This window comes from Sulfuriflexus mobilis, from assembly GCF_003967195.1.
GTDB classification, from domain to species: domain Bacteria; phylum Pseudomonadota; class Gammaproteobacteria; order AKS1; family AKS1; genus Sulfuriflexus; species Sulfuriflexus mobilis.
In genome coordinates, this window is the sequence record NZ_AP018725.1 from 1,655,349 (window position 1) to 1,770,691 (window position 115,343).

The window sequence follows — 115,343 nt, forward strand, 5'->3', positions numbered from 1 at the left end:
CAGTAAATAAATCACCCTTTGACAAGAATTCTCTTGAGCGTGCCGTCGGCATGGCGAAAGAAGGCAGTTCAGTTCTGTTGCTCGAAGATGGTGTTTATGGTGCCGTTAGTGGTGCCAAATCTTCAGCCATGGTTGAAGAAGCTATGAAGACTGTCAAAGTTTATGCTTTGGGCGCAGACCTTGACGCCCGTGGCATTAAGGGTCGCGTGATTGATGGTATCGAGCTTGTGGACTATGCCGGGTTTGTCAAACTGGCGGCCGAACACAGTCAGGTTCAATCGTGGCTCTAATTGAGTTCACAAATTATTATTTATCCTATTTAGGGAGAAGAGAAAATGGCTAGTATTGAAGTTGGTGGCAAGAGCATTGAGGTTGATGAAGAAGGTTACCTGGTTGACCGCAGTGAGTGGACATCAGAAATCGGCGCACACATGGCCGAACTCGACAACTGTGAGCTGACAGATGCCCACATGGAAGTCATTAACTTCCTGCGTGAGTACTACGAAGAATACCAGATCGCCCCTGCTGTTCGCGTTCTGACCAAGGCTATTGGTAAGAAGTTGGGCAAGGATAAGGGCAATAGCAAGTACCTGTACGAACTGTTCCCATACGGTCCTGCCAAGCAGGCTTGTAAGTACGCTGGTCTTCCAAAGCCAACAGGCTGCGTATAAGACTTCGCATACCGGTTTGGCCGGGACTTGTCCCGGCCTCACTTACTTACGCCATGAGGTATTAATCGATGTCTGTGACATTGGCCTATAGTATTTTATTCTATGTCGCCACAGTAACTCTGGTTGCTGGTTTGGCCTATCGCATCTATACGTATGCGAAGACCCCTGCCCCGCTGAAGATCGCGACGACACCTGCACCGACCACCCGGGCCGGCGTAGCGTATCGCCTGGCACGTGAGGTCGTATTATTTGAAAGCCTGTTTAAGGCCACGAAATGGACCTGGCTGTTTGGTTGGGCCTTCCATTTCGGTATGTTGTTGGTGCTGCTGCGCCACTTACGTTATTTTACAGATACCCCCTGGTTCTGGGTCAACCTGATCCAACCATTTGGTATCTATGCCGGCTTCGTTATGCTGCTCGGCCTGTTTGGTCTATGGGCGCGTCGTTTCCTGGTTGATCGCGTACGTTACATTTCGTCACCGTCTGATCACCTGATGCTGCTGCTGCTGATTGGAATTGCGGCAAGCGGTCTATTGATGAAGTTTGTCTCGCACACAGACATCGTCGGTGTTAAGAATTTTGCTATTGGCCTGATGGAATTTAATTTCCAGCCCATGCCAGAAAGTCCTATTTTGATGGTTCACCTTGGGCTCGTTGCTGTGCTGATGATTATTTTCCCGTTCAGCAAACTGCTACATGCAGCGGGCGTGTTCTTCAGCCCAACACGTAATCAGGTCGATAATCCTCGCGAAGTTCGACACGTTGCCGATTGGGCCAAAGACGCTGAATAAGCGTTAAGTAAAAGATTTAGGAGAGCAACAACGTGGCAGCAGCAAAATTTGATACGCCAGAACTAAAGGACATCCCTGTCATTCCTGCTATCCAGGAAGGCGTGATGGCTCACAGTTCGCCATTTATTGCGAAGCCGGAGCACCAGGAACCACTTGGTTTCCCCGGTGAACTGGTTGACAACTGGCAGCAGGTCGCCCTCGACAAAATGGAGGACCTGACACACAAGTATCGTTCTTTTAAGGTTTACCTTGACTCATGCGTGAAGTGTGGTGCTTGTACTGATAAGTGTCATTACTTCCTTGGCACCGCCGATCCAAAGAACATGCCCGTGGCACGTCAGGACCTGCTGCGTAAGGTTTACCGTCGTTACTTCACCCTGGCCGGCAAGTTCTTCCCGAAACTGGTCGGTGCGGTTGACCTGACCAAAGAAGTGCTTGATGACTGGTACAGCTATTTCCACCAGTGTTCACAGTGCCGTCGTTGTTCCGTATTTTGCCCTTACGGTATCGATACCGCTGAAATCTCCATGGCTGCCCGCGAGATTCTCGATACCGTTGGCGTCGGCCAGAAATACTGTAATGAAATTATTGCCAAGCTTTATAAGATTGGTAACAACCTCGGCCTGCCTGAACCGGCCCTGGTCGATACGCTTGAAGGTCTTGAAGAAGACGTCGAAGAGGAAACCGGCGTTGCGGTTAAATACCCGGTTGATATAGAAGGCGCAGACGTACTGGTTGTCACCCCTTCTGCCGACTTCTTCGCAGAACCACATATTGATGGTCTTATCGGTTACGGTAAGGTTTTCCACCAGGCAGGTATCAACTGGACCCTGAGCTCCTATGCCTCTGAAGCCGCTAACTTTGGTATGTTTATCGGCAGTTACGACAACATGAAGCAAGTCGCCCTGCGAATTCGCAAGGCCGCACTGGACCTGGGTGTGAAGCGTATTGTTGTAGGAGAATGTGGCCATGCCTGGCGTGTTGCCTACTCCTTCTGGAATACGCTGGCGGGTCCATTTGACTTCCTCGATCCAAATTATCCTGTGCCGCAGCACATTATTGAGGTCACCCATGACCTCATCAAGCGCGGCGCACTAAACCTCGACCCGTCAGCCAATGACGAACACCGCGTCACCTTCCACGATTCCTGTAACGTGGCACGTGCAACACGCATGGGTAACATGCCAGGTGGTCAGTTCATTCTGCCGCGCGAGGTTATCAAGGCGTCTGTCAATCATTTCTATGACATGGCGCCTGAAACGATTCACGAAAACACGTTCTGTTGTGGCGGCGGCGGCGGTTTGCTGACCGATGACCTCATGGAACTTCGTGTTAAAGGTGCAATGCCTCGTATGCAGGCATTGGACGAACTTGTAAGAGAGCATGACGTTAACTACCTTGCTGCGATCTGTGCGATCTGTAAGAGTCAGTTCACGAAGACCTTGCCCTATTACAACTTCCCGATGGATATGATTGGTAGTGTTCATGGTCTGGTTAGCAATGCTATCCAGCTGGGCACAAAAGAATAATTTAACTGGATTCCTTTCAGGAGAACAGAGATGGCAACATCCAAGAAAGATATAGCAAAGAACCTCGAAGGCTTTACACATCGCCGTTACCCGGACAACCAGAGTGAAAAAGACTGGGCGTCATGGGGCGACCAGATTTTTGTCGGTGATGAAAGTCACAAGTGCCCCACTTACATAGCCAAGACCCCACCTTGCCAGGGCAGCTGCCCTTCAGGTGAGGACATCCGTGGCTGGCTGAACATCGTTCGTGGTATCGAGCAGCCTACCGGCGACATGGACTGGAAGGAATACGCATTCCGTCGTTCAACCGATGCCAACCCGTTCCCATCTACCATGGGTCGTGTTTGCCCTGCACCTTGCCAGGACGGCTGTAACCGTAACGAGGTTGATGACTATGTTGGCATCAACGCAGTGGAACAATTTATTGGTGATAATGCCCTGCAGTCCGGCTACAGCTTCAAGGCCAGCGATAAAGAATCTGGTAAGAAGGTTGCTATCATCGGTGGTGGTCCTGCCGGTCTGTCCGCGGCCTACCAGCTGCGCCGCATGGGTCACGCTGCCACTATCTTTGATAACCACGCTGAACTCGGTGGCATGATGCGTTACGGCATCCCTGGCTATCGTATGCCACGTGACGTTCTGGATGGTGAAATCAATCGCATTATCAACATGGGCGTAGAGGTCAAGACCAATACCAGGATTGGTACTGACGTCACCATGGAACAGCTTGAAAAAGACTTTGATGCCGTTCTGTTTGCACTCGGTGCACAGTCTGGTCGTGGTCTGCCTATCGAAGGTTTCGAAGAGTCAGAAAACTGCATTAGTGGTGTGGCCTTCCTTGAAGCCTTTAACGATGGTCGCATGAAGGCCGTATCAGGTCGCATTGTGGTGGTTGGTGGTGGTGATACCTCTATCGACGTTGCCTCTGTGGCCCGTCGTCTTGGCCACATCAAAAACGCCAATGAGAAGGACCGTCCTGAATACGTTGTGCTTGGTCATACTGCGCACGATGTCGTCGACATTGCGAACAAGGAAGGCGCAGAGGTTGCGCTGATTTCACGTCAACCAGTTGAAAACATGAATGCTGCCAAACATGAAATCGATGACGCGAAGCGTGAAGGTATTGATATCCAGGGTTCTCTGACACCTGTCAGCGTGGTACGCGATGCAAACGGTCGTGCAACCGCGCTAAGAGTAGCCAAGCTGGACTACTCAAGCGGCAAGCCGGAAGTCATTGAAGGCTCCGAGTTTGATATGGAAGCCGACCTTATTGTTTCTGCCATTGGTCAGAGCGGTAGCTTCGACGGTATGGATGGCTTTGCTAACGAACGCGGTCTCATCGACGCCGATAAGCACTTCCAGATCCCGAACAAGCCTGGTTTCTTCGCCTGTGGTGATATCGTTCGTCCGCACCTGCTGACTACGGTTATCGGTCAGGGTTCTATCACTGCCGAAACCATCGACCACTTCTTCAAGAAGGAAGATTTGAAGAACCGCCCGAAGGTCGACGTTCACACCTTTGACCTGCTGGAGAAACTGGAAGAAGTCGGTAAGACACCAGCAGTGTACAAGGCAACTCCTGGCGAACGTGCAATTGATGCCGGCCTGCGTGGTACCGATGGTGAAGGCAAGTCTGTTGGTGGTTTTGCTATTCACAACTTCGAAGACCGTTCTCATAATGAGATCATTGCTCACGAAGAATTGTTCCTTGGTCACTTTGCCAAAGAAGCTCGCCAGAAGCGTGCAGAAAATGTCCCGGATGCTAAACAAGTACTGGGGCACTTCCATGAGCGCATGGAAGGCCTTTCTGAAGAAAGCACTGTTACTGAAGCCAAGCGCTGCATGAGCTGTGGTATGTGTTTCGAGTGTGACAACTGTGTCATTTACTGCCCACAAGATGCCGTCCTGCGTACACCAAAGGACGAATCAACCATGGGTCGTTATGTCTACACAGACTACAGTCGCTGTATTGGTTGCCACATCTGTGCTGATGTTTGCCCTACCGGCTACATCAAGATGGGCCTTGGCGAACACTAATTGACCTAATTAGGGGTTATCGTGAAGCTGATTCACAATCTACTTATTGTACTGGCGGCCTCACTCTTTATGAGTGGGCCGCTCAGTGCAGCTGACATCGGTCCTGAACTGAAGATCAACCGCAGCAAGGGCGACAAGTGTGTCGAACCTGCTGAGGTCATGCGTCAGGATCACATGAAGTTTCTCTTGCACCAGCGAGATGAAACGATGCACAACGGCATCCGTACCAAAAAGTATAGCCTCAAAGAGTGTATTAACTGTCATGCCAACAAGGATGAGCAAGGCGAGTATATTCCGGTAACAAAACCGGGAGAGTTCTGCCAGTCTTGCCATGCTTATACCAGCGTTAAACTAGATTGTTTCGAGTGCCATGCTACCAAGCCTCGTGAAACGGCTTTTCATCCGATTGTTACCGATCGCATGAATGCCTTTCGCGAACAGCATGGGGCGCCTCGTAGCAAGACTCTGCTCGACTCGATCGCTCGTCAAGGTGATGCACAATGAACAAGCAGCCTGAAGTAGATACATTTCGTCGTGAATTTATTGGCAAGTCTGCAGTCGCCACGGGTGGTGCCGTTGCACTGGCATCCGGTGTAACACTTCTTTCTGTTGGCCAGGCATCAGCCCGCCCGGCCGATGAAGCCGTAACCGATAAATCACGCTGGGGTCTATTGGTAGACAGCAATAAGTGTGCCGATGGTTGTAACGATTGTGTCACTGCCTGCCAGACCGAAAACGGTTGGGGCAGCGGCAGTAGTGATGAGAAAAAATCTGATGCCTCACAAAAGGCTCAATGGATTCGCACCGTTACGCTTAAGAATAAGCTCACCGGTAGCGAACACCAGCTGCCAATGATGTGTCAGCACTGTGAGAACCCGCCTTGTGTAGACGTTTGTCCAACGGGCGCCTCTTTCAAGCGCGCCGATGGTATCGTCCTCGTCGACAAGCACATCTGCATCGGTTGTCGTTACTGCATGATGGCCTGTCCATACAAGGCGCGTTCCTTCATTCATGAAGAGCTTACCGATCAGAATCCTGATGTACCACGCGGTAAGGGCACTGTTGAGTCCTGTACCCTGTGTGTTCACAAGATTGACCGCGGCGATGGCAATACGGCCTGCGCCGAAGCCTGTTCCAAGGCTGGTCATGATGCCATTATCTTTGGTGACTTGAATGACGCTAACAGCAAGATTTCAAAAGAACTGAAGAAGCAAGCCTCTACCCAGATCCGCGCCGACTTGAACCTGAACACCGGCGTTCGTTATCGCGGTATTTAATATCTACTGATTCAGCGGAATTATAAAAAATGAAGCCAGCTATTCATTACAGTACAGTCGAAGGTCGCAGTCTTGCCTATTGGGGCTTGCTCGGTTTTTTGGGTTTCGTCCTGCTGCTCGGACTGGGCGCAACATGGGTGATGGAACATAACGGCCACCACGTGACCGGCATGAATAACCACGTCATCTGGGGCATGCCTCACGTTTTCGCCGTATTCATGATCATTGCCGCCTCTGGCATCCTCAACGTAGCCTCTATCGGCTCCGTGTTTGGCAAAAAAATGTACAAGCCGCTGGGGCGCTTATCCGCCCTGCTCGCCTTTGCCTTTCTCGCCGGTGGTTTGATGGTGCTGATGCTCGATCTGGGTCGCCCTGACCGTTTGATTATTGCCGCGACCTACCTGAATCCTAAGTCGGTATTCGCCTGGAACATCCTGCTCTACCCAGGTTTCTTCCTCGCCGTACTGGTTTATGTATGGTTCATGATGGAACGCCGCATGAATCAATACTCACACCAGGCTGGCCTGTTTGCCTTTGTCTGGCGTCTGCTGCTGACCACGGGTACCGGTTCCATCTTTGGCTTCGTCGTTGCCCGCCAGGGCTATGATGCCGCCGTGATCGCACCGATGTTCATCATCATGTCCTTCGGTTTTGGACTGGCGATTTATATCCTGACCCTGATGGCCGCCTGTCGCTGGACAGGTCGTGAACTGGGTGACGGCGTACTACGTACTCTAAAAAATCTGCTCGGTGTCTTCATCGCCGCTATCTTTTACTTCGTATTTGTCTTCCACCTGACGAACCTCTATGGCACCGAGAACCACGGTATTGAGCGCTTCATCCTCATGGATGGCGGCATTTACACCCAGCTGTTCTGGATCGGTTGGGTAGTCATCGGCATGCTGCTGCCCATGGCGATTGTCTATCACCCCAGCATGGGTAAGTCGCGCAACTGGATTGGTATTGCCAGTGGCATGGTAATCGTTGGTGGCCTGGCATCCATGTATGTCATCATCATCGGTGGCCAGGCCTACCCGATGCCTATCTTCCCCGGCTTCGAGACCAGTTCCAGCTTCGGCGATGGCCAGGTAGCGCAATACGCGCCGAGCATCTGGGAAATCGGTCTCGGCCTGGGTGGGGTGGCACTGGCCTTTGCCATGACCGTTTTTGCCATCAAGGTACTGCCCTTCCTGCCCAACAGTCTCGAAGATGCCCTGGTTGACCCGCACTTCAAGCCGGAACCAGTACCTGCAGCAGTGGAAGCCGAGGCTGACGCTGGCTAGGCAAACAACATCAAACGTTACAACTGAGAACGTGGGGTATGCATAATGCCCCACGTTCTCGTTTCTGCTGCCCATAAATCCTCCGGCAAGACCACCATCAGCATCGGCCTGTGTGCCGCCCTGGCAGCACGTGGCCTGCAGGTACAGCCATTCAAAAAAGGCCCTGACTACATCGACCCGATGTGGCTGGCCAGTGCCAGCGGCCGCGACTGCCATAACCTTGATTTCTACACCATGCACCGTGAAGAGATACAGGATACCTTCGCGCGCTTTGCCTACACAGCCGACTTCAGCCTCATAGAGGGCAACAAGGGCCTGTACGACGGCCTCGACCTCGATGGCAGTAACAGTAATGCCGCCCTGGCAAAGTTGCTTGGAGCGCCCGTGGTGCTGGTTCTGGACGCACGTGGCATGACTCGTGGTGTTGCGCCGTTAATCCTCGGCTACCAGGCCTTCGATAAAGATATCCATATCGGTGGCGTTATCCTCAATCGCCTGGGTGGTTCACGACACGAGGCCAAACTACGCCGCGTCATCGAACACTATACCGATGTACCCGTGATCGGTGCGGTGCACCAGCACACAGACATGGCCATAGTCGAACGTCACCTCGGGCTCATGCCCAGCAACGAGGCGCAGGCCGCCCGCCAACACATCGACAATATCGCCCGCCATGTTAGTGAGTCGGTTGATCTCGACAAGTTATTGGAGATTGGCAAACAGGCAAGTGTCATTACCAAGCCATCTTCTTTAACAGTAACCCAAGTTGCAAGTGATGTACGCATCGCCGTGGCGCGTGATGAGGCCTTCGGTTTTTATTACGCCAGTGACCTTCAGGCAATGCGTGATGCCGGTGCCGAGGTTGTTGAATTCAGCACCATCGATGACATGACCTTACCGGAAAACATTGACGGTCTGTTTATCGGTGGAGGCTTCCCGGAGAGTAGCATGGACAAGCTCGCTGCCAACCAGAGTATGCGTGAAAGTATTCACAAGGCAATTGAAAATGGCCTGCCCAGTTATGCCGAGTGTGGTGGCCTCATGTACCTGTCACGATCGATAAGCTGGAATGCAGATCAGCATGAAATGGTCGGCATTATTCCTGGTGATATCCAGATGCACGAAAAACCACAAGGTCGTGGTTATGTACGGATTCGTGAAGTCGAAAACTTTATCTGGCCCAATCCAGATAAAAAAACAGAACACCAGGCACATGAATTTCACTATTCCAGCCTGGATAATTTTTCCCCCAATAGTGAATATCGCTTTGCCTACGAAGTCCTGCGTGGACATGGGATTGACGCCAAGCATGACGGCATCATATATAAAAATATGCTAGCCTGTTATACACACCAACGTCATGTTGAAAGCAATCCGTGGGCAAAACGCTTCACTGATTTTGTGCGCACTAAGCGCAGTTCGTAACCACACGTTAAGGTATTAAAACATGATAACGATTACAGACGCCGCACTTGAGCAAATTAAAAAATCTGCCAGCGAAGGAGATATGGCCGGCATGTCACTACGTATTGCTGCAACAAAAGACAAGGATGGCAATATTGAGTACGGTATGGGCTTTGACAATAACAAGACCGATAGCGATGCCGTGGTCAGCATTGGCCCACTAGATGTTCTGATTGGCGAATCATCGCGTGATTTACTCACCGGAGCCACCCTCGACTTCGTGGCCATCGAGGGAGATGAAATGCATTTTATCTTTATCAACCCTAACGACCCGAACCAGACGCCACCAGCAGCCTGATAGCCCATGGCTGTTGCCGATGCCTGTCCTTTTGATCGTGCCATACAAAGCACGGCATTTGACTGTAGCCAGTCTCGCAAGACTTTTATTGGCGAGAAGGAAAGTGTCATCTGCTCTAATCTCAACGCACGTCAGGACTGTGTGTTACTGGTCAGGCAACTGAAAAAGAATGCCCGCTTCGCCCTGCAAATCAACACCGCTAATGGCCTCTTGACCCACGGTCAGGAGATGAAACTCAAGAGCGGTGGCCTGCGAGGCCTGCAAGCTTTGCCATGCAGTAACCAATCCAGTGATATTCACGATTTACTCAATCGTGTTATCACCGAATTCGGCAACATCGAACAGTTCCCCTACGCCGATCTGGTCAAGGCGATCAGTCGCTACAAGCTCCGCAGAGGCTCGTAAGCCTATGTAATTATGTGATATTCAGTCCCTCATCACCAATCTCTGGCCATTATCTGTTAGAATAGTCTCACCTTGCAGCCCTCGTCCATGTCATGAACTCAGAAACAACACTCCATCAGAGTAAAATTAGCGAAAGCACCCCTTTCGTCCCTGACGACACGCTGGGTGCCCGATCGGCAAATATCGTCGTCAGTACACTCTCCCGCAATCGCCTGCTCGTCCCTATTCTCGGCCTGCTGGTGACGCTGCTGCTGTTTGCTGCCACCACCTTCATCGGCCTGTTCATGCCAGATCAGGCCCAGGTCGTTTTTGTCAGCCAACTTCTGTTACTCATCTGTGGGCTGTTTCTGCTCGCCTACACCGTTTACCGTATCAGGCAACAAATGCTCAAACCGATTGCTGGCCTGCGTAATTGGTCACAACGGATCCGGGCTGGTGACCTGACGACTCACATCGATCTACCGCCTCCTGGCGAGTTCGCCAGTGTGATACAGGACATTAATCGCCTGACCGAGGAACTGCATATTCTCACTGAAGAGATGGATCAACGCGTCAGGGAACAAACCGCTCATATCGCCAACAAATCCCGATCGCTGGAAATCCTCTACGATATCACCACCAGTCTCAGTTCCACAGGCAGCCTGGATGAGTTACTCGAGCAATTTCTCGATACCCTGATGACACTGGTTGATGCCAATGCGGCCAGTGTCCGCCTTGTCGATGGCCTGCAAACCCGGCTGGTCGCGAGTCGTGGCATGACAAAGCAAATCCGTGAAGAGGATCAACTGGTTGATATGAACCGTTGCCTGTGCGGCCGCATAAGTCAACATGGAGGCCTGGGCATTCAAAAAGGTATTGAGGCCTGCAACCAGTTCCTCTCCTGCCCTGTGGTTAAGGGTACATGTAGTGAAATGGTCGTGGTTCCCTTGCAATATCAAGACCGTATCCTCGGTGTCTATAACCTGTTTCTTGAACGCCCTAGCAGCGAGCTGGGCAAGGATGCACGTGACCTGCTGAATTCCATTGGCAAACACCTCGGCCTTGCCATTGCCAAATCACGGCTTGACATTAATGCCCGCCGCCTTGCCATCATGGAAGAGCGTAATATGATAGGTAACGAGTTACATGATTCCCTTGCACAGGCCCTGGTTGGCATGCGCCTGCAAACCAAAATGCTCGGCGAGACCTTATTCAAAAAGGATGTACGTGCTGCACAGAGTGAGGTACGCCGCCTGAATACTGCTATTGACGAGGCCCATACCAGCCTTCGTGAATTGTTATCCAATTTTCGTTCTCGTATGGATGAACGAGGCCTTATCTACGCGGTACAGGATCTGGTTTATAATTTTAAGCAGGAAACCGGCATAAATACCTACCTGCATACAGGCGATATCAAGGACCATGCCGGCCTAACACCCGCGCAGGAATTTCAGGCCTACCGCATTACCCAGGAAGCACTGGCAAATATCAAAAAACACAGTAATGCCTGCAACGTCCGCATCCTGTTTAACCGACAAGGTGACGACGGCTGTACAATACTTATCGAGGATGATGGTCTCGGGTTTAGTGATGAACAGGGAAGTTCAGGTCCTGGTGAACATATCGGTCTGTCTGTGATGAAGGAACGCGCAGATGCACTGGGTGGGGAACTTGAAATTGAGAGCGAAGCTGGCGAAGGGACACGGATTATCCTGCATATCCCACAGGCCAGCCAAATACTCTCCGGAACATAGTTGGGGTAACAAAAATTGCGCGTATTACTTATTGATGATCATGCCCTCGTCCGCAGAGGACTTGAAGAACTTCTGACAAGCCGTGGCATTGAAATAGTCGGTTCTGCAGGAAATGGCGAGGATGGCATCGATTTGGCTGTTTCACTACAACCTGACATTATCCTGCTCGACATAAAAATGCCTGGCATGAACGGTCTTGATACCTTATCCCGCTTGCGTGAGCTGGAAATCAATATCCCGGTTCTGATGCTGAGCATGAGTCGCGATGAGGATGACCTCGCCCGTGCCTTACGTGAAGGTGCGCGCGGATACTTATTAAAGGATATGAACCCGGATGAGCTCATCCCCGCCCTGAATGATGCCTTGACCGGGCAAAACGTTGTCGCCAAAGAGCTCGTTGGCTCGCTAACCAATATAATCCAGGGCAAACCGGCTGAGCAGGAGAAAATCGAACCTGCCACCCCTCTCTCCGAACTCACCCCACGTGAACAGGAGATCCTTGAGCATATCGCGGAAGGTGAAAGTAACAAGGTCATTGCCCGAAATCTGGGTATCTCCGATGGCACAGTCAAACTCCATGTTAAGGCAATTCTGCGAAAACTCGGTGTACATTCGCGTGTCGAGGCCGCCGTTATCGCAGTTGAACATGGCTACCGTCAAGCCGGTAAATAATATTCAGTCAAGGCAACACTATGAAAACATTTAATACCCTGGTCAGCGAATATTCTCAACAAATTACTGAAATTATGCCCTGGGACCTTGAAGAAAAGCTCGCGTCAGACAAGCCGCCTCTCCTGCTGGATATACGTGAACCCTACGAATTTGATTCCATGCGCATCAAGGACTCGATCAACGTGCCACGTGGCATTCTTGAAACCGCCTGTGAATACGATTTTGAAGAAACCGTACCGGAGCTTGTCGAGGCCCGTGACAAAGAGATCGTGGTCATCTGTCGTTCCGGTAACCGTAGTGTGTTTGCCGCGCATGTCATGCAACTCATGGGTTATACACAGGTCAGTTCCCTGAAAACCGGCTTGCGTGGCTGGAATGACTACGAACAGCCACTTATTAATGCCGCCGGAAAGGTCGACATTGACGATGCCGAAGAGTATTTCACGCCGAAATTGCGCCCAGAGCAGCTGCAACCGACTAAATAATTTCCACACTCCAAGTAATTTTATCACTTGTGCAGCATATAAACGTTACAAAGGTTTACTTCATTTCTGTTTGCAGATGCCGATAAAATAGCTAATATCTCTTTATATGTTTCAAGGATAGGCTATTGTCATGAGCGATCTTGAGCAGACTACTTCACCGGCCCACCCAAATAAAAATAAATTCAATATTCTCAAATGGATAACCACCGACAATACACATCAAACCGTTGATAAAGCAAATAAAGCTTCTCCTGGAATGCGATACATACTTGCCGTATTCCTGTATGGAACGGGCAACAAAAATTCCCTTGCCGGGACACCCAGGAACAAATCCAGTAATAGCAATAAGGTTTTATTAGCCCCTTTCCCATGCCGATGTTTAAGACAGGCACAGACTTACCCCGGCCCCCAAGAGCCGTCCGTACAGCAAGTGAGTCTGGTCAGCAAAAGCCATTTTACGGCTAACAATATACTGACCGTTGTCTAACAAGCAGACTATCGCATAAATCCTGATATGCCATCATCCATATTAAAAAAGATTCTCGTCATAGATGATGACTCAATCACACGCAAGGCACTGGTCAAGATCCTGAATAATGCCGGCTATGAGATCTTTGAAGCCGACAACGGCAACCTCGCCATTAATATGTTTAAGATCCATACGCCTGACCTCATCCTATTGGATGTGGTAATGCCAGGCATGAATGGTTATGAAGTCTGCGCAAAACTCCGCTTACTCATTGATTATCATAACCTACCTATTTTGATGCTGACTGGGCTAACTGATGCCGAGTCAGTAAACAAGGCCTTCAATGCCGGTGCCACTGATTATATAACCAAACCCATCAATTGGACATTACTCGAGCAACGTGTGCGCTATGCGATACGTGCTACAGATATGCACCGAAGCCTACAGACAAACAAGGCAAAACTTGAACAGGCCCAGCATATTGCCAAAATAGGTTACTGGGAGATACAGCTTGATAGCAATGAGGTGGTTTGCTCCTCAGAGCTTATGCAACTCCTAAACTTGAACAAGAGCCTAAACAATAGACCCATAGAAAAATTCCTGAAGATGGTACACCCTGATGATTTCGACAGGCTGCAAAAAACATTTATTAACTCAATAAATAATGCTAAGCCATTTCAAATTGAGCATCGCATTATCCGCAATGACGGTAAAGAGATGCATGTCCAGCAACAGACAGAGATTATTTTCGATATCAATAATAATCCCATCAGCATAATTGGCACGCTACAGGATATTTCTGAGATTAAGAGCGCCAAGGACTTAATCAGTTATCAGCAATATTATGACAGCCTGACAGACCTGCCTAATCGAAAATCCTTTATGGTACATTCAAAAAATGTCATAGATGGACCTGACCACCGTAATGAGATTATTGTTACTTGTCTGATTGGTGTTGATAAGTTAAAGATAATTAATGAGACCCTTGGCCATGATGCCGCAGACGAGGTTATTCTCGCCTATACACAGCGCCTTAAAACACTGAATTCTGGCAACAATATCTACATTTCACGCTATAAGGACGACAGCTTTGCCTTACTGGCAACGGCTATTATGGATTATTTACAAGTGAACGATCTTATTACACAAATTACTGCATTGAGCAAAAAACCCATCTGGCTAGGTGAACATGAAATACACATCAGCACCAGCATAGGTTTGAGCCTGTTCCCGCTCGATAACGATGACTTTGATATTATTCTCAAAGGCGCTGAAAATGCGCTCAATCGTGCCCGCGACAACGGCGGCGCACAAGCAGTTTACTATAGTGAAAAAATGAACCGTAAAGCCCGCGCGCGCATGGACATCGAACGTGATATACGTAAAGGTCTGGAGCGCGATGAGTTTGTTATCTATTACCAACCGCAAATCGATATACATAGCGGCCTCGTCTCAGGAATGGAGGCCCTGGTGCGCTGGATGCACCCGGTAAAAGGTATCATCTTGCCACCCGCCTTCATCTCTGTTGCTGAAGAGAGCGGCCTGATTAAACAACTCGGTAATGTCGTTCTAAGAAAGTCCTGCCAACAGACAGCAGTATGGAATAGAAGGGGTCTTGGTGGTCTGCGTGTTGGAGTTAACCTCTCGCCTAAACAATTGCTCAACAAAGATTTTCAGAATGAGGTCGTCAGTGCCATTAAAGACAGTGGCCTGCCACCTTCCCTGCTTGATCTGGAGATCACCGAGAGTATGGCTGTGAAGAATATCAAGAACGTAATCGCATCTCTGAAACAATTTCAGGATATTGGTGTTACCATCTCCATGGATGATTTCGGTACGGGCTATTCAGCGCTCAGTTATATTCGTCAGTTACCGATCAATATTATCAAGATCGACCGCTCCTTCGTCAAAGATATCGGTGCCGGAGATGATGGCTCCATCGCCAAGGCAGTTATTGCTATGGCTCACAGCCTGGGAAAAACCGTTATTGCGGAAGGGGTTGAAACCGAGGTCCAGCTGGACTTTATGTTCGAAAATGGCTGTGAAGAAATACAGGGCTTTTATTTCAGTCAGCCACTACCCGCCGATGAATTCGAAAAGTTTGTCATTCAGCACAATACTTTACAGACCCGGCAACACTCCAACTAGGCACTCTCGACGCCCCAATAAGCAGACTCATCATACCAGTTCAGTTTTTCATGCAGCTTGATGACATTGCCGACAATGATCAGCGTAGGCGCCTTGATATTCTCACGCTCGACCACAGCCGGCATGCTGGCGAGATCTCCGGTAAATAGCCGCTGTTCCGGCGTTGTCGCCTTCTGCACCAGCGCGATCGGCGTATCAGCCGGCATACCGTGTTCGATCAGCTTGGCACAAATGGTACCGATGCCTACCAGCCCCATATAAAACACTACGGTCTGGTTTGGTTGCGCCAATGCCGGCCAGTTCAGGTTGATCGTGCCGTCTTTCAGATGGCCGGTGGCAAACACCACAGACTGCGAGTAGTCGCGGTGGGTCAGCGGGATACCGGTATAAGACGAGGCACCGGCGGCGGCGGTAATACCCGGCACCACCTGGAAAGGGATACCCTCTTCGGCCAGGGTATCGATTTCCTCACCGCCACGGCCGAAGATAAACGGATCACCACCCTTCAGGCGACAAACACGCTTACCCTCTTTGGCCAGGCGCACCAACAACTGATTAATATCTTCCTGCGGCACAGCGTGATAGGCACGCTCCTTACCGACGTAGATACGCTCGGCATCACGGCGCGACAAGTCCAGCACCTCTTTCGACACCAGGCGGTCATGCACGATGACATCGGCCTGTTGCATCAGCCGCAGGGCACGGAAAGTCAGCAGGTCCGGATCACCCGGGCCACCACCTACCAGATAGACCTCGCCGACCTCCTGCTGCATGGCATCCGGGGCATCGAGTGTCTGTTGAATGATCTTCTCGGCCTCGGCATCACGACCGGCAAATACCATCTCGGCCACTGAGCCCTGCAGGATACGCTCCCAGAACAGGCGACGGTCACTGGGCTTGTCAAAACGGGCCTTCACCTTCTCACGAAAGTCGGCTGTCATCTTGGCCAGACGGCCATAGGCACTCGGGATCATGGTCTCCAGACGCGAACGGATCATACGTGCCAGTACCGGTGAAGAACCGCCGGTAGAGACGGCCGCGATCACGGGCGAGCGGTCAACAATCGATGGCATGATAAAGGTACACAGGTCCGGGTCATCGACGACATTGACCGGGGTCTGCTGAGCGGTGGCAGCGGCATGGACAGCGGTGTTGACAGTGGCATCATCGGTGGCGGCGATCACCAGGGTCATGCCCTTTACATCTGTGGCCTCAAACTGGCCAGTACGGTGCTGGATGCGGCTCGCGGCCAGGCTGTCCTGCAGGCTAGCGGATAAAACCGGGGCACGCACGTGGACCGTGGCACCCGCATCGATCAACAAGGCGGCCTTGCGCGAGGCGACTTCACCGCCGCCGACGACGAGACAATCGCGTCCGTTTAACTGCATGAATACCGGTAAAAAATCCATGATCAGAACTACCCTGCTGGCTGCTTACAATAAATGGCCGGGCATTATATAACCCGGCCGTCTCAGGGGCAAAACACGCCCATTTGTTTCCGTGAATTTGTGGGGTTATACGCTGATGCACTCCAGACCACCCATATAGCCGCGCAAGGCCTCGGGCACGACAATGCTGCCATCGGCCTGCTGGTAATTCTCCATCACCGCGACCAGGGTCCGGCCCACGGCCAGTCCTGAGCCATTAACCGTGTGGACGAGGGCCGGTTTCTTCTGCTCCGGCACGCGACAGCGGGCCTGCAGGCGGCGGGCCTGGAAGTCGAGGAAGTTGCTACAAGACGATATCTCGCGGTACTTGCCCTGCCCCGGCAGCCAGACCTCGAGGTCATAGGTCATGGCTGCGGAAAACCCGACATCGCCGGCACACAGGGCCATGACACGGTATGGCAGGCCGAGTTTCTGCAGGATGACCTCGGCATGACCGGTCAGCTCCTCGAGCGCCTGCCAGGACTTGTCCGGCTGCACGATTTGCACCATCTCGACCTTCTCGAACTGGTGCTGGCGGATCATGCCGCGCGTGTCTTTGCCGTAGGAGCCGGCCTCGCTGCGAAAGCACGGCGTGTGGGCGACGAATTTCATTGGCAGTTGTGCCGGTTCGAGGATCTCGTCACGGACGATGTTGGTCACCGGTACCTCGGCGGTCGGGATCAGGTAATACTCCTGCTCACCCTTCAGAGCGAACAGGTCATCACCAAACTTCGGCAACTGGCCGGTACCGTGCAGGCTGTCACTATTGACCAGGTACGGCACGTAAACCTCGGCATAGCCGTGCTCACGGCTGTGCGTGTCAAGCATAAACTGGGTCAAGGCGCGGTGCATGCTAGCCAGCGGGCCGTTCATGTAGCTAAAACGTGAACCGGTCAGCTTGGTCGCGACCTCGAAGTCCATCATGCCAAGGCCGGCACCGAGGTCAACGTGGTCCTTCGGCTCAAAATCCAACGTGGTCGGTTCACCGACACGGCGCAGTTCGACATTGTCGTCTTCGTCCTTGCCATCCGGCACCTCGTCACTGAGAATGTTAGGGATACCAAGCAGGATGGCATTTAACTGGGTCTGGATCTCAGATAATTCCGTCTCGGCGGCCTTGAGCTTGTCACCGAGTTCCGCCACCTCATCGAGCAGGGGCTGGATATCCTCACCGGCGGCCTTGGCCAAGCCGATTGACTTGGAACGGGTGTTGCGCTCGTTTTGCAATTCCTGGGTCGCAACCTGCACGGCCTTGCGTTCGGCCTCCAGTGCCTGCAAGGCCTCAACATCCAGCGTAAAACCACGCCGTGCCAGTTTCGCGGCGGTGGCCGGTAAATCGTTTCTGAGTAATTGTGGGTCCAGCATGTGTCTGTTCTCTATCTCACTATCATTGCTCAGGCGTTGACTTGCGCGGACCAGTGCACGATATGCCCCGCGCCAACCTCCGCCGAGAGGTGTTGAATAATTTTCTCTACTTTTGCCGGTGCATCAAAGAACTCGACCACTACGGGTAAATTCAGTGACAAATCCAGTAATGAAGACGAATGCATTTTGCCGGAGGCACCAAAGCCAGCAATACCACGGAATGCCGTGACGCCCTTAACCTGTTCCTCGTCATGCAACCGCGCCAGCAAGGGTGTTAATTGCGCATCGGCTTCAGTCAGGTAAATTCGTACCATTGTAACGTTTATTGCGCCCATTCTCTCCCCCTAAAGCTGTCGAATCGCCACTACGCCCACCCAGGTCGCAATGACACACAGGCTGACACTGAAAAACATATTTGCCAGGGCGCGCAGATGCTCGCCATTCTCGAATAAGGACAGGGTCTCGATCGAGAAGGTCGAAAAGGTCGTAAATGCACCCAACACACCAATTAACAAAAATCCGCGCCACTCGGCCGCGTCTACGAGACGCTCCACCAACAACACGTAGAACGCCCCCATGAGCAGGCTGCCGAGCACATTCACCGTCAGGGTACCATAGGGAAAATCACGACCGGTCACGGCATAGACCGCGTTAGAGACCGCAAAACGCAACACCGCACCCAGGGCACCGCCGGCGGCAATAAAGAGTAACTGTGACATAGACCTTAGCCCCCCGGCTTGTTGTCTTTTTTGTATTGCGCATCAAGCTCGCGCAAGTGTTGCATCTTAGCGGCGATCTTTTCTTCCAGCCCGCGTGGCACCGGCGTGTAGTAGACACGTGGCCCAAGCTCATCGGGGAAATAATTTTCGCCCGCAGCATAACCATCCGGCTCATCGTGCGCGTAACGGTAGGCCTGGCCGTAGTCGAGCTCTTTCATCAACTTGGTCGGTGCGTTACGCAGTTGCAAGGGCACCTCATAGGTACCGCTTTCCCTCACATCGGCCATAGCCATGTTGAAGGCCTTGTATACCGCATTACTCTTTGGCGCCACGGCAAGATACAACACGGCCTGTGCCAGTGCCAGGTCCCCTTCCGGACTGCCGAGGCGCTCGACCGTATCCCAGGCATTCAGGCATATTTGTAACGCACGCGGGTCGGCATTGCCGATATCTTCCGAGGCCATACGCACGACACGGCGGGCAAGATATAAAGGCTCGCAGCCACCATCGAGCATACGCGCCAGCCAGTATAGCGCGCCATCGGCCGAGGAACCGCGTACCGATTTATGCAAGGCCGATATCTGATCGTAAAAGACCTCACCGCCCTTGTCGAAACGGCGCACGCCTCCGGCCACGACCTCCTTGATAATCTCATCACTGACTACCGCCTCGTCACTCAGGTCGGTGATGATCTCAAGCAGGTTCAGGGCCCGACGCGCATCGCCATCCGCGGCCTGCACCAACAACAAGAGTTGATCATCACGCATCGCGGATGGCGAATAACCCAGACCCTGCTCAGGGTCTTCGAGCGCGTGACGCAGGATGCGTAACAACTCCCCTTCTTCATGTCGGCGCAGGACATAAACACGCGAACGTGATAACAGAGCATTATTCAGTTCAAAGGAGGGGTTCTCGGTGGTCGCGCCGATAAATATCAAGGTACCGTCTTCAACGTAAGGCAGGAAGGCATCCTGTTGCGCCTTGTTAAAGCGATGTACCTCATCAACAAACAATACGGTCTGCTTGCCACTGGCCTGGCGTTGCTTGGCCTGGTCGACCGCGGCACGAATATCCTTGACCCCGGATAACACCGCCGACAGGCTCAAAAACTCGGCACCGCAATAATTCGCCAGCATGCGTGCCAAGGTAGTCTTGCCAGTGCCGGGTGGTCCCCAGAATACCATCGAGTGCAAGGCGCCGGATTCAATCGCAATGCGTAGCGGCTTGCCCTCAGCGAGCAAGTGGCTCTGGCCAAAAAAGTAATCAAGATGGTGTGGGCGCATGCGGTCGGCCAGTGGCTGACCGATATCCGGGGTTTGCGCTGAAAAGAGATCGGGCTTCATATAAGCCTATGCCGGAAAACGCACAACTTACTCACCAATGACATCCACACCCTGTGGCGGCACAAAATCAAATTGCGCAGGGTTGAGTTCGGGGTTACGCTCAATATTGGTGAAACTGATTCGGGTCAACTGGCCAAAGCTGTCCTGCAGCTCCATGCGTTTAAGATTATGTTCGTCAAAACCCAGTACCAGCTTTTCAAAACCGGTCTCTTTATTCTTCGGCGTCAACTCGACCCAGGCAAGTTCATGTTCCATGCCCAGTTCACGGATGCTGAAGTTGTCTTCAATCTTCGTCTTACTGCTGAGTAACAAGGCCGGTGTATTATCGAGTGCCGCGTCCATCTTTCGCACCGTGACCTGTTCAAGGTCAACATCATACAGCCAGACCTTCTCACCATTGGCAACGATCAACTGCTGGTAAGGCTTCTGGTAGTCCCAGCGGAAGCGTCCGGGGCGAGATAGCAGCATGATACCACTGGTCTGTTGCAGAGCTTTGTTCTGCGAGTCCAGCACCTGCTGGGTAAAATCGGCACGCACCGACGTCACATCATTAAAAAATGCCTGCAGGCGCTCACCGGCAACACCGGCCAGCGATGGCAGGGGCAGTAATAACAGCAATACACAAAACAATCTTTTCATCATTAGCCTTTCGGTGGCCGTGGCGCGATCACCTCGCGCTGGCCGTTACTTTGAACTTCACTGACAACCCCGGCGAGTTCCATCTCTTCGATCATACGCGCCGCGCGGTTATAACCGACCTTCAGACGACGTTGCAGACCCGAGATCGAGGCACGACGTGACTCGGTGATAATCGCCACAGCCTGGTCGTAGAGGGGGTCCATTTCATCACCACTGCCACCTTCAGAGGGCGTCAGTCCCGGCACACCATCACCACTGCTTTCACTGGTAATCGCATCGAGGTAATCCGGCTCACCCTTACTCTTCAGGTTATCAACGACCTTGTGCACTTCCTCATCAGAAACAAAGGCTCCATGGATACGCGTCGGCACGCCGGTACCGGGCGCCATGTAAAGCATGTCACCATGACCGAGTAGTTGCTCTGCCCCACCCTGGTCAAGGATCGTCCGCGAATCGATCTTGGTCGAGACCTGGAAGGCCACCCGCGTCGGGATGTTGGCCTTGATCAAACCCGTGATCACATCCACCGAGGGGCGTTGCGTGGCAAGAATCAAATGAATACCGGAGGCACGGGCCTTTTGCGCCAGACGTGCGATCAACTCCTCGACCTTTTTGCCGACCATCATCATCATGTCGGCCAGCTCATCAATTATGACCACGATAAAAGGCAGGTGTTCCAGCATCGGGGCTTCTTCATCGAGGCCTTCTGCCGCGACGAAGGTCGGGTCAGGAATGGGTTCGCCCCTGTCGATCGCCTCTTTTACCTTACGGTTATAACTGGTCAGGTGCCGCACCCCGAGCGCGGCCATGAGTTTATACCGGCGTTCCATCTCTGCGACACACCAGCGCAGAGCGTTCGCGGCATCCTTCATATCGGTCACCACGGGCGTTAACAGATGTGGAATACCTTCGTAGATCGACAACTCGAGCATCTTCGGGTCGACCATGATGAGACGCACATCATGCGGCGTGGCGTTATAAAGCAAACTCAGGATCATGGCGTTAATCGCCACCGACTTACCGGAACCAGTCGTGCCCGCTACCAGCAGGTGCGGCATCTTCGCCAGGTCGACCACTACCGGATAACCGGCAATGTCCTTACCCATCGCCAGTGACAGTTTCGAGTCATGGCTTTCGTATTCTTTCGAGTTGACGATCTCGCGCAGGCGTACAATCTCACGTATTTCGTTTGGCACCTCAAGACCGATCACCGACTTACCGGGGATCACTTCAACAACCCGTACACTGACTATCGACATGGCACGCGCCAGGTCCTTGTCGAGGTTACTGATCTTACTGGCCTTCAAACCGGGTGCCGGCTGTAACTCAAAGCGCGTGATCACGGGGCCGGGATGCACGGCAACGACTTCAACCTCAACACCGAAGTCCTGCAGCTTTAGTTCCACCAACCGCGACATGGCCTCAAGGGCCTCATTCGATAACTTGTTTTCAACCACCTTTGGCAGGTCGAGCAACGACAACGGCGGCAGCGGTGTATCATCGGCGGTGTCGAATAACGGCACCTGGCGTTCACGTTCGGCGCGCACCCCAGGCTCAGGCAAGATCACCACCGGTTCAATGCGCGGTGGTTTGCGTGTCTCGATCCTGCGCTTGACCACCTCGACCGTATCATTACGTTTAATGCGTGCCCGACGGCCCTGCAGGTATTCACGGAAACGCGCTGCCTGCTCGCGTGACAGGCTGAGCAGCATCAGTGTGTACTTGCCAGTCACGTCCATGAGCCTGAACCATGACAGGCCGGTAAACAGGGTCACCCCGGTGAGAAACAGGGCCAGCAGGAATAGCGTCGCACCGAGAAAGCTGAACAGTCCCACCAGGCCGTTACCGGCCAGGTCACCGAGGATCCCGCCGGGATTGAGTGGCAGGGCCAGTTCGGGCTGCTGTACGTGCAGGGTCGCCAGACCCGCCCCAGCACCGAGGGTGAGCAGAAAACCAACTGCACGCAGGACAAACTGCCGGGTGTTGAAGCCCACGGTCAAATTACGCCCCTGGAATAACAGCCAGCCACTGTAGACAACCATGATCGGGAACAGGTAGGCCATCAGGCCGAACAAATACAGGAAAATATCGGCAAACAGCGCCCCGGCGATACCACCGGCGTTATTGACACTGCCCGGCTGACTGGCGCTGTGCGACCAGCCAGGGTCTGAGACCTTGTAGGTCAGCAGGCAGAGCAACAGGTAGACACCGATGGCCCCCAGCACCAGCAGGCTGCCCTCGCGCAGGCCGCGATGGTGGTTAATCGTGCTCTCGTTTGCCGTGGATTGTGTGCGTTTTGCCTGGGCCAAGTGGGGTACCGTTATGACAAATATAAAAGAAGAGGTTTTTTAGTGTCAGTCGTTTTACATTACTGACACTTATGATGCTTTTATTTATGTAACTTTCTTAATCTTAACGAGTTTTATTCAATAAGACCATCCCTGTGCCCATCTCCGGATGGGTTATTGCCTTTCCGGCCTGTTCAGGCCCGCAGCGCTGGGTGCACCACCTTACCCGCCTCGACGTTCACCGCCCCGAGCAGGACCGGGTCCTCACGCCATTCCGGTGTGCAGAGTCGCCCCAGCCACGGCAAGATCGCCGCTGACAGGGCCTGCGAGGCACTCCTCGGCACCGCCCCCGGCATGTTCGTGACCCCAAAATGGGTCACCCCATACCGCTCGAAGGTCGGCTGGCTGTAATCTGTGGGCCGCGTGGTCTCGATGCAACCGCCCTGATCCACGGCGATGTCGACAATCACACTGCCCGGCTGCATGGTCTTGACCATGGCCTCACTGACGAGGTGCGTGGCCTTTTGACCGGGGATGAGGATCGCCCCAACCAGCAGGTCTGCGCCCTGCACGGCCTCGGCGATACTCTCGCCATAGCTGTGCAGGCCGGTGACGTTGTCGCCGAGGGCCCGCATCTCGGCCAGTTTGTCGCGATTACGGTCAAATACGGTCACCTCGGCACCGAGCGCGGCGGCCACACGTGCGGCATTGCCCCCGGCGACACCGGCCCCAAGCACCACGACCCTGCCCCGCTCGACGCCGGGCAGTCCCCCCAGCAACAGGCCCTTACCGCCCTGTGGCCGATGTAGCAGGTTACTGCCTATCTGCACCGACAGGCGTCCGGCGATATCGCTCATCGGTGCCAGCAGCGGCAGCTGCCGGTCTACTGCCACGGTTTCAAAGCCAATCGCGGTCAGGCCAATGACCTGTAGTTGCCGGGTCAGCTCCGGCAGGGCCGCCAGGTGCAGGTAGGAAAATACCAGGTGCCTGGCGGTCAGGTGTTCAAGGTCTGCGGCCACCGGTTCCTTAACCTTGACCACGAGGCGTGAACGAGCATACAACTCGGCGGCGTCTTCAACCACCCGTGCCCCGGCCTGTGTATAGGCCGCATCGGCATAGCCGCTGGCCTGTCCGGCACCGGCCTCGACAAACACCGTATGGCCGAGACGGCACAGGTCGGCGACCGCCGCCGGCACCAGGGCCACACGGCCCTCGAGCACCTTGATCTCCCTCGGGACACCAATATCCATTCACCACCTCCATCATTGTATCGAGTTATACCGCCTGACCGACTTTACCGCTCGCCGGGCTTTCCGTACCATAGCGTTCAGGAACTTCCCTATAGTTTGCACCTCCAACCGTAGACGAACAACCACGGTTTTTTTTCAAACGGAGACACCATATAAATGAATGATGTAAAGCATTGTCGACTGCTGATTCTCGGTTCTGGCCCGGCCGGTTACACCGCCGCGGTGTATGCCGCCCGCGCCAATCTCAGCCCGGTCATGGTCACCGGCCTGCAACAGGGCGGCCAGCTGATGACCACCACCGATGTCGATAACTGGCCCGGCGATCAGGCCGGTGTGCAGGGCCCGCAACTCATGGAGCGCATGCGTGAACACGCCGAGCGTTTTAACACCGAGATCCTCTTCGACCACATCAACAAAGTCGATCTGAACAGCCGCCCGTTCCAGCTCAGTGGTGATTCCGGCCAGTACACTTGCGATGCCCTGGTCATCGCCACCGGTGCCTCCGCCATGTATCTGGGTCTCGATTCCGAAGAGGCCTTTAAGGGACGCGGCGTCTCCGCCTGCGCGACCTGTGACGGTTTCTTTTACAAAGGCCGCAAGGTCGCCGTGATCGGTGGCGGCAACACCGCAGTCGAAGAGGCGTTGTATCTCGCCAACATTGCTGAGCACGTTACCGTCGTCCACCGCCGTGACAGCTTCCGTTCGGAAAAGATCCTCGCCGACCAGTTGATCGAGAAATCCAAGACCGGCAATGTCAGCATCGAGTGGAACCACCAGCTTGATGAGGTCCTTGGTGATGACAGTGGCGTGACCGGCCTGCGCCTGAAGAACACGCAAGACGATTCTACAAAAGACATCGATGTGCACGGTGTGTTCATCGCCATCGGCCACAAACCGAATACCGCCCTGTTCGATGGCCAGCTCGACATGGAACACGGTTACCTTTCCGTCAAGGGTGGCTCACAGGGCAATGCCACGCAGACCTCGATCGAAGGCGTATTTGCGGCGGGTGATGTCGCTGACCACATCTACCGCCAGGCAATCACCTCGGCCGGTTCCGGTTGTATGGCCGCACTCGATGCCGAGCGTTATCTGGATAACCTGGAACGCGGCGGAAAATAAACCACCATTGCATTAAACAAAAAAGCCCTGCAATGCAGGGCTTTTTTGATCTAATTCATGCGTTTTTTACGTGGGACCTGTCATTAATTTTTATTTAATTAACGGCAACTTAAAATAAAACGTTGTCTTTTCGCCTGAAATGGATTCAAAGCCAACCAGCCCTTGTTGCGCCTCTATAATTAACTTACTTATATTTAAACCCAAACCCGTACCGGGCAACTTGTTATTATTTTTATTATTAAGTTGTTTAAACTTCATGAACAATAACTCTTGATGCTCAACCGGGATACCCGGGCCATGATCGGTTATTTCGACAACGGCATAGCCCTCTTCAACTTTAAGATTGATTATAATTTCATCATCCCTATGCGTGAACTTTGCCGCATTAGAAATAAAATTACTCATCACCTGCAGCAATCTATGCTCATCTCCATAAATCCATAAACAATCATCGACTGGATGCTGAAGCGTTAGGGTAGTATGGCATTCCCTGCAATACTGCTCATTCAGCTCTGTCGATTTTTTCAGCAAACTGATTATGTTCAGCCGCTCTCTATGGAGTTCTATTTTTCCAGATTCAAATTTAGCGATGTCCAGAATGTCATTGACGAGTCCAAGCAAACGTTCAGCATTACGAAAGGAGATATCAACCAATTGTTGTTGCTCCTTTAATTTTCCAACTTTGCTATTCAGTAATAATGACAGCGAACCATAAAGTGCCGTCAATGGCGTTCGTAATTCATGACTCACCATTGAGACAAACTCGTCTTTGGCATGGTCCAGAATTTGAAGCTCCTTTAATTTAAGCCTTAATTCCAACTGGCTCACCACTTGCCGCGCCAATGCCTTGAGGGCATCTTTTTGATTCTGTGAAAGTGTTCGCGCCTGATTGCCTATCACACACAGGGTGCCCAGCTTTTGATTATCACTCATAATCAACGGCGCACCCGCATAGAACTCAACATGCGGCCCACCGGTGACCAGGGGATTATCAATAAATCTCTCGTCCTTACTGGAATCCTCAACCACCATGATATCGTCGCCAAGAATGGCGTGTGCACAGAACGCGAACTCGCGGGGTGTTTCGCGGGCCTTCAGGCCATAGTGTGATTTAAACCATTGTCGATCACGGTCAACCAGGCTCACCAAGGCAATGGGGGTACGGCAAATTTCCGCCGCCAGCATGGTCAGGTCGTCATACGCCTGCTCTTCAAGCGTATCAAGAATACCCAGTTCATATAATTTGCGAAGACGATCTTCTTCGTTGTCGGGAATATCCGCTGCTATCATTTCGTGACTGCCTGGATGATATTAAATACACCTATTGACTGCGGCCTCGATGCGCGTCAATAAAAGGTCTATTAGTGTAGTCACTTGCAAGACAGCTTGTCTATTAACATATTATTAGTCCGTTATTTCATCATTTGTACACCTAATACATTTAACCTTTAAGAAAGCATGGTCAAAGGCTGTTGCTGAGACGCAAAATTATTGTGCCGGCTCTTCAAACTTAACCGGCTCAGGTGATGTCCGCCTGATTACGACAGTACCCGCAAGTTTGTCGTGCCAGCCCTGTTTACGCTTATCAATACCCACCCATATGATGCCCAGCATGAGCGGGATAATTGAAACATAATAAGCAAGATAACGGCCTATGAACTGCCCCGTAGACGGCTTACCGCCCGTCCGCGCATCAACAATAGTGAGCTGGGTTGCCATCTTGCCCGGTGTGGCTGATTTATACACCCAGAAAACAATAACCGCGACCATGGGCAGGAGATAATTTAGCAACACATCCCAAGTACCTTTAAAAAAACTTTCATCGAGCCAATAATCGACGCCATAGATAGCGGTCAGGATCGGCGCAATGATAAAGAACACCAGAATAGTATCGATGATGGCCGCGCCTGTTCTAATCCAAAACCCGGCATATTGTTGTTCGATCATATATCAACTCCCTTTATGGAATAACGATCTGAACTCACATGCATGCGAAGCATGTCGCGTGAAGTGTATTGTTAGATCTGACGACTTGCCTAGCTATTTCTCTCCACAATGCATGCATTAAACTCAGGCTTCTTCGCCATGATCCTGTCGCAGTAAATAGGCTTTAATTTTCAGCAAACACAGGCAACCTGCTTGCCCCCCCCTCTTTATAACTGTCTATTTGTTATTTATTGTTATCAACCTACATAAACATACCCGATAACCTGCTAATTACAAGGTCTTATGGTTAATTCCATTTGTCACCGCGCCGCTTTACTGCTGAAATAGCCCCATGCAAGCCCTTGTTCACTCCTCTCTCTCTGCCATTGATGCCAGCGACTGGAACGCCCTGGTCGGTGAGACCAACCCGTTCCTGCGTTATGAGTTCCTGCACGCCCTCGAGGCACACGACTGCCTGCGGCTCTGGGGCTGGTTGCCACAGTACCTGTGCGTGTTTGAGGGGGAGCAGCTGGTCGGCGCCGCACCGATGTATTTAAAGGATAACTCCTACGGCGAGTTTGTGTTCGACTGGGCCTGGGCCGAGGCCTATGCCCGCCACGGCCTGCAGTATTACCCGAAGCTGGTCGTCGCCGTGCCCTATACCCCGGTGACGGGTCAGCGCCTGCTGGTGAATGCCAACCACCCACAGGCCGATCTTATTCGCCATGCCCTGCACGAGGGTGCGCTGTCGCATGCGAAGCAACTCGAGGTCTCCTCCCTGCACTGGTTGTTTACCAATGAGGCCGACACCGACTTTCTCGAACAGCAAGGCCTGATGCGACGCACGGGTTGCCAGTTCCACTGGCACAACGCCGGTTACCAGAGGTTTGATGATTACCTCGCCGTACTGACCTCGAAAAAACGCAAACAGGTACGTCGTGAACGGCGGTTGGTTGACGAGGCCGGGATCGAGGTGGAACTCTTGCATGGCCGTGACACCACCGAGGCGCATTGGGAGACCTTCTATGAATTTTATTGCTCGACCTTTGCGCGCAAGAGTGGCCACCCGACCCTGAGCAAGGCCTTCTTTATTGCCCTGAGCCAGGACATGCCCGATGCGGTGGTGCTGGTGCTGGCCAAACACGAGGGCCGTTATGTGGCAGGCACCTTTAACCTGCGTGGCAGCAATGCGCTGTTTGGTCGCCACTGGGGCTGCCACGAGTCGTTTTCCGGCCTGCACTTTGAGCTGTGTTACTACCGCCTGATTGATTACTGCATTGAACACGGTCTGGCGCGCTTCGAGGCCGGTGCCCAGGGCGAGCACAAGATCAGCCGCGGTTTCCTGCCACAGGCAACGTGGTCGGCCCACTGGCTGGCACACCCGGACTTCAGTGACGCGGTCTCGAACTTCCTTAAGCACGAACACGGTGGCATGCAGGATTATATGCAGGTACTGAATGAACACAGCCCTTATAAAACAAATAAATAGGTAAAATTTCAGGCCTCCTTGTTTCAGTGCGAGACGGATGGCCGTGAGGCTATCAAGACAGCCGCAAGACCTGACCGTGCGGAAGAGCCAGAATGCCCGTAAACACCGACCTCTGTGACGTAAAAAACCTCCTTATCGAAGGCTTTTTTTGTATCCCCGATGCCCTGGCCTTGCGTTATGATAGCCATGCAGGCAAACAGTATATGATGAGACATCGACGACGACGGCATGGCAATAAATTCATCCATTGAGAGTTTGTACTGGCTATCACCTGATGATGACGAGGTGGCCTTCCCGCCCGTAGACCTGGCCCTGCGCGAGCCAGATGGCCTGCTCGCCTTTGGCGGCAGCCTCTCGGTGCAACGTTTACTGCATGCCTACCAACAAGGAATTTTTCCCTGGTATAGCGAGGGCCAGCCGATCATGTGGTGGTCGCCCGACCCGCGCATGGTGTTGTTCCCTGCAGATTTGAAGGTCTCACGCAGCCTGCGTAAAACGCTTAAGAAGAAATACTACACACTGACACTGGATACGGCCTTTGCCGAGGTGGTTGAGGCTTGTGCGGCACCACGTAAGGATGATGCCGGTACCTGGATCACCGATGATATGAAAAATGCCTACAAGGAACTGTACCGGCAAGGCCATGCACATTCAGTCGAAGTCTGGCTCGGTGAGGAACTCGTTGGCGGGCTTTATGGTGTGGCTATCGGTACGGTGTTCTTCGGCGAGTCCATGTTTGCACGCCGCAGTGATACCTCCAAGCTGGCCTTTGTCTACCTTGTGCAACAACTCAAACGTTGGGGCTATAGCCTGATCGATTGCCAGGTATATTCCGCCCATCTGGCCTCACTCGGCGCGATAAACATCCCGCGCGCCGCCTTTGTATCTTTGCTCAATGCGCATTGCCATGAAGCTGTCCATGGCGGCCATACTGGCCCCTGGCAGTTTGATAACGATTTTCAGGTGCTGTGATGGGTATTGCGGATCAACGGGCACTGAATTTCTATCTCACCCCTGAACATGAGTGCAGTTACCTGCCCGAAAAAACCTCGCAAACCCTGTTTGCCGACCCGGCGGTGCAGATCGGCACCAGCACGTATAGCGAATTGATCAAGTTCGGCTTTCGCCGCAGTGGCACACACGTCTATCGGCCGCACTGCCCGATGTGCGATGCCTGCATTCCCATCCGGATTGACGTGGCGGCATTTCGCCCCTCGCGTAGCCAGCGCCGCAACTGGCAGGCCAATGCCGACCTTGAGGTTATCAGCGTGCCTAACGAATACCGCGACGAACATTTCATGCTCTACCGCCGCTACATGCATTCCCGCCACCCGGGTGGCGGCATGGATACACCCGACCCGGGCAAATACAGTGAGTTTCTGATCAATCCTTATATAGACGGTGTATTTTACGAGTTTCGTCTCGATGACCGCCTGCTGGGCGTGGCCGTGGTCGATGTACTCGAGGATGCGCTCTCCGCCGTCTATACCTATTTCGACCCGCATGAAGCGGCCCGCGGCCTGGGGGTGTATGCGGTGCTCTGGCAGATTGCACAGGCAAAGGCGTCAGGATTAGGGCACGTTTATCTCGGTTACTGGATCAAGGCGTGTCAAAAAATGGCCTATAAGGATCAATATCGGCCCTTCGAGGTATACCGCGAGGGCACCTGGCAGCCCCAGCCAAAAAAATAATATTCATATATTTCATATATTTAACTATTTTTAACAAAAATCACCCTTGTGTGGTCCGACCTTTGCACCGATATAAGTAACAGCACACAGCTGAGTTTCATAACCCAGGAGTCAGCCATGTTGAGCTTTATCTACCGCTTGGTACGCGATTTTGAGATCGAACAGGGCATGAAGCCTAACGTGCTCTATCTCAATCCCATCCATTTCCGGCGCCTGCGCCAGGATTTCGTCGACCCGGACGATATTGAGGCCATCATTAATCGCCTCGATATGGAAGTCGTGATTGATAACAGTGCCTTACACCCGCACTTGTCACACGTGGGTAGCTCGCACCGCCAGGCCGCCTCATTCTGACCCCATGCTGAGATAGGGGGTTGGCCTGAAGTGGCCCTCGTTGTTCCTGTGGCCTGCGCCATGATCGGCCACTATTTCGCCTTTTTGCCACTAATTCATTGAACATTAATGATAATTCGGGCATTATTCAGCGCCGTTAACCACCAAAAAGCAGAGATGTCGCCCTAACGGCGCTAAGATTTATGGCAAAAGAAGAAGCAATTGAAATGGAAGGCACCGTCGTCGAGACGCTGCCTAATACGATGTTCCGTGTTGAGCTGGAAAATGGCCACGTTGTGACCGCGCATATTTCGGGTAAAATGCGCAAACACTACATCCGCATCCTGACTGGTGATAAGGTCACTGTGCAACTGACCCCCTACGACCTCAGTAAGGGGCGCATTACCTACCGCGCCAAGTAAGACACGCCCCGGTAAGACCTCAGGCAAGCATTCTTAATGAGGGCGTCCACTCATCAGTGGACGCTCTCATTTTCTTTCTCATCGGTCTGAATATCAAAACTCAGGCCATCGCTATTGGCACTGATGCGTACATGACCACCATTGACCAGCTTACCGAAGAGTAGCTCTTCGGCCAGTGGCTTCTTGATGTTCTCCTGGATCAGACGCGTCATTGGCCGTGCACCCATTTGTTCATCAAAGCCGTTTACAGCCAGCCAGGTTTGCGCGGCCTCATCAAGTTCCAGTGTGACATTTTTGTCATGGAGCTGCGCCTCAAGTTCAAAGATGAACTTGTTGACAACGTTGTCGATGGTGCGGCGATCCAGATTCTTGAACCAGATCACCGAATCAAGACGGTTACGGAATTCCGGTGTAAAGGTCTTGTTAATGACTTCCATATTATCCTTGTTGTGATCCTGCTTGGTGAAACCCATGCTGGCACGACTGATATGTTCGGCACCGGCATTCGTAGTCATGACAATCACTACATTACGGAAGTCCGCCTTGCGACCATTATTATCGGTAAGCGTACCGTGGTCCATAACCTGTAGCAGAAGATTAAAGACATCCGGGTGGGCCTTTTCGATTTCATCGAGCAACAACACGGCATGCGGCTGTTTGTTGACCGCCTCGGTGAGCAAACCACCCTGGTCAAAACCGACATAACCCGGTGGCGCACCGATCAGACGCGACACGGTGTGACGCTCCATGTACTCCGACATATCGAAACGGATCAACTCAACACCCATAATACGCGCAAGCTGACGTGTCACTTCTGTCTTACCTACACCGGTTGGGCCGGCAAACAGGAAAGAACCAATCGGGCGGTCTTCCGTACCGAGACCGGAACGTGACATCATGATAGCCGTAGACAAACTATCAATCGCCTCATCCTGGCCATAGATCACCATCTTCAGATCTTTATCAAGATTCTTGAGCATGTCCTTATCCGAAGAAGAAACCGTCTTCGGTGGAATGCGTGCGATGCTGGCAACAATACTCTCAATATCACCGACACCAATGGTCTTCTTGCGTTTCGATACCGGACGCAGGCGCTGGCTGGCCCCGGCCTCATCGATCACGTCAATGGCCTTGTCTGGCATGTGCCGATCATTGATGTAACGGTCAGCCAGTTCGGCAGCGGCACGCAGGGCCTGGCGTGTGTAACGAATCTCATGAAACTCTTCAAAGCGCGGTTTCAGACCCATGAGGATCAGTACAGTTTCTTCAACCGTTGGTTCATTGACATCAATCTTCTGGAAGCGACGTGCCAGCGCGCGGTCTTTTTCAAAGATACCGCGATACTCCTGATAGGTGGTCGAACCAATACACTTGAGTTCACCCGAGGCGAGCATCGGCTTGATGAGATTCGAGGCATCCATTACCCCACCGGAGGCCGCACCGGCGCCGATGATGGTATGTATCTCATCGATGAATAAGATTGCATGTTTTTCTTTCTTTAACTGTTTAAGGATCGCCTTCAGGCGCTTTTCAAAATCGCCGCGGTACTTGGTGCCTGCCAACAGTGCACCAAGATCCAGGGAATAAATCGTGGCATCAAGCAGAATATCCGGTACTTCGGCATCAACGATCATCTTTGCCAGGCCCTCGGCAATGGCGGTCTTGCCCACACCGGCCTCGCCGACATACAGTGGATTATTCTTTCTGCGCCGACACAGGATCTGTACAGTACGCTGTACTTCCTGCTGGCGACCAATTAGCGGGTCAATCTTGCCCTGCGCGGCCTGCTCGTTCAGGTTAACTGCATAATTATCCAGTGGGGATTTGGCCTGTTCTTCACCACCCTCTTCGTCCAGTTCCGGGCTAAGCTCATCATCATCGTTATCTTCGCTGATCTTTGAGATACCGTGCGAGATATAATTCACTACATCAAGACGCGTGATCCCCTGCTTGTTGAGGAAATAAACAGCCTGTGAGTCCGGTTCGCTATAGATCGCGACGAGTACATTGGCGCCGGTGACCTCTTTCTTGCCTGATGACTGCACATGGAACACGGCACGTTGCATCACGCGCTGAAAACCGAGTGTCGGCTGGGTTTCACGATCATCGGTTTGTGAAAGTATTGGGGTGGTCTCGTCAAGGAATCTTTCCACCTCGACTTTCAGGTCGGTAAGATTGGCGCCACAAGCATGTAGGACAGCCGAGGCCTCCGGGTTGTCCAACAGTGCCAGTAACAGGTGCTCGACAGTCATAAACTCATGCTTCTTGTCCCGTGTTTCCCTGTAGGCAAGATTGAGCGTGAATTCGAGTTCTTTATTCAACATTACAGCATCCTCACTTTATACAACCGCTTCAGGCCTCTTCCATCACACACTTCAGCGGATGCTGATTTTCACGCGAATGGGCGTTCACCAGTTCTACCTTGGTTTCGGCTACATCGCGTGTGTATGTACCACATACACCCATACCACGAGTATGCACATGCAACATAACCTGGGTGGCCTTTTCACGGTTCATCGCAAAAAAGCCTTCCAGCACGTAGACCACGTATTCCATCGGCGTGTAGTCGTCATTCAATAACAGGACCTTATACTGCGGTGGCTGCTTGAGGCTGGGCTTGGCCTCCTGCAGGGCAAGGTCATCGTCTTTGTGATTCTGGTTCTGGTCACTCATATTTCGAAACTAGTTTTCATTAAAGGTTCACATTCATCTTTTAACCATTTTCCTCGTCTCACGCTAATGCTGCAAGTCAGTCCGAGCACGTACACAGGTATTCCCTTCCTGTTTATAGGTTATTGTAATTCCACACTTTTTGCATATCAACAAAGTTGACTATTCTAGTCGGGTTCGATAAAAATTAGTACTCGTACCCTGGCTATAGATTAATATGGGGACGGCATTACTTTTCTGCAACCAGAGGAAATGACTATGTCACAAGGCATCGTAAAATGGTTCAACAACAGCAAAGGCTATGGATTTCTGACTGAAGATAATGGCCGCGATGATATCTTCGCCCACTTCTCTTCTGTTGAAATGGAAGGATACAAGACCCTGAAACGTGGCCAGCACGTGGCGTTTGAGGTAATCGATGGTCCCAAGGGCCTGCAGGCCCAGCACATCCGCCTGGATGAGCTGAACCAGCACGTTTCACATTAGGCACAGCCTGCGATTACATCCGCTCGATCAGGACATCGCCGAAACCGGAGCAGCTGACCTCGTTGGCCCCTGCCATGAGACGGGCCAAATCATAGGTCACATTGCCGCTGACGATCGCGGCGGACATGCCCTTGATGATGAGGTCGGCGGCCTCAAACCAGCCCAGATGACGTAACATCATCTCGGCAGAGAGGATCAATGAGCCCGGATTGACCTTATCCTGGCCGGCATACTTGGGCGCCGTGCCATGGGTGGCCTCGAACATGGCTATCGTATCGCTAAGGTTGGCACCCGGGGCGATGCCGATACCCCCTACCTGTGCAGCCAGTGCGTCAGAGACATAATCGCCATTCAGGTTCAGGGTCGCGATCACGTCGTATTCATCCGGGCGTAATAGAATCTGCTGCAGAAAGGCATCGGCGATGACATCCTTGATAATGATATCCTTGCCGGTCTTCGGGTTTTTGAAGGTCGTCCATGGTCCAGCATCAATTTCAGTTGCAGCAAATTCTTCCTTGGAAAGCGCATAACCCCAGCTACGGAAGCCGCCCTCGGTGAACTTCATGATATTACCCTTGTGAACGAGGGTCACGGAGTCACGGTCATTGTCGATGGCATACTGAATAGCCTTACGCACGAGGCGCTTGGTGCCTTCGCTGGAAACCGGCTTGATACCAATGGAACTGGTTTCCGGGAAACGGATCTTGCTGACGCCCATCTCATCCTGCAGGAACTTGATGACCTTCTTGACCTCGTCAGTCCCGGCATTCCACTCGATACCGGCATAGATGTCTTCGGAATTCTCGCGGAACACGACCATGTCGGTCTTTTCCGGTTCTTTCAATGGGCTTGGGGTGCCGTCGAAGTAACGGATCGGACGCAGGCAAACATACAGGTCAAGGTCCTGGCGCAGGGTCACGTTCAGAGAACGCATGCCGCCACCCACTGGCGTGGTCAACGGACCTTTGATGGAGACCGGGAATTCGCGCACGGCCTCGAGTGTCTCAGCTGGCAACCAGGTGTTTTCACCATAAATCTGGTTAGACTTCTCACCGGCATAGATTTCCATCCAGGCGATAGACTTCTCGCCAGCGTAGGCCTTCTCCACGGCCGCATCGACGACCTTGCGCATGACCGGGGTAATATCAGCACCGATGCCGTCACCTTCGATAAAGGGGATGATGGGCCGGTTTGGCACATGCAGGGAACTGTCATCATTAACAGTGATTTTCTCACCATCCTGCGGCACATTGATCTTGTCAAAACTCATACTGAAACTCCGATATTTTTGAAACTGGCGCTGAGACTACCCATAAAGCCGTGCATTATAGCACTTTTCCGGGGCTGCTCGAAGTCATCCGCCACGGTATACTATGTATAACCATGAACAGTAAACACCACACCTCTCGCCGCGAGACCCCCGCCTACACGACCAAAGATGGCTCACAAATCAGAGAGTTAATGCACCCCTCGTCGCATACCAGTCAAAACCAGAGCCTCGCCGAGGCCGTGGTGCCGGCAGGCACGAGCACCCGCCTGCACCGCCACCAAAACAGCGAGGAGCTTTACCATATCACCGTCGGCAGTGGGATGATGCGGCTGGCCGATAAGGAATTTGAGGTCAAGGCCGGTGATACAGTCTGTATTGCCCCGGGTACGGCACACTGCATCTGCAATACCGGTGATGGGGATCTCGTGATCCTCTGTTGTTGCAGCCCGGCCTACCGCCACGAAGATACCGAATTGCTGTGAGTCGCCTGCTGCTGTTTAATAAGCCCTACGGGGTCTTAAGCCAGTTCACCGATGCCGAGGGTCGCGAGACCCTGGCCAATTATATCGACCTGCCCGGTGTCTACCCGGCTGGTCGACTGGATCGTGACAGCGAGGGCCTGTTGCTGCTCACCGATGACGGCAAACTGCAACAAAAAATCGCTGATCCAAAGTACAAAAAGTGGAAGACCTATTGGGTACAGGTAGAGAAACAACCCGATGAGACCGCCCTGCAACAACTGCGCGATGGCGTCACCTTAAAAGATGGGCCGACCCGTCCGGCCCAGGTGAAGGTTATCGACGAACCCGCACTGTGGCCACGCACCCCGCCGGTGCGGTTTCGACAAAACATCCCCACCGCCTGGCTGGAGTTAAAGATACGCGAGGGCCGTAACCGCCAGGTACGACGCATGACCGCCGCCGTGGGTTACCCTACCCTGCGCCTGGTGCGCGTCTCCATAGGTGAATGGGGCATCCAGGGTATCGCCCCTGGTGAGTGGCAAGAACAACATATTTAGCGAGTTTATTATGGTCTGGAAACCCCATGTTACCGTCGCCGCCATTATTGAGCGAAATGGCGAATTCCTCATGGTTGAAGAAATTGCCGATCAGCAGGTGGTTAATAACCAACCGGCCGGGCACCTTGAGCAAGGTGAGGGCTTTGTCGAGGCAATTATCCGCGAGGTGCAGGAAGAGACGGCCTGGCAGTTTACACCCAACGCCATCACCGGCATCTATCGCTGGCAAAAACCGGATGATGGCAAGACCTTTATCCGCATTTGCTTTAGCGGAACGCTTGGCGAACATAGCCCCGAACAGGCACTCGATGAGGGTATACTGCGTGCACTCTGGTTAAGCCGTGATGAATTGGCTGCAAGGCAGGAACAGCTTCGCAGCCCAATGGTTTTAAGATGCATCGATGATTATTTGTCAGGGCATCGTTATTCAATGGAAATGTTTCATGATCTGGAAAATTTTTAGCATTTGCCTGGTGGTCATGTTGATGACAATGACAGCACCGACGGCAATTGCAGATACTTTTACTCGTGAAGACCTCATCACCGAGCCTGTGCCTTCCAGATTTACTGTCTGTTATCACGGTACCTGTGAGGATATTGCTGAAGTTAACCTTAGCACCGAGCAATGGCGTAACATTCAATCAGTTTTCAAGGATAACGCCAACCCGCAACAGGAACGCAATAATATTCGTCTTGCCATTGCTCGCCTGGAAACCATGGTGGGCAAAATCACTGGCACCTATGTCGATAAGGCTGGGACCTTTGCTCACCTTGGCGAAGAAGGTCAGCTCGATTGTATCGATGAATCGACCAATACCACTTTCTATCTCACCATGATGATACATGACGGTTTGATTCGCTGGCATGATCTCGAAGATCGCGAGACAAGGGGCTACTTCCTGCTTGGCTGGCCACATACCACGGCCGTCATCAGTGACAGACAGAGTGGGCAGAAATATGCCGTAGACTCGTGGTTTCTTGATAACGGCGAAGCGCCTTACATCCTGCCACTGGAGCAATGGGATAGTGGCTGGGAACCCTCCTAGACAGACCTTTACATGCGCAATATAAACAAACAGAAGATTATTGTTGGCATGTCCGGTGGTGTTGACTCATCCGTGGCCGCCTACCTGCTTCTTGAGCAGGGTTATGAGGTGGAAGGCCTGTTCATGAAGAACTGGGAAGAAGACGACACCGAGGAATACTGCACCGCTGCTACTGACCTTGCGGATGCACAACAGGTTTGCGATAAACTCGGCATAAGATTACACACGGTTAACTTTTCGTCTGAATACTGGGACCGCGTATTTAAACACTTCCTTACCGAATACAAGGCCGGACGCACGCCCAACCCGGATGTGTTGTGTAACCGCGAGATCAAATTTCGCGCCTTCCTCGACCATGCCATTGGCCTGGGTGCCGGCGCGATTGCCACCGGCCATTATGTGCGCGGTGGCATGAGCGACCCGCAACACTTGTTACGCAAGGCTGTGGATATCAACAAGGATCAAAGTTATTTCCTGTATATGCTTGACCATGAGCAGTTGTCACATGCACTGTTTCCACTAGGCGATATCGAGAAACCACGCGTACGCGAAATTGCCGAACAGCAGGGCTTTGCCAACAGCAAAAAGAAAGACAGTACCGGCATCTGTTTTATCGGAGAGCGCAACTTCCGCGATTTTCTCGAACGTTATCTGCCGGCGCGACCCGGTGACATCTGCACCTGCGAAGGCAAGGTCATCGGCCGGCATCATGGCCTGATGTATTACACCATCGGTCAACGGCAGGGGCTGGGGATTGGCGGCATGAAAGATACCGATGAACGCCCGTGGTTTGTGGCCGATAAGGACCTTGAACATAATCGTCTGCTCGTTGTACAGGGCGGTGAACACCCATTACTTTACAAACAGGGTCTATTGGCAATCGATTTGCACTGGACGGCGGACAAGCCACCTGCCCTGCCAATGACCTGTATGGCCAAGACCCGTTACCGTCAACCTGACCAGGTCTGCGCGGTCGAGCAACATGGCGATAGTCTGCGTGTGGTGTTTGATGTACCTCAACGTGCCATTACACCCGGGCAATCGGTAGTTTTTTATAATGATGACATATGCCTTGGCGGCGGCATCATCCGCGAAGGCTTTAACCTAGAGGACAATACCATTTCATGAGTGGCACTATCACCGATCGCACCCTGGCCATGGCCGGCATTATCCAAGCCTGTCGTTGTGTGCAGCAGATTGCACGCACAGGCATAACGGATGCGGATGCCCTGGCAGCCAGTATCAACAGCCTGTTTGTTATTGATGCCGATACAACGGAGGCCATTTATGGCGGGCGAGAAAACCTGCTTCCCGGCCTCAAACTGGGTGCAAGGCTGTTCGGCAAACAACAGGATGCCGAATCCATTGAGATCATGCGTTATTGCCTGACCGTCATCCAGCTCGAACACAGCCTGGGGAAACACCCGGCCATGCTCGATGCCATAGGCAGGGGCATCGACAAGGCCCGTCAGCAATCCGAACACTACTCCACCACGCATACCAATGTGCTGGCCAATCTCGCTGGCCTCTACAGCGATACCCTGAGTACGCTGAGCCCGCGTATTATGGTCAATGGCGATCAGCTCTACATCGGCAACAGTGAAAATGTTAACCGTATTCGCAGCCTGCTCCTCGCCGCCGTACGCGCCGCCGTTTTATGGCGACAGAAAGGCGGTTCACGCCTGCAACTCATCTTCTTTCGCAAACGTTACCTTAATGAAATCAACAGGTTACTATCTGGCGAGGTATAGCCGGGAACTGACCCACAAAAAACCTGTCATATTACTCAGGTATTGCATGTTGGCCGATCTGGCGTACACTTTATTGTGATGGTCGACGACACGCTAATTGCTAAGTCGTTATCAGGAGCTAGTAGAATCATAACGTAATAACGAAGTCCCTGTCACAGCAACAGAGGAGGACGTGTCATGCGAAGATTATATTTTCTCTCCCCGCACGTGAATAGTGCCAAACAGATCGTTCACGATTTGCTTCTCGCCCGCGTTGATGCCAATCATATGCACGTTATAGGCAAAGACGAAAGCCAACTCATCAAGGCCGACCTGCCCGGCGCCAGCCTGCTGGAAAAAACCGATGTTATTCCCGCCTTTGAGCGCGGTCTTGTGGTCGGTTTTGCAACCGGTCTGATTGCAGGCCTGATTGGTGCGGGATTCTCTCCTCTCGGACTCGCCTTTGACGGGGCCACCATTCTCGGCATTACTCTGGCGGGTGCGGTATTTGGCGCCTGGGTGTCCGGCATGATCGGTGTCTCACTGCATAATTCGCAACTCAAGCAATTTGAGTCCGCGATTGAAGCGGGACAGCTGTTATTGATCGTCGATGTACCGAAGGCGCGTATTGAAGAGATTACACAACTCGTCAAACGTCATCACCCTGAGGCTGGCGAACGCAGTTCCGAGCCGACCATCCCGGCGTTTCCTTAATCTAAGCTTAAAGACCAGCGCAGAGACGCGAACTCTGCACCTTTGCGCTGGGCATTTAGCAAGAACGCATTACTGATTAATCAAACCAGTGTTACCGGAATGACTTTATCCGCAACATCTTTGTATTCCGCCATCTCGTGAAAGTTTAGGTAACGATAGATCTCGTCGCCTAATGGCTGCAGACCCTGCATGTGTTGCATGTATTCTTCAACCGTCGGAATATGTGCGAGTGCCGCCGACACTGCTGCCAGTTCGGCAGAGCCCAGATAGACCTTGGCATCCTTGCCCATGCGGTTCGGGAAGTTGCGCGTCGACGTCGACACCACCGTAGCACCATCGGCGACACGCGCCTGGTTACCCATACACAATGAACAACCCGGCACCTCGGTGCGGGCACCGGCCTTGCCGAAGATGGCGTAGTAGCCCTCTTCGGTGAGTTGGTGTACATCCATGCGGGTTGGTGGCACGATCCACAAACGCACTGGCACATTGGTGATATTTTCCAGCACTTTGCCGGCCGCACGGTAGTGGCCAATATTGGTCATGCAGGAACCGATAAACACTTCATCAACCTGGGCACCGGCCACGGCACTGAGTGTGCGCACATCATCCGGGTCATTCGGACAGGCCAGCAACGGCTCAGTGATGGCATTCAGATCGATGTCGATGACCTCGGCGTACTCGGCATCGGCATCCGGCTGCATGAGTTCTGGCTTGGCCAGCCAGTCCTGCATGGCATCAATACGCCGTTGCAGTGTCCGCGTATCCCCATAGCCACTCGCGATCATCCACTTTAACAAGGTAACGTTGGATTCAAGGTACTCGATGATCGGTTCTTTGTTAAGACGCACGGTACATCCGCCAGCCGAACGTTCGGCCGAGGCATCGGAGAATTCAAAGGCCTGTTCGACTTTTAAATCCGGCAATCCTTCGATTTCAAGAATACGCCCGGAGAAAATGTTTTTCTTGTTCTTCTTTTCAACCGTGAGCAGGCCCTTTTGAATCGCCACGTAGGGAATGGCATTAACCAGGTCACGCAGGGTAATACCGGGTTGCATCTCACCCTTAAAACGCACCAGTACAGATTCCGGCATATCCAGTGGCATCACACCGAGTGCGGCGGCAAAGGCCACCAGTCCGGAACCGGCCGGGAAACTTATGCCGATCGGGAAACGTGTATGCGAATCACCACCGGTACCAACGGTATCCGGCATCACCATACGGTTTAACCAGGAGTGGATCACGCCATCACCCGGGCGCAGACTGACACCGGCACGGGTCTGAATAAAGTCAGGTAGTTCGTGTTGCAAGGTTATATCGACCGGCTTTGGGTAGGCCGCGGTATGACAAAAACTCTGCATCACCAGGTCCGCCGAGAAGCCCAAACAGGCAAGCTCTTTCAGTTCATCGCGGGTCATGGCACCAGTAGTATCCTGTGAACCCACCGTCGTCATGCGGGGTTCACAATAGGTACCCGGGCGGACACCCTCCACGCCACAGGCGCGACCGACCATCTTTTGCGCCAGCGTATACCCCTTACCGGTATCGACCGGGGCAACCGGACGGGTGAAGACATCAGACGGTGCAAGGCCCAGGCCTTCACGGGTCTTGTCCGTCAGCGAACGACCAATAATAAGCGGGATACGTCCCCCGGCACGTACTTCATCGGCCATGGTGATTGGCTTCAGGCTAAACGTACTGATCACTTCACCAGCTTCATTCGTGATCTCACCCTTGCGGGTATGGATCGTAATCACATCACCGGTTGCCATTCTGGTGACATCACATTCAATCGGTAAGGCGCCGGAGTCTTCGGCGGTATTAAAAAAGATCGGCGCGATATTCCCCCCAAGGACGACACCACCCTGACGTTTGTTCGGCACGTAAGGGATATCCTGGCCCATATGCCAGAGCACCGAATTGATCGCAGACTTGCGTGAAGAACCGGTACCGACCACGTCACCCACATAGGCTAGCGGATGCCCCTTCTCTTTCAATTCGTCGATGATGGAGAGCGCACTCGGCATCTTGTTGATCAACATGGCCTTGGCATGCAGCGGGATGTCTGGACGACTCCAGGCCTCCGAAGCCGGAGACAGGTCATCGGTATTGGTTTCGCCTTCTACCTTGAAGACCGTTACCGTGATGGTCTCCGGCATTTCCTCGCGCGCGGTAAACCAATCGGCATCGGCCCAGCTCTGTACCACTTGTCTGGCAATATCATTGCCCTTCGCCTTCTCAACCACATCATGGTAGGCATCGAAGATGAGCAGGGTCTTGGAGAGGGCCTCGGCGGCCAACGGCGCCAGTTCTCGGTCATCGAGCAGGTCAACCAGCGGTGCAATATTGTAACCACCGAGCATGGTGCCTAGTAGTTCGGTGGCACGAGACTTGTCGATCAACGGGCACTCTGTCTCCCCCTTGGCAACCGCGGCGAGAAAACCGGCCTTCACATACGCGGCCTGGTCCACCCCTGGTGGCACACGGTGGGTCAGCAATTCAACCAGCACCTCACCTTCGCCGGCGGGTGGGGTCTTTAAAAACTCAACCAGCTCAGCCGTCTGTTCGGCATTCAGGGCCAGCGGCGGCAGGCCTTCAGCGGCACGTTCTTCAACATGTTGACGGTATAACTCGAGCACAGGGACTCCTTCAGGAAACAGCTTCCAGTCAATTTTGGGCGGTCAATCCGCTTCATCGTGCCACGGGCACGGCGACAAAGCGCACTATTTTACCCTTTCACGCGCCTGCCGTCATATATGGAGGAATCAGGCGCATTTTACATGACGATAATTACTGGCTTATTTGGGTTTTATGAGCTATATATTTAAGTAGTACTGTTAACTGATTAATATATAGAAGATTTCAACCTGTTGTTAACAAACCGGATTAAATCCGGAGGGCGTGACCCGGTTCACGGATTAGGCCCTATGGATATGCGTTAATTCATACACGCTAGTCAGACTTATCACGCAACAGGGAAGGAGGCAAGCTATGGACACGACAATAGCACTGATATTCACCCTCGGTTTGGCCCTTGGCAGTCAGGATTCTGTGACGATGTCCGGTCACCAGCCCTCGACGCCCACACAGAACACGCAGCACCACATGGCCCAGAGGCAGCAGCGAGTTCGCCAGCGCATCCTCTTGACCAATGCCTGGTTAAAACAGCAAAAACAGACCCGTCGCAGTCTCCTCGCTCAGCATAAGCAAAATCCGTTACCCACCCAACTTGCCGGAATACTCGTCTGTACGGCCGATTGGGATACCGTATAACCATACTAATAGCTTTTAATCTGCCTCCAGCCCTGCTTTTGCGGGGCTTTTTGTTTTCCGCATAGCATTTTCTCGCCCAAATGGGCACAATTTGCGTCTGACATGCCGTAGCGATATAAAAGCGGCTACACACACCCGGCAGCAATGCCCGAATGACCGGATAATAAGATGGAATTAAGCTCGCTTACCGCTGTATCTCCGATTGATGGCCGTTATGGCCGCTTAACCACCGCCTTACGTAGCATTTGTAGTGAATTTGGCCTGATTCGCCACCGCGTGCTGGTCGAGGTGCGCTGGCTGCAGATATTGGCACAAAACCCAGACATTGCCGAGGTACCCGCCCTGTCGGCTGAGGCTGAGGCCCTGCTAAACGGCATTGCCGATAACTTCAGTGTCGAAGATGCCCAGCGTGTAAAGGACATCGAGCGCACCACCAACCACGATGTGAAGGCCGTTGAATACTTTTTGAAGGAAAAGATCGCCCATAATAATGAGCTTATGGCGATTAACGAGTTTATCCACTTCGCCTGTACCTCCGAGGACATTAATAATCTCTCGCACGGCCTCATGCTCGGTGCCGCGCGAGCAGAGGTGGTATTGCCACTCATGGACGAACTCATTAAGGCCATCACTCAGATCGCCCATGAACAGGCCGAGCAACCTATGCTCACCCGCACCCATGGCCAGCCGGCCTCACCCTCTACACTCGGCAAGGAAATGGCCAATGTCGCCTTCCGCCTGCGTCGCCAGCGTGAACAGCTTGCCGCCGTGCCGCTGCTGGGCAAGATCAACGGTGCCGTCGGCAACTACAACGCCCACCTCTCGGCCTACCCGGACATTGACTGGCAGGGTCTGGCAGAACAGTTCGTTGAGGGCCTGGGCCTGGGCTGGAATGCCTATACCACGCAGATCGAGCCGCATGATTATATTGCCGAGTATTTCGATGCCATGGCGCGTTTTAATACCATCCTCATCGATTTCGACCGCGATATCTGGAGCTACATCTCCATTGGTTACTTCAAGCAAAAGACCATCGCCGGTGAGGTCGGTTCCTCGACAATGCCACACAAGGTCAACCCGATCGATTTCGAAAATTCCGAGGGCAACCTCGGTATCGCCAATGCGATCCTTGGCCACCTGGCCAGCAAACTGCCAATTTCCCGCTGGCAGCGCGACCTGACCGATTCGACAGTGCTGCGTAACCTCGGTGTCGGCATTGCCCATGCCGTGATCGCCTACCAGTCGAGTCTCAAGGGCATTAGCAAACTGGATGTGGCCCCGGCGACCATGGCCGCAGACCTTGATGCCAACTGGGAGGTGCTCGCTGAGCCCATCCAAACCGTGATGCGTCGCTACGGTATCGAAAAACCCTATGAAAAACTCAAGGAGCTAACCCGTGGCAAGCGTATCGATGCACCATCGCTACATGCCTTTATCGACAGCCTTGAGATCCCCGCTGGGGAGAAAAACCGCCTGAAGACCATGACCCCGGCCAATTACATCGGCAATGCCGTGACCCAGGCCAAAAAACTTTGATTGCGGTTTTGTGAACCAGCGCACAGTGTTCAAGGCACAGAAACGAGATAGTTTGGTCCAGGCAGACAGATGATGTGTGGCAACCCCTTCCTACCCCCCACATGTCGCCATCGTTTGACTACCGATTACACCCGGGCTGCATCCCCCACCCCAGCAGCCCGGGTTTTTAATGCCCGCCTGCCACGATGACCTGACGATGATTCTGCCCATAAATTTTCCTGAAAGCATTGATGCGAAGATTTTTGTCCGTGACTACTGGCAGCAGAAACCGCTGTTTATCAAAAATGCCCTGCCTGATTTTACAGACCCCTTAACGGCGGAAGAACTCGCCGGGCTGGCCTGCGAGGAAGGCATTGCCTCACGTCTGATTCTTGAACGGGGTGATAGCCCCTGGCAGGTCAGACACGGCCCATTCAATGAAAAGGACTTCACCAGTCTGCCCGAGTCGCATTACACCTTTCTGGTTCAGGACCTGAACCGCTATATCCCGGAACTCAACCAGTTGCTCGACAGCTTTAACTTTTTGCCGGCATGGCGCATTGATGACGTCATGGTCAGTTACGCCGCTCCGCATGGTACGGTGGGCCCACACACCGATCAATATGATGTATTCCTGCTCCAGGGCCTCGGTACTCGCCGCTGGCAGATCAACACACAGGCGGATGCAAGGAATGAGAAACTGATCCCCGACCTGGACCTGCGCATCCTCGCCGAATTTGCGGCGGAAGAGGAATTTTTCATGCAAGCCGGTGACATGCTCTATCTGCCACCCGGTGTACAGCATCACGGCATCAGTGATGCAGCGTGCATGACCTACTCGGTCGGTTTTCGCGCCGCTACACAACTGGAACTGCTCGGTGATTATATTGACCAGCGCACACTGCACAGTTGTGATGAGGTGCGTTTTCGAGATGGTGGTATTGAGGCCGACACGCACAACGGCGAGATCAAACCGGCTGCGCGACAACGTGTGCGGGATATGATTAAACAGATACCGGGCAGTGATGCAGAGATCGATGACTGGTTTGGGCGTTTTATCACCTATACCGGCATACACCTCAATACCGGCATCCCTCTGACGCCGACCGGCGAAGCGGCCGTATTTGTCAGCACATTGCAGACACAGGGACCCCTGCTGCGCGACAGCCAGAGTCGTTTTGCCTATATTGAAATGTCGCAGGGCCTGCAACTCTATATCGATGGTGAATCATTGCCTGTACCTGCATCGCTCGCTGAACTCGTTCGCCTGCTTTGCGACTGCCGCCAGTATGACGAGGCCATGTTAAGCCCCTACCTGCAACGGCCAGAACATCTCGGACTATTATGTGCCTGGTGGGAAACCGGCCTGGTGTATTTCGATGACTGATTGGCGGCTACGTATCGCTGACTGGCATGATGATGGCGATCAGGCCGCCATACGCCACCTGCGCGAACAGGTCTTTATTCATGAACAGGCTGTGCCGGTTGCACTCGAGTGGGATGGCCGGGATGATGACTGCATGCACCTGCTTGCCATGCACCCACAACATGGTGCCCTGGCCACGGCCCGACTCTGTTATGAAGCAAACACCGGGCATGCTCATATTGGCCGTATGTCCGTGTTAAAAGACTGGCGTCGACAAGGGATTGGCCGTGCCATGCTCGACATGCTCATTGAACATGCTGGCATGCAGCAGATCCTGCAGCTGGAACTGAATGCACAAAGCCATGCCGTCGGCTTTTATCAAAAAGCCGGTTTTAGCCCCTGCGGTGACGAATTTCTTGATGCCGGGATCCCGCACTTCAAGATGCGGCGTAGTATATAAGCCAAACACTGGCATCAGCGCAAGAATGGACTATCTTTATAAACAGACAATAAAGTGCTGAATGGCTCTCATGGAAAACAGCTTTAACACCCGGATTCAGGACGCCCAACTCGGCCATGACCTCGTCTTGCACACGGGGAACCGTGACGAAGTGGCCACCGCCTGCTTACACTTGGCAAGGCAGGCGCGCTTCAGCCTGAACCTGATCAGCCGCGACCTGGAACCTGCGATCTATGATAACAACGACTTTGCCGAGGCCATCAGGCAGCTGGCCATGCGCAGCGCAAAATCCAGGGTCCGTATTCTGATCCAGGACAGTCAGCGGGTCGTCAAATATGGCCACCGCCTTGTTGAACTTTCCCGGCGCCTGAGCAGTTATATCGACATACGCCTGCAAGGTCGTGAGCACAAAGAGTTTAATGAAGCCTGGTTGATTGCCGACCATCACGGCTGGTTACGTCGTCCACAGTCAGATGGTTTCAGGGGTGAGTGCCATTTTAACGCCCCACGCGAGGTACAGGAACGTCTCAAACAGTTTGACATGATGTGGGATACCAGTACTGATGACCCTAACCTGCGACGTCTGCACCTATAGTAGGGAGTATTTATGCAAGACAGTACCAAGCATCTCATGTTGTACAGTTTCATTGCCATGCTTCTGATTAGTACCGCCCTGTTTGCGGCGGATCGCATCGAGGTTATCTCCCTCAAGCATCGCAGCGTCAATGAGATTATCCCCATTATCAAACCCTTACTCGGGGATGGTACTGCCGTAAGTGGTCAGGGCTTTAATCTGATTATCCGTGCCCCGGAGTCCTCTCTGCTCGAGGTCCGTGAACTCATCCAACAACTGGACCGTGCACCGAAACAGCTTCGCATCAGCGTGCGCCGTCAACAGGCCGACACGGTCAGTCGCCAGGATATAGAGGCCTCCGGTAGCATACGCTCCGGTGATGCCGAAATTCACATCAATAAACCCGGCCCGCCGCAGTTGCGACTATATGAGACACATGGAGATTCTAATAACGGCGGTACACAGACCATACACGTCCAGGAAGGTCGACAGGCCTATATACAGGTTGGACAGCAAATACCCGTGGCGCAACGCAGCATCGATCAATTCGGCACTATTCACGAGAGTATCGAATATAAAAATGCAACCACCGGATTTTATGTACTGGGCCGTGTTAATGGTGATCATGTAACACTGGATATTAGCCCACATAGCATCAGTCTTAACCGTCATGGTCAACAAAGTTTTGATGTACAGCAGGCCAGTACGACATTGAACGGTAAACTTGGCGAATGGATGGAGCTGGGTGGACTGACGCAATCAGAAAAGAATAACCAGCGTGGTACTGTTTACTCAACCCGACGCCGCAAGGACCAGGATTTGCAAATTCAGATACGCGCAGAAATCGTAAATCCCTGAGTGAACCCCTTACTCGTTTGGCATGGCACTGAGTGCGCGCCGCAGGGCGTTCATTTTCACATCGATGGTATTGATCATGGCCGAGCTTATCGCAATGTCACCACGCAGAATGGACTTGATGTCAATCTCGATGGCCCGTGCAGCTTCGCCGATCTCCGGCAAATCGAAGGTGGGTGCAGAACCGGCAATGGCATGACAGGCACAATCGAACTCAACGACCGTTGGCATATCCCAGCTATTCTTCAGCTGCTGCCATAACGATTCGAGCTCATGCATGCGATTGGGTAAATCCTCACGATAGGACTTGAATATCGCCGAGATACGCTCTTCTCTTGAGGGGATCATGCACTGGAGTCCTTGCTATCAAAAACCGCTTACATCAGGTACGATCAGACTATCATGCCAACCGATGTATATATACCATTCAGATTGTGATCCTTTGTTAAATACCTTATATTTTCAAGTAGTTAATCCCTAGCGTGTCATTACAATCCCTCAACCCGCGACAGCGTGAAGCCGTAGAATACCTGGCTGGACCGGTGCTGGTATTGGCCGGTGCCGGCAGCGGAAAAACCCGCGTTATAACCTATAAAATAGCCGAATTGATCCGCCGCCATGGCCTCGAGGCACGGCATATCGCCGCGGTTACCTTTACCAACAAGGCCGCTCGTGAGATGAAGGCGCGCATCACCGGCCTGCTAAACGCCGAGGCCGCCAAGGGCCTGCGCATCAGCACCTTTCATACCCTGGGCCTGAATATTATCCGCCGCGAGCTTACGACCCTGGGCTACCGCAAGGGTTTTTCAATCTACGACGATCAGGACAGCATGGCAGTACTGACCGAATTGGGCCGGGGTGAGAAAGAGGAACGTATTCGCCAGTTCCGCAACCAGATCTCACGCTGGAAGTCCGCCTGCATCGACCACAAGGAGGCGCAGCGTCTGGCCGAAGACCCGTTGCACAGCCATGCCGCCGAGCTCTATGAGGCCTACGACCGGCACCTGCAGGCCTGTAATGCCGTCGACTTTGATGACCTCATCTTCCTGCCCGTTCGCCTGTTCAGAGACCATGACAAGGTCTTGCAGCGCTGGCGTTCAAATATCCGCTACCTGCTGGTCGATGAGTACCAGGACACCAACTCCACACAATACGAGCTGGTGCGACAGCTGGTTGGTGATCGGGGTTGTCTGACCGTGGTCGGTGATGATGACCAGTCGATCTACGCCTGGCGCGGTGCGCAACCGGAAAATCTGGAACAACTGGCCAAGGACTTTACCAGCCTCAAGCTCATCAAGCTGGAGCAAAACTACCGTTCCATGGGTTGTATCCTCAAGGCGGCCAACCAGCTCATTGCCAACAACCCGCACGTGTTCGAAAAGGCCTTGTGGAGTGAACTGGGTTTTGGCGAACCCCTACAGGTGATTCGTGCCGCAAATGAAGAGCGTGAGGCCGAAAAGGTCGTCAACCGACTCATGCATCACAAATTCACCCAGCGAACCCAGTTCAAAGATTACGCGATCCTTTATCGTGGTAACCATCAGTCGCGCCTGTTTGAACGCGCCCTGCGTGAATACAACATCCCTTATTACCTGAGCGGTGGCACCTCCTTTTTCGCCTACACCGAGATCAAGGACATCATGGGTTACCTGCGTGTACTCGCCAACCCGGACGATGACAATGCCATGCTGCGCATTATCAATACACCAAGACGTGAGATCGGCCCCGGTACGGTAGAGAAACTCGTCGCCTTCTCACATGAGAAAAACTGCAGCCTGTATACGGCCTGCCATGATGCCGATCTCGATGAGAAACTGTCGAGCCGTGCACTGCGCAAGGTCCGCGAGTTTGCCGACTGGCTGGCCCGCATGTCCTACCAGACCGAGTCCGAACCACCACTGCGGGTCGTTAAACAATTACTCACCGAGATTAATTACCAGCAGTGGCTGGAGGACACCTGCACGGATGAAAAGGCCGCCGAACGGCGCATGAACAATGTCCTGGAACTCGTCGAGTGGCTGGACCGCCTCGCCAAGCGCCCCAGCATGAGTGATGCCACACTCGGTGATCTGGTTGCCCGCCTGACCCTGCTCGACATCCTTGATCGTGACGATGAACAGGAAGGCGACCATGTTCACCTCATGACCCTGCATGCCGCCAAGGGCCTCGAATTCCCACACGTTTATATGGTCGGAATGGAAGAGGATATCCTGCCCCACCGTGTCAGTATCGAGGAAGGCAATATTGAAGAAGAACGTCGTCTCGCCTACGTCGGCATTACCCGGGCACAACGCACCCTTACCTTCAGTTATGCCGCACGACGTAAACGCTTTGGTGAAATGATCGAGTGCGAACCGAGTCGCTTCCTCGATGAGCTACCGGACGACGTCATTGAGCGTGAGGGACAAAATGAAGACCCTGAAGCCGCCCATGCCGAGGCTGAGGCCACACTGACTAGCCTGCGTTCGCTGTTACAGAAAAACTAGCACCATAAAATTTATACAAATAAGTTGATAACTATCGGTTTATTGCCACCAGCGTTTTTTATCACTCTTGTCTGTTTTTCGTAATTGCTCATAGAGTGATTTTTCTTCTGCCGAAAGCCGTTCTGGAATGTGAACCTGTATACGTATATTGATATCGCCGTGCATTTTGGCACCGAATACCGGCAGGCCTTTACCCTTCAGACGCAGAACCTCATCGGGTTGCGTACCTGCCGGCACGGTAACTTCAACGGAACCCTCCAGGGTGGGGATATTAAGTTTGGTCCCCAATACGGCGTCTGTGATCGCGATGGTCTCCATTCGCCATAAATCGGCACCGAGTCGTTCAAAGCGCGGATCGCGTTTACTCCTGACAATGACATAAAGATCGCCCGGCTGGCCGCCCGCCTCGGGGCTGGGCAAGCCGTGCCCGGGGATACGCAGGGCAGTCCCTTCATCGACACCGGCGGGGATCGTAACTTTGAGCTTATCGTCTTTTTCTATTTCACCCCGCCCTTTACATGTTTCGCAGGGATGATCAATAAAGGTCCCCTGGCCATGACAGACGGGACAAATGGCTATCTGTTGGAAACTGATCGTGCCCTTTTCCTTGGTCTCCCGCCGGGTCGTCACCTGCTTGCCACTGCCACCGCAGGCCTCGCATTGTCGTGGCTCAGTGCCCGGTTGTGAGCGTGTGCCATGACAATCAGGACAGCTCATCGGGCGGGTAAAGTGTACGGTTTCATCGCCACCGCTATTTACCTTTTCCAGTGGGATGGTCAGCCTGACTTCCAGATCACTGCCCCTGGCGGGCCCTGCCGGGCGCCGGTGACGGCCAAAGAAACTGTCAAACAGGCCGCCACCTCTCCCCAGGTCAAAGCCAAAACCCATGTCGCCGAAGATGTCGCCAAAATCGATGCCGGAAAACAGGTCCTCGGCGGAGAAACCGGCTACGCCGGCAAAACCTCGTGCATCATAGTCGGCGCGTTTTTTTGGATCGGAGAGAATGGCATAGGCCTCGGCAATTTCCTTAAAGCGTGTCTCGGCATCGGGGGACTTGTTGCGATCAGGGTGATATTTTAACGCCAGTTCGCGGAAGGCATTCTTGATTGCCTTGGCGTCCGCATCGCGTGAAACACCGAGTACTTCATAGTAATCACGCTGTTCAGCGACCATGAGTGATCTTAACTGGTCTCGGTGTAGTCCGCATCAACCACCTTACCACGCGGACCGGCGCCGGAGGGTTTTGCCTCACCGCCCGCCCCACTCATGTCCGGCGCCTCATGGTAGGAATAGGGGCCTGATTTTGGCGCCTCGGGTGACTGCGAATAAACGGCGGTACCGGCCTCGCGGATGACCTTTTCAAGTTCGTCGGCACGTTGAGAGGCCAGTTCGGCATCACGGGCAGTAATGGCCTCACGTGTTTCACGCAACCGCTCTTCCAGACGATTGACGAGTTCTTCGCTCAATTTGTCACTGAATTCTGCTAACAGCTTTTCTGCCTGGTAACACATGCTGTCAGCCGTGTTAAGTTTATCGGCCTCTTCACGTCGTTTTTTATCCTGCTCGGCATATTTTTCCGCCTCATCGATAAAATGCTGCTTCTCATCATCAGAAAGTCGTGTCGAACCGGTAATGCTGATGGACTGGGATTTGCCGGTGACCTGGTCCTTGGCCGTGACATTCAGAATACCGTTGGAGTCTATGTCGAAAGTAACATCGATCTTCGGTATGCCGCGCGGTGCCGGTACCAGTCCTTCAAGGTTGAATTCACCAAGGCTGGTATTATCGCGCGCCATTGGCCTTTCACCCTGATAAACATGGATGGTCACGGCGGTTTGCATATCGGCCGCGGTGGTAAAGGTTTCGGTATGTTTCACCGGGATAGGGGAATTACGCGCAATCAGCGATGTTGCGACCCCGCCAAGGGTCTCTACACCCAGCGTGAGCGGTGTCACATCAACCAGGACAATATCCCCCACCTCGCCACTCAGCACACCGGCCTGAATGGCGGCACCGCTGGCCACGCACTCCATCGGGTCGACACCCATTTCGGCTTTACGACCAAACAGGTCTTCAAAATATTTTCGTACCACAGGCATGCGTGTCGGCCCGCCGACAAAGACAATCCGGTCGATATCTTTTGCAACAACTCCGGCGTCCTTTAAGGCCTGCTCGATAGGGCCCCGGCAACGTTGCACGACGGCGTTCACCTGCCGTTCAAGTTCGGTGCGCGTCAGGTCCATTTCAAGATGCTTCGGTTGACCACCCGCCGCGGTGAGGTACGGCAGACTGATGTGCGTGGTCGTGCTGGTCGAGAGTTCAATCTTGGCCATCTCGGCCGCTTCCTTGAGTCGGGCGGCAGCTTTTACATCGGAACGAACATCTACACCGATCTCGGCATTAAATTTTTCAGCCAGGTAGTTAAGCAGGTTCTCATCCATGTCTGTCCCACCCAACTGGGTATCCCCACTGGTCGCTTTAACCTCAAACACGCCCTTGCCAAACTCCATGATCGTGACATCGAGTGTGCCACCACCAAAATCAATTACCGCGATGCGTAATTCCTCACCCGCCCGGTCAAGTCCATAGGCCAGTGATGCCGCGGTGGGTTCATTCACCAGGCGTGCCACTTCAAGACCGGCAATACGACAGGCATCTTTGGTTGCGCTACGTTGATTATCATCAAAGTAGGCAGGGACGGTGACCACTGCCTTTTCAACTGGTTCACCCAAAAAGGCTTCCGCATCACGCTTGATTTTTTGTAGAAGAAAGGCAGAAAGCTGTTCAGGTGAAAATGATTTATCGCGTAGTTGAAATTGTTTACGTTGCCCCATGCTCCGTTTGAAGGCCGTTGCGGTTCCCTCGGGGTTGGCTGCGGCTTGACGCCGGGCGGGCTCACCGGTCAGGGTCTGGCCATCAGCGGTAATCGCCACATAACTGGGGAAGGCCTTGCCACCAAGGCTGATCCCCTCGGCACTGGGTATGATCACAGGCCGGCCGCCACGCAAAACGGCAGCCGCCGAGTTTGATGTCCCCAGGTCAATGCCGATGATCGCCATCTACTTCTCCTTCACTTATTCTTACTATATAAACGAAAAACCGATGCCCGGCCTAAACAAACCGGGCATCGGGAGGTAAAGACTTTACTCCACCTTAATGGTGTGTCGCTTTGATTTCTTCAGTTTTGGCAAGGTTAGATTGAGGATGCCGTCCTTGAACTTGGCCTTGGTCTTCGATTCATCTACATCGGCCGGTAGTGATAGAGTACGTGAATAACTGCCGCGCGACATTTCGCAGCGGTAGTAATCCCCCTTCTCTTCCTTCTCTTCATGACTGGTCGTGCCTTTGATGGTTACCGTATTTTGGGTAACGGAGATATCGAGGTCCTTTTTATCCACCCCCGGCAGTTCTGCCTTCACGACAATCTCATTATCGCGCTCAATGACATCGACACTCGGCGTTTTGCCTTCGAATGGCGCCATCGTCTTGGGAAATGATGGCCACTCCATGTGGAAAGGTCGCAGCCAACCACGTGAGAAGTAATTGTCAAACATCCGTTCCATTTCCTCGAACGGACTCACCCCGCGGGCCGGCTCTACCTTCTGTACCGCCTGTTCGCTCTTTTTGCTCTCTTTTTTCTCTTCTTTAGCCATGTCAGACACTCCTTGGTCAATAAATTGCAGTTGCACCAGTAATAACTCATGGATAGCTATATGTACGGCCATCCTCGTATTCAAGTCAAGGGGATACCATGATCTGGATCATCTTTAGGTATGTGAGGCCACATTTACCCCGAGTCCCGGATCACGAGGGTTTTGGCAGGCATTACTTATGACGCTGCATAACAGACTGAGGAGCTGAAATATGCTTGGTAATTCAAGAGCATATATTAATACCGGAAAGCGCCTTGCGCGAAGACGCTGCCGAAAGCCTGAGGTACCGGCCGGGCCGGCGGCGCCATACCGATAAAATAACTAGAAGACGGGCAACTAGAGATCCAGCAGCACCTTGAGGGGTTTCCGCATACCGGCGATCTTGCAGGCCTGTTGTCCATAGCCATAAGGGAACAAATTATAAACATGTTTGCGTGTGGCCCTGTCAGCACCGGAGTGTTCCTTCAGTGACTTCAGCACTTTTCTTAACTCGATCACACAACTGGTATGTTCGTAGTGATCACGAACGATCCTGACTATCTGCCAGCGCTCCTCGTTCATCTCCAGCGATTCACCTTCGGCGATCTGTAAGGCAACCTCTTCGTTCCACTGTTCCGGCTCGAGGAGGTAGCCTTCATTGTCGGTATCGATGATCTTGCCAGCATATTCCAATGTCATCATATTCCCCTGTTAGTGCGCGTCGGGTACAACACCGGTCTGTGGCATATTGGCCAGGCCGGTTTCGCGGGCGTGTTCCTGAAAGCCCTTGTTACGCCAGAAAAAGCTCCCGGCATCGTCGAATGTCCTGGAACTCATCGAGTGGCTGGACCGCCTCGCCAAGCGCCCCAGCATGAGTGATGCCACACTCGGTGATCTGGTTGCCCGCCTGACCCTGCTCGACATCCTTGATCGTGACGATGAACAAGAAGGCGACCATGTTCACCTCATGACCCTGCATGCCGCCAAGGGCCTCGAATTCCCACACGTTTATATGGTCGGCATGGAAGAGGATATCCTGTCCCACCGTGTCAGTATCGAGGAAGGTAATATTGAAGAAGAACGTCGTCTCGCCTATGTCGGCATTACCCGCGCCCAGCGCACCCTTACCTTCAGTTATGCCGCACGACGTAAGCGCTTTGGTGAAATGATCGCGTGCGAACCGAGTCGTTTCCTCGATGAGCTACCGGACGACGTCATTGAACGTGAGGGACAAAATGAAGACCCGGAGGCCGCCCATGCCGAGGCTGAGGCCACACTGACTAGCCTGCGTTCGCTTCCGCAAGACTAATGACACCCGTATTACTGTCCAGTAACCCTCAATAATATACATATATGTATTATGGCTTTATAACCTATATATAATAGGGAATTATTGATACACATACGAGTCATGTGTATATTATTCTTTACAAGGACGTGTAACGCGCTGAATAAGCGCTGTTACCAGGTAGATGAGCCTGAGAATCCAGCAGGCTAGAGTTTTCAGCTGAGGTAGTATGAACAGTACAAAAAGTTCAGCAGGTTCATCGATTGATGAAAAAGAACTTATCGAGATCTTTAACTACATGGTCGAAGGGATCATTACCATCAATGATCGTGGCAAGATACTCATTTTCAACCATAGCGCAGAAACCATGTTCGGCTATGACTCTAGTGAAGTCATTGGGAGCAATATAAATATACTGATGCCTGAACCACAAAGATCTAACCATGATAACTACCTCAAGAACTACATTGAAACCGGCATAGCACATATAATCGGTATAGGCAGAAAAGTTACCGCAGTAAAAAAGAATGGGGAAAAGTTTCCTATTCATCTTTCAGTAACCGAGTATCCATCCAAAAAAGAAGGCGAACGCTGGTTTATTGGCTCACTTCTCGATATCAGTCAACAAGTAAAACAGGAGGAACAATTACGCCGCAGCATGAAAATGGATGCCTTGGGTAAATTAACCGGTGGCATCTCACATGATTACAATAATATGCTCGGTATTATTATTGGTTATTCCGAAATTCTGTCACGAATACTGAAGGACGAACCAAAACCACTTGAGTATGTAGAGACCATTCGTCATGCTGCCCAGCGTGGCAGCGACTTGACGCGTAAACTATTATCGTTTTCCAGTGATAAACCCTTCAGCAGCGAAGTTGTCATCATTAATGACTTGCTCAATGATGACTATAAAATGCTAAAGAAGACACTCACTGCAAATATTCAACTAACGCTCAAGCTTGAAAAGGACCTCTGGCCGGTGTTGGTAGACAAGGGCTGCCTTGAAGATGCCATTCTAAATATGAGCATCAATGCCATGCATGCCATGCCTGAAGGGGGTAAACTGGATTTTGCCACATCGAACGCTGAAATAGGCCCAATTGATGCACAGGTATTAAATATTGATAGCGGTGAATATGTTAAGCTTGCTATATGCGACACCGGCATTGGCATGAACGAAGAAATACTATCCCACGTCTTTGACCCTTTCTATACCACCAAGAATGAAAAAGGTACGGGCCTAGGACTTAGCCAGGTATATGGATTTGTTAACAATGCAGGAGGGACGATTCGTGTTTACTCTGAACCGGGGAAAGGAAGTTGTTTTTCCATATATTTCCCGAAATACGTGGAAAGAACAGACAATATAAAACCAATCAGCAACAATGCAAGAGATGAAACACTGCCTCACCCCCCGGCGACAATATTAGTTGTCGACGATGAGCCCGATCTAAACAATCTTACCTGTACCATACTCAGGGCAGATGGTTATAGCGTTTTCAGTGCCGCCAACGCGAAACAGGCACTGACTATCTTAGAAAATAGGCATATAGACCTGGTTATCAGTGATGTGATCATGCCGCAGACAGATGGCTTTGAGTTGGCGCATTATATTAAAAACACATACCCCAATATAAAAATCCAGTTATGTAGTGGCTTTGCCGAGAACAGAGGGAAAACTGTTACCGATGAGGACTTGTACAAAAAAATTCTACTCAAGCCTTTTATGACCAAGGAACTACTGGCGCGAGTCAAAGAAGTACTGGAAGAGTAAATACAAATAGCTTACTTCACTATCAAAGGTCGAGTAATACCTTGAGAGGCTTTCGCATGCCGGCAATCTTACAGGCCTGCTGACCATAACCGTAAGGGAAAAGTTGATAAACATGCTTGCGCGTGGCCTTATCCGTACCGGATTGCTCTTTCAGTGACTTCAGCACTTTCCTCAGCTCAATCACGCAACTGGTATACTCGTAGTGATCACGAACGATCCTGACTATCTGCCAGCGATCCTCTGTCATCTCGAGTGACTCACCTTCAGCAATCTGTAAGGCAACCTCTTCGTTCCATTGTTCCGGCTCAAGAAGATAACCTTCATTGTCGGTATCGATGGTCTTGCCTGCATATTCCAATATCATAATATCTCTCATGTTAATGTGCATCCGGTACAACACCGGTCTGTGGCATATTGGCCAGGCCGGTTTCGCGTGCGTGTTCCTGAAAGCCCTTATTCTTCCAGAAGAAGGCGCCCGGCATCGTCGTCGGTATCACCAGCACATAAAATAATGCCCTGCCGATCACTGCTGTTATTAGTATGCTGGCGGCTATGAATGTCCAGGCGACCAGACCCGCGACACCGGAAAGCCCGGCAAGGCTGATGCCGGCTACCGCCAGCACACTCAGGGCAAGACCGGCATTTCGCAACCGATAGGTGTTGCCGAATGTCGTTGTCTGTTCGTAGTGTGAGGCGGCCCCTTCCCCACCTTGCTTGTGCATGTCACCCGCTTGACGCCAGAGGCCTGTCGCTTCGATAAGCAGGCCAATCAACATGGGCATGCTCAGGACCTGCAGGAGAGGGACATAATCGTGGCCGGCGGCCTGTTCCAGTGCGGCAAACACGAGCCCGGCGGCAAGTGGGCCGAGCACCAGCATGCTGCCGTAGAAGCTGCTCAGCACCTGCCAGTGGTTCCAGAACGGGCGTGCCTGGATGCGGTAGATCTTGTGCATAAAGTACAGTGCCACCGGCCCGGCCACGAGCGCCATCCATCCACTTGCCGTGCGCAGCGCCTCAACAAAGCCTTCGGGCAACCAGAGCAGACCCGGAAACAGGGTCATCAGGGTATAGGCACCGAGCAGGTTGTAAAATACGGCAATCGCGGCCACCTCGCGACTCACGGGTGAGTAACGCAGGTTATTAAAGGCACGGTAAAAACGCTGCGGTTTACCCAGATGCATGGTCGACAGAAACAATGCCAGTGTCTCCAGTCCAAGCAAGGCCAGTAACATAACCGGGAAACCGATCGGGTGTGCCTCGACACTGAGTTGTTGCAGGCCAAACATTGGGCCGAGGAACAGAACCGCAAAGGCACCGACCACGGCCTGTGAGATAAGCGTGAAGATCACGAGTGGGTCTTCACGTGAGCGTAGCTTGCGCAGGTTCCACTCACGGCCCTTGCCGGTATCATGTACCTTGGTATGAAACTCGCCCCTGCCCTGCTCATCGCGCTCATAACGGATCGGCATGCTGTCGGTGCGGGTCATCTCGCGTGGCAGACTTTTTTTCTGCTGGAAACGGATATTCGGCTGCGTGATCGCCGGCGTTGGGAAACCAGGGATGGTTGTCGACAGCTGATCCCGGTTTTCCGGACGGGTTTCGATAATACCGAAGTCCAGTGCACCGGCAAGACAGGCCGAGGCACAGGCGGGCTTCAGACCCACCTCAAGCCGGTCGACACACATGTTGCACTTTTCCACATGGCCCTTGACCGGATCCAGTTGTGGTGCGTTGTAGGGACAGACCCAGGTGCAATAGCCACAGCCAAAACAGATATCCGGGTCCTGGAGCACGGCGCCGTACTCGGCGAATTTGGTATAGGCACGGGTTGGGCAACCCTTCAGGCAGACCGGGTCATCGCAGTGGTTACAGGCCATGGAGATGTTCATGCGGTGATAATCCGGCCAGGTGCCACCTTCTACGTACCCAACAGAACGGAAGGCCACGTGCGGTGACAGGTCGTTCTTTTCACTGCAGGCCGATTCACAGGCATGGCAGGCGATGCAATGATCCGCATTAAAGTAAAAACCGTGCTGCTTGTAGCGATTCGGGTTATCACTGACACCGCCATCGCCATTAATGTTCAGGCTCTTGCCTGCCAGTTCACTATCTGCCGTGACCAGGGTGATGGCTTTGCCGTAACGATTTTTTTGTGGTGCCTCAACCTGCGGGACGCGGGCATAATCCGGTTCATCATCACGGACCTTGAAGGCGCGGGTTTGGGTTTTATCCAGCATTATTCACTCTCACCTGCTTTAGTACGTTCTAGCCGCATGATTGCGCACGGCGGCGGCAGTCTGATCCGCTACCGATTCAATCTTCACGGCACTTTGTTTGAAGGCCGGCTGGCGCGAATGCGGATCCAGCAGACCCAGGGTCAGGCGGTTGACACATTCATGGAAATGAAACGGGATAAAGATCATGTTTGGTGCCACGCGCTGGGTGAGCTGTACCATAACCACGGCATCCCCTCGACGTGAGATCAGACGTGCATATTTACCATGTTCGATACCCAACTCACGTGCGGCATCCGGGTTCATTTCCATATATGGGGTCGGACTGAACTTGTTCAGGTTACCAACCTTGCCCGTGCGGGTGCGGGTATGGAAATGTTCAACGACACGACCGGTATTCAGCCAGAATGGATACTCTTCGTCAGGACGTTCATTGTTATCGATAAATGGCAAAGGGATCAGCTTGGCCTTGCCATCCTCGAACTGGAACCTGCCATCACTATACAGACGAGCCGTACCGCCCTCTGCCCCTTCCGTGCAGGGCCACTGGATTCCACGTTGCTGCTCGAGCTTTTCATAACTCAGCCCGGAGTAATCCAGCATCCTGCCCCTGGAGAGCTCACGCAATTCGTCAAAGACCTCCTCACTGGTTTCCGGGAAGCGGATTTTTCTGCCTTGCGCAAAGCGCTTTGCCATTTGGTTGAATATCCACAGGTCTGATTTGGACTCTTCATGCGGTGGCATGACGTTGCGGATCAGGTTCACACGACGCTCGGTATTGGTAAAACAGCCCTCTTTCTCCGCCCACACGGCGGCCGGGAAATAAACGTGACTATATTCGTTGGTTTCCACATCGGCGTAGGCATCCTGTACAACCAGGAATTCGAGTTTCTCCAGGGTCTTGCGGATTCGCGCGGTATTGGTCATTGAGGTCATCGGGTTGGTCGCGATCAACCACAGGCCCTTGATCTGACCCGTCTCAATCGCCGGGAAGATATCGGTCTGGAACAGACCGCGTTGTTTGGGGAAAAATTCCGGATCAATGCCCCAGTAATTGGCGATATCCTCGCGGTCTTTTTCCTTTTCCAGCGCCCTGTAACCCGGCAGGCCGGAACAGGATGACCACTCACGTGTACCCATGGCATTGCACTGGCCGGTAATGGAAAGGCTCGTACCACCCGGCTTGCCAATATTACCGGTGATCAGGTTCAGGTTATTGATACCCACCACACCATCCGAGCCGTGCGTACTCTGATTAATCCCCATGGTCCAGATCGTCATCGCCGCACCGGCCTTTGCATAGAGGCGCGCCACATTACGGATGGTGTCTTCATCGATACCACAAATACGGGAAGCGGTTACCGGGTCATACTCAGCTACGAGTTTCTTAAATTCCTCATTGCCATTGGTATGTGCATCGATATAGGCGCGGTCTTCAAGGCCCTCATCAAGAATGACATGCGCCAGTGCATTCAATAACACAACATCCGTACCAGGCGTGACCGGCAGATGCATATCGGCCATTTGCGAAAACATGGTCACGCGCGGGTCAACCACGATGATCGGGAACTTGCGTTTTTCCAGTGCCTGGCGCAGGCGCCAGAAGATGATCGGGTGCTGTTCCGGCAGGTTGGAGCCAATCGCCAGCAGGCATTCGGTATGTTCGAAATCATCGTAACAACCCGGCGGGCCATCCGAACCAAAGGAACGCTTGTAACCGGACACGGCCGAGGCCATGCACAAGGTCGTGTTGCCGTCATAGTTGTTGGTACCGAGCACACCCCGGGACAACTTGCCCAGGGTGTAAAACTCCTCGGTCATGATCTGCCCGGTGGAGACCACGGCAAAGGCATCGCGGCCATAGGTCGACTGGATACGCTCGATCTCCGAGGCGGTCTTGTCAAGGGACCTGTCCCAACTGACCTCCTTGAAATCGTGATGGATCTGGTCACGCATGAGTGGCACACGGCCACGGTTTGGCGTATAGAACAACTCATGCTCAAAGATGCCCTTCAGGCATAACTTGCCGCGGTTGACATCGGCACCTGCAACACCGCGACTACTGACGGCCTTGCCGTCCTTGTCCAGACCGACTTCGATGGAGCAGCCCGTAGAGCAATAGCCACAGGTGGTGTATTTCCAGTCGACGACACCCTTGTCGGCGATCCTGATGGCATTCTTTTTTGCACGACCAAACAACATACCTGAAAACCTTTACTTAATTCGGACAACCTTCATTCGGCGTCAGGGACAAAAATACGGCATCCCCCTCCAGCTTGACCGGGTAGTAAGCCGCACAACCCTCATCCGGGGCCACGGCCAGACCGGAATCGAGATTGATCTTCCAGTCATGCAGCGGGCAGGCCACGCGTTTACCGTGTACGATACCCTGTGATAAGGGCCCGCCCTTGTGCGGACACTTGTCACGCAGGGCAAATACCTCGTCGTCTGCGGTGCGGAATACCGCAATATCACCCTGCTTTGACTCAACCACGCGTGCGCCGAGTCTCGGGATGTCGCTGAGGGTGCCAATTTCTATCCAGTTTTCACTCATTGTCTTGTCCAATCTGTTTTTCTGGCCTGTTGTTCCAGAAGATATTTAGGCATTGAGCTGCTTGAGCGGCTCGAATTCATGTTTTTCTGCACCCTGGGCACGTTGCTGCCACGGGTCATCCTGGGCGAACTTCTGCGAGAAGTGGAAACGCTCAGCCAGTGCCACGCGGTTATCCGCGTCATCGACGATCTGTTCCTTAACATGGGCCAGGCCGACACGTTCTATCCACGGTGCGGTACGTTCGAGGTAATGCGCCTGTTCACGATAGACCTGCATAAAGGCCGCGGCGTACTCGAGCACCTCTTCCTCTGTACTGACTGCACAAAGGAAATCTGTGGCGCGGACCTTGATGCCGCCGTTACCGCCGACATGCAGTTCGTAACCGGAATCGACACAGACCACACCAAAGTCCTTAATGGTCGCCTCGGCACAATTACGCGGACAACCGGAGGCGGCCATCTTGTACTTATGCGGGGTCCAGGAACCCCAGGTCATCTTTTCCAGCTCGATACCGAGCTGGGTCGAGTCCTGGGTACCAAAACGACACCACTCCTTGCCAACACAGGTCTTCACGGTACGCAGGGCCTTGCCGTAGGCATGCCCCGAGACCATGCCAGCCTGGTTCAGGTCATTCCAGATCACCGGCAGTTCGTGTTTTTTCAGGCCATACAGCGCGATGCGCTGACCGCCGGTAACATGCACGGTCTTGACGTTAAACTTTTCTGCCACATCGGCGATTGCACGCAACTCTTCCGGCGTTGTGCCGCCCCCCCACATACGCGGAATCACGGAATACGTCGCATCCTTCTGGATATTGGCGTGGGCGCGTTCGTTGATAAAACGTGACTGGCCGTCATCGCTGCCAGCGTCCGGCCAGGCACACATGACGTAATAGTTCAGGGCCGGGCGACATTTGCTGCAACCATCCGGGGTCTTCCATTCCATGAAGTCCATTACGCTGCGGATAGACTTGAGTTCTTTTTCCTTGATCGTGGCACGAATTTCATCATGCGTATGTTCGGTACAGGCACACAGGGGTTTCAGGTGCGGGGCTACCGAGTAGTCACCACCAACAGTATGCGCGAGCAGGCTCTCGACGAGACCCGTACAGGAGCCACAGGAACTCGAAGCCTTGGTGTGCGCACGCACGTCTTCAAGCGTAAAGAGTTTCTTGTCGGTAATGGCCTTGACGATGTCACCCTTGCAAACACCGTTACAACCACAGATTTCGGCACTGTCGGCCATCATGGCAATACGGTTCTCATCACCGTGACCCGAATCACCAAGATGGGCCTGACCGAAGAGGATATTTTCACGGAAGTCGCTGATATCCGTCGCATCGCGCATCAGGTCGAAATACCAGCTGCCATCGATAGTATCGCCATACATGACCGCGCCCTTGAGCTTGTTGTCCTGCACGACCAGCTTACGGTAGACACCCCGCGAGGCATCCTGGAAGACCAGTTCCTCGGTATCTTCACCGCCGGTAAAATCCCCGGCCGAGAACAGGTCGATGCCGGTGACCTTGAGCTTGGTTGAGGTCATTGAACCCTCATAACGACCAATCCCCATCTTCGCCAGGTGATTGGCGCAGACCTTACCCATTTCAAACAGGGGCGCGACCAGACCATAGACCTGGCCACGGTGTTGCACACATTCACCGACGGCATAAACCTTCGGGTCAAAGGTCTGCATCGTGTCATTGACGACAATACCGCGTTCACAGTGAATGCCGACCTTTTCGGCCAGAGCTATATTGGGTCGAATCCCCACGGCCATGACGACCAGCTCGGCGGGTATCTCACGGCCGTCTTCAAGCAGCACTGATTGCACGTGGTCCTGACCCTTGATCTCTTTGGTCGAGGCCTGCATAAGGATTTCCAGACCGCGGTCTTCCAGCGACTTGCGCAGCATCTTACCGGCGACGCTATCAAGCTGGCGTTCCATCAGGGTATCCATGAGGTGCAGCACAGTGACCTTCATGCCCTGCTGCATCAAACCGTTGGCCGCCTCAAGACCCAGCAGGCCACCACCGATGACCACCGCATGCTGATGTTGCTTGGCGGCCTCGAGCATCTTGTCGACATCATGGATATCACGGAAGCCGATGACTCCCTCGAGCTCATGTCCGGGGCATGGGATAATAAATGGAGTAGAACCGGTAGCCATCAGCAGGCGATCGTAGCTTGCCTTGGTACCGTCTGAGGCGATCACCTTCTGCGCAGAGCGGTCGATATTGATAACCTCTTTGCCTTTGTGCAGGGTGATATGGTTATCGATATACCACTGTTCATCATTGAGCATGATCTCATCAATGGTCTTCTCGCCGGCCAACACCGGTGAGAGCATAATGCGATTGTAGTTGCCGTATGGCTCTGCGCCAAAGACTGTAATGTCATACAGGTCAGGGGCGACTTTAAGGAGTTCTTCGAGGGTTCGTACACCGGCCATGCCGTTGCCGATAAGGACAAGTTTTTCTTTCATTGGGCTTCCCATGTTGCACTGACTCGCCGTTGAGCCGTGTCCTGCTAAATTAGCTAATCCTGATAGAGCAACATGCGTGCCAAAATCGATTTTTCCGGTTTCCCCCCTGAATTTCGCACTTTTCGACAGAAATTCCCCCTATTGCACCAATTTATCGCACTATTTTGATGCGTTCGCAGTAATTATGCATCGTTATGAACCATCGGCTTTATGCCCCATATATATAGGTGCAGGCATGAATCTTTATGCCAGGCATGGAGATTGTCGCTGGTTTAGCCCTCCCGAACGCGCCCTGCTTGTGCAGACCGCATATCTTTACTCTGACTGTTATATGAATAATAGCCGGTGTTTTTGCCAAATTATAAAGTTGGCATGTTCATTGCTCTGGAGTGTGGCATTAGCGAATAAAGCTGCCGCAAAGAAGCGGCACAGCATGATTAAATGACCCATCGAAGGGAGTTAGAAGTAATGAGTACCGACACCAGTAAGCTCAACCTGCTATCGTTCAGCGGCAACACAAAGATCTTGCACCTGACCTGGGTGGCCTTTTTTATCAGTTTCTTTGTCTGGTTTAACCACGCACCACTACTGGCGTATATACGTGACGAATTTGGGCTTAGCCCACAGCAAGTCAAAACCCTGCTCATCCTCAACGTCGCGCTGACTATTCCCGCAAGAATCATCGTCGGCATGCTGGTAGACAAGCTCGGTCCGAGGATCATGTACTCTGCCCTGCTCTCAATATCCAGCCTGCTTTGTTTCGGTTTTGCCTTCGCCGACAGCTTTGAGCAGATGGCCATCATGCGCTTCCTGCTCGGCTTTGTCGGCGCCGGCTTCGTGGTCGGTATTCGTATGATTGCAGAGTGGTTCCCGGCCAAGCAACTGGGCGTGGCGGAAGGTATTTATGGTGGTTGGGGTAACTTTGGGTCTGCCGCCGCGGCATTGAGCCTACCGACACTGGCTCTGATATTTGGTGGTGAAGAAAATGGCTGGCGTTACGCCATTGCCATGACCGGTGTCATCGCCCTGGTTTATGCCTTTATTTATTACTTCTCAGTCAGTAACACCCCAAAGGGGTCTACCTACTTCAAGCCAAAGAAGACGGGTGCCATGGAAGTGAGTACGCCCGGAGACTTTTTCCTTTACATGCTGATGAACATTCCTATGTTTGCTGCACTGGCCCTGTTGACATGGAAACTGGGACCGACCAACCTGAACCTGCTCGCCGCCAGTATTACCTACACGCTCTATGGTCTGCTGGTGCTGCTATATATCTACCAAACCATGCACATCTACCGCATCAATAAACATGTGTTTGAAAAGGCCGTGCCTGAGATTGACCGTTATAAGTTCAAGCAGGTCGCCGTACTAGACCTCTCTTACATGGTGACATTTGGTTCGGAGCTGGCCGTGGTCTCCATGCTGCCCCTGTTCTTCCTCGATACCTTTGACCTGGGTATGGTTGAGGCTGGCCTGCTCGCCTCCGGTTATGCCTTCATGAACCTCGTCGCCAGACCCGGTGGCGGCCTGATCAGTGACAAGTTCGGCCGTCGCAAGACCCTGTTGATCCTGCTGGCTGGATTGGCCATTGGCTACTATATGATGAGCCAGATAGATTCCAGCTGGAATTTATTCCTGGCCGTGGTCATTACCATGGTCTGCTCATTCTTTGTCCAATCGGGTGAAGGTGCCGTATTTGCTATGGTGCCACTGGTGAAACGTCGCATGACAGGCCAGGTCGCCGGCATGGCGGGCGCCTACGGCAGTGTAGGGGCCGTGAGCTTTCTGACCATCCTCTCCTTTGTTTCACCACAAATATTCTTCCTGGTGATCGCTGCATCCGCTGTGGTGGTTCTGGCCATCGTCTTCTTGTTCCTCGAAGAACCACGTGGCGAGATGGCCGAGGTGTTGCCGGATGGCACTGTGCAGATGATTGAAGTAGAGTAAGCCTCATCAGCTTGTCATTAAGGGGCCAGCGTCGCTTCACAGCGACGTTGGCTATTGATATATATGATGCAATCCCAACCTGGCATCCAGTCCGGGCAATGCAGTGAAGCCGGCGTCAAGGCGATTAATGATGATGCCTGCGACATCCGCATTCCCGATGAACCCCTGCTCAGCACCAAGGGCATTGTTGCACTCATCGCCGATGGCGTAAGCCGCAGCGAGGCAGGACGTGAGGCCAGTCATGCCTGTGTACGTGGCTTTCTCAGTGATTACTATAGCACCCCGGATTCCTGGTCGGTGAAAAATGCCGGGCAAAAGATTATCGGCTCACTCAATACCTGGTTGTACAGCCAGGCGCAGAGAAAGTACGACTCTGACCGTGCCATGCTGACCACGCTCAGTAGCCTGGTCATAAAATCAGGCACTGCACACATCTTCCATGTAGGCGATACACGTATCTACCGTCTGCGTGATAATGATCTCGAATGCCTGACCCAGGACCACCGCGTCTGGGGCTCCGGGGAAAAGACCTACCTTGGCCGGGCCATGGGGGCTGATAGCCACATTGATATCGATTACCGCAGTCTGCCCGTCGAGGTGGGTGACCTGTACCTGCTCGCCACAGATGGCATTTATGAATTCATCAGCGATAGCGAACTAAAAAGATACTTGCGTGAGGGTCGAGAGATGCCGGAGGCCACCGCACGGAAAATCGTCACCCGTGCCCTGGAGGGGGGAAGTAATGACAATGCCACCTGCCAGATACTCCGTGTTGACCACCTGCCAGAGCTCGATGAAGAGGCATTCTACCGGCAGCTAACCGAATTGCCCTTCCCGCCATTCCTTGAGGCCGGCATGGTTCTGGACGGTTACCGTATTACGCGAGAGATCCATGCCAGTTCGCGCACCCAGGTGTATGCCGCGCAGGATGTGGCAACGGGACAACGTGTCATCCTGAAGACCCCCTCGGTTAATTACGAAGACGACCCTGCCTACATTGAACAGTTTCTTCACGAGGAATGGATAGGCCGACGCATTAATAACAGTCACGTATTGAAGGTGATCGTACCGACTCGCCGGCGGCGTTTTCTCTACTATGTCACTGAGTATATAGAGGGTCAGACACTGCGTGAATGGATGCAGGAGAACACCCGCCCGTCCTATATTGCCGTACGTAATATTCTCGAGCAGATCGCCGGCGGCTTACGCGCATTTCATAAACTTGAAATGCTGCACCGCGATCTAAAGCCGGAAAATATCATGTTCGATGATAGTGGCCGCCTCATCATTATTGACTTTGGCTCGACCCGGGTCGCCGGCATCGATGAAAAACATGCGCCATTCGAACGTGACAACATACTCGGCACGCTGGATTATGCCGCACCGGAATTCTTTGAGGGTTATGCGGGCAGCACCTATTCCGATATCTATTCGCTTGGTGTCATCGCCTATGAAATGCTGACCGGTCACCTGCCCTACAAACGCGCCCTCACTGCTAAAAGGCTGTCACAGGCCCGGTATACACCGGTCAAGCACTATACGCCCGAGGTACCCGCCTGGGTGGATGCCGCCATACACAAGGCCGTCAACCTGAAACCGGAAAAACGCTATACCAGACTGTCCGAGTTCATTCACGACCTGGGCACCGCCAATCCGAATTTCATCAATAAAGAACCTGTGCCGCTGATGCAGCGCAATCCACTCGCCTTCTGGAAAACATTCGCCCTGCTATTGCTATTCACCAACCTGGCATTAATTATATATATTTTCAAATAATTCGGCATGGCGGGCGTTCCCTTGCGCGCAGCCAGGCCATCATCGTCAGCTAAGAAACAAAACAGCCCCAGCAACCTCGCCAGCCATCATTATGGTTATCGGCATAAATACGCCTATGCTATCGAATACCTTTCCTGCTCACAGAACATAGTCGATGTGCATCAGGCCGCATCCTCCTGTGAGTAAGCGACTGTCTCCTTCTCCTCTTTTTCATTTTCCCCGGTATCAACTGAAGCGGATACCTGCTGAGCCGGGTTATGCTGGCGGTCATAAAGGAACTTCAGCACCTGGGCACGATAGTGGTTGTACTGCGGGTCATCGGCCAACTGCAAACGGTCTCTGGGCCTGTCCAGCTCGATCTTCAGAACCTCGCCTACTGTTGCCTCCGGACCGTTGGTCATCATGACGATACTATCAGATAACAACACAGCCTCATCGACGTCATGCGTGATCATAATCACAGTATTGCCGAGTTTGGCATTGATCTCCATGATAGAATCCTGCATATGCGCACGTGTCAGCGCATCGAGTGCCCCCAGCGGCTCATCCAGCAACAGGACCTCGGGTTCCATTGCCAGTGCCCGTGCAATACCGACACGCTGTTTCATGCCTCCGGATATCTCCGAGGGGCGCTTGTGTAGGGCGTGTTCCATATGCACGAGTTCAAGGTTGTGCTTAATCCATTCATCGGCCTCGGCCTTTGTCTTCTTGCCCTTGAATATAGAATTCACGGCCAATGCAACATTTTCATAGGCTGTCAGCCATGGCAACAGAGAATGGTTTTGGAAAACCACAGCCCGGTCTGGTCCGGGCTCGTTGACCTCTCTGCCATTCAGGATCACTCCGCCACGACTGGCCCGATAAAGACCGGCGACAATATTCAGGACTGTCGACTTGCCACAGCCCGAGTGACCAATGATGGAAACAAATTCGCCTTTATTGATCTTCAGGTTGACATTCTTCAGCGCTGTAAAGACACCACCCGGTACGGGAAAATCCATACTTACATCTGAAATTACTAAATGTTCACTCATTGCCACATTCTCCACTTATCGTAACTCAAGGCTCTTGTCCCAGCTAACCGACTTTTGCAGCATCAGCATAAGCTTATCGAGCATAAAACCAATTACGCCAATAACAAACACGGCAACCATGATCCGTGCCAGGGAATTAGAACTACCATTCTGAAATTCATCCCAGACAAACTTTCCAAGCCCCGGGTTTTGCGCCAGCATTTCTGCCGCGATCAACACCATCCAGCCAATACCCAGAGACACGCGCAGGCCGGCAAACATCATCGGCACTGAGGCTGGCAATACAATTTTGACCACTTTGGTCCACCAGCCAAGTCTTAATACCCGACCCACATTGAGAAGGTCCTTATCAATAGATGTTACACCGACTGCTGTATTGATGATCGTAGGCCAGATACAGCAAAGCGTTACAGTAATCGCTGAGGTCAGGTATGACTTGGAAAACATCGGGTCGTCACTGACATACACCGCGCTGACGATTATGGTCACAATCGGCAACCACGCCAGAGGGGACACCGGCTTGAATATCTGAATAAGCGGATTTATCGCCCTGTATAACGTGATGCTAATCCCGCAGGCCACACCTATAGGAATAGCAAATAGCGAGGCAATAATGAATCCACTCGCCACGGTATAAATACTGGTAAAGACCTGGTCAAAGAATGTTGGCTTTCCCGTATAGTCACGTATCTTAATCTTTGCATCCGGATTTTTTTCAAGCTTCTTCGCGTTACGCGCATCCTGCCTGAGGTAAAAAGCCTCAGCCTTGTTGCGCTCTGTCACATGCTCATCAACAAGAACACGCATTTGTTCCCACACCTGAATCGGCCCAGGCACCACACCAAGCGAGGTCTGGATCTGTGAGGCAGTAAGCCCCCACATTAATAGAAAGACAATAAAGGCTATACCCGGAACAATGGCCCCTTGAAGATACGCCATGGACTTTTCCATTATGCGCATATTGCCAAGTGACTGTTGCAGGCTGGCGAAGAGAGAGAGTTCACTTGCGGATCTTTTTAGTGTCTGTGTTGTCATAAACTGTCACCTTGATAGGCTATCAAACCGGGATATGCCCCCTGCATGAGCAAGGGGCATATCATTTATGGCTTGTCAGCCCCCTTTAAACCAATTGAAAACTTCTCAAGGTAGGCATTGGGCTTGCTGCCGTCATAGACAATATTGTCGATAAAGTGCTTCTGTGGTGCCTTGAAGCCGGATTCTTTAACAAAATCCGGAAACTCATCCGCCTTCATTTTGTCTTCGGCAATCAGTTCCTTTGCAGCCACGGCATAAATGTCTGGACGATAAACCTTCCTGGCAATATCCATGTACCAATTGTCAGATTTCTTCTCGGAAATCTGACCCCAGCGACGCATCTGGGTCAGGTACCAGATGGCATCCGAGTAGTAGGGATAGGTCGCGTTGTGACGGAAAAAGACATTGAAGTCCGGCACCTCACGCTTGTCGCCCTTCTCATACTCAAAGGTCCCGGTCATGCTGTTGGCAATGACATCGTAATCGGCACCAACGTACTGGCTTTTCGACAGGATCTTCACCGCCTCGGGACGATTCTTGTTGTTATTTTCATCCAGCCACTTGGCAGCACGGATCATGGCCTTTAACACACGGATGTGCGTATTCGGATTTTTTTCGGCCCAGGTCTTGCTGACACCAAAGACCTTTTCCGGGTTATCCTTCCAGATTTCATAGTCCGTGACAACCGGTACACCAATACCTTTGAAGACGGCTTGCTGGTTCCAGGGCTCACCTACGCAATAGCCATCGATGGTCCCCGCCTCCATGGTTGACGGCATCTGCGGCGGCGGGGTGACGGACAACAGTGCATCGGCCTTGATCTGACCGCTGATGTCTCCCTTTGCCGGGGCATAATAGCCCGGGTGTATGCCCCCAGCCGCAAGCCAGTAGCGTAGCTCATAGTTATGTGTGGATACCGGGAAGACCATGCCCATCTTGAAGGGCTTGCCGGCTTGTTTGTATTCCTCAATGACGGGTTTAAGCGCGTCGGCTTTAATCGGGTGTACCGGTTTGCCATCCTTGTGCGGGATGTGCTTTTTCATCTTTCCCCAGACGTCATTGGAAACGGTAATGGCATTACCATTTAGGTCCATGCTGAAGGCGGTAATGATATCGGCCTTGGTACCAAAGCCGATGGTGGCACCCAGTGGCTGTCCTGCCAGCATATGCGCCCCGTCCAGCTCACCATCGATAACACGATCAAGCAGCACCTTCCAGTTAGCCTGCGCCTCGAGGGTCACATAGAGTCCCTCATCTTCAAAGTATCCCTTCTCATAGGCAATGGCCAGCGGTGCCATATCGGTCAGTTTAATAAAACCGAATTTCAATTCCTCTTTTTCCGGCTCACCGACGGCGGCAACGGCCTGTGGTAACAGGCCTGCCGATGTCATGGAAAGGGAAAATGCCGTACCGATGAATAACTGCTTGAGGAAACCTCGTCGTGATGGGCGTAAGGCTGTTAACAACTTCATAAATCCGCTCCCGCGTTGGATATGCAAAAAAAATGGCGCCCGGACAAGGCTTTCACCCTGTTGCAGACACCATTGTCAAAATAATTCATATTGGCCTACGTTGGCCGAGTAAAATGTACTGAACGTCTACTCTGGTATTTACTAGAGCAATTCGTGTGCCAATTGTTATTAAACGCACAAAACGCTAGAAAGTAAGCATTTTTGTCGCGATATAAACAAGATTACTCAATGTGGAAGATATTATTACCGCGTAACTTGCATCATCAAGGTGCTTATTGCACCGATATAGTGCTATTGCAAGAGTGATGAAATATCGAGGATCTGTTTGGCAATATCAGCGATACGGACATTTTTATCCATGGCCATCTTACGTATTAACTTATAGGCCGTATCCTCATCACAGTGTTTTTGCTTCATCACCACGCCTTTTGCCCGATCAATATCCTTGCGGTCACCGAGTGCACACCTGGCCTCGTTCAATTCCTTTTTAAGACGCTGGCCTTCCTGAAATCGGGCTATCGCCAGGTCAATAATTGGCCTGATACGATGCCGATGGAAACCATCGACCACATAGGCGCTTACGCCCGACTTGACTACGTCGGCGATGACATCCTCACTACTTTCTTCGACAAACATAATAATCGGTACTGGCCTGTTCTTGTTTACTGCCGATACGGATTCCAGCAGACTTTCATCTGGGATACTTATGTCGACCACTATCATGCCCGGCTGATAATCCCGCGCATGATAATAGATATCTGATTTGCGATTTAACTGCCGAATATCCCGATAGCCCAGCTCAGACATGACCTCGATAAGGTCATGTGAATCGCCGGAATCATCCGTAATCAAGAGCACTTTCTCCGTCATCGCTAATACAGCGTTGTTATCACTACTCATCTCGGTAAATTTTAACTTTGTACTCAAGGCTTAACATCTGAGCGCGACTTGCCGATCGCGATCACCCCATTAGGCGTTATTTTGAACTGTTTGCCATCCTCACTGGCAGAAAAACCGATTTTCGTTGCCGCCGCGATCACGACATCCTTATCGATAATACAGTTGCGTATATGTGCGCCATCACCCACTTTCACCCCATCGAACAGAATGCTGTCTTCAACAACGGCCTCATCGCCGATATGCACATTAGAAAACAAGATCGACTTCTGCACACTACCCCCGGCAATCACGGTGCCTGACGAGATAATCGAGTTTATTGAGATACCTTCATTGCCTAACACACCCGGGACAGTCCTTGCCGGCGGGTACTGTGGCTGGTGGGTACGAATCGGCCAGTCCCGCTGATATAAATCAATAGGAGGAACCGGCTTCAACAAATCCATATTGGCTTCGTAGAAATCATCCAGGTCAGCGATATTCCGCCAGTAACCATCCTGGCTCACCCTGCCCTCTGAGGCACCAAACTCATAAGCATAGACCCGGTGGCTGTCAATCAGACCTGAAATCACATCTGTCGCCAGCCCATGGGAGGATTGTGCCTGCTCATGGTCCTTGCTGAGCGCCTCGACCAGGAGATCCTTTGAGAAGATATAAATACCCAGTGAGGAAAAAGTCTTTTTATCCACATCATCTGGTGCTTGTTGCAAACATGCTCGGACACGCTGTTCATCATCCACCTGTAGTGTTAAACAGCCCGTCGCGCACATAGCGGCTGAATCTACACAGGCCATGGTCACATCGGCGTTGTTTTTCAAATGCTGTTGTAACAACACGGCGTAGTCCATTCTATATATATTGTCCCCGGAGAGGACGATCACATATTTTGCCGGGTTTCGTTCCAGTAGATAAAGATTCTGGTAAATGGCATCCGCCGTGCCGGCATACCAGCCGCTGCCGGTCCGCATCTGCGGGGGTACGGCCGTAATGTATTCACCCAGTTCCGGGTTATAAATCGACCAGGCATCACGCAGGTGTTTTTGCAGAGAATGCGACTTGTACTGGGTCAATACCAGTGCACGCCGCAGACCGGAATGCAGACAATTAGACAAGGGGAAGTCGATAATACGGTATTTGCCACCAAACGGCACCGCCGCCTTGGTACGCTCATCCGTTAAGGGAGACAGGCTCTCACCCGCCCCGCCGGCGAGGATAATGGCCAGGGTTTCTTCAATCATGCTATGACCTGTATTCAAACTATTTAATGTTCTGAATGCAAAGGCCATGCCGCTTTTATGCGGTCAATTCAGCGGAAATACACTTCAAAATGGTGCGCCAGGTGATATCAGCCGGTGTATGCGCACCCAGCTGGTGCATATCGATCGGTGCTGTGCGTCAGGGGGATTTGGTGAGTAGACGGATGTCTTCGGGACTGTTCAGGTTGCTCAGGCGTTGTGGCTGCTCGGAAAAGTCGACACGGGCATAGCCTGTGGCCTCAACCCATTGCATCAGTTTCAGGTCGCCTTGTTCCAGCCTCTTGCGGACGCCCTCATAAACACTTCTTTTCATCAGGTTGATCACCGGGTGGAGTCGCTGCGCATCCGTGGCAATGGCCATAGGCTGATCGCTGGCCTGCAAGGCTGCAACCATCAGGGCCAGAAGATTTACGGGTAACAAGGGGCTGTCACAGGGCACACAGAGTAAATAGGGCTTGTCTGTTGCGGCAAACGCCGCATCAATACCGGCCAGTGGCCCACAAAATCCTTCCTGTCTGTCGCCAATAACCGGATAGGAAAAGGCCTCGTATTGTTTAATGTTACGATTGGCGCTAATTACCAGGCTCTCGACTTGTGGTGCGATGATATCGATAACATGCGCAATCAGGGGCTTGCCATTCAGCTCGATCAATCCCTTGTCTTCACCACCTACACGACGACCCATGCCACCGGCGAGAATAACGGCGGCCACATCTTTATATGCTATGGGCTTTGTCACGAAAGCAATTCGAAAAAATCCAGCCAGGTGATGCTATCGCCCCGCTTGACGGTGGCGTGTTCGGGGATCTCGACCAGGCCATGCGCCCACACCGTTGAGGTTAACACCCCTGAGCTCTGTGATGGATAAAGTGTTGCCTTGACAACACCTTCATCAGTATGGAGTTGGGCACGGACAAACTCACGACGTGGACCTTCTTTCGGCCAGTCAAAGTCCGCCATCACCTGCATTCGGCGCGGCATGACATCCTCTATACCCATCATGCGCAGGATAAACGGTCGCGCAAACAAACAGAAGGTCGCAAAGGCCGACACCGGGTTACCCGGCAAACCGAGGAAGGCACTGTTGGCGACTTTACCAAAGGCCACCGGCTTACCCGGCTTCATGGCAACACGCCACATATCGACACTGCCAAGTTGATCCAGCGCGGCCTTGACATAGTCCTCTTCGCCGACTGAGACACCACCGGTGGTCATAATCAAATCAGCATTCTTCGATGCCTCTTGTAATGCGTTCACGGTTGCTGCAAGTGAATCAGGGATACTGCCGAGGTCGATAATTTCACAGTCTAATGTCTGTAGCAGACCGGTAAGGATAAAGCGGTTCGAGTTATAGATTTGACCCGGCCCAACGGCTTCACCCGGTGCAACCAGTTCATCGCCGGTTGAGAAGATTGCCACGCGCGGCTTACGCCAGACCGCGATCTTTGGGATACCCACCGAGGCGATCAAACCAACATCTTGTGGACGCAGGCGTGTACCGGCTGGCAGGATTTTTGCGCCGGCCTGAATGTCTTCGCCGGCTCGACGGATATGATCACCAACGCAGACCTCTGCATTCACCGTCAGGCTATCCCCTTCCTGCACGCACTGTTCCTGCATCACCACCGCATCAGCGCCCTCCGGGATGGGCGCACCGGTAAAGATGCGTGCGGCCTCACCGGCATTAAGCCTTTTCCCAACCGTCCCGGCCGGGATGCGCTGGCTAACAGTCAGGCCAGTACCCTTCGCAACATCTGCCGCGCGTAGTGCGTAACCATCCATCGCCGTGTTATCGGCCGGTGGCACATTGATCGTCGAATGCACGTCCTCGGCCAGTACCCGGCCACGCGCTGAGAACAGGTCAACCTGTTCTTTATCAACTATAGGCGTGGCACGTTCCAACAGGAAGTGAAGCGCCTCATCGACCGTGAGCATTTTGTCGTTAGGATTAAAACAGGGATCAATCATATCTTTCACTTCGGTGTATTAATTAAACGAAGGGGATAATAATCAGAGTATTGGTCGGGGCGAAAGGGTGAACCATGACCGATTGTCCTTAATGGACAATCGCAGCATGGTGAACGCCCAGCGGGCCGGCAATCCGTTCGTCCTCATCTACCAGCCGCGAGGCTGGATAAAATTAAATTGGTCGGGGCGAAAGGATTTGAACCTTCGACCACCGGCACCCCATGCCGGTGCGCTACCAGACTGCGCTACGCCCCGTTAGTGTGATCTTGCCACAGATCGACGTTTGGCTAAATACTAAAGGTTGGAAAAAACCCGACTAATCAGGTCTTGAGGATATGCAACAACTCTTCAAGTTCGGTACGTACCTGGCGAATGATCTGCTGGCTCTGGATAGAGTCATCCTTGGCCTCACTACCGGCCAGTTTCTGGCGTGCACCGCCGATCGTAAAGCCCTGCTCGTAAAGCAGGTTGCGGATCTGGCGGATCATGATCACATCCTGACGCTGGTAATAACGGCGGTTACCACGGCGTTTTACCGGCTTCAGCTGTGGAAATTCCTGTTCCCAATAACGCAGCACGTGTGGTTTGACCTCACACAGGTCGCTGACCTCACCTATGGTGAAGTAACGCTTTCCGGGGATCGCGGGCAGTTCGTTATTATTGCTCGGTTCCAGCATATGCTTCTACTCGTGACTTGAGTTTCTGTCCGGGGCGGAATGTCACCACACGACGTGCGGTAATCGGAATTTCTTCGCCTGTCTTGGGGTTCCGACCCGGGCGCTCATTCTTATCGCGCAGATCAAAATTTCCAAAACCGGAGAGTTTTACCTGGTGTCCTTGCTCGAGCGCACCGCGGATCTCTTCGAAAAACTGCTCGACGATCTCTTTCGCCTCGCGTTTGTTCAATCCCAGCTCCTCGAACAGGCGCTCGGCCATTTCTGCTTTTGTTAGTGCCATGCCCTGCTCTCTAATCTCTTAAAGTTGCATCATATTCTGACTTTAATGCCGATAACACCGCTTCCAGAACGGCCTCAACATCAGAGTCTGTAAGAGTGCGCGAAGTCGCCTGTAAGGTCAAGCCCAGAGCAAGACTTTTTCGCCCTGAATCAATACCTTTGCCACTATATACGTCAAATAACTCGAGGTTGTGAAGCTTATCCCCTGCTGCCATTCTAATTGTATTACAAACATTTTCGGCAGCGACCGCCTCATTTACGATGATGGCGATATCACGACGTATAGAAGGATAGCGGGAAACCTCAGTAAATCCAGGCAATTCACCCGCTTGCAGGGCATCCAGCGACATTTCGAAGGCAAAAACGGCCCCTGACAGGCCCATTTCACGGACCAATAGCGGATGCAGCGCGCCAATAACACCAATTTCCTCGCCATGACGACTGATTTTCGCCGTTTGACCGGGGTGATACACCGGATTTTCCGCGGCGACAAAGCTCACAGAGCCCAGTCCACCACTCATGGCCAGCAGGTCCTCGACATCCGCCTTCATATCGAAATAGTCAAAGCCCCGGCCCTCTACTGCCCACTGTTCTGTCAGGGCAGTCCCCGAGGCGACCCCAGCGATAGTTCTTTTTTCATTAATATCATTATCTTGCTTAATATAGTTAACACCACACTCGAAGAGCAGGACACGGTCCTGCTGGCGGTTAAGATTGTATTTCAGCGACTCAACCAGGCCCGGCAAGAGGCTGGTGCGCATGACGGCCATATCGGCCGCCAGGGGGTTGGCCAGCGCCATGGCCGTCTGCCCCGGGCTGAAGCGGGCCTGCATGGCTGGGTCGATAAAGCTGTAATTGACCGCCTCCTGGTAGCCGCGGTCGACCAGGCGCTGGCGGATACGGCGTAGCGGCAGCTTGGTCTCATCACGCGGGGCAATTTCCAACTCGGCCTGCGGGTGGCGGGTAGGCAATTGGTCATAGCCGTAGATCCGGCCAATCTCCTCGATCAGGTCAACCTCAATGCCGACATCAAAACGGAAGGCCGGCGGTGTCACCTGCCAGTCGCCTGTACCGGTTTCCACGTGCATGCCGAGTCGTCCAAGCATACCGCTGACCTCAGCGGCCGGCACGGTGATGCCCAACACACGTTCTATGCGCGCGGCGCGGAGGCTGATCGGCGTCGGTGTGGGCAAATGGGCCTCACTGAGCACCTCGATGACCGGACCGGGTTCACCACCAACGATCTCCAGCAACAGTGCCGTTGCACGCTCCATCGCCTGTCTCTGTATCTGCGGGTCCACACCTCGCTCAAAGCGGTGTGAGGAGTCTGTATGCAGGCCATAACCGCGCGCCCGGCCGGCAATACTCTCCGGGGCAAAAAAGGCGCTCTCAAGGAACAGGTGTTTACTGCTATCCGTCACCCCGCTATGCTCGCCACCCATGATCCCGGCCAGGGCCAACGGGCCACGCGCATCGGCGATCACCAGCGTATCCGGCTTGAGTGCTAGCTTGTTGCCATCCAGCAGTACCAGTGTCTCCTGACGAACTGCCTGACGCACCCATATCCCGCCCTGCAGCGTGTCGAGGTCAAAGGCGTGCATGGGCTGCCCCAGTTCCAACAGGACATAGTTGGTGACATCGACCACCGGGCTGATGCTGCGCAGGCCACTGCGACGCAGGCGCTCCTGCATCCACATCGGGGTTTGTGCCGAGGTATCGATATTGCGGATCACACGCCCGAGATAACGCGGACAATCTTCCGTAGCCTGAACCTCTACCGGCAAGGTGTCTGAAATCATTGCCGCGACGGCATCCATGGCCGGTTGCTGTACATCCATATTAAACAAAACGCCGGTCTCACGGGCCAAACCCGCCATACCCAGACAGTCACCACGATTTGGGGTCAGGCCCAGCTCAATACTGACATCGTCGAGTTTTAGATACTCTCGCACATCCGCGCCCGGTTCGGCATCCTCTGGTAATGGCAACAGGCCTTCGGCTTCTTCAGCCAGACCCAGCTCGGCGGCCGAGCACAACATGCCGAATGACTCGACGCCACGCAACTTGCCCTTTTTAATCTTCATGCCGCCGGGCAGTTTTGCCCCAACCAGTGCAGCGGGGACACGCATGCCGTTCGAGACATTCGCTGCACCACAGACGATCTGTAACCAGTCCGGCTCGCCCACATTCACCTTGCAGACGCGCAGACGATCGGCGTCCGGGTGTTGTTCAACGGCCATGACCTCACCGACAACGATCTTGCTGAACTCGCCCGCCACCGGTTCAATGGCATCGACCTCAAGCCCGGCCATGGTTAAACGGTGCCCGAGCTCTTCAGTCGAGACATCCGGGTTTACCCATTCACGTAACCATTGTTCACTGAATTTCATATCTTATAACTCACCGAGGTTAACGCAAAACACGTCAACACATAATCATAACTCACTAAATTTCGTTATTTTCTGACTCACAGATATTAACGCAAAGGTCGCAAAGACGCAGAGAACGCCAAGAAAACTCAAAATCAATGATATTTTTATATTTATAATATAAATAATTCTCTGCGACCTTTGCGTCTTTGCGACCTCTGCGTTTAATCCGATATTTCTATTTAAACTGTTCCAGAAAACGCAGGTCATTTTCAAAGAACAGACGTAAATCATTCACGCCATAGCGCAACATCGCCAGGCGCTCGACACCGAGGCCAAAGGCAAAACCGGTGTATTTTTCACTGTCGATGCCGACATGTTTTAATACGTTCGGGTGTACCATGCCGCAACCCAGCACTTCCAGCCAGCCCGTGTGGCTACAGACACGACAACCTTCACCACCACACATCACGCACTCGATATCGACTTCGGCCGACGGTTCCGTAAACGGGAAGTATGACGGGCGATAACGCAGCGCCAAATCTTTCTCGAAGAACTTCTGCAGGAAATCGACCAGCAGGCCCTTGAGGTCGGCAAAGCTGACGTTCTCATCGACCATAAAGCCTTCGACCTGGTGAAACATCGGCGTATGGGTAAGATCGGAATCACAGCGATAAACACGACCCGGCGCGATAACGCGCAATGGTGGCTGGTTATTTTCCATGTAACGGATCTGTACCGGCGAGGTATGTGTGCGCAACAACAGCTTTTCGTTCTCGCTGAGGGTTGCATCCATGTAGAAGGTATCGTGCATCGCTCGCGCCGGATGGTGCGCGGGAATATTCAGGGCCTCGAAGTTGTGATAATCGTCTTCGATCTCACGCCCTTCGGCGATCTCAAAACCCATTTGCACAAACAGGTCTTCTATACGTTCCATGACTCGCGTTACCGGGTGCATGCCACCACTGCGCACACCGCGCCCCGGCAGGCTGACATCGATCTTCTCTGCCGCCAGCTGTGCCTCCAGTGCAGCGGACTGCAAGCTGTTCTTGCGCGCCTCAATCGCCTCCTGGACTTTCTGCTTGGCATCATTGATGACCTGTCCGGCCTGCGGACGTTCCTCGGCCGACAACTTGCCCAATTGCTTCATTTGCGCGGTGAGCGAACTTTTTTTACCCAGATAGCGCACACGCACATCATCCAGTGCCTGCAGCTCACAGGCATCGGCAACGGCCTTCAGTGCTTCGGAAATAATCTGTTCGAGTTCAGTATTCATGCTTTGTAATTTTATTTTGAGATCTCTTCACTGAATCTTATTTATTGGAATGCATAAAAAAACAGGGGAAAGACTTTAGGCCTTTCCCCTGATGTATTTCACAAGCTGTTACGACAGTTTGATTTACAGGGCGGCCTTGGCCTGTTCTGCAATCGCTGCAAAACCTGTCTTATCAAATACTGCAATATCAGCCAGTACCTTACGGTCGATTTCGATCTCGGCCTTCTTCAGACCATTGATCATACGACTGTAAGACAAACCACATTCACGTGCAGCAGCGTTGATACGGGCAATCCACAATGCGCGGAACTGACGCTTACGCTGACGGCGGTCACGGTAAGCATACTGACCGGCCTTGGTAACAGCCTGAACGGCTACACGATATACATTCTTGCGACGACCACTATAGCCCTTCGCAAGTTTAAAAACCTTATTATGGCGTGCACGTGCAAGCGTGCCGCGTTTTACTCTGGCCATTAATCCTTCCCCTTAAACGTAAGGCAACATGCGGCGAATAGATGCCACATCTTTAGCGTTAATCATTGCAGCAGAACGCAGGTGACGCTTACGCTTGGTGCTCTTCTTGGTCAGGATATGACGACGGTGTGACTGGATACGCTTGAAACCACCTGAGGCGGTTTTCTTGAAGCGTTTCGCGGCACCGCGATTCGTTTTCATCTTAGGCATTGTCTACAGACTCCAAATTACTACATCTGACTTCGCATTTTCATTTGGCTTTCGCCATCATTACAACAAGCATTTAACTGGACACCTGGACCGACAAAGCCCGGCGGACAGTAGCCTGCTACTTCTTCTTTGGAGCAATGACCATCACCATCTGGCGACCTTCCATCTTCGGAAACTGTTCAACAGTTCCCAATTCTGCAAGATCCTCCTCGACGCGCTTAAGTAAATCGCGGCCAAGGTTCTGGTGAGCCATTTCACGACCACGGAAACGTAAGGTTACCTTGGTCTTGTCTCCCTGCTCCAGAAAGCGCTTCAGGTTGCGAAGTTTTACCTGATAGTCGCCAACTTCTGTGCCAGGCCGGAACTTGATTTCCTTAACCTGGCTTTGTTTCTGTTTCTTGCGCGAAGACTGTTGCTTCTTGCTGTTCTCGAACCTGAACTTGCCATAATCCATAATACGGCAAACGGGTGGTTCTGCAGCGGGCACAATCTCCACAAGGTCCAAACTGACCTCTTTAGCCTTCTCGAGCGCCTCGGCGATCTTTACAACACCTACCTGCTCACCATCCTGATCGATGAGACGAACTTCCGGTACGGTAATGTCTTCATTGAGACGCGTCTTCTTGTCTATAGCGATACTTCATTCCTCCAAAGATGCAATGCCACGACTCGCGTTTTCTGCGGCGAGGCGTTCTGCAAAGGCCTCGATTGACATCGAGCCCAGATCCTCACCGCCGCGCGTACGGACGGCTACTGCATTGTCTTCAACTTCGCGATCCCCCACCACGAGGATGTACGGGACGCGCTGAATTGTGTGCTCGCGGATTTTAAAGCCGATCTTCTCATTTCTCAAGTCCGAAATGACCCTGAGACCCTGTTTTTTCAGGATTTCTTCAACTTTTCGGGCATGAGCGGCCTGATTGTCGGTAATATTGCTCACCACGGCCTGGATCGGCGCCAGCCAGACCGGGAAGGCACCGGCATGGTGCTCGATGAGAATGCCGATAAAACGCTCCAGCGAGCCCAAAATAGCACGGTGCAGCATGACCGGCACCTGTTTGTCGCCGTGTTCATCGATATAGCTGGCATCGAGGCGGCCCGGCATGGAGAAATCGACCTGGATGGTGCCGCACTGCCAGACACGGTCGAGGCAGTCCTTGAGGGAAAACTCGATCTTCGGCCCGTAGAAGGCGCCCTCGCCCGGCTGCAGGTCCCACTCCAGGCCCTTGGCGTTGAGGGCCTGTTCGAGGGCGTGCTCGGCCTTGTCCCAGATCGCATCTGCGCCGACACGCTCTTCCGGGCGGGTCGAGAGCTTGATGATGACCTCGTTGAAGCCAAAATCGGCATAGACCTTGAACAGCAGGTCGATAAAGGTGCTGACCTCTTCCTGGATCTGGCCCTCGGTACAGAAGATGTGTGCATCGTCCTGGGTGAAGTTACGCAGGCGCATCAGGCCGTGCAGCGTGCCAGAGGGCTCATTACGGTGGCAGGAACCGAACTCGGCCATGCGCAACGGCAGCTCGCGGTAACTCTTCAGGCCCTGGTTGAAGATCTGGATGTGGCAGGGGCAGTTCATCGGCTTGACCGCGTAATCGCGGTTTTCGACATGGGTGGTAAACATCATGTCCTGGAACTTGTCCCAGTGGCCGGACTTCTCCCACAGGCTACGATCGACGATCTGTGGTGTGTGCACCTCGTTATAGCCATTCGCCTCCAGCACGCTGCGCACATACTCGACCACGTTCTGGTAGATCGACCAGCCCTTCGCGTGCCAGAAGATCATGCCCGGCGCCTCTTCCTGGGCGTGGAACAGGTCATGGCGCTTGGCCAGCTTGCGGTGATCGCGCTTCTCCGCCTCTTCAATACGGTGCAGGTAGGCCTTCAGGTCCTTTTTATTGGCGAAGGCAGTGCCGTAGATGCGCTGCAGCATCTCGTTATTGGAGTCGCCCCGCCAGTAGGCCCCGGCCAGCTTGGTCAGCTTGAAGGCCTTGAGCTTGCCGGTGGACGGTACGTGCGGACCACGGCACAGGTCGATGAAATCGCCCTGCTTGTAGAGCGAGAGCTGCTCACCGTGCGGGATACTCTCGATGATCTCGGCCTTGTAGACCTCGCCCATATTACCGAAGAAATCGATGGCCTCCTCGCGCGGCATGACACTGCGGCTGACCGGGATATCCTGCTTGACCAGCTCGGCCATCTTGTTCTCGATGGCGGTCAGGTCTTCCGGGGTAAAGGGACGCTCATAGGCAAAATCGTAGTAAAAACCATTCTCGATCACCGGGCCAATGGTCACCTGCGCCTCGGGAAAGAGGCTCTTCACGGCCTGGGCCAGCAGGTGCGCGGTCGAGTGGCGGATGATCTCCAGCCCCGCCTCGTCGCGCTCGGTGATGATCGCCAGCTCGACGTCGTTTTCGATGACATGCGAGGCATCGAGCACCTGCTCGCCGATTTTGCCACCCAGGGCGGCCTTGGCCAGGCCCGGACCGATATCCGCGGCCACATCGAGGATGGAGACAGGCTGAGAAAATTTGCGTTGACTACCGTCTGGTAGCGTAATGACTGGCATAACGTTCCCCTTTATCAGTGGCGACCCCTACCAAAGGCCGCGTGCGGGTTAAATTTAGAAGAATGGCGGATAAAAATCCGCCATGGGCTCAAAGAAGCCTTTCAGGCTTCATTATGCTGTCTCACAGAACGCCTATAGCGTTCTTCATGAGTTGCCCAGACTCACTGGGACAGTGAGTGGGGTATTCATGATGATGCCTGAAAGGCATCTATGATCCCTACACCTACGGTGTCAGGGCAAAATTGGTAGGCACGAGTGGATTCGAACCACCGACCCCCACCATGTCAAGGTGGTGCTCTAACCAACTGAGCTACGTGCCTAAAGTCAAACAGGTGGGCATTGTATAGCTTCAAAGGATTTTGTCAAAGCCCATTTAAGCCTTTGGTTTAAAAAAGAATAATCATCATACTATTTAGGCATACAGCTACCTGTACCCCTCCCATGTACAAGGATGACAGCGCCTATGGCAACCAACCTGAACACAACCCCCATGCAGGCCCATATTGAGAGGCATAGGCAAATGGCCATCATCACAATGCATTACTCCGGCAAATCCTGGCTCTCAAGCAGGAAGGGTCGTGGAGAAAACCCGAGGTCATTTTCAGCTTCTTTATGCTCAAACACCAAATCCCGGCTCATACGCTCGGCCATGGCGGTCGACCACTGCCGATAACGTGGCAAACGGCGCAATACAGTCACCATCAGATGGAAAGCCCAGAGCGGGACAGTCAGTAAGCGTGTACGACGATCAAGCGCAGTAAAAACACGGCCGACCATGTCACGATAAGTAAGTGTCTCGCCACCGGAAATATTATAAGCCCGGTTCGCCGCACAAGGTGCCTGCAAGGCGGCCAGACAGGCACCCGCTACATCCGCTGCATGAACAGGCTGCCGCAGGCCCTTTGCCTTACCAAACAACGGGAAAAAACCAAACCGCCGGATGAACCGGATAATCTCGGAGATGTTCTTGTCCCGCCCCAGGCCATAAATCAACGTCGGGCGCAGGATCACCCATTCCACCCCACGGCTCTCCGCCCACTCCCGTACACGCGCTTCTGCATCAGCAAGACGCAGAGCTGTGGCTTGTTCCTCCAAATCGGTGGAATCATCTTTGGTAAAACGGCTGGTAGAAGATAGTGCCACGACTCGTTGTGCTCCATACGCCGCCAATAAGTCAAAGTAGTCTGGCAGTACCCAAATAGGCGCGACACAAATCCAGTGCTCAATCTTATCCCCTACTTCCGTATGAGGATTAGAGAGAGGAACAATCGACCGCCACTCAATACCAACAGCTTCACTTTTTCTGGTTTGTCTCGAGAACGCCATCACTTGCCACTGCGATTCTGTCATCAATGACAGCAGGCACTCACCGACCAGACTTTTCGCACCTAACAGGCCAACGTGATTCTCATCCACGCCCGAGACCTAACCACTGTCCAGCGCGGCGTGCAGTGTAATATACCGCCACGCCGCCAAAACGCACCCAGACACCCAAAACAACAAGCCACATTAATACACCCGGATACTGATGCCTGAAAAATTTATGATAAAACCGCAACATACCCTTGTGCTTATGCCACTCGACAAAGATAGGCCTACTTCGGCTACACGTTCCCTGTGCATGAGTAATCTGAGCACTAGGCACAAACATAATCTTCCAGCCTTTTCGCCGAAATCGCATGCACCAGTCCAGATCCTCAACATGCAGAAAATAACCTTCGTCCCATGGACCTACATCATTCATCGCCTCACGCTTAATCAACATACAAGCACCAGAAATCGCCTCAACCTCAATCGGCTGATCGGGCAGAGGCTGCTTGTGCAAATGAAAATCAAAAAACAGACGAGGCCAACGACTTTCGAGATGGTATAGACCAAAAGCGCGTACAAAAGAACGCCAAGGTGTGGGTACGGCCCGACGGCCACCTGCTTGTTCTGTCCCATCCGAATTAACAAGCAAGCCCCCGACCATGCCCACGCGATCATCAACACGCATAGACTCTAATAATTTAACCAACATTCCCGGTTTGACTAAACAATCAGGATTGAGGAACAATAAGAACGGTGCTGCAGCAACATGCGCCCCGCTATTACAAGCTGCTGCGAAACCAACATTGGTTGGATTTTTAATTATCTGTACGCACGGCAATCCCGGCAAGGCATCCAAACTACTATCCGTAGATGCATTATCAACCACGATAATTTCTATTTCCAATGGACAATTCAGCAACGAATCGACGCAGTCACGCAAAAATTCACCTGCATTATAATTGACAATGATTATTGAAACGACGGCACTCATATTATGTTTTTACTCAGTTTTTGTTGAAACCATTCTATTTTTTAATATCGTGACCATTGTCGTCCATTGAGGTTTTACCAACCATATCTCTATGTGCGCATTGCATGACTCACCACCATGACCTGAAACGTCTAAACGCCCGGTAAACTGTCCTAGAAAACAGCCTTCTTATATTTAACTGGCGTTCCATCCAAAGTGCCCATTCATCACTTTCGACAGAAAATGTGTCAGATAAATCATTAGGCTTAGGACGGCTGTGAACTACGCCATTGAGAATTCCTTGAAGATTTTTACCAGAGTGAAATTCTTCATAATGCATACGACCTAAACGACTTTCTTTTTCGAGATCAGTAGAGGTTACTGAAGCACAATAATTCAGTAATTCATCAGGAAAACGCCAACTAAAGGCTTCTGAGTAGGCAAGCTCAATCCCACTCAGGACTCGGGAGAAGATATGTCTATGCAAGGCCACCGGAATACCCGCCCCCATTGCTTCGATCAACGTCAGTCCCCCACCATACGGGAAAGATGCAACATACAAGTCAACCCGATAATCATATAGAGCCTTCCATATACTAGGCACCCAAGGCGTGTAAATAAACCGACCCGGCTGAATGCCATAACGCTTCAGTCCTCGTCGAATTTTAAACAGTGCCCACGGGGACAGCCGGCCAATATGGATGTGACGTCCTCCTGTAGCCTTCAGTAGTTTAGGCACTATATCAAGATAACTTATGAAGTAAGGAATTTCGATTTTGTTTGATCTGGCTGCCGTACAGGTAGTAAGTACCCCATCATGACAGAATGGCAAATCAGCGTGACGTTCTCCTTTATCCTCAACAGTCAGTGGAATATAGGTATTATCGATACCTAATACATCCCGGCAATGGTGATAGCCCATTGGATGAAAATCAATATGCTCCAAATGAGACAAATAAACACCCAAGCAAAGATGGTGGTCACCATGATGATAAAAGCTGGCATCAAGCTTCATCTCAGGCTGAATGGCCGCAATAGCGACACTATCCTGATGGTGATTGAATAAATAAACTTTTTTCGGATGAATATTTAAAAGGCGCTTCTGTAACCACGTTAACCGTTGTTGATAATTAGCCTTCGGTGCTTGCTCAAATACAATGTTGGTATATTTGGCTAAATAGTCAGAATCTGACCTTCCCGCCAACTCTGTCGACAAGATGATATGTTGCCCATCAGGTTGCGCTCTGATGAAGTCTTCAATGACGCGGGTGTGCCCGCCTGATTTTTGCAACTTGGTGACGATGTAAACAAAGCCTGACTGGTCCTGCTGCTCTTGTGACACATCTTCGTTTTCTCGTATAATTTCTGCAAGACTGGCTTTCCCGATGTGCTGGCATAGATCATCCAGCGTTTTAGAACCGAAAACCTGTGAGGTGCACAATGGTTCAGTAATAATGCGTTCTACAAAATCGTGAATCAATCGTAGCGCTTGATCAAGATGGCCTCTGCCAGTTAAGCGCGACACGTCCAGTTCAACAGAGTGCAAAGATTTGTGTCTTCTAACGTTCACTTTTCGGCTTCCGACTTATCTGCCTTGTAAAACTCTACTAAGTCCTTGGCAGAACCCAGTTTTTTCTAAGGTAATTTATGAGGAATTTCTTTTGAAAAAGTATCCCATTTGTATAAATCATATTTACTAAGTAAAATATGAAACTTAATCCTTATCAAAAGCTCCAGTATCCTTCATAATAATCGCTAGACGCGCTATTCAATCAATTAAATCCATGTAATATATAGATATGTAGTGAAAAAATATAATTTAGACCCTCAAGTAATAAATAGCTTATTCATATACGTATTAGTATACTTTCTTATAAATATTTTTTGCTTAATTTTACATTTTATATATAATTCTTTTGTATTTCAATAGGATAAGGTGAAAAATCAATGGCAAAAATTCAAAATGAATATGGTTTTCAAGGGAGACTCAGTTCTGACTTCCCTTCACAGATCATTATGGATATAACTGAAAGATGTAATCTCGCATGTATTCATTGCCCTCATCCTGAATTTACAAAGTCAGAGCATTACGCTGGTCGTTTTCTCCCCGTTGAATTAAACAAGAAATTAGTGGATGAGGTTAAAGAACACGGTAAAGGGACCACTCAATACATCAGATATACCAGCAATGGCGAACCATTAGTCCATCCTGATGCCTATGAAATGATTGATTATGCTGTTCGTGAGTCTGGTGTCTATGTCACCTTGACAACCAATGGCACAATCATGAAAGAAAGAAAAACCAGGAGACTCCTTGAAGCTGGTGTAAATATGATTGATATAAGTATTGATGCCTTTAAAAACGAAACTTACGAAAAAGTAAGAGTACGTGGCAACCTTGATGTAACTAGAACGAATGTATTAAACCTACTTAAATGGATAAACGAAATCGAATCACCAACAAAAGTCGTCGTCAGCTTTGTAGAACAACCACAAAATTCAGATGAAGTTAAAGACTTTGAAAAGTACTGGAATGATCAAGGCGTCGATAAGGTAGTCATAAGACGTCTTCACTCCGCCGCAGGTGAAGTTACTGAAATAGCGGATAAATTAAGAAAATCGAATGACGAAGCGCGGTATCCTTGTTTGTATCCATGGGAGAGAGTTTTAGTGAATACGGAGGGAGAGTTATGCTTCTGTCCCACAGACTGGTCTCGGAAAAGTGTACTCGCTAATTACGCAGATACGACAATAAAAGAGCTTTGGAGTAGTAAAGTTTATAATGATCTAAGAGAAGCTCATCTCAAGAACAACTTTACAAATCATTCGTTTTGTGGGAATTGTCCTGACTGGTCTGCAACACGCTGGCCTTGGCAGGGAAAAAGCTATGCGAACATGATTGAAGAATTTATAGAATAACATTGTTCGGATCTCATCTATATTTTTCATGGATACCGTTTCTGGTTTGCTTTTGTCCTGTGAATTTTATTCCTCTTTTCAGCCTATAGAATATGGCTCTGTTTAACTACGTATTTATTAGTGAACTATAGTATGGCTAATAGTACTTTATCACCTGAAGAACTAGTCCAATCCGGAAGGTATGGCGACGCACTCCGTTTGCTCTCTGATCTTGCAAAGAAGAACCCTTCAAATATTAATTTAAGTCTCGATGCAGCCAGATTACTAAGGCAAATGGGAAACCATGGACTCGCTATCGAAGTTTTAAACGAGGTGAGAGGCGTCCCATCTGTTCATTTATCCCTAACTAAGGCATATCTGAGCCAGTGTGATTATCGCAATGCTTTTCTGAACTACGAATTTTATCATCACAGCAGCAGCTTTAATAACAGTTCTTCATGGAACTGCGCTAGTGAACTGCAAAAATCAACAATAATTCTGGATATCCTGAATCAGCTTACTTTTGGCACTCCTGAGAGTGCAATCTCTATACTGCTCGGTTTCATACATAACTATCCATTCGAAGGCTGGTGGTCATATATCTGGATGTCTCACTGTCTTCGCGCAAAAAATGATTTCCAAGGATATCAGGATTGTTCAGTTGGAAAGATGGAGAGAGCGCTAGGAAAGGACTACTTCCCGTTAAATGATGACAGAACCGCATACATCCAAGAAATAGCTAATAAAAATCTAGCGACTATCAGATGTGTTCACTCCAATAGTAACATAGCCCCCGTAAGTCTAAACGCCAGTACTCCTCTAGGAGGCTTTACACCCAACCACCTAAAGCGAACAATTCCAAGTACCCATGATGATATAAATTTAATTTCACTTAAGAATGGACGCGCTTGCCTTCATCAGTGCGGTGTTGCCTTCTTTGATGAAAATGACAGATTTCTACCCGATATATCGAATGGTGATTCATCTATCATTGGTACATCAGATTTACTTCCTATATCAAAAAAAATTAAAGGCAACGTGTTGTTCCTGGCTAATGCTTATGCATGTGAGTTTTTTCATTGGGTGGCTGAAACATTGCCTAGAATTCTCTGCATGAAATCAAGCACTGCATCTATTGATTCAATTGACTATGTATTCCTGCGTCATGCCAACAATCTCCATATTAGTACCTTGAGTCTGCTCGGCATAGATAAATCTAAAATCATTACTTCTGAGGACTCTGGCATACATATCTCAGCTGATAACCTATTTCTAGTTGATGGTATTGATCCTGAATACCCCAGCTACGAAACAAATCCCTTCACAATAAATCTGATGAGAGATGCATTTTTGCATTTTGCAGAGGAAACCAGCAATAACCGAGATCTAAAGCACATATACATAAAGCGACGTGGCTTCTATGGTCGTGAAATTATAAATATCTCAGAACTCGAATCAATGCTCGATGAAGGTGGCTTTACAGGTGTATCACCGGAGAAAATGACCTTTCCTGAACAAATCTACCTATTTAATAATTGCACTGCTCTTATCGCTCCTGCTGGCGGTGCGCTGTCCAATCTTGTATTCGCTTCAAAGGATTTAAATCTGTGCGTTACATATCCACAATCAGCAACATGGAAATATTACTGGTCAATAAGCAACCACATCGGCTTTCGACATTATCATATAATAGGCAAAGAGCCTGATTGTAACTGGACGGTTGACCCTGACTGGATGGATATTGAGAATAACAGAAGTTACTTTGTAAATTTGGATGCTATAAAAGAGTTCTTAAAAAGAATATCATTATGAGCGAAAGTCTTTATTTTACATATAAAGAATTTATTGAGCTAAATTATGTCTAAAGTTGCGATCATACAATCTAACTATATCCCTTGGAAAGGCTACTTTGATATCATTAATTATGTTGATGCTTTTATTTTTCTTGATGATGTTCAGTATACAAACCGAGACTGGCGAAACCGCAATAAGATAAAGGGGAAACATGGTGAGAACTGGTTATCTATCCCAGTTGGTTCTAGCACAAAACGGCTTATAAATGAGGTTGAAGTCCTTGATAATTCATGGCCTGATATACATGCAAATCTTATAGAAGAATATTATAGAACAGCACCTTTCTATAGCGACTATAGCTTTCTTGTGAATGAATTATATAAGAATGCAACCATAACGAATCTTTCAAAGTACAACCAATATGTCATCCGATTTATTTCAGATGTCTTGGGCATAAAAACGTCATTTTATAATTCATCTCAATTCAATGCTATAGGAGCAAAAGATGAAAAGCTTATAAACCTACTTACAGCAGTTGATGCAACAGAGTATGTAAGCGGGCCAGCAGGGAAAAATTATATAGACAGCAATAAATTTTCTGAAAAAAATATAAAGCTCTCATTTTTTGACTACTCTGGTTATAGAGAGTACAAGCAGCTAAGCGAGCCATTTAATCACTATGTGAGCATTCTTGATTTATTTTTTTGCACTGGCGATAAAGCTAGTGACTATATGCTGACATTTACCTGAAAACTTTCAATCAGGTCTTTTTTCTAAATGGGATATTCGATAATGAAAATAGTACAACCTCTGCCCTCGTTCTTTGCATAAGTTTCATCTCGTCTATTTTCGAAACTATACCATGGTGCAAGACCCTATTATTCCCTGATTCTTCATTATTCCCTGATTCTTCATTATTCCCTGATTCTTCATTATTCCCTGATTCTTCTTGCCTCAGTCCAAGTTTATAATACAGTCGATTTCGTATTGCCAATAAATTATGCGTCAATGACCACAACAACAGAAATCTTTTTAACGGCCCGTCTTTCATTACAATTTCCTTGTTAACTTATACCCTGGGAAAAATAATGCATCTATATCTGTACTTAATAGAAACTCAATTGCATGTCCAGGCAATTCCACTACTGGTTCTCCCGGCCCGTTAAATGAAGTATTCATAAGTACTGATGTTCCAGTAATTTCTTTGAACTTTGTTAGAAGCTCAAAGAATCCTCCACAGTCCTTGTTTACCATTTGGACACGCGCTGATCCATCCACATGAGTTGTCGCCGGAGTATCTTTTGTTCTTGTCATAAAATTAAACAGCATAAAATATGATGCTTGGCCTAGATTTTCGAAATGCTCTTCTATATCATCTTCAAGGATTACAGGGGCAAGCGGTCGCCATAACTCGCGCGTCTTGATGATATTCACACGTTCCCAGTTTTCATGATGTTTAGGATTAGATACGATAGAGCGGTGACCTAATGCACGCGGGCCAATCTCACTCCGCCCCTCAAACCACGCTATTATATTATTTTTTGACAGCATTTCCGCTGCTTCACTGGCTGAATTTTCAAGTTTTTCGACATTTATTTTAGTATTGTACTTTTCTAGTGCTTTTTCTATGACATCCCGTCGAGAACTGCTATTAAGGCCGAGGTATGCCTGCGCAGGAGATGTGCACTCTCGAGGTGTTCTATCTTTTTCGAGCATATTGAAATACAGCGCGAGTGCTGCGCCAGCTGATAGGCCACCATCATGAACAGCCGGAGGTACAAACAAATTATCAAACGGCCCTGTTTTCAATATACGACTATTTGCCGGGCAGTTCAGTGCAAAACCTCCTGAAAAACACAGGTTCTGACTTCGTATGTTACTCCTAGCCATTGATTCGTAGAGCGTTTCAATTGTCCGTGACAAAACTTCTTCTGCAAGTCTTTGAGTACTTGCCGCAATATCCACATTGACAGGTGCTAGGATTCTTTCCGGATCGCCCAGTGGTGTCATGTCGTAACCTCTTTCCTCCGCTTCCCTGACGCAGTGGTCAAACCATTCTTTTGCTGACACCTTTCCCGTATCGTACCAGTTACCAACAAAGTCTGTTGTAAAGAACTTCGGCTTACCGTAAGCAGAAAGTCCCATTAGTTTGCCCGCACCTCCAATGCCCCCCAGACCTATCAAGTAACCTGTGTAATCGTATATTTCACCAACAGACAAATGATGAGGAGTCAATGTAAATAACTTATTACCCTCCCCGTATGCGAACACGCCACAGCCATAATGTCCGCCGCCACCACCACCATCATGGGTAAAGATCGCAGCATTTTCATATGGACTTTCATAGAAGCTATATGCGGCATGTGCAAAATGATGTGCAAAAAAGTAGCACGCTACCTTCTTGCCAAGGATAGTCAGAGTGCCAGGGTAATGGAAACCCTGGCGTACAGCGTCATCTGACAAAACCCCCTGGTAATCTGTATGACTCATATCATCTAATGATGTGACACTCTGCCAAAGAGTATTATCAATATAATGCTCAAATCCACCGTAGTAGTGTTTCTTGCTTGTGAAGACTTCTTCCGCTTCAGGAAGTAATGGCGGATAAAATTTATTTTCTTTATCAAGAAAAACCTTCTCGCCCCAACCAGATGCCCTTTCAGACATCATATCTGAATCAACTTTCAACCTGTCTGTCATTGTGCAGGGCAAAATATGGTCTGGGTGCGAATCCAGATTAACAGACAAATTATCGCTATCCAGAAAGATATATTCCATTAACTGTGTAGTCGTTACCGCACAGTAATCAATATCATCAGTTGATAAATTGACATCTTTAAGACAATCTACAATATCATCTGATCGCAATCCGACTACATGCTTAACCCTTGCAAAACGTTCGCGTTCTACGCATATCAGGATTTCTCCATCCTTTATAACTGAAATAGAAGCATCATGACCAAAATGAAGACCTAAAATTATCATTTTATGGGTTTTCCCGTGTATCTCTGTCAGTAGTTACTACAGAAAGACTGTATGGCTGTGATGACCGTTTCCTGTTCAAAATATGACATATGAGCATAAAGTGGTAGCCTAACAATGCGCGAGGCGATGTCCGAAGTTATACTCAAGTCAGTTCCGTTCTTCGCGTATTTCTTTCCGGCAGGCGATTCATGAAGAGGGATATAATGAAAGACAACAGATATACCCGCTTTATTTAGCTCACCTATTGCCCTGTCCCGTATCTTCATACTTGGAAACAGTAAATAAAAAATGTGTCCATTATGGTCACAATCCGCTGGAACACATGGCCTTACAACTTTCTCAGTCTCTTCCAGATCCTTAAAGGCTGCGTAATATTTATCCCAAAGTTTGATGCGCTTTCTGGTTATTTCAGAAGATCTTCCTAGTTGTACAGTCAAAAGTGCGGCAGTGATTTCGCTTGGTAGGCACGACGAGCCAATTGATTTCCATGTGTATTTATCAACCTTGCCAGTAAAAAACTTCCTCCTGTCGGTACCTTTCTCCCAAAAAATTTCCGCCTCTTCAATGTACTCTTCATTATTTATAAGAAGAGCTCCGCCCTCGCCTGAAACTATATTCTTGGTTTCATGAAAACTGTATGCACCCATATCCCCAATAGAGCCAAGACTACGCCCTTTATACGTTGAACAGATCCCTTGAGCGGCATCCTCGATAACAGAAAGTGAATTGGCCTTTGCTATATCCATTATATAATCCATCTCACAAGCTACACCTGCATAATGGACGGGTAGTATGGCCCTGGTTTTGTCACCAATTGCTTCCTCTATCCTAGACTCATCTATGTTAAGCGTGTCCTCCCGTATATCTACAAAAACGGGCACACCACCTCTTAACGCAATAGCATTAGCTGTCGATACAAAGGTGTAGGATGGCATTATAACTTCATCACCCGGCTGTATATTTATTAAGCAAGCAGCCATTTCCAATGCGGTGGTACATGATTGTGTAAGTAGCGCTTGCGAACAGCCAGTGTTATTTTCAAGCCATCTATGACATTCATCAGTATAATTTCCGCCACCTGCGAATCGCCCACTGTTAACCACCTCTACTAATACAGCAGATTCTTCAGGACCTATCGTTGGGCAGCTAAATGGGATGCTCATCAATATTTACTACACTGTAACTCTATTATAAATTTTCGGTTTTCAGGAAATGGTTCTATTTGAAAGATATTCTCAGGATTCTTATTCAAGATAGTATTTCTAAACCAGTATAAAACAAGCATCCGTAAGAGGATTAGTCCGTAACGTATCAGTGGTACAGTAGAATCCGCATCAGAATCTTCCCACTTCATAGGCACTTCTTGAATCCTGATACCTGACAGCCCATATAAAAGTATATTGAGCTGTGGGTGGAACTGCCATGAATTAGATAGCCCGAGAAATGGTATTTTTTCTAAAATTTCTCTTCGAACAATTATCATCGCCGTTCCAGAATCAGACATTTTATGCCCTGAGCATAGCCGTGTAGTAATGTTAAAAAAATAATTACCGAACTTTCGTAACGTACTATAGTTTTCAATGCTACTTTCTGATTTAAAACGACTCGCCAAGACGAGATCCGTCAAAGGTGATAGCTTCACTGGTTCTATCAACTTTTCCATTAACCATGCAGGAGCTACCTGATAATCCCCGTGAATAACCATAACATGTGACACGTCTCTCGATAGAAAATATTCAAAACCAGCTTTGATACTGCAGCCATACCCATAATTTTCTGCATGCAACACAAGAGTCACACAGTCTGAAAGTTCCTTATTATCATGCAAATACTTGCGGATAATTGATATGGTTTTATCATCGCTGTGATTATCAATTATTAAAATTTCAGATATTCCTTCAAATAAATTCTGCGCAATACTCTCCATGACCTTCAGGATCGTTTTCTCCACATTAAATACAGGAATAACAAGACCTACTTTCATTATATTTTCATCTTTTTCAGCCATATTACTTACTCAAGAAACTTAGTGTTCTCATTAATATTTGTCAGGATATCATCTTTAATTTCCTGATTATAAACACCTGCTTTCAAAATGACGCAGGGATTATTTACACCTCTGAGAACAGAAGGTGATTGCACCATCAAATTTGTTCCGTAGAGACGTCTCCCTTGTTTATTCTTGTCATTATCAAGAAGTGAGACAATTTTGCTAGTATCAAGCCCAAAAGCAATTAAATACTGGGCAAAAACATGTGCGCCAAAAAGATACACAGGCTGATCCATGTTCTGAATTATAAAGTTTAACTCTGAAATAAGATCCTGATGATACTTCACGTATTCTTCGTAAAGTGCTTTATTCTTTTGGTACAAGTCGGGTGCCAATTCGGTCGGCTGCACTGATTTATCTCGAATTGCTGCATAAAAAATACTATGGTCGTCCATGAAATACTCCTTGGACGCCAATCTAAAGCCATGTTTTGCCAAAAGAAACTCTACATATGATTCTGTAAGGAAAACAGTATGCTCGAAATTTATACAATTAGTATACTTCCTTTCAAGCATGACCTGCATATTTGGTAGAGAAAAAATCAGGCTCTTACCTTCTTCCATAAAGTCGGCCAAATGCTTCATAAATTGATCAGGCTGATAAATATGCTCAAAAACATGCGAATGAACAAGTGCATCAAAAGGCTCATTATACGAAAACTTGTCATCAAAAAAGCCTTTTATAAAATGAGCCTTGCTTCCTTCGACTGGCGATGGATTAGGTTCAAGAATAGTCCATGGGATAGCACCAAAAGATTGGTATTCTTTTTCCAAAATACCATGCGCTCCACCTACTTCAAAAACAGAAGACGGATTTATTTTTTTAATAAAGTTTGCGAATGATTTGTGATGTTTATCCCATAAAGCACCTACTGCACCCGCCCCGTGTGATTCAGGGTACAGAACATCTAGCGGTAATAGACTTTTTAGTTGAATCAGTCCTGTACTACGGCTTATCCACCAACTCATATCTTGTTTAAGATCGTTTTCTTCCGGTTGTTCCATACACCCCATAAAAACCGGAAAATCCGGAAAAGTATAAAGGTGCTCGAGATCGTTGTCCTCTAAAAGCACGCAGTGTGTCCTTTCAATTAGCTGCATTATTATCTAGCTCCTTAAACAGCATTGTCTTACCAAGCGCATAAAGTAATAGTGAATAGGGGTGGTGGTGTAGTGCTGCTATATTTAAATATACTAAAGCAGTCATTATCCAAACCTTTTTACGATCATAACCTTCAAGCTCCAGCCATGAATCAAAACGTTGTTCACACTCCACCAATACCTGTTTACGAAGGAAATCATAGCGTATTTCATTCTTCTCCCATTCAACAGAAAATAACTCTCGTGTGATCAATTCATGACTTATAATTAATCCGTGTAGGAGCTTAGCGAAATCATAATAAATATCGCCATTAGAAAGATCCCCACCGAAGTCTTGTCTCCAGTCGAGAAAAGAAAACCTTTGTTTACTTTCAGACCAAAGAATATTTTCAAAATGAAAGTCGCCATGGAAGCGGCCGGGCAATCCATCTACCATCCATTCCCAATTTATAGAATCCAGAAGCTCTTTAAGCTTTGGCATCGGCATACCGTTTATTACTTCATCGCCATCTTGCCGGTCAAAATTCTTATAAAACAATTCAACTCTTTCCATTGTCTTATCACGGTAAAAGCTCATACAAGCATGGTGAAAGCTTTGTAGTTCGTCAGGTTTTAAAGTGTGTGGCTCCCAAAACATTTTGGCGTGTTCAAGGAAACGCTCGAACAAGGGAGGATTTATTACTTCTGACAGAACTCTTCCCTTTACCAAAGAATATTTATACATGTGAGGCTGATATCCTACGATTTCAGGGACATAGCCGCCCAGTTCTTTAGCTCGCTTTACGCGGTTCTCAATGAATTTCTCATCATCAGAAAATTTGATCGCCTGATCCCCGACAAACCAGATTGCTTCATTGGCCTTTTCCAGAATATTAGGTGCATCTGGCTCAGTGTATATTTCACGGGTTCTTGTTAGGCTTTCTATATTGCCTGTGTCATACCATGTAAATTGATAAGCTTTTATCTTATTAGTTACTAAGCCACGCAAACCATGCGCTTCACCTGTTTGAATAACCAGTTCATTCTTCTCATCCATAGCAGACCAGAATGTTTTAAAATCATGAATACCAGCAAGGCCGATGTATGGCTTATGTGATCCTGCTTTTCCTTCTCCTTTCTCACAAATTGCGTTCACCATACCTGACTGGACTTTAAGGGTTCTGTATGGGAGAAGATCATCGCACTCAGCATATGCCATCCAGTTTACATCTGGTCCTGGTATATCTTCTTTCACTAAAGTATCGCAGGAAATAAAGACAAATGGTTCTTGTAAGTATTCTCTACATGATAACAAGCTTAACCCCAAGCCAGAGCCAGGCCCTTCAAATGGCTCTACTTCGGCAAAAAAAAACTTTCGATCCTGATAAGCAAGTTCCAGGAACTCACGCACAAGATGTCCTTTATGACCAAGGGCAACTACAAACTCCACATCTTCTGGAAACTGTTCAATCACGTGAGAGAGCGTTGGTCGGTTAGCTATGCTAACCAAGGATTTATTTACAAATTTAGTCAAACCGCCAAGCCGGGATCCTGTTCCGGCAGTCGGAATACAAACCCTATAGCTCATTGAGGCGCCCTTTCGTAATCATCCACCAGTCTAACTACATCGTCCATTTCTGGAGTGCTGGCTTCAAGATAAACACTGTCTTCGACCGCTTCCATCCTATGGATAACGCCAGCTGGGAGAGTGATATATTCGCCACCTTTAAATACTCGTGACTCCAATTCATCTTGATTTGAACCGCTATAGATACGTAGTTGTCCACTTAATACATATATAGTTTCGCACTTAATGTTGTGGTACTGGAGGCTGCAGCGATGACCTTTCAGCATTGTTAGCTTTTTCATCATATAGCGGTCATTAATTTCAATAACTTCCTCTTTACCCCAAGGCTTATCAATGATTTCCATAATAGTTTATCCTATATTTGATACTGTTTAAATTCAGGGTGAAAATCAAAAAAACGGTCATAAAAGCTTTTAACATACTGTTGCATTGCCCAATGACTATTGAAACCATATTTGTTACGCATCCAGCGCTGACCTTCTTCGATATACAATCTGAGATTTTCCTCATACCCTTCAGTCTTGATCAGGTCTGCCTGATTAATAAGATATGACTCATTTTCATCGACCAAAACCTCACTAGTAATGGCTGCAGCCCAGTCATTCGCATAAGATTTGGCAATCAGTTCATGTTCAGAGCCGTATCCTCTAAAGTTAATCCCATCAAATAGAAAACTCATAAAGTCTGGTTTTTCTATATTTATTATATCTTCAATAAATTCACGCCTCAGTAACAATGCATTATTATGTATAAACCAGAAGTATTTTGTCTTTTGTTCTTGGAGCAATAATTTCTCTCCCCATCGTTTTCCACATGGGGATAAAATACCCATTCTTGGATGCTTATCTATCAACCTCATCAGCGGGTTTAATGTTGATATTTTTTCCAACTCTGTATCATTTGTGAGCAAGAAAAATGCGTCATACTGCTTAAACTTTCCTTCTTTCCATAACTGACTCAAACCAAAATTCATGCCTCTTGGAAACCTTAACCCATGATATATCGCGTCCGGCCAATCTGCATGCCATGTCATATTACGAGATAGTCGCCCCACATCAGAACCCGCCTCAACAACAAAAATATCAGTCATATCACCATCATACTCAGACAGGTGATCACATAATTTATCAGTAACATCTGGTAAATTTCGATTTAGTATAATGGTTGCTACTCTTTTCATCACTCTCTCACCAAACGAAAGCTCTTAAGATATCTCATAATCGCTTGCTTAACTTGTCCCTTCAGGAACTGATCAAGGTCAATACCTTTACTTATAAGCTTCTTACTCGCCTCAGCTTTTAACTCAATACACTCAGGATTTGAAAAATTATAGTGACCTGCAATAATTGCACGATCTCGATCTGTAGCTAAAGTTCCTTCAATCATCCACTTGCTCCATTTATTAGAGTCATATGATAATTGAAGAAATTTTTCAGCTAACTTATTAAGCCCATTTTCTTCAAGAACAGACATCAGTGCGCGCGTCTCGCTTACACCAAATTCAGGGGCAACATTGGCAGCATGAATCCCCAGTCTTGGGTGCCATTGCAATGCAGTGTCGGATAAATAATCGGTATTATGTTCTTTCATAAAGATCCCATACCTATTACATATGTCGATCATCTTCGGCAATTGAATTTCAGCTGGCAATTCATCTGCCACTCGAATAGGGACATCAAACGAACCAATGTTTCGCATTTCCATTACCCGTGTACCACATTGAATTACTACAAAGGTAGGGGCTGGAAAGTTATTCTTCTTGCAGAAGTTTTGCATTGCACTTAATGTGTAGTCCAACTCCTCCTGGCTATTTGTACTACCGCTCTGCTCCTCCGTACCTATTTCAAAAATCACTTCCTTGCCTAGCTTTTGGGCTTGAGTCCAACAGAACTCATATAACTCAAAAACTCTATCCAAAACTTCATCAACAGCAGGTCTATCATGTATATCTACACTAGGATCAATATGTAAAACCTGAAAGCCTGCTTCAATATCTGCAAGATATGATGACTTGGCAGACTCCATAGCTCTTCGTAAACTCAAATCCTCTTCTATTTCTTTGCTATTCTGCCATGGCCCGCCATGATCACGCGCTAATAAGATCTTTCCTTTTGTGTCTCGATCTATTACATAGCTTGCAAAATCAGCAGTACTCCAGTTATTTACATACCCTCCCCCAAACTCATCAGAGTCAATTTGCCTTCGACTTGCAATTAGGAACAAAGGTATATTATGTGTATTCGCCAATTCAATCGCCGCATCAACGCAATTCACACTCATGGGACCCACACCCAGTAAAGTGCATCTTCTGTTTTTTAAAAACGTCTCCAGCCGTTCCTGAATCATACCGTCCATTCCCCGGAAAGTTTTGATTGTGAATTTGGAGCTTCATTTGGGTCGAAGGGTGTAAAAAATACTTCCAAAACATGGAGACATGCTTCTGCTACTGCACGATCGGCTCCAGATCTTTGCGTCACAAAATTAGCATGCTTTTTAGCAACATCATCAGCATTAGAGGGAGCAATAGCGTAACCCACTTTTTTCATAACGTAATGATCAAAAATACCGTCACCCATATAAATTACTTCACTTGCATCATACTGTTCTTCAATCCAGTTTATTCGCCTTATCGTGCTAACTATATCTAAAGGAAACCCCATATCATCAACAATTCGTTTTTTGCTAATTGGAAAACCTTTCTTATCTCCCGTAACAAAGCGAATATCGATGTGCGATTTCAGCAAAGAAAGTCCATCATTATCATCAGGACCAAATACCTTCATTGCCTTTCCATCAGCAGTATAAAGAAACTGACCAGTGGTCATTACACCATCCACATCCAGAATGAAACATTTTGGTTTTATATTAGACTTCATTTATAACACCTTCTCTTCCATAATCCTTCTTATTACTCTTCCAACTTATAAAGGAGAGCATCATATCCTTCATAAATCAAACTGTATTTTCGACCATAATACTCTCCTTTCTTGTAGAGTATTTCACGAGTCATTTCCTCTAGATCTGCGCCTGTTAACCCACTAATATCAAACCCCTCCTTACGAACTGAACTCGATACGCGCTTGCCATAATAGTCTCTAGAATTTAGTAAAATATAATCAAATCTACCCCAAGTTGATTTTTCCTTCAAATCCCCATAGTTGATAGCCACGTCAACTCCCTCCATAAACCTGGTTGCAGGGAAAATAGAACTGCTATCTTGCAATATACGAACAGGGCGCTTCAATGGTGTAACTAAAGCCCTCATCTCCTCGAGAGCCTTAATCTGCCTAATAACTCTTTCGCTTTTGGCTATTTCAAAGAAGTTTATAGTATATACACTAAATAATTGCTTTCTATAATCATAACCAAGAATAAGACCTGTAATAACTATTGAATAAACGATCGTAACTTTTACCGCAGATGGAAATTTCAAATTTACTATGCCTAGAAAACCTAATGGCAATAAAAAACCGAGACTTATCAAATAGGTTGCAATATAGATTGGCGCCTTATCTACAGCTATTACAACGGCCGTAATAGAAACAATAATTGTTATAAATATATAAAGAGTAATATAACTACGATTTTTCAGGTCATTAAAAGCAAGGATAATAAATAGAAGAAAAACAAATAATAATGTAAAGGGGCTTAGATAAAAACCCAATCCATCAACGATTAATGTCGATACCTGGTGCCCACCCGTGCTTGCCATATTTTTAAATAAAACAAAAGTTCTATATGTTGCTCCCAACTCATCTATGAAGAAAGGGAATAATAAAATTCTAGGTGCCGTACAGGCTGCAGCAGTAACAATAGTAATTACAATATAAGTCAGTATGCTCTTAATTAACCTTTTATCACCCTGCTGCCTGAGTCTGGTCAATAACACCAACCCCAGCAATGGAAGAATAATGACACTAGTAAGCTTAAATCCCACGGCTAACCCTGCAACCAGCGATGATAAAACCTGAGACCTATATTCCAGCGTAGAACCACGAAGAAGAATATAAAACGATAAAAGACCTAAAAATACGACTTGCGCATTTACATGGTACTTTGTTGCTATAATTGGAACCATAGGCATGGCAGCAATTGAAATTAGTACCGCGTACTTTATGGAGCCAGCATCAGGGCGTATTCGATCAATTATCAAACTTACTACATAAATACTTAAAAAAACAAAAATTAACGATATCTGTCGGCCGGCTATAATTAATATTTGAGCATTGTCTATAAAATACAATGGCAAAAGAATTATTGCATTTATTAACCAATAAGCATTTCCATATGCATAGTCAAAGAACCCGAAAACTCGCTTCCAATCACCAGAAAGAATGGCTTTTTGCATGCTTCGTAATGAGTCTTGCATAGCATAATCATCGATACTCCTTAGTGATAGCACTTCCCAACTGTCTGACATCACAAAGTTCTCAGCAAAAAGGTAGCAAAAAATTGAAATTAATACCCCTAACTGAGCATAAATCCAAAATTTATATCCGGCATTATTTTTCCATCCTTCAGCTACATTCATACTGATGCCTTTACAGGTTTTTTTATATCATTTTCTTGGATAAGTATATTCGACCTATGTGCCTTTCTTGTAATCCAAAACCATGCACCTGGTAAACTTGATATAATAGCAACGATTCCTAAACATATTGATATCAAAAATGCATCAGATTCTGACATGCCGAAAAGGGGCCATAAGCTAATCATAACAAGTTCACGAATACCCCAACCATTTATTGAAATGGGAACTGCAGATGTCAAAATGATGATCGGCATTATCAACCACCACATCCAGAATGAAGACTGCACACCAATAGCCAGACTTAAAAAAAATGCTGACAGTATTACCAATCCGTGACCCGTCACCCCAAAGACTAATGATTTAGCTATTAATGGGATAGATATGTTTATTTTATTAAGACTTAATCTGCTCATCAGGCGTCCTAAAGCTTCATTTGCAGTAAATAGCTTAAGAAACCTTAAGGCTAGAAAACCTGCTGTTAATGACATAAAAACACCTATCAAAAACCATTCAGCCCAAACTATCATTTCTTTTGGTAAAAAAGTCATAAGTATAGGCACCGCGATTACAACCATAAATACAACCGCAAATAATGAGACAAAACGGTCCATTATTAAGCTTGCAATTACCCGCTTATTACTTGTTCCCATGTTCCAAATCATCCATCCGCGAACAACATCTGCACCTATTGCCCCCGGTAATACCTGACCAACAAAGAGCCCGGCAAAAGTGGCTTGTGTTGCAACAAAGAATGAAATATTCACGCTAAGCATTTCGGCGAGAAACTTCCAGCGATTTCCGATCGCAGGCACCGCTAACACTGCAAAGATAATTGCAATTAACAAATAAATGGGTTCTATTACTTTGATAGTCGATACAAGCTCGACAATATCAAACCTCCTCCCTATGGCATAAAGTATGCCGCCAGATATAGCAAGTTTGCTTACGATCAATAATTTTTTAAGCATTATCATAAAACCCGCATTCTTCTCAAGAACAAAAAAATATACAAAAAATCAATTGACAGTTTTCTGGAATATTATTTGTAAACTCTCAATTATTTTTCCAGTTAAAATCATTTGAACTATTTTCAAAATATATCGTTCTTGCCTTACTTTATATCTTCAAATGTATTAATTGCACATACTACAGTTTCAACCTGACTTGTAGTCACAAATGGTGAGATCGGTAAACTCAATACTTCTTCTGCCAGCATTTCAGCAACAGGTAAGTGATATTTTTGTCCGCTTCTATAGCCGGCTTGCTGATGTGGAGGAATGGGATAGTGGATTACTGTTTCAACTCCTTGTTGCTCCAAATAGCTTTTTAATACATCCCTTTGTTTACTTCGAATGACGTAAAGGTGCCATACGGTTTCTGCATACTCAGGAGTAAGTGGCAATTGGACGTCCGCATCTGCCAAAAGTTTCGAGTACTGATCTGCGATTAGTCTACGAGTTGCGTTCCATTCATCAAGCACCACGAGTTTTACGCGAAGAAAAGCCGCCTGCATTTCATCCAATCGACTATTGTAACCGACAAGGTCATGTTGATACTTCACTTTTGAACCATAGTTGCGAAGCTGTTTAACCTTTTCAGCAATCGCATCATCGTTGGTGAGTACCGCACCACCGTCACCAAGGGCACCCAAGTTCTTCCCTGGATAGAAGCTGGTGCCCGCTGCATGACCTAATGAGCCTGTGCGCCGACCTTTGTAACGGGCGCCTTGTGCCTGCGCCGCATCTTCGATAACGATCAAGCCGTGCTTAGTAGCCAGTATATTTATTGGGTCCATATCTGCTGGCTGCCCGTACAGATGGACTGGGAGAATCGCGCGAGTACGTTTGGAGATTGCGTTAGCGATTAATGCTGGATCGATGTTATGGGTATCAATACAAGGCTCCACCGGAACAGGGACTGCCCCGCATTCGGTAACGGCCAGCCAAGTAGCGATAAAAGTATTAGAAGGAACGATAACCTCATCACCGGGACCGATGCCATAGGCCCGTAACAAAAGGTGAAGCGCCTCGAGGCCATTGCCAACACCTATGCAATGCTTCACTTCGCAATATTGTGCGAATTCGCTCTCAAAGGCTTCCAATTCGGGACCCATGACGAACCAACCTGAATCAACCACCCGTCGATAGGCCGAATCAAGCGGTTCACGAATCGAATCGTTTAGTCGGCCCAGATCAAGGAATGGAACTAATTTCATTTGGCCGCTCTCTGGGCGTCACTAATAAACTGATCGTATTCACGATAGTAATCCAGTTCATCGTAGTAATCCGAGGCCAATACCATGCACACCGCCCCAGATGAAAAGCTGTCAATTACTCGCCAGATCATTGGGCATACGTAAAGTCCGCTGTGACTACAGTCCATATGTACAGTCTTTTTTGAGTGTCCATCATCAAGGTGAATATCAAATGAACCCGATATGGCGATGATTAGTTGATGGAGTTCTTTATGTGCATGCCCACCTCTCTCAGCACCCTCAGGGACATCGGATAAGTAGTAAACACGCTGGATAGCAAATGGTACATGTCGAATCGATTCAACAAAGGTTAAATTACCCCTTGGATCCTTGACCTTTGGCAGATCAATAATCTTACACGAATCTAGCACTGATCGTCTCCCTCATTATTCTCCCAATCCGCTGTTACCGATGCCGGGTATCCACGCGTGAAGTGATGTGTCCATGGATATGCAGGTCGATTGGAACCATCGCGCAACTTGATTGTTTTCGCCTCGCCAACAACACGAGCCGGAACACCTGCAACGAGCATATTCGGAGGAATATTCTTCGTCACACACGCATGTGCAGCGACAACTGAATGATGACCAACTGTTACACCTGGTAGCACTACTGAAGCTGCCGCGATGCTTACATAGTCTTCGATAGTGCAGCCCATCAGCACGTTACTTGGCGGAGTGGGGTCATTGGTAAGTACCACGTAAGGCAATATCCACACAAAATTGCCAATTGTGGTATTTTTCCCAACAAAAACATTGGATTGAAAGCGAACGTAATCTCCAACAGAACAATCTCCTTGGATTTCACTCAGGGTGCCTATCTGAAAACCCGTACCGGCTATTGTATTTTCTCTCACAGTCACGTGATGACCTGTCGTCAATCCTTCCCCAAATGAAGAGGATTCATAGAGCACTGAGTGGGAGCGGATTAATGCACCATCGCCTATGATTAATGGTGTGCCGTCACCGAGTTGAGTCGCTATGCCCACCTCACAGTAAGCCCCAACCTTAACCCTGTCACCCAAAACCACATTCGCGTGAATAATAGAGAATGGCCCAACCTCAACGTGATCGCCAAGTTTCGCTTCTGGTGAAATATAAGCAGATGGATGAATCGATCTCATTTTCTACTAAAATCCTCTAATAAATCACTAAGGCAGGCAACATCTATTGCAAAATCGCCATGAATTCCAAGATCACGATTTTCAATAATATTACCTAGCACATAGCTAACCTTAATTTGGATAGGAGCCAGCATGTTGTACCAATATCTATATATCATATTTTCATGCTTGCCCATCAAAACAGCCACCTGCGTACCTGGCTTGCAGACAATAGCATTAGCTAATGCTGCACCGGTAGACGAGATTATCTCTTTGGCGTTATTAAATAATTTTATCTGTTCTAAAAACGTTAGCTTCTCTGGCTCAACAATCACATAACCCTGGGCGACCAGTAGTCTTTCAATCTCAGTCGCATTAGTGACTTTTCTTACGCCTGAACTACGACGTAAGAATATTTTTTCCGGCCAGGCCTCCTCTTCTGTCATCTGTATTGGTGCATTCAAAACGGTACGGAGTATCTCGAAGGCCCGCGGGCTGAATACTCCATGAGAATGACCCGAAAGTTCATTCGTTCGTCGACCAAAGGGCACATAGCCAGCCACCGAAGTAAGATAAAGCTCGTCGACGGCCAACGCCCTGCCAATTGGAAGCGTGATGATATCACGCTTAGGCCCAGTCACCAGAAACAGTGACTCCATGATGTTCTCGTGCAGTCCTTCATTAACCACGATAGGTATATCTTTAAACCGTTCCTCGGCACAAAAAAGGGCCAGACGAGGCAGTACCTCAGTCATCCAGTGGGCATAGTTTGACGCACAGGCATCAACAAATGTGGCGGCCACGGGAATTGATTCGGGTGCTTTGTCGTGTAACAACCACCTGATGCGGCTGGACTGAGCATTCATTAGCGCATGTCCATGAAGTTCTTCACTTGTACAATCACGACTGCAATCAAATAAATCATGGCAGATGACTCCATCATCAGCAAGAATCAGATTTGAGCCGCCGCAGGTCATCGCATTTTTTATTGTTGCGACGAATATTTCCGGGTATGTGTATCGGACATCTGACACAGCAAGATGATTTTTATCACTATCTGGGAAAACTTTTGGCTCCTGTTCCTCAACAAGCATCGAATCAACTAGCTTGTGCGATAATATTTTATTTTCTCTCGTGAAATCACTCAGTTTGATAAGCCGTCGCCATTTCTCTGCCTTCCGCCAAAAAATACGTGCCACCCAGTTTAAATAAATTGGATATCCGTTCTGCCAGAACCACTTAGCCACCCGACGAGCAACCGAGTATTTTTTCAGATGGTTTCTATAAAGTCGACCAGGCAGCCATGTGTTGCGTAATTTGGCAAGGGGATCACCGGACTGTGTTTGATTAGAGCTAATATTCCTGACTTTTGATGATGATTGAATATGCCCTACAACGCCACCCTTACGGTGAGAAGGCATCCATGCTGGAATAAGTTTATCTAACAGTTGTTCATGGTGCGCAGTTTGTGTTTGCCCACGTAAATCATAAATAATGTTAAGAGCATCTTCGGGTGTCAGCACAGGGGGCAGATTCTTATCCATTGAGTTTACCAGCCAGATAACGTTCCACGACATCATCCGGGGAACCATCTGCCACTACTTTGCCGTGATCCATCCATATGACACGGTTACAGAGCGACTTCACTAAGTGATGATCGTGTGAAACCATGATCATTATATCCGACTTATCAATCATCTGGTGCATCCTGGCCTTGGCCTTAACCAGAAAGGCCGCATCCCCTCCTGCAAATATTTCATCTAGCACAAGAATATCTGGATGAATTGCCGTTGCCAGTGAAAAAGCCAGCCGCATATACATTCCTGTCGAGTAGTATTTAACCGGTGTGTCAATAAACTCTTCGATTTCGGCAAACTGGATAATTTCATTTTCAATCGACTCAAGTTGCTGTTTTTTTAATCCAAGTATTGTCCCGTTCAGGTAAATATTCTCCCTGCCTGTAAATTCCGGATGAAAACCAGCCCCAATTTCCAGAAGTGGCGCAATCCGTCCGTTGACATTGACTATTCCTGATGATGGCTCGTAGATACGACACAAGGTTTTCAATAAAGTACTTTTCCCTGCACCATTATGCCCAATAATACCAACACGTTCTGCTGGGCCAATTTCTAAAGACACATCCTGTACTGCTGAAAAATTTGAATAAGAAGCATTTTTATTGGATCTAAATAAATTGGAAACGTAATCTTTAAGTGACGGTGATCGGTCATGGTAAATTCGAAAATTCACCGAAACATCTTTAATAATTATATTTGACATAGCTCATCAAAGCCTAAAAATAATCTTCTTTTCCTGGTAACTAAAGAAAAAGAAACCCACGACCATAGAAAATATCGCCATTATAAACGTATAAAGAATTATGTCGGAAGCCGGCAACATCCCTGTATACAAGGGCGCGCGAAACAACTCAACAAAAGAAGTAAGCGGATTCAGTTTTATCAGCCACGCTACTTTACCTGCCAGTGAGTCAGGCTTGTAAAACACTGGAGTCAAAAAGAACCAGGCCTGCATTATGATGCCAATAACATACTGGAGGTCGCGAAAGAAAACCGTTGCAATTGAGACAACCAATGCTATGCCAATTGAAAACATAATTAAGAGCGCATAGGCGACAGGTATAAATAATAATGCCATAGAAAACTTCCCGCCCAGCACAAGCATTATAGCGAATAAGGCAACGAATGAGAGCAGGCTGTCAATAACAAGAGCAAGTGACACACTAAGCGGGAATATTAGCTTTGGAAGATATATCTTTTTTATAAGGCCCTCATTGCTAATAAAAGACATACCAGACTGGACAACTATGGTGTTAAAACAGTTCCATGCAATCATCCCGGAAAAAAGAAAGACCGTAAATGTCTTCATATCTTGTTTAAAAAGGGTGGAAAACACAACTGCCATCACGGCCATCATCAAAATAGGATTTAAAAGTGTCCAGAGATAACCGAAAACCGTACGCCGGTAACGTAAAATTAGTTGCTGGCGGATAAGCTGCCACAGAACTTCACGAGAAGATATTACTTCCGCCCATGGTTTAATAAAAGTTAATGTCATAGTATGTATATCTTGTTCTTTGCGTAACAGACACATCTTTCTATCATAGAAAGACAATGCGTATTTTTCTTTATAATAATTCTTCCATGCAGAGCCTTAGCCCATACTCCCAGCTTGGCATTACTATATTAAAATTCTCTTCTAAACTTTCTGTCGCCAAACAAGAATATGCAGGACGCTTTGCTGGCGTTGGGTAATCTCGCGTTTGTATTGGCACTATGTTGCTAACGTGTATTTTCTCTTCTGGTCTGTCGCGAGCATTGTTAACAATAGCGCTGGCAAATCCATACCATGAGGTTTCGCCACTCGATGATACATTGTAAATGCCAGAGCTAAATACGCTTTTCCGCCTTTCATAAACAGATTGTCGAAGGCAATGCGCTGTCGTTTCTGCAATTAACCGTGCCCATGTGGGGGAACCTGTCTGATCACCCACAATAGTTAGCTCATCCATCTCCTTTGCCAGACGCATTATGGTTCGTAAAAAATTTCGCCCTCTGGCTGCATAAACCCATGACGTTCTGAGGATCAAATGATCTGCTTTAGTTGCCTGTATAGCTTGTTCGCCGGCTAACTTTGATCGACCATAGGCGTTGATTGGATTTGGTAGGTCGTCTTCTGTATATGGTCTGTCCTTTGTGCCGTCAAAAATATAATCTGTTGAATAATGAATTAGAAGAGCCCCGCTTTTATCGGCTTCCTCAGCAAGTACTCCGGGTGCAGTACTATTTATCACTGTAGCCAGATCTTCCTCTTCTTCGGCCTTATCAACGGCTGTGTAGGCTGCTGCGTTCACAATAACATCTGGATGATTATCGCACACAATTTTTCGTAAGGATTCAGGCCTGGAGAGATCAGCCTGAGTACGATCTAAAGCAATCACTTCACCCAATGGTAATAGGCTACGATTCAACTCCCAACCCACCTGGCCATTCCTTCCCAGCAGTAAAATCCTCACGGAAACAACTCCGCATCGCTGAATGCCATACCTTCTTTATCTTTTGTTGAGAGTGCAGGTTCTCCTTCCATTGGCCAATCAATGCCTATCTCAGGATCATCCCAGCGGATACATCGCTCATGTTCAGGTGCATAATAATCCGTCGTCTTATACAGAACATCCGCCACATCAGACAACACAAGAAAACCATGTGCAAAACCTGGCGGCACCCATATTTGGCGATGGTTATCTTCCGTAAGTTCTATACCATCCCATTTACCAAAATATGGCGATGATTCTCGCAAATCAACGGCCACATCAAATATTCGCCCTTTGACTACACGCAGTAACTTTCCCTGTGGTTGCTGAATCTGGTAGTGCAGTCCACGCAGGACATTCTTGCCTGAACGTGAATGATTATCCTGCACAAAATCAACATCCCCACCCAGCACATCGGAGAAGGTTTTCCGGTTATAGCTTTCCATGAAAAATCCCCTCTCGTCGCCATGAACGCGTGGTTCAAGAATGAGAAGGTCTGGTATTTTGGTTTCTATTACATTCATGGGCTTTTTGCTATTATTTCAATAAACCAAGCAGGTATTCACCATAGGCATTCTTGCTTAATGGTGTGGCCAGTTGCTCAAGTTGATGATTATCAATCCAGCCGCTCCGCCAGGCCGTTTCTTCGGGACAGGCGATCTTCAGGCCTTGCCGGTGTTCTATGGTCTGGATAAACTGGGCAGCATCCAGCAAGGAGTCATGCGTGCCGGTATCCAGCCAGGCCATGCCTCGGCCCATGACCTCAACGTCCAACAGGCCTTTTTCCAGGTAGATACGGTTTACGTCGGTAATTTCCAGTTCACCGCGTGGCGAAGGTTTAACCGCGTGTGCAATCTCGACCACATGGTGGTCGTAGAAATACAGGCCGGTCACCGCATATTTGGACTTTGGTTGTGCCGGCTTTTCTTCCAGACCAATAGCGTGTTTATTGCTATCAAACTCCACCACACCATAGCGCTCAGGGTCTTTGACCTGGTAGGCAAAGACACTGGCGCGGTCGGTTTTACTCGCGGCCTTTTTTAGTTGTTCTGAGAAACCGTGTCCGTAAAAGATGTTGTCACCGAGCACCAGGGCGCAGGCATCACCATCAATAAACGTTTCACCAAGGATGAAGGCCTGTGCCAGTCCGTCCGGGCTTTCCTGAACAACGTAACTAAGCTTGATGCCAAACTGGCTGCCATCGCCCAGCAACTCCTTATATAAGGGCATATCATGGGGCGTGGAAATAATCAGAATATCCCTGATACCGGCCAACATTAAGGTCGTCAGCGGGTAATAGACCATCGGTTTGTCGTAGACCGGCAACAGTTGCTTGGAGACGACATGCGTTACCGGGTACAAACGCGTACCGGAGCCGCCAGCGAGGATAATACCTTTCATTAGCTGACTTCCTGGATCAACCCGAGGCGTTCACGGCGATAACTGCCATCCATTACCCGCTGGCACCACTGATTATTTTCAAGATACCATTCCACGCTTTTACGAATCCCCGTTTCAAAGCTTTCATCCGGCTGCCAGTTCAAGTCTTGCATGATCTTGCCGGCATCAATGGCGTAACGTTGATCATGCCCGGGACGGTCATCAACATATGTGATCAGGCCTTTAAAACCTTCTGGATTCCCGCCTTCGCGAGAATGACAATTGTCCGGTACCAATTCCTCCAGCAATTCACATATGCTATTAACGACCTCAAGATTGGTCTTCTCGTTATTGCCGCCGATGTTGTAGGTTTCACCTACCTTGCCCTCTGTCACAACCTTATATAATGCCCGCGCATGGTCATCAACATACAACCAGTCGCGCACCTGGTCACCCTTGCCATAAATGGGTAAGGGCTTCCCTTCCAGGGCATTGAGAATGATGAGGGGGATCAGCTTTTCCGGGAACTGGTAAGGGCCATAGTTATTAGAGCAATTTGTCAGCACCACGGGCAGGCCATAGGTTCGATGCCAGGCGCGTACCAGGTGATCAGAAGATGCCTTACTCGCCGAGTAGGGAGAACTCGGGTCATAGGGGGTTTGTTCGGTAAATAGGCCTGTGGCACCCAGGCTACCGTAGACCTCATCGGTAGAGATGTGGTGAAAACGAAACAGAGGTTTGTCCTTTTCATCCAGTGACATCCAATGCTGGCGCGCCGCCTCCAGCATCGTGTAGGTGCCGGTGATATTGGTATAGATGAAGTCGGCCGGGCCACTGATGGAGCGGTCTACGTGTGACTCCGCCGCCAGGTGCATGACGGCATCAGGGCGGTATTCATTAAATATGCGCTCGATCGCCTTGGCATCGCAGATGTCTACCTGCTCAAAATGATATCGTTCACTTTCGGAAACGTCTAAAAGAGACTCCAGGTTCCCTGCGTAGGTGAGCTTATCGACATTGATGACGTCGTGGCTGGTCTCTTGAATGAGGTATCTGATGACCGCTGAACCAATGAAACCCGCCCCGCCGGTAATGAAGAAACGCTTAGCTGCCAAATGGCTATCATTCATTGTTATCTGCTCATCCATAATATTTATAGCGAATACCTATAGCCTTACACTGAGGCTACGCGCCAAAACTTGGCCGCAAGATACAGGATTTTGTCTACCTATTCAAGAAGATAACCGAGTTTCCGGCTAGTTTCTGATATGGCGTAAATAATGGTTTATCAGGCCATTGCTGGAGGCGTCATGGTTATTTACCTCCTCTCCCTGTCTCAATTGAGTAAAGACCTTCGCGGTCAGTTGCTTACCCAGCTCTACACCCCACTGATCGAAGGAATTGATGTTCCAGATCACCCCCTGGGTAAAGATCTTGTGCTCATACATGGCCATCAGCGCACCAAGGGTTTTCGGGGTCAGGGACTCGAATAATATCGTATTGGTCGGCTTATTGCCGGTAAAGACCTTGTACGCTAACAGGCGCTCTATCTCTTCAGCCGCCAGCCCCTCTTGCTCCATTTCGGTGCGTGCTTCGGCCTCGGTTTTGCCACACATCAAGGCCTCTGTCTGCGCAAAGAAGTTCGCCAACAGGATATCCTGATGTACACCCAGTGGATTGAGGCTCTTGTACGGGACGATAAAATCCGCCGGCACCAGATGGCTCCCCTGGTGCAAGAGTTGATAAAAGGCATGTTGGCCCGTGATACCCAACTCCCCCCACAGGATAGGGCCGGTCGCATAATCGACGGGCTTGCCGTCGCGGTCGATGCTTTTGCCATTACTCTCCATATCGACCTGCTGCAGATAGGCGGGAAAACGCTGCAGGTGTTGATCATAGGGCAGCACCGCATAGGTCTCAGCATCAAAAAAATTGTTATACCAGATACCCATGAGCGCCAGGGTTACGGGTAAATTTTTATCCCAGGGGGCGGTACGAAAGTGCTCATCCATTTCGTGCGCCCCTTCGAGCAGGGCCTTGAAGTTTTCCATACCGATATAAATGGCCACCGATAAACCGATAGCAGACCAGAGGGAATACCGTCCCCCTACCCAATCCCACATCCGAAAGATATTTTCTTCGACAATACCAAACGCATTGGCCGCAACAATATTATCTGTTACCGCGATAAAATGGCGACTAATCATTAAGGCGTCACCGGCTGGGTCGGTCACCCACTTGCGCGCCACCTCGGCATTGGCCAACGTATCCTGCGTTGTAAAACTTTTTGATGAGATAATAAACAACGTCGTTTCTGGCTTCAGTCCGCGCAAGGTGTCACTAATATGACTGGAATCCACATTGGAGACAAAATGCACATGCAAACTATGACGACCATAAGGGCGCAGTGCCTCGGACACCATTTGCGGCCCCAGGTCTGAGCCGCCCACGCCGAGATTGACAACATCGGATATCGGCTGGCCGCTAAAGCCCTTCCACTCACCGGCACGCACATGTCCGACGAGTGTCTTCATACGCGCCATTGATTGTCTAATCTCTGGCATGACATCAACACCGTCAACATAAACCGATGCGTCCAGCGGTTTGCGCAAGGCCGTATGCAACACTGCACGCTGTTCGGTATGGTTAATCCGCTCACCCGCAAACATACGATCAATCCAGTTTTTCAGTTCGCGACTATCAGCCAGGTCATATAACAATGCCATGGTCTCTGCCGACACCTGGTTTTTTGAATAATCGAGGAGAATATCGCCGAACTGCAGAGAGAAACGCTCAAAACGTTTTTTATCCGAGGCAAACAGGTCACGCAGGGATTGTTGCGCCTGTATCTGCTGGTGTTCCTGCAGGGCACGCCATGCCGGTGAATCGGTTAAACGGCTCATATTTCTTTACCTGTTATCTAAAACACCTGGGCAGCATTGAACGCCATGATTGACTAACGCCCATAAACATCATCGAAGCGTACAATGTCGTCTTCTCCAAGGTAGCCCCCCGTTTGTACCTCAATAATTTCCAGTGGTACCTCTGCTGGATTTTCCAGCCGGTGTTTCATCCCCACCGGGATATAGGTCGACTCGTCTTCGTGCAGTTCCATGACTTCATCGCCACGCGTCACCCTGGCCGTACCGGTAACAACCACCCAGTGTTCCGCCCGATGCGCATGCTTTTGCAAGGACAAGCTGGCGCCCGGGTTCACGACGATCCGTTTCACCAGGAAACGCTCACCATCGTCGACACCCTCGTAAGTACCCCATGGCCGAAATACCCGGCGGTGGTGCAGGTGTTCTGATCGGTTCTCCAGTTTCAGGCGTTCAACAATACGCTTCACGTCCTGCGCTTTATCTCTCGATGCAACCAGTACGGCATCGGCAGTTTCTAC

General features: G+C 50.1%; 111 protein-coding genes and 2 tRNA genes (2 of these 113 cut by a window edge). 44 read left to right on the plus strand and 69 right to left on the minus strand.

The genetic code is table 11. The features are described 5' to 3' along the window. The 16 genes from tusB to EL386_RS08275 form a co-directional block, all read left to right on the plus strand. Positions 1 to 290, plus strand: the 3' portion of a protein-coding gene (gene tusB, locus EL386_RS08200; protein ID WP_172597668.1) for a sulfurtransferase complex subunit TusB. The gene continues 16 nt to the left of window position 1, outside the view; the window shows 290 of its 306 coding nt (coding positions 17–306); its start codon lies off the left edge, out of view; it ends in the stop codon at positions 288 to 290. 45 nt (positions 291 to 335) lie between these two features. Then, complete coding sequence (locus EL386_RS08205; RefSeq protein ID WP_126455169.1) at positions 336 to 671, plus strand: TusE/DsrC/DsvC family sulfur relay protein; 336 nt, start codon at positions 336 to 338, stop codon at positions 669 to 671. A gap of 68 nt (positions 672 to 739) precedes the next feature. After that, entirely contained in the window at positions 740 to 1,462 is a 723-nt protein-coding gene (locus EL386_RS08210; protein ID WP_126455171.1) for a respiratory nitrate reductase subunit gamma, read from the plus strand. A gap of 32 nt (positions 1,463 to 1,494) precedes the next feature. Then, positions 1,495 to 2,991, plus strand: coding sequence for a sulfate reduction electron transfer complex DsrMKJOP subunit DsrK (gene dsrK, locus EL386_RS08215; RefSeq protein WP_232020178.1), 1,497 nt, complete (start codon positions 1,495 to 1,497; stop codon positions 2,989 to 2,991). A 30-nt stretch (positions 2,992 to 3,021) separates the two neighbouring features. Further along, the gene (locus tag EL386_RS08220) at positions 3,022 to 5,028 is read left to right on the plus strand and encodes an NAD(P)-binding protein (RefSeq protein WP_126455173.1); all 2,007 of its coding nucleotides are present in this window, start codon (positions 3,022 to 3,024) and stop codon (positions 5,026 to 5,028) included. Positions 5,029 to 5,097: 69 nt separating this feature from the next. Further along, positions 5,098 to 5,532 (plus strand): cytochrome c3 family protein, encoded by a 435-nt coding sequence (locus EL386_RS08225; RefSeq protein ID WP_126455175.1) that lies wholly within the window; start codon positions 5,098 to 5,100, stop codon positions 5,530 to 5,532. Continuing rightward, positions 5,529 to 6,305: a sulfate reduction electron transfer complex DsrMKJOP subunit DsrO gene (dsrO, locus tag EL386_RS08230; protein ID WP_126455177.1), complete on the plus strand. Its 777-nt coding sequence runs from the start codon at positions 5,529 to 5,531 to the stop codon at positions 6,303 to 6,305. Before EL386_RS08225 ends, dsrO begins: the two co-directional genes overlap by 4 nt. Before the next feature lie 29 nt (positions 6,306 to 6,334). Then, on the plus strand, positions 6,335 to 7,588 hold the full coding sequence (nrfD, locus tag EL386_RS08235) for an NrfD/PsrC family molybdoenzyme membrane anchor subunit (RefSeq protein ID WP_126455179.1): 1,254 nt from the start codon (positions 6,335 to 6,337) through the stop codon (positions 7,586 to 7,588). A 45-nt stretch (positions 7,589 to 7,633) separates the two neighbouring features. Continuing rightward, a complete protein-coding gene (locus EL386_RS08240) occupies positions 7,634 to 9,013 on the plus strand; it encodes a cobyrinic acid a,c-diamide synthase CobB (RefSeq protein ID WP_126455182.1) in 1,380 nt (459 codons plus the stop codon). Positions 9,014 to 9,035: 22 nt separating this feature from the next. After that, the gene (locus EL386_RS08245; protein ID WP_126455184.1) at positions 9,036 to 9,350 is read left to right on the plus strand and encodes a HesB/IscA family protein; all 315 of its coding nucleotides are present in this window, start codon (positions 9,036 to 9,038) and stop codon (positions 9,348 to 9,350) included. A gap of 6 nt (positions 9,351 to 9,356) precedes the next feature. Further along, positions 9,357 to 9,755, plus strand: a complete 399-nt coding sequence (locus EL386_RS08250; RefSeq protein ID WP_126455185.1) for a hypothetical protein — start codon at positions 9,357 to 9,359, stop codon at positions 9,753 to 9,755. 92 nt (positions 9,756 to 9,847) lie between these two features. Beyond that, positions 9,848 to 11,488: an ATP-binding protein gene (locus EL386_RS08255; RefSeq protein ID WP_126455187.1), complete on the plus strand. Its 1,641-nt coding sequence runs from the start codon at positions 9,848 to 9,850 to the stop codon at positions 11,486 to 11,488. A 15-nt stretch (positions 11,489 to 11,503) separates the two neighbouring features. Further along, complete coding sequence (locus EL386_RS08260; protein WP_126455189.1) at positions 11,504 to 12,160, plus strand: response regulator; 657 nt, start codon at positions 11,504 to 11,506, stop codon at positions 12,158 to 12,160. 20 nt (positions 12,161 to 12,180) lie between these two features. Further along, positions 12,181 to 12,645: a rhodanese-like domain-containing protein gene (locus EL386_RS08265; RefSeq protein WP_126455191.1), complete on the plus strand. Its 465-nt coding sequence runs from the start codon at positions 12,181 to 12,183 to the stop codon at positions 12,643 to 12,645. 130 nt (positions 12,646 to 12,775) lie between these two features. Further along, positions 12,776 to 13,132 carry a hypothetical protein gene (locus EL386_RS08270; RefSeq protein WP_126455193.1) on the plus strand — a complete coding sequence of 119 codons (357 nt, stop codon included), beginning with the start codon at positions 12,776 to 12,778 and terminating at the stop codon, positions 13,130 to 13,132. Positions 13,133 to 13,159: 27 nt separating this feature from the next. Beyond that, positions 13,160 to 15,262 carry an EAL domain-containing protein gene (locus tag EL386_RS08275; RefSeq protein WP_126455195.1) on the plus strand — a complete coding sequence of 701 codons (2,103 nt, stop codon included), beginning with the start codon at positions 13,160 to 13,162 and terminating at the stop codon, positions 15,260 to 15,262. On the opposite strand, the gene cysG is transcribed toward EL386_RS08275, so the two are convergent. The 8 genes from cysG to ald form a co-directional block, all read right to left on the minus strand. Beyond that, the gene (gene cysG, locus EL386_RS08280) at positions 15,259 to 16,671 is read right to left on the minus strand and encodes a siroheme synthase CysG (protein WP_126455197.1); all 1,413 of its coding nucleotides are present in this window, start codon (positions 16,669 to 16,671) and stop codon (positions 15,259 to 15,261) included. The genes EL386_RS08275 and cysG overlap by 4 nt on opposite strands. Before the next feature lie 105 nt (positions 16,672 to 16,776). Further along, positions 16,777 to 18,054, minus strand: coding sequence for a serine--tRNA ligase (serS, locus tag EL386_RS08285; RefSeq protein ID WP_126455199.1), 1,278 nt, complete (start codon positions 18,052 to 18,054; stop codon positions 16,777 to 16,779). A gap of 29 nt (positions 18,055 to 18,083) precedes the next feature. Continuing rightward, entirely contained in the window at positions 18,084 to 18,389 is a 306-nt protein-coding gene (locus EL386_RS08290; protein WP_126455201.1) for a DUF190 domain-containing protein, read from the minus strand. 9 nt (positions 18,390 to 18,398) lie between these two features. Further along, the gene (crcB, locus tag EL386_RS08295) at positions 18,399 to 18,773 is read right to left on the minus strand and encodes a fluoride efflux transporter CrcB (RefSeq protein ID WP_126455203.1); all 375 of its coding nucleotides are present in this window, start codon (positions 18,771 to 18,773) and stop codon (positions 18,399 to 18,401) included. 5 nt (positions 18,774 to 18,778) lie between these two features. Then, positions 18,779 to 20,116: a replication-associated recombination protein A gene (locus tag EL386_RS08300; protein ID WP_126455205.1), complete on the minus strand. Its 1,338-nt coding sequence runs from the start codon at positions 20,114 to 20,116 to the stop codon at positions 18,779 to 18,781. A gap of 27 nt (positions 20,117 to 20,143) precedes the next feature. After that, positions 20,144 to 20,758 carry an outer membrane lipoprotein periplasmic chaperone LolA gene (gene lolA, locus EL386_RS08305; RefSeq protein WP_232020179.1) on the minus strand — a complete coding sequence of 205 codons (615 nt, stop codon included), beginning with the start codon at positions 20,756 to 20,758 and terminating at the stop codon, positions 20,144 to 20,146. Continuing rightward, positions 20,758 to 23,064 (minus strand): DNA translocase FtsK, encoded by a 2,307-nt coding sequence (locus EL386_RS08310; protein WP_126455207.1) that lies wholly within the window; start codon positions 23,062 to 23,064, stop codon positions 20,758 to 20,760. The genes lolA and EL386_RS08310 overlap by 1 nt, the downstream gene beginning before the upstream one ends. A gap of 173 nt (positions 23,065 to 23,237) precedes the next feature. Beyond that, positions 23,238 to 24,293, minus strand: a complete 1,056-nt coding sequence (gene ald, locus EL386_RS08315; RefSeq protein ID WP_126455209.1) for an alanine dehydrogenase — start codon at positions 24,291 to 24,293, stop codon at positions 23,238 to 23,240. 156 nt (positions 24,294 to 24,449) lie between these two features. Here ald and trxB point away from each other — a divergent pair, with 156 nt between their 5' ends. Then, on the plus strand, positions 24,450 to 25,415 hold the full coding sequence (trxB, locus tag EL386_RS08320; RefSeq protein WP_126455211.1) for a thioredoxin-disulfide reductase: 966 nt from the start codon (positions 24,450 to 24,452) through the stop codon (positions 25,413 to 25,415). Positions 25,416 to 25,505: 90 nt separating this feature from the next. Here trxB and EL386_RS08325 read toward each other — a convergent pair whose 3' ends face one another. Together EL386_RS08325 and EL386_RS08330 are read right to left on the minus strand one after the other, a co-directional pair. Beyond that, entirely contained in the window at positions 25,506 to 26,705 is a 1,200-nt protein-coding gene (locus tag EL386_RS08325; RefSeq protein ID WP_126455213.1) for a GAF domain-containing sensor histidine kinase, read from the minus strand. 198 nt (positions 26,706 to 26,903) lie between these two features. Further along, positions 26,904 to 27,362: an RDD family protein gene (locus tag EL386_RS08330; RefSeq protein WP_126455215.1), complete on the minus strand. Its 459-nt coding sequence runs from the start codon at positions 27,360 to 27,362 to the stop codon at positions 26,904 to 26,906. A gap of 331 nt (positions 27,363 to 27,693) precedes the next feature. On the opposite strand from EL386_RS08330, the gene EL386_RS08335 reads away from it, so the two are divergent. The 5 genes from EL386_RS08335 to infA all read left to right on the plus strand — a co-directional run bounded on the left by EL386_RS08335 (position 27,694) and on the right by infA (position 31,276). Continuing rightward, positions 27,694 to 28,830 (plus strand): GNAT family N-acetyltransferase, encoded by a 1,137-nt coding sequence (locus tag EL386_RS08335; protein WP_126455217.1) that lies wholly within the window; start codon positions 27,694 to 27,696, stop codon positions 28,828 to 28,830. Positions 28,831 to 29,058: 228 nt separating this feature from the next. Next, a complete protein-coding gene (aat, locus tag EL386_RS08340; protein ID WP_126455219.1) occupies positions 29,059 to 29,802 on the plus strand; it encodes a leucyl/phenylalanyl-tRNA--protein transferase in 744 nt (247 codons plus the stop codon). Continuing rightward, positions 29,802 to 30,521 carry an arginyltransferase gene (locus EL386_RS08345; RefSeq protein ID WP_126455221.1) on the plus strand — a complete coding sequence of 240 codons (720 nt, stop codon included), beginning with the start codon at positions 29,802 to 29,804 and terminating at the stop codon, positions 30,519 to 30,521. The genes aat and EL386_RS08345 overlap by 1 nt, the downstream gene beginning before the upstream one ends. A gap of 117 nt (positions 30,522 to 30,638) precedes the next feature. Further along, positions 30,639 to 30,875: a hypothetical protein gene (locus EL386_RS08350; protein WP_126455224.1), complete on the plus strand. Its 237-nt coding sequence runs from the start codon at positions 30,639 to 30,641 to the stop codon at positions 30,873 to 30,875. 182 nt (positions 30,876 to 31,057) lie between these two features. Continuing rightward, positions 31,058 to 31,276, plus strand: a complete 219-nt coding sequence (gene infA / locus EL386_RS08355) for a translation initiation factor IF-1 (RefSeq protein ID WP_126455226.1) — start codon at positions 31,058 to 31,060, stop codon at positions 31,274 to 31,276. A gap of 53 nt (positions 31,277 to 31,329) precedes the next feature. Here the strand turns inward: infA and clpA are convergent, their stop codons facing one another. Further along, positions 31,330 to 33,600: an ATP-dependent Clp protease ATP-binding subunit ClpA gene (gene clpA / locus EL386_RS08360; RefSeq protein WP_126455228.1), complete on the minus strand. Its 2,271-nt coding sequence runs from the start codon at positions 33,598 to 33,600 to the stop codon at positions 31,330 to 31,332. A gap of 28 nt (positions 33,601 to 33,628) precedes the next feature. Continuing rightward, positions 33,629 to 33,949, minus strand: a complete 321-nt coding sequence (clpS, locus tag EL386_RS08365; protein ID WP_126455230.1) for an ATP-dependent Clp protease adapter ClpS — start codon at positions 33,947 to 33,949, stop codon at positions 33,629 to 33,631. A 255-nt stretch (positions 33,950 to 34,204) separates the two neighbouring features. On the opposite strand from clpS, the gene EL386_RS08370 reads away from it, so the two are divergent. Next, positions 34,205 to 34,432: a cold shock domain-containing protein gene (locus EL386_RS08370; protein WP_172597669.1), complete on the plus strand. Its 228-nt coding sequence runs from the start codon at positions 34,205 to 34,207 to the stop codon at positions 34,430 to 34,432. Positions 34,433 to 34,445: 13 nt separating this feature from the next. On the opposite strand, the gene icd is transcribed toward EL386_RS08370, so the two are convergent. Continuing rightward, on the minus strand, positions 34,446 to 35,702 hold the full coding sequence (gene icd / locus EL386_RS08375; RefSeq protein WP_126455234.1) for an NADP-dependent isocitrate dehydrogenase: 1,257 nt from the start codon (positions 35,700 to 35,702) through the stop codon (positions 34,446 to 34,448). 113 nt (positions 35,703 to 35,815) lie between these two features. On the opposite strand from icd, the gene EL386_RS08380 reads away from it, so the two are divergent. From EL386_RS08380 to EL386_RS08410, 7 genes are all read left to right on the plus strand, one after another. Beyond that, a complete protein-coding gene (locus tag EL386_RS08380) occupies positions 35,816 to 36,184 on the plus strand; it encodes a cupin domain-containing protein (RefSeq protein WP_126455236.1) in 369 nt (122 codons plus the stop codon). Continuing rightward, positions 36,181 to 36,720: a pseudouridine synthase gene (locus tag EL386_RS08385; RefSeq protein WP_126455238.1), complete on the plus strand. Its 540-nt coding sequence runs from the start codon at positions 36,181 to 36,183 to the stop codon at positions 36,718 to 36,720. The genes EL386_RS08380 and EL386_RS08385 overlap by 4 nt, the downstream gene beginning before the upstream one ends. Positions 36,721 to 36,730: 10 nt before the next feature. Beyond that, on the plus strand, positions 36,731 to 37,183 hold the full coding sequence (locus EL386_RS08390) for an NUDIX hydrolase (protein ID WP_126455240.1): 453 nt from the start codon (positions 36,731 to 36,733) through the stop codon (positions 37,181 to 37,183). Then, positions 37,164 to 37,766, plus strand: a complete 603-nt coding sequence (locus EL386_RS08395; protein WP_126455242.1) for a hypothetical protein — start codon at positions 37,164 to 37,166, stop codon at positions 37,764 to 37,766. Before EL386_RS08390 ends, EL386_RS08395 begins: the two co-directional genes overlap by 20 nt. A gap of 12 nt (positions 37,767 to 37,778) precedes the next feature. After that, a complete protein-coding gene (gene mnmA / locus EL386_RS08400; RefSeq protein WP_126455244.1) occupies positions 37,779 to 38,894 on the plus strand; it encodes a tRNA 2-thiouridine(34) synthase MnmA in 1,116 nt (371 codons plus the stop codon). Continuing rightward, positions 38,891 to 39,517, plus strand: coding sequence for a high frequency lysogenization protein HflD (hflD, locus tag EL386_RS08405; RefSeq protein ID WP_126455246.1), 627 nt, complete (start codon positions 38,891 to 38,893; stop codon positions 39,515 to 39,517). Before mnmA ends, hflD begins: the two co-directional genes overlap by 4 nt. Positions 39,518 to 39,694: 177 nt before the next feature. Beyond that, on the plus strand, positions 39,695 to 40,210 hold the full coding sequence (locus tag EL386_RS08410) for a GlsB/YeaQ/YmgE family stress response membrane protein (RefSeq protein ID WP_126455248.1): 516 nt from the start codon (positions 39,695 to 39,697) through the stop codon (positions 40,208 to 40,210). 80 nt (positions 40,211 to 40,290) lie between these two features. Here the strand turns inward: EL386_RS08410 and acnB are convergent, their stop codons facing one another. Next, entirely contained in the window at positions 40,291 to 42,849 is a 2,559-nt protein-coding gene (gene acnB, locus EL386_RS08415) for a bifunctional aconitate hydratase 2/2-methylisocitrate dehydratase (RefSeq protein WP_126455250.1), read from the minus strand. Positions 42,850 to 43,201: 352 nt separating this feature from the next. On the opposite strand from acnB, the gene EL386_RS08420 reads away from it, so the two are divergent. The 6 genes from EL386_RS08420 to EL386_RS08445 all read left to right on the plus strand — a co-directional run bounded on the left by EL386_RS08420 (position 43,202) and on the right by EL386_RS08445 (position 48,256). After that, on the plus strand, positions 43,202 to 43,483 hold the full coding sequence (locus tag EL386_RS08420) for a hypothetical protein (RefSeq protein WP_126455252.1): 282 nt from the start codon (positions 43,202 to 43,204) through the stop codon (positions 43,481 to 43,483). A gap of 168 nt (positions 43,484 to 43,651) precedes the next feature. After that, complete coding sequence (gene purB, locus EL386_RS08425; RefSeq protein WP_126455254.1) at positions 43,652 to 45,019, plus strand: adenylosuccinate lyase; 1,368 nt, start codon at positions 43,652 to 43,654, stop codon at positions 45,017 to 45,019. A gap of 196 nt (positions 45,020 to 45,215) precedes the next feature. After that, complete coding sequence (locus EL386_RS08430; RefSeq protein WP_172597670.1) at positions 45,216 to 46,385, plus strand: cupin domain-containing protein; 1,170 nt, start codon at positions 45,216 to 45,218, stop codon at positions 46,383 to 46,385. Continuing rightward, complete coding sequence (locus tag EL386_RS08435) at positions 46,378 to 46,824, plus strand: GNAT family N-acetyltransferase (RefSeq protein ID WP_126455258.1); 447 nt, start codon at positions 46,378 to 46,380, stop codon at positions 46,822 to 46,824. The genes EL386_RS08430 and EL386_RS08435 overlap by 8 nt, the downstream gene beginning before the upstream one ends. Before the next feature lie 70 nt (positions 46,825 to 46,894). Then, on the plus strand, positions 46,895 to 47,419 hold the full coding sequence (locus tag EL386_RS08440; protein ID WP_126455260.1) for a DUF7931 domain-containing protein: 525 nt from the start codon (positions 46,895 to 46,897) through the stop codon (positions 47,417 to 47,419). Positions 47,420 to 47,431: 12 nt separating this feature from the next. Further along, positions 47,432 to 48,256 (plus strand): secretin N-terminal domain-containing protein, encoded by an 825-nt coding sequence (locus EL386_RS08445; RefSeq protein ID WP_126455262.1) that lies wholly within the window; start codon positions 47,432 to 47,434, stop codon positions 48,254 to 48,256. A gap of 9 nt (positions 48,257 to 48,265) precedes the next feature. Here the strand turns inward: EL386_RS08445 and EL386_RS08450 are convergent, their stop codons facing one another. Then, a complete protein-coding gene (locus EL386_RS08450) occupies positions 48,266 to 48,601 on the minus strand; it encodes an Hpt domain-containing protein (protein WP_126455264.1) in 336 nt (111 codons plus the stop codon). A gap of 134 nt (positions 48,602 to 48,735) precedes the next feature. Between EL386_RS08450 and rep the strand changes: the two genes are divergently transcribed. Next, positions 48,736 to 50,739, plus strand: a complete 2,004-nt coding sequence (gene rep / locus EL386_RS08455) for a DNA helicase Rep (RefSeq protein ID WP_126455266.1) — start codon at positions 48,736 to 48,738, stop codon at positions 50,737 to 50,739. A gap of 39 nt (positions 50,740 to 50,778) precedes the next feature. On the opposite strand, the gene dnaJ is transcribed toward rep, so the two are convergent. The 5 genes from dnaJ to EL386_RS15880 form a co-directional block, all read right to left on the minus strand. After that, positions 50,779 to 51,912, minus strand: coding sequence for a molecular chaperone DnaJ (gene dnaJ / locus EL386_RS08460; RefSeq protein ID WP_126455268.1), 1,134 nt, complete (start codon positions 51,910 to 51,912; stop codon positions 50,779 to 50,781). An 8-nt stretch (positions 51,913 to 51,920) separates the two neighbouring features. Next, on the minus strand, positions 51,921 to 53,798 hold the full coding sequence (dnaK, locus tag EL386_RS08465; RefSeq protein ID WP_126455270.1) for a molecular chaperone DnaK: 1,878 nt from the start codon (positions 53,796 to 53,798) through the stop codon (positions 51,921 to 51,923). Positions 53,799 to 53,882: 84 nt separating this feature from the next. Continuing rightward, entirely contained in the window at positions 53,883 to 54,392 is a 510-nt protein-coding gene (locus EL386_RS08470) for an Hsp20/alpha crystallin family protein (RefSeq protein ID WP_126455272.1), read from the minus strand. 336 nt (positions 54,393 to 54,728) lie between these two features. Then, positions 54,729 to 55,073: a TusE/DsrC/DsvC family sulfur relay protein gene (locus EL386_RS08475; protein ID WP_126455274.1), complete on the minus strand. Its 345-nt coding sequence runs from the start codon at positions 55,071 to 55,073 to the stop codon at positions 54,729 to 54,731. Positions 55,074 to 55,082: 9 nt separating this feature from the next. Continuing rightward, positions 55,083 to 55,208, minus strand: coding sequence for a hypothetical protein (locus tag EL386_RS15880; protein ID WP_269471126.1), 126 nt, complete (start codon positions 55,206 to 55,208; stop codon positions 55,083 to 55,085). A 34-nt stretch (positions 55,209 to 55,242) separates the two neighbouring features. Between EL386_RS15880 and EL386_RS08480 the strand changes: the two genes are divergently transcribed. Together EL386_RS08480 and EL386_RS08485 are read left to right on the plus strand one after the other, a co-directional pair. Further along, positions 55,243 to 55,680, plus strand: coding sequence for a 3'-5' exonuclease (locus EL386_RS08480; protein ID WP_338057540.1), 438 nt, complete (start codon positions 55,243 to 55,245; stop codon positions 55,678 to 55,680). Positions 55,681 to 55,888: 208 nt separating this feature from the next. Beyond that, positions 55,889 to 57,439 carry a PAS domain S-box protein gene (locus EL386_RS08485; protein WP_126455277.1) on the plus strand — a complete coding sequence of 517 codons (1,551 nt, stop codon included), beginning with the start codon at positions 55,889 to 55,891 and terminating at the stop codon, positions 57,437 to 57,439. Positions 57,440 to 57,461: 22 nt separating this feature from the next. Here EL386_RS08485 and EL386_RS08490 read toward each other — a convergent pair whose 3' ends face one another. The 5 genes from EL386_RS08490 to nirB are packed head-to-tail and all read right to left on the minus strand — an operon-like array spanning position 57,462 to position 64,711. Further along, complete coding sequence (locus tag EL386_RS08490; protein WP_172597671.1) at positions 57,462 to 57,803, minus strand: TusE/DsrC/DsvC family sulfur relay protein; 342 nt, start codon at positions 57,801 to 57,803, stop codon at positions 57,462 to 57,464. Positions 57,804 to 57,816: 13 nt separating this feature from the next. Continuing rightward, positions 57,817 to 59,676 carry a DmsC/YnfH family molybdoenzyme membrane anchor subunit gene (locus EL386_RS08495; RefSeq protein WP_126455281.1) on the minus strand — a complete coding sequence of 620 codons (1,860 nt, stop codon included), beginning with the start codon at positions 59,674 to 59,676 and terminating at the stop codon, positions 57,817 to 57,819. A gap of 18 nt (positions 59,677 to 59,694) precedes the next feature. Further along, positions 59,695 to 61,875 (minus strand): molybdopterin oxidoreductase family protein, encoded by a 2,181-nt coding sequence (locus tag EL386_RS08500; protein WP_126455283.1) that lies wholly within the window; start codon positions 61,873 to 61,875, stop codon positions 59,695 to 59,697. Positions 61,876 to 61,891: 16 nt separating this feature from the next. Then, positions 61,892 to 62,227 (minus strand): nitrite reductase small subunit NirD, encoded by a 336-nt coding sequence (gene nirD, locus EL386_RS08505; RefSeq protein ID WP_126455285.1) that lies wholly within the window; start codon positions 62,225 to 62,227, stop codon positions 61,892 to 61,894. A 45-nt stretch (positions 62,228 to 62,272) separates the two neighbouring features. Next, positions 62,273 to 64,711 carry a nitrite reductase large subunit NirB gene (gene nirB, locus EL386_RS08510; protein ID WP_338057541.1) on the minus strand — a complete coding sequence of 813 codons (2,439 nt, stop codon included), beginning with the start codon at positions 64,709 to 64,711 and terminating at the stop codon, positions 62,273 to 62,275. Positions 64,712 to 65,179: 468 nt separating this feature from the next. Between nirB and EL386_RS08515 the strand changes: the two genes are divergently transcribed. Both EL386_RS08515 and EL386_RS08520 read left to right on the plus strand, forming a co-directional pair. Beyond that, positions 65,180 to 66,658: a NarK family nitrate/nitrite MFS transporter gene (locus tag EL386_RS08515; protein ID WP_126455289.1), complete on the plus strand. Its 1,479-nt coding sequence runs from the start codon at positions 65,180 to 65,182 to the stop codon at positions 66,656 to 66,658. 63 nt (positions 66,659 to 66,721) lie between these two features. Continuing rightward, positions 66,722 to 68,434: a bifunctional protein-serine/threonine kinase/phosphatase gene (locus tag EL386_RS08520; protein WP_197722040.1), complete on the plus strand. Its 1,713-nt coding sequence runs from the start codon at positions 66,722 to 66,724 to the stop codon at positions 68,432 to 68,434. A gap of 161 nt (positions 68,435 to 68,595) precedes the next feature. On the opposite strand, the gene EL386_RS08525 is transcribed toward EL386_RS08520, so the two are convergent. The 20 genes from EL386_RS08525 to EL386_RS08620 all read right to left on the minus strand — a co-directional run bounded on the left by EL386_RS08525 (position 68,596) and on the right by EL386_RS08620 (position 87,801). Then, positions 68,596 to 69,468: an ABC transporter ATP-binding protein gene (locus tag EL386_RS08525; protein ID WP_126455291.1), complete on the minus strand. Its 873-nt coding sequence runs from the start codon at positions 69,466 to 69,468 to the stop codon at positions 68,596 to 68,598. Positions 69,469 to 69,483: 15 nt separating this feature from the next. Next, complete coding sequence (locus EL386_RS08530) at positions 69,484 to 70,419, minus strand: ABC transporter permease (protein ID WP_232020180.1); 936 nt, start codon at positions 70,417 to 70,419, stop codon at positions 69,484 to 69,486. Between the two features lie 149 nt (positions 70,420 to 70,568). After that, positions 70,569 to 71,975 (minus strand): CmpA/NrtA family ABC transporter substrate-binding protein, encoded by a 1,407-nt coding sequence (locus EL386_RS08535; protein ID WP_172597672.1) that lies wholly within the window; start codon positions 71,973 to 71,975, stop codon positions 70,569 to 70,571. Between the two features lie 291 nt (positions 71,976 to 72,266). Then, positions 72,267 to 72,902: an ANTAR domain-containing response regulator gene (locus tag EL386_RS08540; RefSeq protein WP_126455294.1), complete on the minus strand. Its 636-nt coding sequence runs from the start codon at positions 72,900 to 72,902 to the stop codon at positions 72,267 to 72,269. Beyond that, entirely contained in the window at positions 72,899 to 74,158 is a 1,260-nt protein-coding gene (locus EL386_RS08545) for a glucose-1-phosphate adenylyltransferase (RefSeq protein WP_269471103.1), read from the minus strand. The genes EL386_RS08540 and EL386_RS08545 overlap by 4 nt, the downstream gene beginning before the upstream one ends. Before the next feature lie 109 nt (positions 74,159 to 74,267). Further along, on the minus strand, positions 74,268 to 74,867 hold the full coding sequence (gene mobA / locus EL386_RS08550; RefSeq protein ID WP_126455298.1) for a molybdenum cofactor guanylyltransferase MobA: 600 nt from the start codon (positions 74,865 to 74,867) through the stop codon (positions 74,268 to 74,270). Then, on the minus strand, positions 74,864 to 76,096 hold the full coding sequence (gene moeA, locus EL386_RS08555) for a molybdopterin molybdotransferase MoeA (RefSeq protein ID WP_197722041.1): 1,233 nt from the start codon (positions 76,094 to 76,096) through the stop codon (positions 74,864 to 74,866). Before moeA ends, mobA begins: the two co-directional genes overlap by 4 nt. Before the next feature lie 178 nt (positions 76,097 to 76,274). Next, positions 76,275 to 76,351 (minus strand) — tRNA-Pro (locus tag EL386_RS08560). A gap of 65 nt (positions 76,352 to 76,416) precedes the next feature. Then, entirely contained in the window at positions 76,417 to 76,773 is a 357-nt protein-coding gene (locus tag EL386_RS08565; RefSeq protein ID WP_126455300.1) for a MerR family transcriptional regulator, read from the minus strand. Then, entirely contained in the window at positions 76,754 to 77,053 is a 300-nt protein-coding gene (gene ihfA / locus EL386_RS08570; protein WP_126455302.1) for an integration host factor subunit alpha, read from the minus strand. The genes EL386_RS08565 and ihfA overlap by 20 nt, the downstream gene beginning before the upstream one ends. A gap of 10 nt (positions 77,054 to 77,063) precedes the next feature. Beyond that, the gene (gene pheT, locus EL386_RS08575; RefSeq protein ID WP_126455304.1) at positions 77,064 to 79,442 is read right to left on the minus strand and encodes a phenylalanine--tRNA ligase subunit beta; all 2,379 of its coding nucleotides are present in this window, start codon (positions 79,440 to 79,442) and stop codon (positions 77,064 to 77,066) included. A 217-nt stretch (positions 79,443 to 79,659) separates the two neighbouring features. Further along, positions 79,660 to 80,697: a phenylalanine--tRNA ligase subunit alpha gene (gene pheS, locus EL386_RS08580; RefSeq protein WP_126455306.1), complete on the minus strand. Its 1,038-nt coding sequence runs from the start codon at positions 80,695 to 80,697 to the stop codon at positions 79,660 to 79,662. A gap of 123 nt (positions 80,698 to 80,820) precedes the next feature. Then, positions 80,821 to 81,174 carry a 50S ribosomal protein L20 gene (gene rplT, locus EL386_RS08585; RefSeq protein WP_126455308.1) on the minus strand — a complete coding sequence of 118 codons (354 nt, stop codon included), beginning with the start codon at positions 81,172 to 81,174 and terminating at the stop codon, positions 80,821 to 80,823. Positions 81,175 to 81,186: 12 nt separating this feature from the next. After that, a complete protein-coding gene (gene rpmI / locus EL386_RS08590) occupies positions 81,187 to 81,384 on the minus strand; it encodes a 50S ribosomal protein L35 (protein WP_126455309.1) in 198 nt (65 codons plus the stop codon). A 118-nt stretch (positions 81,385 to 81,502) separates the two neighbouring features. Next, positions 81,503 to 82,021, minus strand: a complete 519-nt coding sequence (gene infC, locus EL386_RS08595) for a translation initiation factor IF-3 (RefSeq protein WP_126455311.1) — start codon at positions 82,019 to 82,021, stop codon at positions 81,503 to 81,505. Positions 82,022 to 82,024: 3 nt separating this feature from the next. Beyond that, positions 82,025 to 83,950: a threonine--tRNA ligase gene (gene thrS / locus EL386_RS08600; protein WP_126455313.1), complete on the minus strand. Its 1,926-nt coding sequence runs from the start codon at positions 83,948 to 83,950 to the stop codon at positions 82,025 to 82,027. Between the two features lie 243 nt (positions 83,951 to 84,193). Beyond that, positions 84,194 to 84,270: transfer RNA gene (locus tag EL386_RS08605), tRNA-Val, on the minus strand. Between the two features lie 220 nt (positions 84,271 to 84,490). Next, the gene (locus EL386_RS08610; RefSeq protein WP_197722042.1) at positions 84,491 to 85,366 is read right to left on the minus strand and encodes an NAD-dependent epimerase/dehydratase family protein; all 876 of its coding nucleotides are present in this window, start codon (positions 85,364 to 85,366) and stop codon (positions 84,491 to 84,493) included. Further along, complete coding sequence (locus tag EL386_RS08615; RefSeq protein WP_126455315.1) at positions 85,359 to 86,252, minus strand: glycosyltransferase family 2 protein; 894 nt, start codon at positions 86,250 to 86,252, stop codon at positions 85,359 to 85,361. The genes EL386_RS08610 and EL386_RS08615 overlap by 8 nt, the downstream gene beginning before the upstream one ends. Before the next feature lie 109 nt (positions 86,253 to 86,361). Further along, positions 86,362 to 87,801, minus strand: coding sequence for a glycosyltransferase family 4 protein (locus EL386_RS08620; protein WP_126455317.1), 1,440 nt, complete (start codon positions 87,799 to 87,801; stop codon positions 86,362 to 86,364). 377 nt (positions 87,802 to 88,178) lie between these two features. Between EL386_RS08620 and EL386_RS08625 the strand changes: the two genes are divergently transcribed. The 3 genes from EL386_RS08625 (at position 88,179) to EL386_RS08635 (ending at position 91,673) form a co-directional block, all read left to right on the plus strand. Further along, complete coding sequence (locus EL386_RS08625; protein WP_197722043.1) at positions 88,179 to 89,150, plus strand: radical SAM/SPASM domain-containing protein; 972 nt, start codon at positions 88,179 to 88,181, stop codon at positions 89,148 to 89,150. 132 nt (positions 89,151 to 89,282) lie between these two features. After that, entirely contained in the window at positions 89,283 to 90,941 is a 1,659-nt protein-coding gene (locus EL386_RS08630; protein WP_126455319.1) for a glycosyltransferase 61 family protein, read from the plus strand. A gap of 45 nt (positions 90,942 to 90,986) precedes the next feature. Then, positions 90,987 to 91,673 (plus strand): WbqC family protein, encoded by a 687-nt coding sequence (locus EL386_RS08635; RefSeq protein WP_126455320.1) that lies wholly within the window; start codon positions 90,987 to 90,989, stop codon positions 91,671 to 91,673. A gap of 10 nt (positions 91,674 to 91,683) precedes the next feature. On the opposite strand, the gene EL386_RS08640 is transcribed toward EL386_RS08635, so the two are convergent. The 24 genes from EL386_RS08640 to EL386_RS08755 all read right to left on the minus strand — a co-directional run. Further along, positions 91,684 to 91,974: a hypothetical protein gene (locus EL386_RS08640; protein WP_126455322.1), complete on the minus strand. Its 291-nt coding sequence runs from the start codon at positions 91,972 to 91,974 to the stop codon at positions 91,684 to 91,686. Further along, complete coding sequence (locus EL386_RS08645) at positions 91,974 to 93,908, minus strand: carbamoyltransferase C-terminal domain-containing protein (protein WP_126455324.1); 1,935 nt, start codon at positions 93,906 to 93,908, stop codon at positions 91,974 to 91,976. Before EL386_RS08645 ends, EL386_RS08640 begins: the two co-directional genes overlap by 1 nt. 26 nt (positions 93,909 to 93,934) lie before the next feature. Then, positions 93,935 to 95,071 (minus strand): dTDP-4-amino-4,6-dideoxygalactose transaminase, encoded by a 1,137-nt coding sequence (gene rffA, locus EL386_RS08650; RefSeq protein ID WP_126455326.1) that lies wholly within the window; start codon positions 95,069 to 95,071, stop codon positions 93,935 to 93,937. Next, the gene (locus tag EL386_RS08655) at positions 95,071 to 95,916 is read right to left on the minus strand and encodes a glycosyltransferase family 2 protein (protein WP_126455328.1); all 846 of its coding nucleotides are present in this window, start codon (positions 95,914 to 95,916) and stop codon (positions 95,071 to 95,073) included. The genes rffA and EL386_RS08655 overlap by 1 nt, the downstream gene beginning before the upstream one ends. A 5-nt stretch (positions 95,917 to 95,921) precedes the next feature. Beyond that, on the minus strand, positions 95,922 to 97,058 hold the full coding sequence (locus EL386_RS08660; RefSeq protein ID WP_126455330.1) for a class I SAM-dependent methyltransferase: 1,137 nt from the start codon (positions 97,056 to 97,058) through the stop codon (positions 95,922 to 95,924). Then, entirely contained in the window at positions 97,045 to 98,625 is a 1,581-nt protein-coding gene (locus EL386_RS08665) for a phosphotransferase (protein WP_126455332.1), read from the minus strand. Before EL386_RS08665 ends, EL386_RS08660 begins: the two co-directional genes overlap by 14 nt. Further along, positions 98,622 to 98,969, minus strand: coding sequence for a cupin domain-containing protein (locus EL386_RS08670; RefSeq protein ID WP_172597673.1), 348 nt, complete (start codon positions 98,967 to 98,969; stop codon positions 98,622 to 98,624). The genes EL386_RS08665 and EL386_RS08670 overlap by 4 nt, the downstream gene beginning before the upstream one ends. Positions 98,970 to 98,980: 11 nt before the next feature. Further along, positions 98,981 to 99,805 (minus strand): glycosyltransferase family protein, encoded by an 825-nt coding sequence (locus EL386_RS08675; protein ID WP_126455336.1) that lies wholly within the window; start codon positions 99,803 to 99,805, stop codon positions 98,981 to 98,983. After that, positions 99,805 to 100,971 carry a class II D-tagatose-bisphosphate aldolase non-catalytic subunit gene (locus EL386_RS08680; RefSeq protein WP_126455338.1) on the minus strand — a complete coding sequence of 389 codons (1,167 nt, stop codon included), beginning with the start codon at positions 100,969 to 100,971 and terminating at the stop codon, positions 99,805 to 99,807. The genes EL386_RS08675 and EL386_RS08680 overlap by 1 nt, the downstream gene beginning before the upstream one ends. Then, entirely contained in the window at positions 100,968 to 101,501 is a 534-nt protein-coding gene (locus EL386_RS08685) for an HAD hydrolase family protein (RefSeq protein WP_126455340.1), read from the minus strand. The genes EL386_RS08680 and EL386_RS08685 overlap by 4 nt, the downstream gene beginning before the upstream one ends. A 32-nt stretch (positions 101,502 to 101,533) precedes the next feature. After that, positions 101,534 to 103,156, minus strand: a complete 1,623-nt coding sequence (locus EL386_RS08690) for a hypothetical protein (protein WP_126455342.1) — start codon at positions 103,154 to 103,156, stop codon at positions 101,534 to 101,536. Beyond that, complete coding sequence (locus EL386_RS08695; RefSeq protein WP_172597674.1) at positions 103,153 to 104,124, minus strand: lysylphosphatidylglycerol synthase transmembrane domain-containing protein; 972 nt, start codon at positions 104,122 to 104,124, stop codon at positions 103,153 to 103,155. The genes EL386_RS08690 and EL386_RS08695 overlap by 4 nt, the downstream gene beginning before the upstream one ends. 143 nt (positions 104,125 to 104,267) lie before the next feature. After that, positions 104,268 to 105,371 carry a DegT/DnrJ/EryC1/StrS family aminotransferase gene (locus EL386_RS08700; protein ID WP_126455346.1) on the minus strand — a complete coding sequence of 368 codons (1,104 nt, stop codon included), beginning with the start codon at positions 105,369 to 105,371 and terminating at the stop codon, positions 104,268 to 104,270. Continuing rightward, positions 105,368 to 105,781, minus strand: coding sequence for a sugar 3,4-ketoisomerase (locus tag EL386_RS15945; RefSeq protein ID WP_126455348.1), 414 nt, complete (start codon positions 105,779 to 105,781; stop codon positions 105,368 to 105,370). The genes EL386_RS08700 and EL386_RS15945 overlap by 4 nt, the downstream gene beginning before the upstream one ends. Continuing rightward, positions 105,775 to 106,533 carry an acyltransferase gene (locus tag EL386_RS08710; protein WP_126455350.1) on the minus strand — a complete coding sequence of 253 codons (759 nt, stop codon included), beginning with the start codon at positions 106,531 to 106,533 and terminating at the stop codon, positions 105,775 to 105,777. Before EL386_RS08710 ends, EL386_RS15945 begins: the two co-directional genes overlap by 7 nt. Then, positions 106,530 to 108,056 (minus strand): glycosyltransferase family 61 protein, encoded by a 1,527-nt coding sequence (locus tag EL386_RS08715; RefSeq protein WP_172597675.1) that lies wholly within the window; start codon positions 108,054 to 108,056, stop codon positions 106,530 to 106,532. Before EL386_RS08715 ends, EL386_RS08710 begins: the two co-directional genes overlap by 4 nt. Beyond that, entirely contained in the window at positions 108,049 to 108,792 is a 744-nt protein-coding gene (locus tag EL386_RS08720) for an ABC transporter ATP-binding protein (RefSeq protein ID WP_126455354.1), read from the minus strand. The genes EL386_RS08715 and EL386_RS08720 overlap by 8 nt, the downstream gene beginning before the upstream one ends. A 6-nt stretch (positions 108,793 to 108,798) precedes the next feature. Beyond that, on the minus strand, positions 108,799 to 109,587 hold the full coding sequence (locus EL386_RS08725; RefSeq protein WP_172597676.1) for an ABC transporter permease: 789 nt from the start codon (positions 109,585 to 109,587) through the stop codon (positions 108,799 to 108,801). Positions 109,588 to 109,657: 70 nt separating this feature from the next. Then, positions 109,658 to 110,545: a dTDP-4-dehydrorhamnose reductase gene (gene rfbD, locus EL386_RS08730; RefSeq protein ID WP_126455358.1), complete on the minus strand. Its 888-nt coding sequence runs from the start codon at positions 110,543 to 110,545 to the stop codon at positions 109,658 to 109,660. Beyond that, positions 110,542 to 111,087: a dTDP-4-dehydrorhamnose 3,5-epimerase gene (rfbC, locus tag EL386_RS08735; protein ID WP_126455360.1), complete on the minus strand. Its 546-nt coding sequence runs from the start codon at positions 111,085 to 111,087 to the stop codon at positions 110,542 to 110,544. The genes rfbD and rfbC overlap by 4 nt, the downstream gene beginning before the upstream one ends. Positions 111,088 to 111,100: 13 nt before the next feature. Then, positions 111,101 to 111,964, minus strand: a complete 864-nt coding sequence (gene rfbA / locus EL386_RS08740) for a glucose-1-phosphate thymidylyltransferase RfbA (RefSeq protein WP_126455362.1) — start codon at positions 111,962 to 111,964, stop codon at positions 111,101 to 111,103. After that, positions 111,964 to 113,073, minus strand: a complete 1,110-nt coding sequence (rfbB, locus tag EL386_RS08745) for a dTDP-glucose 4,6-dehydratase (protein WP_126455364.1) — start codon at positions 113,071 to 113,073, stop codon at positions 111,964 to 111,966. Before rfbB ends, rfbA begins: the two co-directional genes overlap by 1 nt. A 126-nt stretch (positions 113,074 to 113,199) precedes the next feature. After that, positions 113,200 to 114,846: a glucose-6-phosphate isomerase gene (gene pgi / locus EL386_RS08750; protein WP_126455366.1), complete on the minus strand. Its 1,647-nt coding sequence runs from the start codon at positions 114,844 to 114,846 to the stop codon at positions 113,200 to 113,202. 53 nt (positions 114,847 to 114,899) lie between these two features. After that, positions 114,900 to 115,343, minus strand: partial view of a mannose-1-phosphate guanylyltransferase/mannose-6-phosphate isomerase gene (locus tag EL386_RS08755; protein WP_126455368.1) — the end only. 972 nt of this gene lie beyond the right edge of the window; 444 of the gene's 1,416 nt are visible here — the last part of the coding sequence; its start codon lies off the right edge, out of view — the gene reads right to left on this strand; the stop codon is at positions 114,900 to 114,902.

What these genes read in the sequence shown, in the direction of transcription:
- EL386_RS08205 (WP_126455169.1), top strand. Translation starts at nt 336, where the DNA reads ATGGCTAGTATTGAAGTTGGTGGCAAGAGCATTGAGGTTGATGAAGAA.
- EL386_RS08210 (WP_126455171.1), top strand. Translation starts at nt 740, where the DNA reads ATGTCTGTGACATTGGCCTATAGTATTTTATTCTATGTCGCCACAGTA.
- EL386_RS08220 (WP_126455173.1), top strand. Translation starts at nt 3,022, where the DNA reads ATGGCAACATCCAAGAAAGATATAGCAAAGAACCTCGAAGGCTTTACA.
- EL386_RS08225 (WP_126455175.1), top strand. Translation starts at nt 5,098, where the DNA reads ATGAGTGGGCCGCTCAGTGCAGCTGACATCGGTCCTGAACTGAAGATC.
- dsrO (WP_126455177.1), top strand. Translation starts at nt 5,529, where the DNA reads ATGAACAAGCAGCCTGAAGTAGATACATTTCGTCGTGAATTTATTGGC.
- nrfD (WP_126455179.1), top strand. Translation starts at nt 6,335, where the DNA reads ATGAAGCCAGCTATTCATTACAGTACAGTCGAAGGTCGCAGTCTTGCC.
- EL386_RS08240 (WP_126455182.1), top strand. Translation starts at nt 7,634, where the DNA reads ATGCCCCACGTTCTCGTTTCTGCTGCCCATAAATCCTCCGGCAAGACC.
- EL386_RS08245 (WP_126455184.1), top strand. Translation starts at nt 9,036, where the DNA reads ATGATAACGATTACAGACGCCGCACTTGAGCAAATTAAAAAATCTGCC.
- EL386_RS08250 (WP_126455185.1), top strand. Translation starts at nt 9,357, where the DNA reads ATGGCTGTTGCCGATGCCTGTCCTTTTGATCGTGCCATACAAAGCACG.
- EL386_RS08255 (WP_126455187.1), top strand. Translation starts at nt 9,848, where the DNA reads ATGAACTCAGAAACAACACTCCATCAGAGTAAAATTAGCGAAAGCACC.
- EL386_RS08265 (WP_126455191.1), top strand. Translation starts at nt 12,181, where the DNA reads ATGAAAACATTTAATACCCTGGTCAGCGAATATTCTCAACAAATTACT.
- EL386_RS08270 (WP_126455193.1), top strand. Translation starts at nt 12,776, where the DNA reads ATGAGCGATCTTGAGCAGACTACTTCACCGGCCCACCCAAATAAAAAT.
- EL386_RS08275 (WP_126455195.1), top strand. Translation starts at nt 13,160, where the DNA reads ATGCCATCATCCATATTAAAAAAGATTCTCGTCATAGATGATGACTCA.
- cysG (WP_126455197.1), bottom strand. Translation starts at nt 16,671, where the DNA reads ATGGATTTTTTACCGGTATTCATGCAGTTAAACGGACGCGATTGTCTC.
- serS (WP_126455199.1), bottom strand. Translation starts at nt 18,054, where the DNA reads ATGCTGGACCCACAATTACTCAGAAACGATTTACCGGCCACCGCCGCG.
- EL386_RS08290 (WP_126455201.1), bottom strand. Translation starts at nt 18,389, where the DNA reads ATGGGCGCAATAAACGTTACAATGGTACGAATTTACCTGACTGAAGCC.
- crcB (WP_126455203.1), bottom strand. Translation starts at nt 18,773, where the DNA reads ATGTCACAGTTACTCTTTATTGCCGCCGGCGGTGCCCTGGGTGCGGTG.
- EL386_RS08300 (WP_126455205.1), bottom strand. Translation starts at nt 20,116, where the DNA reads ATGAAGCCCGATCTCTTTTCAGCGCAAACCCCGGATATCGGTCAGCCA.
- lolA (WP_232020179.1), bottom strand. Translation starts at nt 20,758, where the DNA reads ATGATGAAAAGATTGTTTTGTGTATTGCTGTTATTACTGCCCCTGCCA.
- ald (WP_126455209.1), bottom strand. Translation starts at nt 24,293, where the DNA reads ATGGATATTGGTGTCCCGAGGGAGATCAAGGTGCTCGAGGGCCGTGTG.
- trxB (WP_126455211.1), top strand. Translation starts at nt 24,450, where the DNA reads ATGAATGATGTAAAGCATTGTCGACTGCTGATTCTCGGTTCTGGCCCG.
- EL386_RS08325 (WP_126455213.1), bottom strand. Translation starts at nt 26,705, where the DNA reads ATGATAGCAGCGGATATTCCCGACAACGAAGAAGATCGTCTTCGCAAA.
- EL386_RS08330 (WP_126455215.1), bottom strand. Translation starts at nt 27,362, where the DNA reads ATGATCGAACAACAATATGCCGGGTTTTGGATTAGAACAGGCGCGGCC.
- EL386_RS08335 (WP_126455217.1), top strand. Translation starts at nt 27,694, where the DNA reads ATGCAAGCCCTTGTTCACTCCTCTCTCTCTGCCATTGATGCCAGCGAC.
- aat (WP_126455219.1), top strand. Translation starts at nt 29,059, where the DNA reads ATGGCAATAAATTCATCCATTGAGAGTTTGTACTGGCTATCACCTGAT.
- EL386_RS08345 (WP_126455221.1), top strand. Translation starts at nt 29,802, where the DNA reads ATGGGTATTGCGGATCAACGGGCACTGAATTTCTATCTCACCCCTGAA.
- EL386_RS08350 (WP_126455224.1), top strand. Translation starts at nt 30,639, where the DNA reads ATGTTGAGCTTTATCTACCGCTTGGTACGCGATTTTGAGATCGAACAG.
- infA (WP_126455226.1), top strand. Translation starts at nt 31,058, where the DNA reads ATGGCAAAAGAAGAAGCAATTGAAATGGAAGGCACCGTCGTCGAGACG.
- clpA (WP_126455228.1), bottom strand. Translation starts at nt 33,600, where the DNA reads ATGTTGAATAAAGAACTCGAATTCACGCTCAATCTTGCCTACAGGGAA.
- clpS (WP_126455230.1), bottom strand. Translation starts at nt 33,949, where the DNA reads ATGAGTGACCAGAACCAGAATCACAAAGACGATGACCTTGCCCTGCAG.
- EL386_RS08370 (WP_172597669.1), top strand. Translation starts at nt 34,205, where the DNA reads ATGTCACAAGGCATCGTAAAATGGTTCAACAACAGCAAAGGCTATGGA.
- icd (WP_126455234.1), bottom strand. Translation starts at nt 35,702, where the DNA reads ATGAGTTTTGACAAGATCAATGTGCCGCAGGATGGTGAGAAAATCACT.
- EL386_RS08380 (WP_126455236.1), top strand. Translation starts at nt 35,816, where the DNA reads ATGAACAGTAAACACCACACCTCTCGCCGCGAGACCCCCGCCTACACG.
- EL386_RS08390 (WP_126455240.1), top strand. Translation starts at nt 36,731, where the DNA reads ATGGTCTGGAAACCCCATGTTACCGTCGCCGCCATTATTGAGCGAAAT.
- EL386_RS08395 (WP_126455242.1), top strand. Translation starts at nt 37,164, where the DNA reads ATGATCTGGAAAATTTTTAGCATTTGCCTGGTGGTCATGTTGATGACA.
- mnmA (WP_126455244.1), top strand. Translation starts at nt 37,779, where the DNA reads ATGCGCAATATAAACAAACAGAAGATTATTGTTGGCATGTCCGGTGGT.
- hflD (WP_126455246.1), top strand. Translation starts at nt 38,891, where the DNA reads ATGAGTGGCACTATCACCGATCGCACCCTGGCCATGGCCGGCATTATC.
- EL386_RS08410 (WP_126455248.1), top strand. Translation starts at nt 39,695, where the DNA reads ATGCGAAGATTATATTTTCTCTCCCCGCACGTGAATAGTGCCAAACAG.
- EL386_RS08420 (WP_126455252.1), top strand. Translation starts at nt 43,202, where the DNA reads ATGGACACGACAATAGCACTGATATTCACCCTCGGTTTGGCCCTTGGC.
- purB (WP_126455254.1), top strand. Translation starts at nt 43,652, where the DNA reads ATGGAATTAAGCTCGCTTACCGCTGTATCTCCGATTGATGGCCGTTAT.
- EL386_RS08430 (WP_172597670.1), top strand. Translation starts at nt 45,216, where the DNA reads ATGATTCTGCCCATAAATTTTCCTGAAAGCATTGATGCGAAGATTTTT.
- EL386_RS08435 (WP_126455258.1), top strand. Translation starts at nt 46,378, where the DNA reads ATGACTGATTGGCGGCTACGTATCGCTGACTGGCATGATGATGGCGAT.
- EL386_RS08440 (WP_126455260.1), top strand. Translation starts at nt 46,895, where the DNA reads ATGGAAAACAGCTTTAACACCCGGATTCAGGACGCCCAACTCGGCCAT.
- EL386_RS08445 (WP_126455262.1), top strand. Translation starts at nt 47,432, where the DNA reads ATGCAAGACAGTACCAAGCATCTCATGTTGTACAGTTTCATTGCCATG.
- EL386_RS08450 (WP_126455264.1), bottom strand. Translation starts at nt 48,601, where the DNA reads ATGATCCCCTCAAGAGAAGAGCGTATCTCGGCGATATTCAAGTCCTAT.
- dnaJ (WP_126455268.1), bottom strand. Translation starts at nt 51,912, where the DNA reads ATGGTCGCTGAACAGCGTGATTACTATGAAGTACTCGGTGTTTCACGC.
- dnaK (WP_126455270.1), bottom strand. Translation starts at nt 53,798, where the DNA reads ATGGCGATCATCGGCATTGACCTGGGGACATCAAACTCGGCGGCTGCC.
- EL386_RS08470 (WP_126455272.1), bottom strand. Translation starts at nt 54,392, where the DNA reads ATGGCTAAAGAAGAGAAAAAAGAGAGCAAAAAGAGCGAACAGGCGGTA.
- EL386_RS08475 (WP_126455274.1), bottom strand. Translation starts at nt 55,073, where the DNA reads ATGATGACATTGGAATATGCTGGCAAGATCATCGATACCGACAATGAA.
- EL386_RS15880 (WP_269471126.1), bottom strand. Translation starts at nt 55,208, where the DNA reads ATGAGTTCCAGGACATTCGACGATGCCGGGAGCTTTTTCTGGCGTAAC.
- EL386_RS08480 (WP_338057540.1), top strand. Translation starts at nt 55,243, where the DNA reads ATGAGTGATGCCACACTCGGTGATCTGGTTGCCCGCCTGACCCTGCTC.
- EL386_RS08485 (WP_126455277.1), top strand. Translation starts at nt 55,889, where the DNA reads ATGAACAGTACAAAAAGTTCAGCAGGTTCATCGATTGATGAAAAAGAA.
- EL386_RS08490 (WP_172597671.1), bottom strand. Translation starts at nt 57,803, where the DNA reads ATGATATTGGAATATGCAGGCAAGACCATCGATACCGACAATGAAGGT.
- EL386_RS08495 (WP_126455281.1), bottom strand. Translation starts at nt 59,676, where the DNA reads ATGCTGGATAAAACCCAAACCCGCGCCTTCAAGGTCCGTGATGATGAA.
- EL386_RS08500 (WP_126455283.1), bottom strand. Translation starts at nt 61,875, where the DNA reads ATGTTGTTTGGTCGTGCAAAAAAGAATGCCATCAGGATCGCCGACAAG.
- nirD (WP_126455285.1), bottom strand. Translation starts at nt 62,227, where the DNA reads ATGAGTGAAAACTGGATAGAAATTGGCACCCTCAGCGACATCCCGAGA.
- nirB (WP_338057541.1), bottom strand. Translation starts at nt 64,711, where the DNA reads ATGAAAGAAAAACTTGTCCTTATCGGCAACGGCATGGCCGGTGTACGA.
- EL386_RS08515 (WP_126455289.1), top strand. Translation starts at nt 65,180, where the DNA reads ATGAGTACCGACACCAGTAAGCTCAACCTGCTATCGTTCAGCGGCAAC.
- EL386_RS08520 (WP_197722040.1), top strand. Translation starts at nt 66,722, where the DNA reads ATGATGCAATCCCAACCTGGCATCCAGTCCGGGCAATGCAGTGAAGCC.
- EL386_RS08525 (WP_126455291.1), bottom strand. Translation starts at nt 69,468, where the DNA reads ATGAGTGAACATTTAGTAATTTCAGATGTAAGTATGGATTTTCCCGTA.
- EL386_RS08530 (WP_232020180.1), bottom strand. Translation starts at nt 70,419, where the DNA reads ATGGAAAAGTCCATGGCGTATCTTCAAGGGGCCATTGTTCCGGGTATA.
- EL386_RS08535 (WP_172597672.1), bottom strand. Translation starts at nt 71,975, where the DNA reads ATGAAGTTGTTAACAGCCTTACGCCCATCACGACGAGGTTTCCTCAAG.
- EL386_RS08545 (WP_269471103.1), bottom strand. Translation starts at nt 74,158, where the DNA reads ATGGCCTTTGCATTCAGAACATTAAATAGTTTGAATACAGGTCATAGC.
- moeA (WP_197722041.1), bottom strand. Translation starts at nt 76,096, where the DNA reads ATGATTGATCCCTGTTTTAATCCTAACGACAAAATGCTCACGGTCGAT.
- EL386_RS08565 (WP_126455300.1), bottom strand. Translation starts at nt 76,773, where the DNA reads ATGCTGGAACCGAGCAATAATAACGAACTGCCCGCGATCCCCGGAAAG.
- ihfA (WP_126455302.1), bottom strand. Translation starts at nt 77,053, where the DNA reads ATGGCACTAACAAAAGCAGAAATGGCCGAGCGCCTGTTCGAGGAGCTG.
- pheT (WP_126455304.1), bottom strand. Translation starts at nt 79,442, where the DNA reads ATGAAATTCAGTGAACAATGGTTACGTGAATGGGTAAACCCGGATGTC.
- pheS (WP_126455306.1), bottom strand. Translation starts at nt 80,697, where the DNA reads ATGAATACTGAACTCGAACAGATTATTTCCGAAGCACTGAAGGCCGTT.
- rplT (WP_126455308.1), bottom strand. Translation starts at nt 81,174, where the DNA reads ATGGCCAGAGTAAAACGCGGCACGCTTGCACGTGCACGCCATAATAAG.
- rpmI (WP_126455309.1), bottom strand. Translation starts at nt 81,384, where the DNA reads ATGCCTAAGATGAAAACGAATCGCGGTGCCGCGAAACGCTTCAAGAAA.
- thrS (WP_126455313.1), bottom strand. Translation starts at nt 83,950, where the DNA reads ATGCCAGTCATTACGCTACCAGACGGTAGTCAACGCAAATTTTCTCAG.
- EL386_RS08615 (WP_126455315.1), bottom strand. Translation starts at nt 86,252, where the DNA reads ATGAGTGCCGTCGTTTCAATAATCATTGTCAATTATAATGCAGGTGAA.
- EL386_RS08625 (WP_197722043.1), top strand. Translation starts at nt 88,179, where the DNA reads ATGGCAAAAATTCAAAATGAATATGGTTTTCAAGGGAGACTCAGTTCT.
- EL386_RS08630 (WP_126455319.1), top strand. Translation starts at nt 89,283, where the DNA reads ATGGCTAATAGTACTTTATCACCTGAAGAACTAGTCCAATCCGGAAGG.
- EL386_RS08635 (WP_126455320.1), top strand. Translation starts at nt 90,987, where the DNA reads ATGTCTAAAGTTGCGATCATACAATCTAACTATATCCCTTGGAAAGGC.
- EL386_RS08640 (WP_126455322.1), bottom strand. Translation starts at nt 91,974, where the DNA reads ATGAAAGACGGGCCGTTAAAAAGATTTCTGTTGTTGTGGTCATTGACG.
- EL386_RS08645 (WP_126455324.1), bottom strand. Translation starts at nt 93,908, where the DNA reads ATGATAATTTTAGGTCTTCATTTTGGTCATGATGCTTCTATTTCAGTT.
- rffA (WP_126455326.1), bottom strand. Translation starts at nt 95,071, where the DNA reads ATGAGCATCCCATTTAGCTGCCCAACGATAGGTCCTGAAGAATCTGCT.
- EL386_RS08655 (WP_126455328.1), bottom strand. Translation starts at nt 95,916, where the DNA reads ATGGCTGAAAAAGATGAAAATATAATGAAAGTAGGTCTTGTTATTCCT.
- EL386_RS08660 (WP_126455330.1), bottom strand. Translation starts at nt 97,058, where the DNA reads ATGCAGCTAATTGAAAGGACACACTGCGTGCTTTTAGAGGACAACGAT.
- EL386_RS08665 (WP_126455332.1), bottom strand. Translation starts at nt 98,625, where the DNA reads ATGAGCTATAGGGTTTGTATTCCGACTGCCGGAACAGGATCCCGGCTT.
- EL386_RS08670 (WP_172597673.1), bottom strand. Translation starts at nt 98,969, where the DNA reads ATGGAAATCATTGATAAGCCTTGGGGTAAAGAGGAAGTTATTGAAATT.
- EL386_RS08675 (WP_126455336.1), bottom strand. Translation starts at nt 99,805, where the DNA reads ATGAAAAGAGTAGCAACCATTATACTAAATCGAAATTTACCAGATGTT.
- EL386_RS08680 (WP_126455338.1), bottom strand. Translation starts at nt 100,971, where the DNA reads ATGATTCAGGAACGGCTGGAGACGTTTTTAAAAAACAGAAGATGCACT.
- EL386_RS08685 (WP_126455340.1), bottom strand. Translation starts at nt 101,501, where the DNA reads ATGAAGTCTAATATAAAACCAAAATGTTTCATTCTGGATGTGGATGGT.
- EL386_RS08690 (WP_126455342.1), bottom strand. Translation starts at nt 103,156, where the DNA reads ATGAATGTAGCTGAAGGATGGAAAAATAATGCCGGATATAAATTTTGG.
- EL386_RS08695 (WP_172597674.1), bottom strand. Translation starts at nt 104,124, where the DNA reads ATGCTTAAAAAATTATTGATCGTAAGCAAACTTGCTATATCTGGCGGC.
- EL386_RS08700 (WP_126455346.1), bottom strand. Translation starts at nt 105,371, where the DNA reads ATGAAATTAGTTCCATTCCTTGATCTGGGCCGACTAAACGATTCGATT.
- EL386_RS08710 (WP_126455350.1), bottom strand. Translation starts at nt 106,533, where the DNA reads ATGAGATCGATTCATCCATCTGCTTATATTTCACCAGAAGCGAAACTT.
- EL386_RS08715 (WP_172597675.1), bottom strand. Translation starts at nt 108,056, where the DNA reads ATGGATAAGAATCTGCCCCCTGTGCTGACACCCGAAGATGCTCTTAAC.
- EL386_RS08720 (WP_126455354.1), bottom strand. Translation starts at nt 108,792, where the DNA reads ATGTCAAATATAATTATTAAAGATGTTTCGGTGAATTTTCGAATTTAC.
- EL386_RS08725 (WP_172597676.1), bottom strand. Translation starts at nt 109,587, where the DNA reads ATGACATTAACTTTTATTAAACCATGGGCGGAAGTAATATCTTCTCGT.
- rfbC (WP_126455360.1), bottom strand. Translation starts at nt 111,087, where the DNA reads ATGAATGTAATAGAAACCAAAATACCAGACCTTCTCATTCTTGAACCA.
- rfbA (WP_126455362.1), bottom strand. Translation starts at nt 111,964, where the DNA reads ATGAAAGGTATTATCCTCGCTGGCGGCTCCGGTACGCGTTTGTACCCG.
- rfbB (WP_126455364.1), bottom strand. Translation starts at nt 113,073, where the DNA reads ATGAATGATAGCCATTTGGCAGCTAAGCGTTTCTTCATTACCGGCGGG.
- pgi (WP_126455366.1), bottom strand. Translation starts at nt 114,846, where the DNA reads ATGAGCCGTTTAACCGATTCACCGGCATGGCGTGCCCTGCAGGAACAC.